Here is a 94,877-nt window from a genome sequence, read left to right as displayed (position 1 = left end):
GCCGTTGTAGAAGGGATACAGCTGCGGCCCAGCTTACTCACGAGCTACGGGTTATCCACACAGAGCGCGGCGATCGAGCGCTCTATCTCGCGCCTTGAGCCACCCCGGCGCACCAGCCGCAGCGCCAGCGCAACCGTAGTGCGCGTCGCCCGGTGGTGTGCAGCCGTCACCAGGTTGGCCATGCGATCGGCGTACCCACGCACCCGCAGCGCAGCCTGTACGGCGGTGGGCGCGTCCTTGCCGAGCACTTGGTGGATAAGCACCAGCGCACCACGCGCAGCGGCCAGCTGGCTCTCCTTGGCGTCCAGGTGCGATCGCAGGTCGATCACCTGGGCGCGCAGAACCTGGGCGCAGTTGTGGGGCCTACGGTCTTTGACCATCTGGATGTGCTGGCAGATGGAACAATGCGATACGGCAGGGTTACTCATGGGTCAGCCTGATAAGTTACTGTCAGCTAATGACATCACAACTTTAAAGTCAGGTCGAGGCCGTCGCGTATGGTCTTTTACTGGCAGTGATATGTGACAGCGCTGCCATTCCCGCAAAAGCCCGGACACATGGCGATCTCCGCGACACCGCTCGCGCACTGAGGATCTGGAACAAACGGCTGGGTGGTGTTCGGGCAGCCGCACTGAAACGTTGTTGCACCCGACGGCAGGGAACCATTGGGTTGCGTAGGCTGTAAGGGTGGTCGGTTTAGGTAAGCTCGGATAGTTGGCGTAACTCGATCTTGGAACTCATAGGCCTCCTTCTCCAACGCATTACCGCGATCCTGGCAGCCGCCGCACCCGGCCATGTCCCTGCTGTATTCGCATTTGAAACCCTCACTGCCTATTTTGCGGTACTGCCCGAGATGGATCGCCTCATGAGCGAGGTTTGCCGCGGTCAGCAACCGGTTGCCCGTCAGCGACACGTCGAGGTAGATACGGCCCTTATCGGGGGTAATCCCAAGCGTGCCGTTACGCAGATTGCACCATCGAATCTCGACGCCGTTGAACGTTGACGGATCTAGCGCATGCGCACGCGAAAGGTCGATAACGGCCTGTTGGATAAGCTCGTGGTTTTCGAGTCCTTTCTCGTTTGAGCATTCAGCGATCACCGCTGCGACCACTTGAACGAATGGCACTGCGCAGGTTTGAAACAATATTTGCCGTGGGTCTTGGTCCGGAAACGGAGCCTGAATAATGCAGCCGCTTGCTTGAGCAGCAGCTTTCAAGCTCAGACAACTGCCGTAACAGCTCGGCTCTGGTATTCCAAATACGCTTGGGCAGGCGTCGTCGCAGTAAGTGTCACAGCCTACTTCGCCTGCAATCGAATAGGAGGGGGCGCCTACAAGGAAAACGGCAAGGAATGCAGCAGCAAGTCCTTTCATACCGATTTCTCCGCGCGCATCTCAATGCGCTGTCATGTGAAGTGCACAACGGAGTTGAGTCTAGAAGATCCTCAGCGCCACGCGCGGCTTGCCCCTGCTACGCCAGGTCGAGCCCGGCAAGGCTTGTCGTGATACGCGCGGCCGCCTGACCCACCGTCGCGGCCTCAGTGATCGGGATCGTGTCGCACTGCACGTAGGTGACGTCCTCCAGGAACGCCATGCACACGGTGTCGAACAAGTCGGGTGACGGGATGCCCTCGCGCTGCATTTCGTCTTTGCCTGCGATCTGCCACTTGCCGTTGTCGTCCATCTTGTAGGGAATACGGCTGCCTTGGTCGAGCAGATCGGGCAAATGCGCGTCGGTGAAGCTAACCCGACCGTCCTCGATCGCCTCCTTGGCGTGGATCGAGCATTGGGCGCGCTTGTTGTAAAAGCGCTCCCGGTACCGCTTCGAAAAGTTCTTGCCGCCCCACATAGAACGGATGACGTTGGACACGCCCATTTCTTCCAGGCGCTTGGCGAATTGGACGCCCATGCCGTGGGCATCGACCACCACGGTGCAGTTCGACAGCCGGGCGGTGTAGTCCGCGATCACGCGCGCCGCTGGCGTCCAGTCCATGCCGTTGCTGAAAATCGGGATGGCCACGCCCTCGATCCGTCGCGGCTCGGCCTCCATCCGGTCGCCGTTGCCAATGACTTTGAAATGGTAGGCCACGGTTTTGTCGCGGTGCGCCGCCGCAGCCACGTCCACCACCAGCAGGTTGCCGTAAAACTCGCCCGGCTTGATGACGGGCACCCTCGGATTGACGCAAGCCTCGATACTGTTGCGACCCAGCAGGTATTTGTCGCTGTTCGTGGGGAATATCCCCAGCACCTTGACCTGATATTCGGCCGAATTGCGGCCGCCGTACTCCAGGCGCTTGTCCAGGATGAACTGGACGCCCACGATCGGCGACTTTTCGCTGTTGAACAGCAGGGCATTCCAGCGCCCGCCAGCGCGCAAACTGAATTTGTGGTGCGTGTCGTAGAAAAAACCGCTCGGCCGGGTGGGCTGGCTGGCAATAGCGAATCGGTTACGGTTGTCGGACAGTGCGCCGGAAACGACCTGGAAGTTAGCCGTCGGGATACCCGACGCCTCGTCGGCCAGCCACAGCAAATACTTGTTGTGGGTACCCGCCAGGGCTTCAGGCCGTCCCAGAGGCGCTGTCCGGCAGGACACGAACCACTGGGCCTTGTTGCCACGGATATACACGCGCTCGCTTTCGATGACGATATAGTCGGCAATCCAGGCGTGCGGCCCTTGCATGATCGCTTCGCGGGCGTTGGTGATCTCCTGCCACACGCCTTCCTGCAGCGTTTTGAGCTTGGGCGCTGTCAGGTAAGTGTTCGACTTCGCATAGCAGGCCAGGTGCCACAGGCAGATGATCCCGAAAGTGCGGGTCTTACCGGTGCCGTGTCCGGACGATACCGAGGTACGCGAGCCGAACGGCGACACGCTATTGAGCAGGTCGCGCTGCTGCCAGGTCGGCGGCTCAGGGAAGGCAGTGACCTCACAGGCGAAGCGGTAGGCGTCAAAGGCGTAGCGATCGGCGAAAGCTCGCCACCGAGGATCATCGACCAGCGAGAGGGTGGCGGCCATTATTGGCGCCCCACCGGTTGAACAAACAAGGACATGAACGAACCACAGGGAGACTATGGCTTGCCACGATAGGCGGGTGGGCGTCACTGCCCGGCAGGAGGTTTCCGATGCCCGGCGTCGTGTGGGACGGGCTGCAACTCGATTGCGAGTAGGGTATGCAGAGGCAATACCCTATGCAGGGTATATACGGTATTACTTCAGAAACGAAAAAGGCGACCCTGGGCCGCCTTCCACATTCGTCGCGCTAAAAGCGCGCCGCCAACTTCGTGTGCTTCGACCCGGCGAGCGCGCCTTCTTGCTCCCCGCCCGAACCTTCTACAATCCGCGCCAGTAGTCGTCGATCGGTCGCCGTGATCACGCGCGCTTTACGCAAGCTACGCACGTATACGGACGCGACGGTATCTTGCCCTTTGTGCTTTCCGGCTTTGCCTTTCTGGGTGGCTTTCAATCTGCCCATGGTTAAAGGTCCGTAGTTTCCAGCGGAGCGCCCAACTGCATCAGCCGACGGTTGCGGATCACCTTAATGTCGTCGCGTAGGTTCTGCGCCGTCGCCGAATCAGCGAACCCGACGTCAGCCATCGCGTCGATGTAGCCGATCGCATAGGCCGTTTGGGTTCGCACCCGGACTGGATCGGTGGCGGTGCGGATGCCTTCGGACACGATCGCTATGTTTTTGGTCATCGAAGGGAGGGCCATGAAATAACTTATTCCTTTGTCATACGGTATATACGATATGCAGGAGGCATAAAGGGCATACGTTCCATAGCGTATGCCCTCCCCTGCCCTGCCCTGCTTAGGCGTTCCTGGCGTCGCCCGATTCCAGGTTGCCGTCACCATCGTGATAAGCGGCCTCCTGCCACACGATACGCTGCGGGCCTGCGGGCAGCGGCCCGGTTTGCACGTCGGCTCCTTGCGAGCCCATGGTGATGACCACCTGTTCAAGCTGCTCGGCTGACAGGGTAAGCAGCGCGGCCATATAGAAATGCATGTGCATGCTGATTTCGCGGTTTGCCGAAGGGCTGGCGTACTTACTCCATTGCGAGCCTTTCCCCAGCCCGGCCAGATCGGCCATTTGCGGCCGGGTATAGCCAAGCTGTTCTTTCAGGCGCGCGAGGTCGTCGGACGTGGGCGCCCGGTAAGATGCGATTCGTTTCATAGGGATATACCGAAGCCCCCGACGATGCGGGGGCGCTAGCGTTAAGGCTGGAGGAAGTAGTGCAGGACGGTGACGCCGATGGCCAGGTAAACCGTGAATGGGACCACGCCCAGGGCTTTGACCTTCGCTTTGAACGTGTTCCGCTTACGATCGTCCGCTTGCTGCTCGGCGAGCCATCGATCGGTTTCTTCCAGGAACTGCTCAGTTTGCTTGCTGATAGCCATGTTCTATCCTCGGTCGGGCAAGCCTATTGCCGCCCTGTTATGCAACTGTATGCCCGTTTTAGGCCTGATTCAAACTTTCCCGCTAGAAGGCCCCGGATCACCGGGGCTTTCTGCTCTAAGGCTTGTGAAACCATGCAGCGTAAGCGGTGACTGCTGCTGCTGAAACGAATATAGGGTAAAGCCATGATTCTCGTTTTAACTTGCTGGCTTCTGCTTTGAGCTTGATCGTTTCGGCCTTTAGCTTTTCGATCTCTGCCAGCTTTTTGCGGTTCTCGATAAGGATTCCTTCAAGCTCCGCGTTTGGTCTGTCCTCTATGTGCATCTCTGCTCCTCGGTGTCGGGCGATGCCTTGTGCCTCCCCCTTGATGCGCATTATGGACCCCTAAGGGGTCGCCGTCAACCGTTTCGTATATACTTTATGCAGAGTATTCAACATGCATAGCGTATGCGTCTTAAATACTTTATGTCGGTTTGCTTGCGCCCTGCCCGGCTGCGAGCGCTTGCCGTACTGCTGCAACCCGATTGCGAGCTACCGACAATCGTAGTGCAGATCCGCGCAGCTTGATCATATAGCCGCCTTTGCTCGCATACCCAGTCTCGATGCAGCTGCGGCGCACCAGCGTACTGCGGTGCACCCGCACGAACTCATCCCCCAGCGTTTGCTCGAAGTGCTCCAGCGAGCCCAGCCGGTTATCAAGCATCACGTCAGCGGCCGAGTTACACGCATACAGGTATTTATGCTGTGAGCGAAAGTGCGTCACATCAGCCATGAGCACCTTGCGAATGACGCGGCCGCCATGGGTCTCCTCGAAGATTTCAGGCAGTGTTTTGCTTGGTGAACTGGTAAGCATAAGTTTATCTCCGGGCTCGGGGCTGCTATCCTTCGGCGCATACCGTATATACGTTATATCGGGCATATCGGTTATATACCGCGCATACAGCGCATACCTTATGAACATTGGGGGTTGGTGAAATGGAACTGTCGTCTGTAATGGCCGCGATCCAGAAGGCTTTGGCCGGGGATCAATTCATCATCGTGCTGGGCGGCGAAAAGGGCGGTCCTGGAAAAAGTTGCTTGGCGCAGAACCTGGCCGTATGCCTGAAGCTTGCCGGTGCTGACATACTCCTGATCGACGCCGACCCACAGGCGACCTCGTATGACTGGGCGCATGAGCGTGACGCTCTGGGCAAGCTGGTATCGATCCCGCACGAGAAGGCCCACGGCGACATCAGCGCCACGATCAAAGACAAGGCGAAGCGGTACCAGCACATAATCATCGACTGCGGCGGTGCGGACTCCCAGGCGCTGCGCTCGGCCATGACCATGGCCACGCACTTGCTGTTGCCGTTCCGTCCGAAGCGTCGCGACTTGCGTACGCTGGAAAAGGTCGAGGCCCTCGTGCGACTGGCAGCGTCGTCCAATCCCGACCTGATCATTCGCACCATCATTACCCAGTGCCCGACACTACCGAGCCAGGTGCAGCGAATCGTCGATGCTAAGGACGCGAGCGCGTCGTTTGAGCTGCAGCCGCTGCAAGCCGTCACGTTCACCCGCAACGTGTACGACGATGCTGAGGAGGACGGTTCGTCGGTAATGGAACACGGCACCGATCCGAAGGCAGTGGAAGAAATCCAGGCGATCGCCATTGAACTCCTGGAGGCGAAGTAATGGCCGGTCTCAAAGGCATGGGGCGCAAAGAGCCCATCAGCGAGGAGGATCGCGAGCGCCAACGTCTGGAATTCATCGGCGGGGCTGCACTGCAGGCCGCCCCCGTCGATACGCCGAAGCCAGCACCCAAAGCTCGCAAGGCAAAGAAGGCGCCAGCCGTGCGGACCATCTTCTCGCTGACCGAGGACGTAAATAAGCAGATCGACAAGCTGTCGCTGCAGCCGCGCACATTCAAGGCCAGCCGGTCGGACGTGGTGAAGGCGGGCGTTCTCGCGCTGCAGGCCATGAGTAAAGCCGAGGTCGTGGCGCTCCTGGCAAAAGCTACAGGCGCCGATCCGGCCGAGGATTTGCAGAACGACGAATAACGTATATACGTTATTGCTGCTGCATACCTTATATCGCGTCACAAACCTGCACCCCTTGTATCCGCTCAATACCTAACATAACCGGCATAACGTATATAACGTATGCTGGTTATGCTGCATGCATACGTTATTACCGCTTCTATGCGTTCCGCAGATTGCGCGCCGCGCGCCGCTGGCGCTTTGAGTGGGCCGCGCTCATGCCGTCGTCGCTGCGCCCGCGATCAACCGTCTGCCGGGCTGATCTGTTCGTCACGCTATAACCAAATATCGGAGCGATACCCGCCAGCAAGCCACCCGCTTCAAGCCGCATCTTGATGTTTCTCATTGGCTGCCTGCGCTTTCTTGTCTGCCTTGGCCTGCTGATCGGCCCGCACAGCGTCAAGTTCCTCCTGGACGGCTAACAGCTCGTTGAGCAGGCGCACGTCGAGCGTCACCGTCTGGTAGACGTCACTGCCTTGGCGGAACGCCTGGATGGCTTCACGAGCGGAGGAGGGGAGGGCGTCGCGCAGCTTTACTGCCACGGCGCTCAGGTTGTCGGCCAGGTTGCGAGGGATAGGACGGCCCTGCAGCGTGTTCTTTGTGATTGCCTTTTTACCTGCAGCCTTGGCCTTCTCGACCTCTTGTGCCAGCGCCTGGGGAGCGTCATCGCCGTGCTTGATCAGCATCTGCGCGGCAACGTTGGCGGTCACTTCACCATTGAGCACCGCTTCGCGGATCTCGGGCGGCGCGTCAGCCACCTTTAGAAGTCGTTCCACGTACTGGCGCGAGCATCCGGCCAGCTCGGCGATCTGCGTCGTCGTGAGAGGCTTCCCCTCAATGAAAAACTGAGGGTCATCGCGCAGATCCTGCAGCGTCAAAGCTCGATCATAGGGCGAGGTCTGCAGCTGGTTATTCGAAGAGATGGTGAATGCTTTCGCCTGAGCTGCGGTGCCAATGAATGGAGCGATCGGAATCCACTCGGCCGGGTGCCCCTCCAAGGCCGACAGATCGTAGCCGCCCAAACGGCAATGTCCGTCGCGCATCAGTACGCCACCGTCTTCGCGCACCGACACGAACAGCGCAGGTATGCGCGTGTCCTTGTCGCCGTTCTTAACCTCCTTTGTGATCGCGTTGGCCAGGCGACGGATGTGATCAGTCAGCTCCTGGCTCGGGCTGCGGCGGTTGAAGCCCGGCTCGACGTGAATATTCTTGCGACGGATGAACATGCCCGCATCCGTGCGCTTGATGGTCGGCTCGATACCGGCATCTTTGTTGCCGTCGCGGGTGAGGTCGCGGAATGTTTTGGCCATGGTGGTCAGTCCTGGAAAAAAGGGGAGGGGTTAGGCTGCAGCGGCGTCTTCAGAACGCTGGCGGGCCAGTTCGGCCACGTACCAGGTGTGAGCGCCCTGCCAAGTCCGGCGAACGGCTTCGCGGCGCTGCTCCTCACGCTGGGCAAGCTCGCCTTTGACGCGGTCGGCGAATGTGTTCCAGCCGCTGCGCACAACGATGTTCAAGGTCTTTATCAGCTCTGCAGTGCTGGCCTGGGTGATGGTCTTTTCCATCCACTGATCGGTCACTGCGTCGTTAAGAATTACTGGAATCATGGCTGTGCTCTCCGGCTGGGTTCACGGCCGAAGCCCCCAATTAAGGGGGAGCGTCGAAAAGTGGAGATAGGTGGAAGCGGTCAGTCTTCGATGCGGACATCTGCGCTACGCATTTGCGCGAGACCCCAGCACTCGCCATACCAGAGCGCGCTAGTGGCAGCGTCTTGTGCATCTTTGTGCAGGCCTTCAATCTGGCGGCATACGAAAGATTCGCGGATGTTGGTGTTCAGGTTATAGGCGGTGAACATGACTTGAACGATCATCGTGGTGCCCTCCAGGGCGTCGCGTATTCGATTAGCAGAGAGTAAGGATCAAGCAACCTAATTGCAAGCATCAAGTTGTCACAACATTACTATTTGCTAAGCGTCACGCCACGGCGCTCATCCCGAGGGTAGAGGAGGGCACGCTGACCAGGTCACCACGCGCGTTCGCCACGACGGCACGGCACACGGCCTGCAGTTTGGTGGCACCGAATGCGGGCTTGCCATTGACGCCGACTGCCAGGTACAGGGCGCCCGATTCGTTCCACAGCTCGCCCGGGTTAGCAGGGTCTCGCAGCCAGCGGATGTAGTGCTCGACCAGCTCGCCGCCATGCGCCCAGCGCTTTGACGGGCAGAACGGTGAATCAGGTTCGAGCCAATGGGGAGGGTTGCAGAGCCCGAACCATGCCGGGCTGCTACAGAAAAGGGGATGTTCAAGGGTGGGCTGAAAGCCCAGGACTTCGGCAACGGCCCAATCGAGCGCCATGCCGCTCAGGTCTACGAGACGAACTTCAACGGTTCGGGGTGGTTGTGCCATGGGGTAACGCCTGCACCTGGGCCAGCGGTTCCGTCAATCCTAGCCGATCCTGGGGCCGGTGAGGACGCCGCAGGCTCGTCTCCTGCTCGTTGCAGAGCCTTTGCAGCCTTGGCGTGGCCTACGCATACCTTGGTGGGGTTGCCGTCATCATCGACTTCCGCATGACAGAGAAAACCACGGGGATCGCACAGCTGGTATTCGGCGTCACTGGTGGCGTCGGGCGACTGGTTGGCCACCGACCCTATGCGGTACGCGCAGCCATAGCACGCCCCCGCAGGATCATCACAGTGACCGGCCAGCATCACGCCTTGGCACGCACCAATGATGGTGGGCAAGTTGATGCTCTCTACCCGATCGGGGTGCGCGTCGTATTCGCTTACGAGCACCGTGTCGGTCATCTCCTTACAGTTTTCAGTGACCGAGCAGGCCATACCCATGAACTGGGCGAACAATTCGACCAGCTTGGCTTGGCCGTAGGTGGCGGCATAGTGGGTCATCATCATCACCCGATCGGGGAGCTGCATCTGCGCCCAGCCGGATAAATCGGACGCCTGCTGCGGCGTCATGTCGTAATCGGTTTTAGCGGTCATGGTTGGGTGTCAGTAGGGGAGGGGAGACCAGCGCCGCAGCGCTAGCCAGGGGCAGAAATTACACGGGCAGGGGCTCGGGTACCGCGACAGGCGCTGGAATCGCTGGCTGGTGCTGCAAGGCTTCGGCAGCCGTGGCAGGTAGTTCGACGCCATTGGCTGCCGCGGCAGCCTGGGCGTTCCGCATCATCTGGCGGCCCTGGGCGTCACGTTCGATATAGGTCCCCATCAGGTAGTTCGCCGACTCACGAATGCAGTGCTCGCAGATGGCGGCACCGTTTTCCTTGTTGCTGATCATCAGGCCGCAGTCAGTCTCAGCGCGTCCGCAGAAATCACAGCTCAGGATGGTGGTTTTGCTCACAGGTAAATCTCCGATCGGTGGGGTGGCCAGGTGGCCAAGAAAATCATGGGCAGTTGTTGGTGCCGCAGTTTGTGCAGTCGCGTAAGTACCGGCCGGTACCAGACACGTAACGCCCGCAACCTTCGCAGTTGAAAACGTCCGGCTTGCGCCTGCAATGGCGGGGCTGGGCCAGGCTGATACCGGCGCGAGCGATAGCCTGGCGGCGCACAGCGGTGATCGCGCAAACCCGACGCACCTTGCTGTTGAGGTATTCGAGAGGCCAGATCACCCGGCGAGTCCCTTCCCCATCGCTTAGCACGTCCTCGGCCTGGGCCAGGGGCGCTTTCCAGCACCGGTTGAAATCGTAGGTGCGCTCGGCGCCCCAGCCGCTGAATAGGATGTCGTTACCGTTCCAGTGCCCAGTTACCTGGATCGTGCACTTAGCGCCCGGCAGGAGCAGCGACGAGGCGTCCTGCTGGCTGATGTCTTGGTGGTCCACAGATACCTCGTGCCGCGCCTCGATGTAGCTGACGGGCCAGGGGATGTCGGTTTCGCGGGACTGGTTCTTACGCACCGCCTGGCCGCTGGTGAAGCGCTGGGCTCGGCCGAGGTCCGTGGTGTATCCGGCGCCGCCCTTTGCCCAAAACATCATGCGGTCGCCCACACAGCTGCGGCTGTCCTGCAAGTAATACATATCCATCATGGCGCCCCGATCGCGATTAGATCGGCGCTACCGTGGGCAATGCCTGCGCTCAACTGTGCGTCACGTCCGGCCAGAATGCCCGCCAGCAGATCGTCCAGGTTTGGCTCGACCTTGCGACCTTGCCTGGATGACTTTAGGCCTTCGCCCTTGGTCAGCTCGTTGAGATAGGCACCTATCAGCTCGTTGTGCTTCAGCTGGACCGCAACCAGATTGCAGCCAGTGCTCAGCTCCATATCCAGATCGTCGTCCTCGCCCTTGGGCACCAGCTCGTGCAGTTTTTCACCCACCGCGGCGACCCACATTTCAGCGAAGTGATTCCCGCGTGTGCTCGGGGTGTGTCTGCCGCGTGGGGCTTCGCCGCGCTTGATGCTCGCGACGTAATCCCTGCGGGCCTGGGTGACTTTCACGTAGAGGGCGTCGTAGGCGTATTTGGCGATCTGCTGGGCGGGTGTGACGCCGACGAAAATGGCGCGACAGGCCTTGTCGGTTTTGCTGCGGCCGCTCTGCATCCAGGTCGAGTGGGTGAAGGTTTCGCAGCCGAAGACGGCGGCGACGATGCTGGATAGATCCGTGTCCCAGGAAGGGCGCCGGTAACGGGCTTGCTCTGCAGAGGCTTTGCCAACGTCGGCCAGCTCCACGTCCATGTCGGTCAATTGGTATTTGCGCATGAGCTTCTGCGCCTGGCGCAGCGCTGCAGCGGCTTCGTGTTCATTGCTGCTCTTCGAGAGGGCAAGGCAGTGTTTGATTTTGCGCAGTACGCGTTCGCGCTCGGCTGCAGGGACGTCGCTCATGGGGGGAATCCACAGTTGTCGTTGGCTTGGGAGGTGCTAACGATACCGAGAGGGTTCCCCAAATACAAGCAAACCGTAATGTTTTAGTTATTTCTCGCTAATCCTCTGCTCAAAGCGTTGGCGCATCTCGTCGCGTTGCTCTTGGGTGTACCGCTCGAACTGTCCAGCAGGGACAACGAAAAACACCATGACGCCCGTGGCGCGAGCCATGTACCCGCGCAGCCTGGCGGGGTTGCCCACGGCGTGCTCAGTTATCACAAGGTGATCGAATACGGCTGGTCGCTGCGCTGGGGGCTCTGCGAATAAATCAAATTGCATCGGGCAGCGCCTCGTCTTTCGGACGTATTCCCAGCACCTGCTCCATCTGGAACATGGCCGTATTGATGCGTCTGCGCAGTGATGCCGCGTCGGCTTTCCGTTTCGCCTCCGCTGCTTGGGGATCATAGGCAGGGCTTGGTGCCAGGTCGAGGGGCACGCGAGGGCCGCTGGCCCGTTCGCGCAAATCGCGGTCCATAGTCCGCGCCTGGGCGCTGTCGGCGTAGCGTTCGTAATCAAACTCGGTCATGGGGGGGTCGCCCTGTATCTGTCGAAGGCCGACAGCGTGGCATGGGCATAAGGGTCGTGCAAGCAAGTAGTTGTTTAATGATTACTATCTGCTATCGATTGGTGTTCAGGCATAGCCAAAGTGGCGAGGGGCTGTGTGCGTCGCCCCACCCCTTGCCTGTTTTAAATTTGTTTTAAGGAAGTTTTAATATCTGTTTTGCTGGTGTGCATGGAATGGGTCAAGCCCATACAGGCCGCGGGCTTGAGCCTGTGTGTAACTCGCCTTCCGGTGGGTAATAAACGCTGGGAGGTGTGTAATAAACGGAAAGGGGTGTGTAATAAACGGAAATCGGTGTGTAAAAAACGGTTTTGGCGTTAATTCGGGTGTGTAATAAACGCCTAAACCATTGATAGGTGTGTAAAAAACGGTTTTCCTCCCGATTATTTCAACAACGTACCTCCCGAAGGCCTTCAAACCCTCGGAAATGCTGGCCTGCGGGGCTTTTGTGACAGTGCACATACGATAAATACCGTTTTTTACACACCACCCGCTAGGCATTTGACTCTTCCTGAGAGCTGTCGGCCTCTACTTCCGGGCCGTCGCTGGTTTCGCCGTCAACCTCCCAGTCGGACTTTTCCGCTTCCACCTTCCAGCGATCGGCGTAGGAACGGTGCACCATCGCCAGCTTGGGGCCGTCTGCGCCCAGGCTTTCGCTCAGCATGTACTCGGGCAGGTTGTTCTCCCGGATGTAGCCGCGCACCGTGCGGCAGAACTCCTTGAAACTCCCGGTGCTACCGCTGCGCTCGTAGATCGTGCGGAAATTCCACTCGGCGCTGGTGCGGCCAGCCTTCTGACGTGCCAGGCGATAGATGAACTTTGCGGTACCGGGCTCGATCAGGAAGTAGTCCGGATGCACCGTGAGCACGTCCGGCGTGGGGTTGGTGACGATCTCGGTGTAGATCCAGTCCGGAATGCGGAACTCCACATATTCGACCTTCTTGGTGGTCAGGCTACTGATCGCCTTGTACGGGCCGATCAGTGACTCGCCCCCGCTGGTGAGCAGCTTTTTCTTGCCCTTGATGGTGACGATGCGTTCCATCTTGACCGTGGTGGTGCTCAGGCGGTCGAGGGCGTCAATCAGCTTTGATTTCTGATCACCGCCGTTCTCACGGCGACAGAATTTGAGGATCTCGCTGACGTGCGGGCGGAATAGCTGCGGCGGAATCTCGCCCTTGCCGTGGCGATAGCGGTTCATGGCTTCGGTCAGGTATGAGATGCCCATCAGCACGATGTCGTAATCCCATACGGACGCCATGCCGTAGGCGCCCGAGCTGACGATCACCCAGCCGTCGCGCAGGTCGTAACGCACCATGTCATTAGCGCGCTTGTCCTTTTTCGAGAGCTTGTAAACCGCGACATCCATGATACCCATGGTGTCCTTGGTCGAGATGTCGTAGAGCACCGGGGCGAAGAATAAATCGGCCTGGCCGTTCTCCTCGTGCTCAGGGCCTTTGCGCAGCATGGCGGCGCCGCCGTCCTTGCGAGGGCGCCCACGTTGGCGAGGCTTGGCAGCGACCTCCAGAACGCCCTCCTGCACAGTGATGGTCGCCTCTTCGGGATTCACGACGGGCTCGGGCTTCTTTGCCGTCGCTTTCTTCGGCGCTGGCGCTTTCTCGCCTCTGATGGTGGGCGCTTTCTTCGCGCTAACCGTGTCCAGAAGTTTGGCCATTCGCCGGTTCGGTTTTTCCAGGTCCATGGGTGGTCTCGCAGTCATGTGGGATCGGCCAGGAGGCCATGGCGCCAATCGTACCTGCGATACGGCGGGCGCGCCTCCCCGATTGACGGGCGTTACGCTTGAGGTGGTAGGGCGTAGTCATCGTGGCCGGATAGGTCCGGCTCCAGATCCGCCAGCCACTCGCGTAGCTTCTGCGCGTAGCGGTTGAGAGGCTCACAGTGGCCATAGAGGCCGTTGGTGCGCATGTAGTCGTAATCGAACGAAACCACAGACGGGTAGGTCGCTGGGTGGCCTTGGATCGGCCCAGGAAAAGTCGTATTCGTTGAGAGCTAACCAGTCTTTGATCGCCTGCCGGTATCCAGCCCGCGTTCGCACCAGATATAGCCCGCCCTTGAGGGCGCGCCAGTTGGGTAGGGCTGACATGCGTGTCACTCCTAAGCAAGCCCCGGCGAACCGGGGCGGTTGCCTGTCAATCCCGGCGGTCGAGGTGTAGTCGGTCATGCCGGTAGCGCTGGGTGGCGCTGGGGGCACGCGCGGCGGTCACAGGGGCGAGGGCGAGGGTCTGACAGGCAGGCCGCCCAGGAGCACCCGTGCGGGCTCATGCTCGAAGGTCACGAACGCGTCGATGTAAGGCGCGTTGACCAGTTCCACCGGCACGGTGTAGTTCAACATCACAACGCCAAAGCCGTGGGGGGCGTAGGGGTTGCCGTCGATGCTGCGAAAGTACAGGTGAGGGCTGCCGTGAAGGTGCCGCACGCAGAGGTACTCGCTACCCACCGGCAGCTCGATGACGAACCGGGGGGATGACGGTGGGATTGCGACGGCGCGGAGTGACTTCTGCATTGCGATAGGGCCTATGCGGTTTTCGATACCGGGAAAGCCCGCGCATGGCGGGCTGGGAGGGTCGATCAGGGGGCTGTCACGACCAGACGGCGCGCTTCCATCCCTCGCCGTATTGGTCGGTGCTGACGCTGCCCAGCTCCAGCACGGTGGCCTGCTGGTGCGCCCGGATGGCCTCCTCAATAGGAAGCTTCTGGCGATCCGTCGGCGCATAAAACACATGACAGCCGCTTGCGGTGAGGTTGACCCGCTTGCGAGCAATGTCGATCCGGACCTTGCAATCGCGCAGGGCGAAACCGCCCGAAGCGTTGCTCATGACCGCAAAGACGGTGCGGGCGCACTGCTCTGCATTGTCGAAATCGAATGTCGGCGGCAGGGGCAGCAGGTCGCTGGGTTTCACATGGATGACGGTAGCGCCGTAGTTCAGGTGAGCCACTTCAAGGGACGCTTCCAGGGGGGCGTGGTACGCCTCGCGCAGCGTCCATACCTCGTCTACCAAACCGCCCAAGGTCAGGCACTGCACCTGATCGCAATAGGTGGTCAGCTCCTTAGCTGTTTCACAGGTGAGGGTGCCAGCTTCCTGGATACGAGAAACCAGACCGCCCAGGGTCAGGCAGCGGTCTGCGCAGTAGGCAACGATGCGGGTGGCGAGGCTGCGGGCTTTGGTATCGGTTTGGTTTTGCATGGTGCTGCCCTCCAGGGCTGTGCGTCGTTTCGATGGAGCAACGATATGGGGCGCGCAGCAGGAATGCAAGCAAATAGTTGTGTGAAGATTAGCAAAGAGTAAGTGAAAAGCCGAAACAGGGGGAGGCATGGCGCAACGAGGTTGCGTGCATAGGGTATGTACGGTGCATATCGTATGAATGAACAAGCGCGAGGCTGCCTAAATCGCGTGCTACGTTACTTTCATCGAGCGCGGCGCCAGAGTGGCAAATTCGCGATGCAGGAATGAGGAGGGGATCGGAAGGGATTTCAGGCGGGCATCAATGAGCAGGTTGGTCCGCGCACTTGGTTCATACAGCGCATAACGTATATACGGAGCATAAGAAAAAGGCGGTAATCATGAGGGAGAGAAACCTCTCCCCTGCGTTTCTATATCAGTAGCTCAAAGGTCGAAAGCTGCTTTACAGTTTCAGGCAGCTGCGCCTGCAATAAAGTGTCGAGTAGCTCCCGCGCAGTCTGGGGCGGATGCTTCAGAGAGGCGCGCTGATTTTGCACCGCTAAGAGCATCGCCGCTTGATCCAGATCCCATATATCGGACAAAAAAATGTCCGGGTGTAGGGCCTCAATGTCGAAGCCATCCAGGATCGCTGCCGGGAAGTCCTTGAGGTTGTACGTCACAATGACCGAGGCATTGCATTTGATGGCAGCGGCGAGGACATGCCTATCATCGGCGTCAGGCAGATCGAGGCCAGCCACAAGAGGCTCATGACCCGTGACCAGGCAATCTGGGATCGCATTGTTCATGCAGGTGACGGTGCGGGTCAGCTGCTCAGGCGTCAGATCAGGACGGTTTAAGAGGAGGTTTCGCGTCCATTCGTCATGTATTTGCGCCGACCAGCGCGCACGGTACGCGCCAGTCAGGGCAAGGTGCATCAGCAGATCCCGCAGCGGCGCAGGGTAAAGAACGCATGCGTCATAGACCACGGTGAAGGGTGAATGCCTCATTAATACCCCATGTTCAGCGCTTGGGCTTGTGCAGCCAGCTCATCCATAGCTGTCCGGCTCTCTTTCTCACGCTCAGCCTTATAGGCCATGAGGTCGGTAAACCTGATACGGCGGTGGCTACCGGTTTTGGTATGCGGAATAAGTCCATCATCCAGCAGCTTGACCAGGTGCGGTCGCGAGACGTTAAGCATGTCGGCACCTTCCTGGGTTGTCAGCTCGGCATGAATAGGAACGACCTTTACCGTATTGCCCAGGGCTAACTCGCTCAAAATGTCGCCCAGCAGTCTCAGCGCGAACGTGGGCAGCTCCACGACTTGACGCTGCTGTGCGTCGTCAACCAGTTCAATACGTTGGGTATCCAGTTTCGTCGAAACGAAAGCAGCGATCTGACGGCTTGATTCAGTAGCCGCAGCTATCGCTTTGTCATCTGGAAGGATGGTGCGAGCTAGATCGGCGGAAGTCATCGTGTATCTCCAATGGGGCGGTAACCGGCTGCGGCAGCAGCGGTAGAGCATTTATATTCGAAATAAACGACAAACGCAATAAACGAAATGATCAAATTTGATCAATGGCCTCATGTTTGCTAGGCGGGTTGGAGTGCGTTACGGCATACCCTGCCAGGCCGCAGCAGCAGCGCGTAATACCACCATACGGGTCGCGCCTTCCTTGTCGCCCTTGTGATATTCCGAGCACAGCTGGAAGCCCGATGCTTGGGCGCAGCTCTCCAGGGTTGAGACCTCAACCCACATACTCATGCGTACTTCCAGGCGGCGGGAGTCGCCATCGTCCAGGTGCGGACGCCAGGCACGCGAGGGAATGCCGTCGGTGACCAGCTTGGCCTCGCCAGCTTGAAAATCGAGGGTGTATCCAGCGGCCTTTGCGGCCTTTTCAAGCAGAATGCGGATATCAGGGCTTGCCTTGCTCATGGGTCACGGCCTCGGGAATCGCAGCGGGTTTTTCGATAATAGCCGAAGCGGGAAAGACTGGGGGCAGGCCAGCGGCCCGGATACCGTGGCTTCCAGGTGACAGAAACTAAAAATTAGTTCATCTTGCGTGGCTTTTAGCCATTAGGGATCGCGCCGTGACCGTTTTAGGGATGATTAAACCGATGATGCTCGGCTTCGGCATCGCTACGTTGTTGACCGGTTGCGCTTCCACCCCACCGCCAACGCTGCCCAATGCTTACTACGATAATTTCATTCAGGGGCTCGTGGCGGCCGATCGCTGCGGGCTCTCGGGACAGGTAACGCCAGATGCTTCGCTTTGGGAGAAACGAAGGCTCACACATAACCTGAATACCTGGACCTATGACCGCGCCTATTTCGAAAGCCGGTTTCAAGCTGCAGTGTTGACGCTGCCTGCGCCGCCAGTAGCAGTATGCAATCAAGTCGCCATGGAAGCGGCGGAATACAAACAAACCGTGCAGGAGAACAACGCGGCGGTAGAGGCTAATGCGCGTGCGTGGAACCAGGTGCAATACACGCAGCCTGTACACACCTATTGCAACAAGATAGGAGCGCAGACGCTCTGTAATTCGTACTGATCGAGCGCTATGCCTCCGGTGCTGCTTCGCTGACGGAGTAGCGGCCCGGGGGATCGGCGAGCACCCTGAACGGCATACGGGCGTCCATCACGCCCCGCACCTCGAACATGGTCAGCACCTTGCGCTGCTGCGCTTCAGCCGCGGCGTGACCGAACCCGGATGGCATCGGCGCTGTGAAGTGGGCGATCTCGTCGGGTCTCATTTCAAATGTGCGCGTTATACCTGGCACTGCAGCTGGGGCCGGGACTGGCGCAGGGAAGCGGGCGTCGAAGTCTGCAAGTGCATGATCAGCCCAGGAGGCTGGCGCCTTCTTGTCCGTGATGGTGACCGCTGCGGCCACGCCGGTAGCCATGCCGATCCACAGCGAGCGGCGCATCTGTTCGTGTTGAGTCATAGTCGGGCCTTATACGGGGAGGATGGGCGCCCGCAGGCGCCCGGGTTGTCAGGCGTAGGCGTAGCGCAGCTGGCGGCGCGCGATGCGGTCGTGCTTCCTGATAAGCAGACAGGTGACCAGCACACCGCCCAGGAGGGACACGATCACCAGGAACAGCACCAGCTTGGCGATCGCGCCGCCCGCATCGTCACCGTCGAACAGATCGGAGACGTCAAGGATGGCATCGAGCACGCCGCCGTTCGCTGCGTTGAACAGATTGCTGCCGGCGGCGTAGGTGTTCCAGGCCGCCGCGCCGACGTTCTGCCAGCTGCGCTCGCGCCAGGCCACGATCCAGGAGTGGATGGTTACCACCAGGCCGGTACCGATCGCAGGAATGATCACCGCCAGGTACCACAGCGACATGGCAGCGTGCATCGCCTTGGGCGGCATGTGGCCCAGGGCACTGGCGCCGAACACGCCGATGATGATCAGCAGCATCGAGAAACCGACGGCGCTTTGCGTGGCCGCACACCACATGAGCAGGCGCGGAAACCCGCCCATGATCTTGGTCTCGGTCCAGTGCCTGCCGCATACCACGGCGTTATACCAACTGACTCCAAGGTTGATCGCCAGAATGGCGAGGCCTATCAGCATTTCCACAGGGGTGTTCCTTATCCAGGTGCCTGAAACCGTCAGGCGTTCGGTGTTGCGTGGGCGCCGCCAGGGCAGCGCTTCGGGAGTCAGGTAAGCCGGTCCGGCTGATCGTCGGGACCGCTGGCCGGGTCAACATGAACGATCGGCAGCGGCCCGGCCGCGGGCTTAGTTACCAGCTCGCACAGGTACTCAAGGGCATCTGCAGCAGCGTCGAGGTCGGTCATGGTGGCGTTGGTACCGCCAGCCGTGTCCGCGCGCAGCGCCTGGATGACTTTTCCCAGGCCTTCCGCATCGAACTTGCCGAGCACGCCAGCTTTCAACGTGTTGATCTGACGCTGCAGCGCAGCCACTGCCAGGCGGTCGGCCTCGTTTTGCTTGGCCGAGTCTTCGCGAGTCACCCAGGAGCCATTGCCGTCCGGATCTTCGACCATCTGCAGATTTCCGCCCATGACGCGCTGGTTTGTGCTCGGGTAGTAAGTTTTCATGCCCGCGCCTCGATCTTGATGAAGTCGTCGATGACCGACTGCACGCCCAGGGCGTAATCCTCGGGCTTGGCGACGGTTCCGAGGGAAAGGGTGGCAACCACCTTGCCGCGGCCCTCTCTGGTTATGGTCATGCCGACCATGCCGCTCAGGGATTCCAGCGCCCACTGACGGCCTTGGAGTTTCAATACGTTGCACATAGGGGTGACTCCTTACTTGTCTGCGCGCTTGAGCTGCTCAACCAGGGCGGTCGGCACGTTGCGAATGGTCAGGGTTCCATTGGTCTGATCGAACTCGATGCGGTTGCCCAGGTGGTGGGCTTCGAAGCTGATCGACAGACCTTCAGAGCGGCCGGTGAAACGGCGGAACTGGTTGATCACTCGCTTATCGGCGGGGATGGTGTCCGACAGGCCGTAATCCTTATCGCGGATGAAGTTGGCGAACGACTTGGGGCTATCCCCGTCGATCATCTCCGACAGCTCGTCCAAGGTGATCGCCTCGCCTTTGCGGGCGGTGTCGCTGGTGTATGCAACCAGGTTGCCGGTGGCTTCGCGCGCCTGCTCCTCGCCCATGTCTTCAGCCTCAACGAAATCGGTGAAGGCTTTCAGCAGGGTGCGGGTCTCACTTGGGGCGTCGATCGCTTCCTGGCAACCAATGAAGTCGCGGAAGTAGTCGCCGTTCTTGCGACCGTTCTTGCTCTTCAGGAACGAAATGTATTGGCGCGATTTCGCGTTCTGGCGCCACTCCGAAAGGTTGATGCGGCAAGCCAGGTGCAGCTTGCCGACGTCCAGGTAACGGGTTGCCTCGATCTGCAGTTCGGCGTTTAGCGTGACGCCTTCGGACTGCAGCAGCACCGCGATCGCCAGGTATTCGGTCATGCCTTGCTGGTAGTGGGCGAACAGGACATGGCCGCCCGTGCTCAGGTTGCTTTCCTCCAGCAGCTGGGTCAGGTGCTCAGTGGCTCGGCGGGTGAAGGCAACGAAGTCAATCTGCAGATCCATCCATGCGCGCAGCCAGCCGCTGAAGGGGAACGCGCCGGATTCGGCGTGGAACAGGCCCCAGCCTTTGTTGGCCTTGGCGTTATAGGCGTCGTTGAGGTCGAACGACAGGTTGTCGAGGGCGTCGGATTCGGGGATAGCCGCGTTGTTGAGATGCACGATCGCAGGGAGGCCGTCGGGCTTTTTGTCGATCAGGTGAACGATTGCGTTTTTTACAGGCATAGCAGTCTCCAGACACGCTCGCGCAGGGCGGCGTGGTAGTCGGTGTTTCAGGGAAGGGGAGGGGCGTTATCCGGCGCAGCGCGTCCGGTACAGAACGATGTCGCGGACAGTGGCGATGCCGCATTGATACTGGGCAGCCAGGCTCGCATAGGACTTGCCGCCAGCCTCATAGGCGTCACGGATGCTATCCACCTGGGAGGTGGTGAGCTTGGCGCGCGGATGAGACGCGCCGCATAGATGATTGGTGTCGCTACGTGTGGTCATTGGGCTTACCCACGAGGTGGTCGGTTCGTGTGGATGACTCTACCCTCGGGCTTGGCTCAATGCAAGCAAACAGTTGTGTAAACATAACTATATGCTTGTGATTTAGCTGTCATGATGTGCCCTAGCACCGAAAACATTGAGCTGCAGCAGGTTTTGCTGGTCAGGCGAGCAGGGTAGATGGGGCTATATTCCACGCACGCCATCTCGCCCGAGGTGGCGCAACCGCAAAGGTGAGGAAGATGAAAATTAAAATAAGAAGTCTTTGTGCTATCTCGGTGGCGCTGGTCAGCATCGACGTGTTTGCCTGCCAGCCACACTATTACAAAGATGACGTGGGCATATGCTGGCCGGATGGTGGTTATGTGGTCGAGGCCGTAAATCCTGTTCCAGACCTGCTGAATATCGGCGGGGCAATCGTGAAGGGTGATGTCAACGCTCTGACCCAGGCCATAGGGGGAGCTATCGTTAAAACTACCTGCCCCGCCTGCGCGATCATGCTTACTGGGAACGATAAGGTGTTTGTGGAAAAGGTCGTCGGGCGCGGATGGCTGGTTTACATGACCACAGGCAGCCCCATGATCGTGCTTGCGGATGCGACCAGCAATATCGCGAAAGGAATCGATCTCGGCACTCCTGAGCCCGCGGTATTCAGTGCCCCGCCCTCACAGGTGCGAGCAGGCATCGCATATTCAGCAAGCGAAGCCACTTGCATGGTCCGAAACATTGCGAACGGCAGCATAACGGCGGGGTGGGTCGATCCACCTGTATTAAGGGCAGCGAACGGGGTGGAAAAGGTGTATCCCAATGTGAGCGTATTGCCGGTTGATACATTGAAGATCACGAGCAAAAACGACTGCGCAGACGTCCCTGAAGGCCAGGAAAAACTGACCGAAATCGTGATCAAGATAGGTGATTCACGGTCGATACCGGTAGAAGAGCCCGTGATGAAATACTTCTTCACGGGCAAGGCTGCTTAGAGCACCTCAGATGTCCGGCAAGTCGTCTGCGATCGTCATGCCTGCCTGTTCGACGGCCTGGCGAAAGGCGGCCTGCAGCTCGCGCACGACATGATCTTGATAGCCGGTGAAGGCGGGCAGCGCGACGGCCGGGCGCTTGTGTGTTTCGTATCCCTCTCCCGTGAGCAATATGCTGCCCTCCTCTGGATACTCCGCATCACAGACGTACAGTCCTGGCCCGCTGTGATAGCTAGCGTCGCCCAGCTCTATCAGCGCCTCCTGGGCCATCTGCTCCTCGGTGTTATCAGGCGCAATGAATTCCAGGGCTTCGCGCAGCTGGGCGCCCGTGATCACCACGCCGCTCATGCTGCAGCCTCCACGGGCTGAGCTGGCGCCTTAATCAGCCCCAAGCGAACGCCTTCGGCGCGCACGGCCAGGATGTCATCGCCATACCCCCACGGGTTTTCGAAACCGTTATCCATCTTTGGCTGGAAGTAGCCGAACCGCATGGTCGAGCCGTCCAGGACGTGCCTGGCGATGCTGCCCACCAGGCTTTTCAGCGTGCCGCCGTGGCTGAAGCCATCCCACCGACCTTCCTTTGCGGTGTTGATCTGCTTGCCGGTGTAGTCGTCATGCAGCCACACGATCGAGGCGCGGGCGTTCAGGCTCAGGTATGCGCCGTGCCCGGCGCCAGTGTCGGCAAAGAAGTGGCGGCCGCAGCTGGCGATCGAACGGATGAACTCGTTAGCGCTGGCCAGGCGTTGCAGCCGCTGCTCGGGGATGGTGATGCGTCTGGTGGTGTTCATTGTCCGTTCCAGTTGGGATTTTTGTGGCTGCAGCGCTGGCACTAGCGGTGCATCAGGGTTTTGGTGGTACCGCTGAGGACGCCATAGGTCTTATGGACCGTGACGAACTTGTGGCCCACCAGGTGGCAAAGCAGGCTCATGGCAAGGTCAGCCCGTGATAGGCGGCAATGGTGACGATCGCTCGGCGCGTGGCCGCTGTCGGCTTGTTGTCCCTGGCCATCTCGTCGCTGTAGTACGCCTGGAACTCGGACAATCCCGAGGCGGTGGTGAACATGCCGAGCTGGACCGCCAGCCGCAGCGCGTCGCTGTCATCAGTGAGCGGGCGCCAGTCGTCACTGAGAAACCCCATTTCAACCACGCGGCGGAATACCTGCCGGAACGGGTCGTATTGGACGCATCCATTAGCCTTGGCGGCCAGCGCCAGCAGCTCGGCGTCACTCGCGCTGATCAGTATCACAGGGCACCCCACCGGCCACGGGGGCCTGTCGCGGGCGGCTGGCGTGGGCGATCGAACTGGCCGGTGCGTTCGGCCTTGGCGCGCATATGCCGCGTGTGCAGTTCGGTTTTACCCGTCTGGCGACCCTGGGCGAAGGCCTGCAGCGGACAGGCCACCTCTACCCGGTCCATATTGAAGCCGCGGAGGGCGACCCATTCGGCAAGACGCTGGGGCAGGACGATCACCTGCATGCCGACCGAATCCATATGGCCTTCAAAATGAGCGCACCACTGCGTATCTGCGGCCAGCTGCGCCTCGGTGAGGAGGGCCATGGCTTCGGCGTAGCCCTTCAGTGGGGTGAGCGTGATGTTGCCCTCGGTCATGGCAGTGCCTTGATGGCGCGCTGGGCACGCTCTTCTGGCGATAGCTTCCAGGTGCCCGCGTATTGCTTGAACGACCCACCGCGGCCGAACCACATACGCGTTTCCAGCTCGCGCCGTGAATTAGCGATCGCCATCACCAGGGGGAATCCATGACGCACCATGACGTAGGCCTTGCCGCGGCGGCCTATCTCGATCACAGCCCGGGTATGGTGCAGATTGATGCCGGTACGCCAGTCGTTGGCCGAGTCGGTACGCTTGAGGCGGCGAATGTACAGCTTGCCGAGACGGTACTGGCTCATGCGGGCATATCGCTTTGCTGGGGCATGGCCAGCGCCTTCTGCGCCTGTTGGAGCTGGCCAGCGGAAAACAGTACCGGATTGGCGTGGAGGATGATCGATTGCAGCGCCTTGAACAGGGCGTCGCGCTGGTGCTTTACGACGTAAGCGTTGTGGTTCGCCTTGGCCAGGAGGCCGAGACCGCCCAGGCCGACAAGGCCCGATGTATCGATCCCCTCGCAGGCATTCATGGCCGCAGCGATGCGTTTGGCGTTCGCTTCGGACGGCAGGCCGGTTTCGGGGTCGATGATGTCGGAGGCGATCGCCACATTGGCGCCGACCTGGCGCACAAAGTATTCAGTCACCACCACCTGGCCACGGGCATCGCCATGACTGGCGTGGTTGTATTCCCAGGGTGTAGGGGTGCTCGGAGTTCTGCTCATGATGCGGATCTCACATTGGGCACGCACTCGATCAGCTCCACCAGGACGGCGATCGCGGCGTTGTACCAGGTTTGGTTAAGGTTCTCGGCGACGTCGTCGCGCAGGGCTTGGGCCACGCCGGTGCGGGTCAGGCCATCCCAATCGGCGATCTTGGCCAGCTGCTCGATACCGGCGAGACGCTCCAGTAGCGCCAGGCGGTCATGGGCTTCCCTGAGCTGCTGCCGCAGATGCGCGCGGCTGCGCTTTACCTGGGCCAGCTCGTCTATGGCTGCGTCGAGGGCCGCCTGCGTCACGGCGTCGGCCCCTTGGCCAGCTCGGCAATCGGTCATTACAGGGTTACCTTCCAGCAGTCGATGGCCACGCCATTGGAGCCGGTGGCCACCGCGCATTGGCGGCCTGGCACGGGGTAGGTCACAGATACGGCAACCATTTGGTTATGCACCCAGTTGTAGGCGGTGAAGCCCGCCACCAGGACGACGAGCATCCCGACGGCGGCGGCCACGCAAATGGCCAGGTCTCTCACACGGTCACCTTTTGGCCGAAGCCAGCGTCGTACAGCGCCAGGCAATCGTCGGCGCGGGTGTCGCTGGCGCCGCTCTGCTCGATCACGCGCAGCATGTCGCGAACCACGATGTCACGAGCCGCGATCATGTCGCGCTGACGGCCGGTTAGGATCGGGCGGAAGCAATCGGCAATGGCCTGGGCGACCACCTTGTTGCCTTCGACAGGCACATACACGGCAACCTGCTTTGCGGCCAGGAAGTGCACCAGGATAGTGACGCGCTGCCAGTGCGGATCTAGCTCGCGCTTCACCTCGCATTCGATACCCACGGGCGGTAGACCTTTGCCGTTCCACTGGACCGGCTCCGGCTCGCCACCATCCGCGCGCTGCTGAGCAGTGCGCAGGGGCTTGAAGTGTTTCGCCCACTGGAGTTCCTCGTGATCGCAGAACACCACGATGGCCATGCCATCACGAACAGCGACCACCTCGCATTTGCGGTAGGTCTGCGTGCGGGTGGCCAGGGCCTCGCACACGGTGCCCACAGGCGGAATGCCCTCGCCATCCCATTCCTGGGCAGGGCGAGAAACCAGACGGTCCCGCATTACGCATACCAGGGGAGGCGGGCATAGATTCACTTCGCCGGTCTCCAGCACCTGCCAGGCCGCGACGGGCACCTGCAGGTGTGGCTCGTATCGCCAGAAGGTGTCGAGATACATGCCGCTATCGTCGGCCTTGGCCAGGAAATGGGTGGCCAGCGGAACCAGCGCCCAGTTGATCGGCTGGCTCATGCTTGCCGACCCGTGTGGCCGGGACCGTTTGTGCCGCGGGTGTTTTCGTCCAAGCAGGCGTGCAGGTCGAAGCATGCGGCGCCCGCGGTCATGTACTGCGGAACCTTAGCGCCCGGTGCCAGGCGCTTGAATGTCAGTTGAGTGTGCATCGGGGCGATCCGGATCAGTGAGCGGTCGAGGAGGGTGCGGCAGCTGCTGCAGCAGCATGAGCAGGGTTGAAGCCGGGAATACGTTGCAGGCCCATCATTGCCAGGCGATCCTCGGTGAGGCTTTCGAGCTGGATGTAATTCGGTACCACCATGAACGTGGCAGTCACCTCCTGCCCGCTCTCGGCCAGGCCCTGAGTGACCATCTTCATCAGGTCACGGGCCTGATGACGGCAGACGCGCTCAGGATCGACACGTACCAGCACGGCGCCGGTGGTGGGCACCTGGGTGAAGTCAACGGCACCGACCAGGTCAGCGGTAGGAACTTCAGGCGTAGGCTCGGCCTCGGCGCGAAGGGCGGAAAGTGCGGTGAGGGCGGCGATCAGCTTTTCTATATTGGTCATCTGTTAGGTCTCGAAATGCGCTCCGCGGGGTGCGGGCGCTGGCACGGGCTCGGCCCCAATGAAGGGGCGGGCCAGTGGCAATCGAGTTGCTTGAGGGGAGGCCCGTGGCGGGCCTCGGGGTATGGCGAGAGTTAGGTACGGTCGAGGAAGCGGATGCTCTCGGCGTAGACGTTCCCTACCGTGCCGTCTGGGAACTCGACAATTGCGGTGGAGTAGGGGCCGTAGCTTTCGCCATTGTCATCGCTGGCCATGCCCCAGGCATGGAAGATGGCCTCGCCCTTTTCATAGCGCTCCGTGCCAATGCCGGGTCCTTTAGCACGTATCGCAGTCACCATGACGGGACGCAGGCCGTCGATAGGTGAGGCCATGTTCAAAGGTGCGATCACTATTTCAAGATCCTTTGGCAAAGCCTCCCAAGCCACCGCCGCGCACGCCTTCGAGCAGCAGAAGCGCTGCCGCAAAAAAGACTTGGCTGGAATGACGACATCATGCGTACAGACTGGATTAGCGCACTTGCTCACGATACGGCCTCCGCCTTCAGCGCCATGCACTGATTCAAATCCACGCAGCCGCTCTTGCCTTCCAGCCAGCTCACAGCGCTGTGACCGCCCATTACTTCGCTGTAAGATTTGCCACGATGGGTTTCGCCGTGGCCGCGGGTTGATTCGAAGGCAATCACCGCGCCCACCGGGTGCTGGGCATTCCAGTTGTGGCATTTGGTTCGCAGCTGAGCTGCTGTCGGGATGTTGCGGGACATGGTAGGCCCTCCAGGGCGTTGCGCTTTAATGGGGTGAACTCTACCCACGCCGCAACCAGATTGCAAGCATAAAGTAACCGTAAGATTACATATTGCTAAGTAATGAAATCGAACTGGCACGTCACCATGCAGAAGTAACGCCACAGGGCTCCATTCATGCGGGTGCGGCCGCTCTCGTAGTTGGTCCAGGCGCGTCCGCTCACGCACACCATGTCGCCAGCCGCAGCGGCGGTCAGTCGGGCATTGGCGCGTGCGAGCGAGACGTCGGCAGGGGAGGGAGTGGAAGGCCTGGGCGGGGGTAGGCGTTTGCGGGGCTTTCTCATTGCTGGTTTGTTCCTACTTTCCCTCAGCCAGTACGAACAAACGACCGGTTTCAGGTATGCCAGGAGCCCGCCAGGCAAGGGGCCAGGGGGCTGAAAAGGCGAGGCCGCAGGATTGCGCAGGGAGCACGATCGGCATTACGGCCATGCCGTGAGGTGGATTAGGGCTCCAGATCACCCAGGAGGGCCTCGCGCTCGGCCAGCGTCTCCTTGTCGGCCATTGCTTTGGCCTCGGCCGCTTCGTAGAGCGCATCCAGCTCCTCGGCGGTCATCTGCTGACCCATGTTCAGATCCAGCTTGTCGTTATAGAACCCTTCGTGGCGCGCCAGCATGTCCAGCGCCTTAGTGCGCTCGTAGACCACCATCTCGGGGCCGAACTTACCGGGCTTGGTGCCGCCGTAGGCCATGCGGGCCTGGGGCGACATATTGCGGCTGTCTTTCATGACGATCTTAGGCACGCCATCCCCGAAGCATTCCATGCATTCAGGGTTCGGGCCTTCCTTGGGGTTGAACCCGGTACCGCCCTTTTCGTCGAACTGGGGCATTTCTTCACCGTTGTCCGCAGCTGCTGCGCACTCGGTGTTGTACTCCTCCTCTCGGGCTTCCATCTCGCTACGGGTGAACTGGTAGCGGTTGTCCCTGCCCCAGCAGTAGCGGCAGGCGTCGATGCGGTTCTCGATCAGCTCATTGGTATCGACGGTCGCGATGCCATGCACGTACTTGTAGACGGTGTCGGCTTCAATACCCAGGCGTTCACGGCGCTCATGCTGGCGTCGGGAAATCTCGGCTTGAACCATAACATTTGATAGCAGACGGCTTGCCTGTACCTGGGCAGTCCTCACGCTGTAGTGCGCACGTATAGCCGCTTGCGTGCCATTCAGATCGATCATGTACTCGTCGATGAATCTGGCCAGGCGTGCGTGCTTGGGATTATCGGGATCGATCGTCAGCGCATTGGCCAGCTCTACCGCTTCGTCCTCATCGGTAGGACCGAGAACCTTGGGGGCTGGCTTTTTGGCGGGGACTTTCTTGGCTGGCGCCTTCTTGGTGGCTGCCTTGGATGACGAGCGCTTGGGAGCTACCCCCTTCGCTATATCAGCAGCGTTTCTCGGGGTACCGCTCATGTATGGCCTCGTGACTGGAATGAATGCCGCCTTTGAGCCATGGCGCGGCGTACCACTTCTGATCCGTCAGAAAGGTGGGATGGCAAACCCACTGACCTACTCGTTTTGTATGGTCTATGCGCCCAGGAACCGATGATGGTGAACACCAGCCCTTAGTTTTGGGACATGACCCCCGGCTAACTATCGAACCTGCGAACGAGCACGCTTAGCGTCTGCATCTATGGTGCATCACGCTACGGGGTTGATTGTGGTGTACAGGGGAGAGGGGGGAATGCGAGGGTTTCCGATCCACCTATGCGCCCATTGCGTGACGTGGTGGATCGGGATGGAGCTGGAACGTGTTAGGCGGAACACACCTGTACGCACCCATAGAGCACAGCGAGCATTCCAGCCGCAGCGGTGCCGAGAATCACGCGAGAGATACCGAGGGTGATGGCGAGCTGTCGCGGGCTCATGCTGGTGCCCCGCCGTGGAAGTTGTCGTCGTGCCACTTCGAGCAGCTGCAGGCGCGATACGTGATCGCCAGGCGGAGCATGTCACGAACAGCGAGCGGGATCGCCACCACCAGGATGGCCAGGAACACCCAGCCGACAACATCACCACGGCTGCCCATGTATGCGCACACCCATACGGCGAGGATCATCAGCACCAGGTACACGAGCGCGATCGGAGCCTGTGGCCAATTCAAGCGACGCTTACCCTTACAGCCACACGGCATAGGCCCTCGCTCATGGGGCTGGCTCATGGCGTAACGCGCCAGGCCATTGGCTGCAGTCACCTGCGGACGGATCACAGCAGCCAGGCAGCGAGCGAGCAGGGCGGCACTAATACGCGAGACCAGGCGCAGCATTACAGCTCCACCGCTGCAGTCGTGGCATTCATTAGCGCCAGCACATGGGCGAGCTTGCCGTTGACCGAGGCCAGCTGACCGGCGAGCGGGGCGCGGCTGTCATCGGGTGCGCTGGCTTCACCATCCACCCCTGGCGTACTGGCCATCACCGGCGCCAGCTTGGTGACCAGGGCAGACAACGCATCGAGCAGAGCATCTGCAGACGTGTCGAGGTTGGTCACCTCCTGGGGAATCGACGGCCTGATGGGCGCCGGGGTCTCGGCCGCGGTCACGGTGCTGGCCAGCGTCGTGCTGCCCGTGATACCGGCGAGCGTTGGCTGCAACATTACAGATTCCTTTGAATCAGGACCTGCCTTTACAGCCTGGGCGGTCAGGATGGCGGCGGTATGGTTATCGATCACCAGGACATCGGCGACAGGCGCGGCCTCGGCCTGGGTGTCGTCTACCGGCAGCCGCTCGACTTCAGCAACGGGCTCAGGCTCGGGCGCGACCTCCTGGGCCGGGATCTCGACAGTGGCTTCGACCGGATCTTCAACCGCCAGGGCGATGGTGTCAGACACATCCTGGGCATCACTGGTTGGGTATTCGGTTACGGCCGGTACTTCGACTACGACTTCGGACATGGATGATTGCCTCATACGTGAACTGATAAAACGGTGAAGCCAGGCGTCAAACCGGGCCTTGACCCACGGCCACACGATGGCGATCGCATTGAACCCCACCACCAGAATGACTCTTTTCGACATCAGCGCTTCCCCCGCGGGGGCAATGATGCAGGCCGACGCGCGGGGTCATGCGGGGGCCTTTCCGAGCGGCACGCGTAAAAGTATCGAGCACCAGCCGGACACACGACGCCGACCGCTCGGGGCAACACTGTCCATCAGCTGGAATCCGCGGGAGTCGAAAACCTCGGGGCCGTCCTCGCCTTGCTGGCGCATGAACCACGGGCGAACGCGCTCGCCCCGTATTCCTGGAACGAGGTCGCTAAGGACTATCGGGCCGGGCACTCCCCCCAGCTGGCGCAGTTGTTCCGCCATACCCCAGGTTCGACGCCAAGGGGTAGGACACACCGCCTGCGCGGCGCTGTTTGCTCTGCATATGGCCGGTGTCATTCCGGCTTTCTGGGCGGGCTCGTTGGGTCACGTACCTCCCGCCTCTCATCGCGTAGCCGACCAGTGACCTCCTGGGTATAGCCGACGCCTCTACCGACTTAGCCAGTCAACCCTGGCGATTCATCTGCATTGGAAAAAGGGGAGTCCTCAGACGCCGCCGTTTTTCCAATGCAGCCTGGCGAACCAGGTACACGGTGCAGTGATTCTGTATCCGATGGAGGTCGGATCGGCATGCAAGGCCATTACGCCGGTCACCCACCTATCGGGCTCTGTCACCCCTTCATTACGCGTTCGGGGTTTTACGCGGCGATCCAAACTTACTTTTAGATTGGGTTCAAGAGTCGCATCTCGCCAATTTCGGGCGGCTTTCGCCATGTTCTGTGCTCGTCTCTCCGAGCCGTCACGCCTACGGTCCAGCTGCCTACTGATTGGTCGGGCGTTCCACAACCTTCTACCCCGGGGCACTTAGGGGCGGGCCTATCCAGCATTCGGCCTCGCAAAAAACACCGACAGGAGGCGGCGGCTGGTTTTCAGCTTGCTGCAGATAGCAGCCCTCACGGAACTGCTGCCCTGATCATTGTCCGGCCGGGAGGCGAGGGAGTGATCAGCACGTTGCATCTGCATTGGTCGCATCACTCACCCCCGTGAACCCACGACCGAGGGAGTAGGTGAATGATGCGACCGATGCAGCCTGAGCGACTGCCCGCGCTCAGGTGTTATCGGGCCGGTTACGTGTTCCGGCGCCAGCAAGCTGGCCGTATTGATGCAGTGCCCGGTGTTACCCGGCTAACGACGACTTAAGCACATGGTCAACCTCGTCGATCGGTGTCCCTTCGAGCGTCTAACGCAAACGAACCACACTCGCCATATTTACCGCCGCCACGAGGACGGATCACGATCTGCATCGGTAGAGGGCTTTAGTCGTCAGGTCGGACTGGGGGTTATCCGCAACCAAAGCGCTCTCCGATGCAGCCTCGACAAATATCACCCTGGAGGAAGTAACGTATTTGTCGAGGTATATCGGGCCGGTCTGATCCCGACAGTCAAAAGGCCCGTAGCTTGCCCAGTAACGCCCCACGTCGATTGCTGAATCCATCGCGGCAACCAAGTTGCAGTTGCTACGCTTCAAACAGCGCTGTCGGTGCTCTTTTGGCTTTCGCCTAGTTGGTTGCGGGAGCTGGATTTGAACCAGCGACCTTTGGGTTATGAGCCCAACGAGCTGCCAGACTGCTCTATCCCGCAATATTTCTATGCATCTGCATTGGTGAAGCTACCCGGGCGCCCCGACAGTGGGAGAGCTGGACCAGCGCCTAAGCGCCTGGGTACCTTCCCAATACAGACGCGAGGCCTGTATTGACTGGTTTTCGACATGACGGACCAGATCCGCTGCACACACCCATGACGGCGACCCGCAGGATTTCGAATTACGCGACAGCGTCTTTCAAAGCCTTGCCTGGCTTGAACTTAACGACGCGTCGTGCATCGATGGAGAGCGGTGCCCCCGTCTGCGGATTGCGGCCAGTACGAGCTTCGCGCTGCGAAGTTTCGAAGCTGCCGAAGCCGACCAGTACAACGTTGCCGCCTTGAGCCAGTTCGTCCTGGATAACTTCCAGAACCGAATCGACTGCCTGCTTAGCTGCGGCTACAGTGGGAAAACTCCCCTGTTCTTTTACAGCGTCAATCAATTGTTGCTTATTCATAGTTCGCTCTCGTTTGTTACTAATCAGTGGTGTTACAGCAATATGGTGCCGGGAACAGGATTCGAACCTGCGACCTTCTCATTACGAATGAGCTGCTCTACCAAACTGAGCTATACCGGCGTGCAACTAAGTTGCGAATTCTATTCGGCTAACAGCGGTATTAAGAATTGCTGATGCGCGTTCGTCTTATCCTTGAACGAAAGTTCTCGATCAATGAAACCTAACCGCTTCTCTTCACTCTCAATACGCTCTCGCGCTCTTTTGCCTAACTTGACCATGCCTTGAATGGAACTTACCAGGCTGGCCCCGCCCCTACATTCAGTCTCAAAGTCGGGGTTCAATTCCAACAAGCGATGGAATCGTGTTTCAGCTTCGGCGGCCATCTCGGCCATTGCCTTCGCTTCTTTTCGGTCGTGATCCCTGCTATCTAAGGTCACCGCAACCGAGTTGCCGAGTGCCGAGGCGAACTTCATAAACTGGCTTTCGATCGTCTCGGTCACAGCCTTGACGCCTAACGCCATTCGGTTCTCGACGGGGTCCGCTATGGGGTCGTCGATCGTTCCGAAAATGAAATCGGTCGGTACCATGTAAAGCTGGCAAACACTGATCAGCTCAGTCAGCGGGGGCAACCTGTCGCCACTCTCCCAAAGGGAAATTTGCGTTGCATTTTCGTGCTTTAGGTGATCCGCCACATCTTTCTGAGACAGCTTGCATGCCAGCCTGGCCATGCGCAGACGCTTGCCTACTTCTTGACAATTGATCTCGTAGAGGTCGTTGTCCTTGCGCATTGCCATGTTGACTTGCCCGTCGGTGTTTGCCCTCACTCGATAAGCAAAGAGTAATAATTCCGTTAGCAACATGCAAGCGCGATTTTCGCTGATTTTTGAACTTTACCCGATTCTTACATTCGTAAACTATTAAACATCGATTTATGTGGTCTTAATAAAGAAAATTGTACGGCGATTGTTTCAATCTTGTTTCAATTTATGCAAAACGTAATACATTTTCTACGTGGTCGCGCAGTTCCTGCTCGCTCAAGTTCGCCCTATACACGTTTTTCAATGCTGCCGTGATGACATCTTGATAAATTTGTTCTGCCTTCTCCTGGCTGCAGTTGGCGTAACTAAGCGATGACGCCTGCAGCCGCACCTTGCCACGAATGTCAAACGTCGGCTTGTAGTGGCCTGCCAGGATGGTCAAGTCTTTGCGGAACCGGTCCTTGTTCGGCACCACCGGTTGCCCGAGGTACGTCTGCGTCGATAGGTTATGCTCGCAAAAGAAGTTGTAGGCCTCCCGGAAGAGAACCATGGTCTTCTTGAGGAACGCCCAGTTGCGCACCTCCTTGACCTCACAGCGCACGGCCGTTCCGACCTTGAACCGGCGCATGGCCTCGACATCCTCTTCAGTGGCCGGGCGAAACGATCCATCACCGTACTTGATCAGGTAAATCTCACTCACTGCCTTGAATCTCCAAGCGTGCCCGTACCAGGGCGTCGAGCTGCGGGTACAGGTGGGGGTTACGTTGCTTCTCCACGATCATCAGCCGACGGCGTTCGTCACGCGTAGGCAGGCTGAAGGCCCACTCTGTTATGTACTCATTGCGCACCCCGGCGCCCTGGACGCAATACAGGTTTTTCGGCGCGTAACAATTCGGGCAGCCCATGACGTGGTTCTGGTACGCCTCATGTGCTTCCTGCCAGCTCATGGCAGGAACTCAGTCAATTTGAATTCACCACCTGCCTGGCGCTCGGCCTTGACCATGCGGAAGATCGGCAGCGCCTCGGCGGCCAGCTTGATCTTGGCCTGCCCCTTTTCGGAGGTGTACGTGCCCTTCACCTCGAACATTGTCACCAAGCCGTCGCCCATCAGTGCGAGGAAGTCCAGCCGGTAATGCGTGTTCTTTGCCAGCTTGATGCTGAAGGGGTGGGCCTTCCACCACTGCACTTTGCCCTCTCGCTTCCACTGATCGAGCAGCTGGGCGAATGCCTGCTCGGTCTTGTTGAGCTGGCCTTCGGGCAAGCGCCCCAGCGCTTGCCACGCCTTCACACCGGTCGGCGCCGGTGTCGGTGCGCCAGCTGCGGCTGGGGTCGGTTTTGGCTTGGGCGGGTTTTTTGCCCGGGCGGCGCGGTTCTTTGCCTGCAGCTGCTCGAACGCCTCCGGCGTCATGCGGATGCTCATGGCTTGACGCTACCGCGCGATGCCCGGCTGGGCAGGAACAGGGGCTTTTGACCCTGATCGAGCGGCCAGGGGATATCGGTACCGCAGGCCGAGCAGACTTTCAGGTACTGCGATCGCAGCAGCACCAGGTGGCGATCGCCGCACACGGGGCAGCGCGGGCCTGCCTCGGCGATCTGGGTGTATAGCAGGCGGCGCAGTGCCGCAACGATTCGGCGAATCATTCGCACAGACCATATGCCGAGCTGCAGGACACACCGTCGGCGACGGCGCGGATCAGATCGAACTGGCGGCCGCCGCGCGAAGTCATCGACCACTCAATCATGCGATCGATACCGTGCGACAGGTGCGTGATGCGGTCGTTTGACCGAACCGTCGGGTCGGTGATGCTAGTAAAAAACGTCGAGCTGCCGCGCTTGCTGGCGGTCGAAACCATCGATTCCCAGCGACGGATGCGCGCGACCTCTTCAGGGAAGCGCACGGCGATCTCGGCCAGCTCCTCTTTGCGGTTACTCACACACGGCATGCAGCCGACGCGGGACATGCCCTGCAGGTACAACGGGTTCGGCTTGATCCCGTGCTTGCGGTGCATGGCAAAGACGTCCTCAACTGTCCAGGCCAGTATCGGGCGGTAGTTGAACAGGCCGTTCCCCACCTCGTCGATCTCGGGCAGCTTGGAGCGCGCCAACGACTCGTCAGCGCGCACGCCCTGCCACGAATACACGTCCTGGGTGCGGTGATCGGCCAGCAGTGGGGCGAATATCTGCTCCTGGATCGGCAAAATCTTCAGTTCCTGGGTGCAGAATCTGCGTTTGGTGCTGGGGAACAGGCCTTTCCACAGGCACATATCCAGGAATGGGATGCCGGTGGGCTGCAGCATTTCGCAAGCGGCGTCCATCAGCTCCTGCGCGCGCTCTGCAACGAGAGGCGCTATCTCGCGCTGCGCCGGGAACCATGACCAGACGCCGACGGTGGCGGGCTCGAACATATTGGCCGGAACATTGAGCGGCTCGCGCTGCGCCGTGGGGAAGTCGGCCTCGCTGTCGCAGCCCTGCAGGTCGTTGCGGTACCAGTGCCCGGGCGCCAGCGGACGGCCTGCCATCAGCTGGGCGCCCCAATGCTTCTGCAGGTAGGTGCGCTTGTTGGCCATCTTCGTGGCGAACTCGGCCTTGATCCAACGAATCTCGACGCCGGTGGCGTCTGCCAGGTAACGCACGTAATCGTAGGTCTGCGGGTGCTCGTTGCCGGTATCGCAGAACACAGCCTGCACGTTCGGCACCTGGCGCTCGATGCCGAGCAGCAGCATGGCCGTCGAATCCTTGCCGCCGGATATGCTGAAAACGTTGGTGTCGGTCGAATCCATACCGTAAAGCGTGTTCATGCGTTTACCCCAATTAGGTCGAGCACTTCGTCGGGGATCTCGCATCCCAGGTCTTGCAGGTCGTTTGCGGCGTCACGCATCAGGTCCATCTGGTGGCCGTACAGCTTCTGAAATCGGGCTTTGTACGGATGCACCGCGATCAGCCCAGGAGCGCCCTGACCGTCGATGTGGTGGCCAGCGCACAGCGCCAGCACCATCCAGTGCGCGTCGGGCTTGGTGCGCCCCTCGATGTGGTGAATGCTGACGTGCGTGTTGCGGTGGCCATGGTCGTGAAAGCACGCCTGACAGCCGATGTGGGTGGCCAGCAAGTCGTGGTAACGCTTCTGGCGCGCACTTGGGTTCGTCCCTTTCATGCGGTGATCGCTCCACGCGCCTGCAGCTCGGCCAGGGCTTCGGCCATCTCCTTTTTCTTTTGCTCCAGCTGGTCGTCACGTAAGAACTTGCGGGCGGTCTTTGGCTTTATGCCGTTCATGACGCCCCGGGTGATCGAGCGGATGCGCCCCATCTGTTCCTGGCCGCGGACAATCTGCGCCTGGCGCTCTTCCTCGGTCAGCTGCGGCGCAGGCAGCGCCAGCATCGGCGGCGGTACCGCGCCTTTAGGGCTGGCCAACGCCTGATCGAGCGCCGAGCGCCAACGAATTTGCAAATCCTTGAACTCGTAATCGAACAAGTCCTTGCCCAGCTCCAGGGCAGCCCAATAGATCGCCGGGTGCGTCCACTCGTCCTGCTGGACGGTTTCGCCCGGGCGCAGCGCGGTACCCATCAGGAACTTGCGCCGGTTCATCTGCTTGACCGCTTCGGCGAAGGCCACCTCGGCGTTCAACGCTGGGCGGCAGGCCTTGAGGAACTCAGTCAGCGATGGCGGCCAGTCGAACAACTTGCGGCACTGCGCCACGCCGCGCTTGATCTCGGCGAGGGTGATGCGCTCCTCTTCCAGGCCCTCTGCCCAGGATTCGCGCCAGTTGGCCACGGCCTGCTCACTGGGGAACTCCCGGCGCCATTTGGTCATGTACGCCCCGTCGAGGCGGTTGAAAAGCCAGTCCATCGGGCTCATGCCCAGGGAGGCGTGCGGCTTATTCAATACGGACAGCTTGGCCGTCGATGTAGTCGTCAGATCCTGGGATGACATGGGCAGTACCTTTTTGGTTTACGAATGCGAGGGGGTCGAACTTGCCGAGCTTGATGTCCGCTTTCGGGGCATGAGCGGCCAGGCGCTTCACAGCGAGGGTGTCCCACTGTTTGCGCAGCTTCGAAGGGGCGAGGATGTTGGTGCGCCAGAACTCGTCGCGGTTGGCCCAGTCGAACAGCTCGCAGATTTCCCGGTGGGTGCGGCCGTCCTGCTCACGGGTCAGGCGGATGTCATTGGCCCAGGCGTCCCAGTTGGGTTCCTTGGGATCACCGCCGAGCTTGAGTACCTTGCCGAAGATCCAGCGAGCCGCTTTATGGTCTTCGTCGCTGCCATGCTTTTTCGGTTTGGTAGCGCGAGGGGCAGACGTCGAATTCTTCTCCCCGATCGGCGCACCAGCGACGCGAGGAGAAATACCCTCAGTTGTATTACTCAGAGTGTTATCCCTCTCTGCAGCGTTTTCCGAATAGGGGTATCCCGAATTCCCGACTAGGTCTCTTCGGTTTTCCGAATAGGGGGTTGTCGGGTTTTCCGGAGGGGTAGTCGGATTTTCGAATACCTTTTCGGTCGCATGCTTGGGCGTCAGATAGATGCGCCGCTCCACGATTTGCTTGCCATCGCGGATGATTTTGATGTCCAGCAAGCCCTTGGCTGCCAGACCATTGATGATCTCGGAGACCCTGGATTTCGAGAGGCCAAAGAACTCGGCGAATGCCGCGTTGCTCTTGTAGCAACCACGCGCGGACGCACTAAGGCTGTCGATTTCGATCAGGAAAATCTTTTCGTTAATATTAAGGTTACGGTCCAGCCACAACTCGGCGGGTATCCATATCCCTTTAAACTTGCGTGCGTCATCCATTAGGCAAACCCCCGGGTTATCCGGGTGTTAGCCATGTTGGATGCCGCCACGAACTGTTCACCAGGTTCAGGCGTCTTGCCTTTCAGACGCGCGCGGAAGCCCTGCGCGAATACTCTGATTTCGCCCACTGAAATAACGCCTTATTACACGCCTTGAGGAACATAGCTGGCACGTCCTGGCGTGACAGACTTCGGCAGGTTCATGACTTCCTGGCCTAGCCAGCTACAGTTGCCACGTCAGGCCGTGGCCACCCATTGCTCGTTACGCCAGCAAGGTCGCTGGCTGCGCAACTTGGTTGCGTTTGTTGATGCGGTACCGCTGCCAGGCTTTGCCTGCAGCGCGTGCCCCGGTAATCGTGCCGCTGCCTACCCGCTCCATCTCCTGACGCAGATCACGAATGCGCGCCGAAATGGCTGCCTCTGAGTCAATGCGCTGGAACACCTGGAAAATGCGGTCTTTGATCTCGAACAGCGCCAGAGCGGTGTCGGCGGCTTCAAGGATCGATTTCACGCGGGTCAGTTGAGTCATAGTGCAGACCTCAGTGCAGGACGGCTGCCGCTTCATACGGCGCGAGAAACGTTTCGGCGATGCTCGCCAGCAAGCCGAGCTTGTCCGGTGGCAAGCAATCGAGCCGGGCCGGGTCAAGCGGGCTCATAGGACGATCAGAATCGGTACGGGTTGGCTCGCGATCTAACCAAAACGTTGGCAATCCCAGCTTGGTCTCCCAACGGCGCGCCACGCGCTCGCCGAAAGCCCGGCACGGCCGTTTGCCGCAGATTTGGTAGAACAGGCTGCGATCGGACTTCGAAAAATCGAATTTCTTGAGCATCTTGGCGCGCTCACCTGCAAATTCGTGCTCGATAAACTCGCTCAAGCGCAGGACTCGTACAGCGCTGCGCGAATTAAGGTCCGGGGGCGACGGGGCCGTAGGGGATGTCATGGGGAACCTCTGGTGTTCTGGTGGGGCACAAGCTAACTCCTTGCTAATCCAATTGCAACTTTTCGCTTGTTCGTTTGCTTATGGTATAGTTACCACGCACACACAAACCCGCTAGTTTCCAATAAGGGACTGCTTACGCTCATGAACGACATTCGAACGAAACGCTTACGCCAGTGGCTGGGCGAATTCGACGGCTCCATTGCCGAATTCGTCCGCGCCTACGGGCTGGATAAATCGAAGGCAAGCTACATCTCGCAGATCCTGGGCGGCCATCGCCCCCTGGGCGAGCGAGCTGCCCGCAAATTGGAAGTAGATTGCGGTCGCCCGCATGGATGGCTAGACGTCGAGGACGATGATGCCGTCGATTTGCGATACGATAAGCAGCGATTCAACCAGCTGAATACCGACGACCGCGGCTTGATCGAGGAGTTTATTGACTTCGTGCTCAAGCGATCGGAGCGCAGCGAAGGGTCAACGACCCCAGCTGGCAGCGGGAAGCGGGTAACGTTTCAAAAAACGCTGGAAGCACCGCAGGGGGCGCAGGACACGCCCGGGAAAGGAACGAAACGAAAGACGTCAGGCGACGATAGCCTGAATTTACCGACTGGGCCTGTTGCGAAATCGCGCATCGCGTAGCAGGCCTCTATGTATTCTGGGGTTACGAGTGACAGTCCAAGGAAGTAATGTTTTCCCTATCGGCATTAAGAAACGTCCACATCCTGCGCAGGTTGCCGTCCAGCAGCCTTGCGAGGATCTGTCCAGCCCAGCCGGATGGACCGGACGGCCGATTGGTCAGCTGCTTTTCGAGTTTTATCCAGGTGGCTCGGCAGGTATCGATTGTGACTTACCAGAGGAATGTGTGACGCAGGCGATCCGGGCGCTGGAAAGCGCCCTTGATCAGCTGCGGGCTAATCAAGACAGCGCCAGTTACAAGCTTGTGAGTACGTAAAAAGGGGTGTTTGCACAACCGTTTGCTAAGAGAAAGGGCCTGTAGGCCCTTTTTTATTAGCAAAAATATTACTTATTGCTTGTTTGAATGCTTACGCTTTGCTAATTTGTGATGCAACGGGGGGCTAGGGGATACCTTGCCACTCGCTAATTAATCGCACTGGAGCATGAGCACATGGCCCGCGCATCTGCCGCAACCCGCAAGCAAACCGAAGCCCAGGACGCCCTGGACCTTACCCCTACTGATACCGCAGCTGTTGCCCAGGCGGACGTGGACGCAGCTAATGCTGCCGACGCCAGCGCTCCGGCCGGTACCGAACTGCAGATTGGCGAAGCGGCCACTGAGATCGCGGAATATAACCCGTTGGTCCAGGAGCTGGCGCGCATCACCGAGCAGTACAAAAACGTCGTTTGGGATGTGACCACCGACGAGGGTTTCAAGGCCGCAAAGGAAGCACGCACCGACGTACAGAAAGTGCGCTACGCCATCCAAAACAGCGAAAAGGCCGTCCTCAAGCCTTATCAGGACGCTGTGAAAGCCGCCCAGGCCAGTGTCAACGCGGTGAAGGAATTCGGCAGCGATCTGCGCGACAAAGTGCTCGTGATCGAGGCCCCAATCGACCAGCTGGTACGAGCTGAAGAAGAGCGCCAGAAGGCTGAGAAAGATCGCCTGGCCTCGATCGCTCGGGAACGTGCAGAGCGCATCGACAGCACCATTCAAGGGTACCGCCTGGTCGGTGCCACCTACTCGACGGCTACCGCGGCCGCGATCGCCGAACAGCTGGACACTCTGAAAAGCACCATTATCTTGCCCGACGAGTATGGCGATCGCGAAGGCGAGGCCATGGTGGCGCGTGACAACGCGATCGACACACTGACCGCGCTGCACAGCATGACCGTGAGCCGCGAAGCCGACGCCCAGCGCCTCGCAGACCAGCAAGCCGAGCTGGAACAACTGCGGGTTCAGCAGCGCAAGGCTGCTGAGGAGGCCGAACAGCGCCGCCAGGAACAAGCCCGTCGCGATGCCGAGGAGCTGCAGCGCCAGCGCGACCAGCTCGCCGAACAGCAGCGCATCCTGGCTGAAGGTATGGCCGAGCTTCAGCGCCTGCGCGATGGTGCGGCCGCGGCCCCGGCACCACCTGCAGCGCATACCCACACCGCCAACGAGCCAGCGCGAGTTGAAACCACTGCCCCAGCTGCAGCGGAACCGATCGCGATTGTCGTAGTTGAGCCTGTGAAACAGCCCGATCCAAACGCCCCGAATGCCGAGGATCTGGTCGAGACGATCGGCCTGGCCTTCGATGTGCCCCCAGCGACTGCCCGTCACTGGCTGCGCACCACCGCGTTCTGATTTACCCCCTCCCTTCCGTAATGCAGCTGGCCCCTCGGGGCTGGCAATGAGGTAACTATGACTGCTCATGCACACGCACCGGCAATCGCCGATCAGGACATTGCCCACTACAACGGCCCGCGTAACAGCACCACCGCCCTGGTGCTCGATCCGAACAGCATGAAAGCCATGCTCGACATGGCGGGCGTCATGTCCAAAGGCGTGGCCACGGTGCCCAAGCACCTGCAGAAAAATGAGGCCGACTGCCTGGCCGTTGTGATGCAGGCCATGCAGTGGCGCATGAACCCTTTCGCCGTTGCGCAGAAAACCCACCTGGTCAATGGCGTCCTCGGCTACGAGGCGCAGCTGGTCAATGCGGTGATCACCTCGCTGGCACCTACGACCGGACGCCTCCATTTCGAGTGGTACGGCCCCTGGGAAAAGGTCATCGGCAAATTCCACATCAAGAACAGTGACAAAGGGCAGTACCGCGTGCCGGGCTGGAAGCTCGAAGACGAGGAAGGCTGCGGCGTGAAGGTGTTCGCCACCCTGGTGGGGGAGGATCAACCGCGTGTGCTGGAGCTGCTACTGGCTCAGGCCCGCACCCGTAACTCCACCTTGTGGGCTGACGATCCCAAGCAGCAGCTGGCGTACCTGGCGATCAAGCGCTGGTCACGCCTTTACTGCCCTGACGTGATCCTGGGCGTCTATACCCGTGACGAGCTGGAAGACGGTTTCGAGCGCAGTCGCGAGATCAACCCGAACGCCCCGAGCGAGCCGGTTTCGGCGCCGTCGGCGGTCAGCGGCCGCCAGGATGAAGAGACGTTGAAGCTTTACGAGCAGCTCGAAGCGAGCGCCCGCGACGGCGGCCTGGCTGGGTTCGAGGCGGCGTGGAAGGCACTCACACCGAAACAGCGCATCGCTATCGGTACCGAGAGAAAGGACCGGCTGAAAGAGATGGCGACCACCTCCGATGCCGACTTCGTTGAAGTGCCGGATGAACCTGGGGTTGCAGCGTGAGCGATCTGCAGCGCACGGATCAATGGCATCAGGATCGAGCTGGCCGCATCACGGCCAGCCGATTCATCGACGCCCTGGCGTTCGGCAAGGCCGACGCCAGCGGCAAGCGCAAGCCCTTGGAATCACGCACCACCTACATGCGCGAGCTGTGTTTTGAGCGCCTGGCCAGCCGGGCGAAGCACAGCGTGAGCGCAAAGGCTCTTAGCTGGGGTACACAGGAGGAGCAAGGTTGCCACGACTATTACGAGCTGATCAGCGGGAACATGGTGACCAAATCCGGGTTCATGGTTCACCCCAAATACGACTGGCTCGGCTGTTCGCCTGACGGCCTGATCGGCGCCGACGGCGGCATTGAGTCGAAGTGTCCCTACAACGAGGCGGTGCACATACGCACCTGGATCGAGGGGATGCCCGAGGAACACACCTGGCAGGTGCAGGGCTGCATGTTCGTGACGGGGCGGAAATGGTGGGATTTCCTCTCCTATGACCCGCGCCAGAATGACGAATACAGGTTGTACGTAGAGCGCATCGAGCGCGACCAAACATTCATTGATCAACTGCATGCCGGGCTTGTGCAGTTCAACCTCGAATTGAACCGCATGGTTGACGAGGTCGAATACAAAGCCCAATTGCAGGCGCAGCGCCTGTCGCTGACGATTTAGGAGAAAAGCAGTGTCCGCAGTGAATTACATGGCCGAGAACGTCAAAACCCGCTCCCCGATCATCCGTGAGCAAGCCCGCGGCGAGCTGGCGAACGCGGTGGCTGGGTTCAAAGGTGAAGTCGAGGTCATTAAGCCCAAGCACAACGGCGTGGCGCCCCTTCCGGCGCCCATAAAGCCGCGGGTTAAGGCGATCCCGGCGCAGGCGCGCAACCCGAACACCCTGCTAATGGCTGACGTGCTGCGCGTCGTTCAATCGCGCGACAACCTGAGCATATCCCTTGGCATGGCCATCGACTGGCAAACCGCGGTACCGCCCAAGCATACCGGCGAAGTGCGCGACCTCATGCGGTTCTGGCCACTGCTGCAGAAGATCAAAGGTAACTTTCAGAACGGCCGCACTGTCCTGCACTTTGCCGAGAAATACGGCTATTCACCGGCCTATATCCAGGGCCTGTCCGACCGCTTTAACGTCCAGAAAGATGCAGAGGTGGCCCATGTTCTTCCGTAATCTGCTGGTCTACCGTATCACCCAAGCGATGGAGATCGATGCCGCCGCGATCGAGCAGGCGCTGGCCAGCAAGCGAGCCCGGCCTTGCGGACGCCAAGAGCTGGAGACCTATGGTTTCGTCGCCCCGGTGGGCGGGGGTGAGGACGCCCCGCTGCTGCATGTCGTGGGCGGCTTCCTGTACCTGGTGGCCAAAAAAAGCGCGCGCAACCTGCCCGGCGCCGTCGTGCGCGACGCCGTGACCGAAAAGGTCAAAGATATCGAGGAGCGCCAGGCCCGCAAGGTCTACAAAAAGGAGCGCGACCAACTCAAAGACGAGGTCATACAGCAGCTGCTGCCCCATGCATTCGTGCGCCACAGCACCACACGAGCGTTGATCATGCCGGAACAGGGCCTGATCGTGGTCGATAGCGCCTCGCCCAAGGTGGCCGAGGATCTACTGAGCACCCTGCGCGAGTGCATCGGCTCTCTGCCCGTGCGGCCCTTGACAGTGAAGATCGCCCCGACGGCCATGGTCACCGAGTGGGTCAAACAGCAGCGGGCAGGCGAAGGCTTTTTCGTGCTCGACGAGTGCGAGATGCGTGATACGACTGAAGACGGCGGCATTGTGCGCTGCAAACGTCAAGATTTGACTAGCGACGAGATTCAGCTGCACCTTTCAGCTGGCAAGCTGGTTACCCAGCTCGCGTTGGCTTGGCAGGACAAGTTGTCGTTTATGCTCGACGACAAGCTGGTGATCAAGCGCCTGAAGTTCGAGCAGATCCTGCACGACAAAGCCGACGACGACGGCGGGAATGATGATGCGGGCCAAAAGGACGCCACATTGTTGATCATGGGTGCTACGTTCGCCGAATTCATACCCGAGCTGGCCGAGAAACTCGGCGGCGAAGAAATGCCCAGCAGTATCTAACCGCAATTAAAGCCAATCAGTTATATCGCGGGCACCGCCGTGCCCGCCTTTTACCCAGTAAGGATTTACCATGCCCCGTTACAGCGTATTGCTCGAAGCAACCGGCTCCGAACTTCCGATGCTAGATAAGCGCCAAGCCGAGAACTATGTAATTTTCCTGCAGCAGACTAACCCCGCAGGCCATCACGGCGAAGTAATCGAATCGCAACTGCCTGAGCTAGAATTCGCAAACCGCCTGGTGCAGACGATTTCGGCGATGCTGGGCAAAGAACACCACGACCACGAGAAACACCTGGTGGATCTGCGACGGGCAAACTTGCTGTTGGACCGTGCAACCGAGTTGCTTGGCGTCATCACCTCGAAAGGCAAAGCGACTCTAAAGTGGCGTGAGCGAGTGCGTGAGTTTTTGACCATTCGTAACGCTTACCGTAAAACCGCCGACGCGCCGTCGTTACCCGTGGCACCAGCACCAGAAGACGCGCCACAATGATTGCGGCCATAATTGCGGTAGTCCTATTTGCAGCCCTGCTCGGCTGCGCGTTTCACCAATCGCTGCGCGTTGGGGAACTTAACCGGCAAGTTTCTATACTTTGTGCGGCACTGTCTATTGTTCCATTGGTAGTCGGCGCCCTGCTCTACCCGTCCTGCAATGTCTGGCAGGCTGAGCGCGCCGCACAGGCACAGATCGAACTTTCGCAGGGCGAGGCCGAGTCTGTTGCACTAGTGTCCGGCAAGTTTGCTGACATGACCCAGTACCTGGAATACGTGAAGGCGCGGAATAAATAGCATGTCCACTATCGAGAACACTGAAGCGAAACTTGATAAGATTCTGCTCGCTGTTACCAACACCGTGCCATTCTGCGAGCGCTGGGTGGATTGCGATGGGATCGGCTTGATACTTGGGTTCTCAAAGTCCTATGTCCAGGCGAAGCTGGTCACCCTGCCGGACTTCCCCAAACCGTTGCGGATCGGGGGCAATGGGCACCCGCGCTGGTCTGCCCAGGAGGTCGCAACCTGGGCGCGCCAGCGCCGGGATGACGCGCCGGGCTAACCCAGGCGCGAGGCAATATTTGTAGCAGATTCACGGTAGTAGATCATCAGGGACTTCGTGTCCCGGTGACCTACCATCTTTGCCAAGTCCAAAATATCCAGTTTGCGTGCTAGGCGCGTTAGAGCGGTAGCGCGCAGATCATGGAACGTCAAATTGAACAGCTGCAGTTTCGCTTTGGCGCGTCTAAAGTAGGTGTCGGCTGTTTCCTGGCTTACGGTGAATATACTATCACCGGGCCTGTCCATCATTATCTGTAATAATGCCGCCGCCTTACTCGTTAGAGGTACGTCACGGGCGTCAGTATTCTTAGACGTTTCAAGCTTGATGTAGTTAGCGCTAATATACACCCGATCTTTTGTAAGCGAGAATAGTTCGTTAGCGCGCATCGCCGTTTCCACAGCGATCAACATCGCGACGGCTACTTCCTGTTTTAGAGTTTCAGGAGTTCCGCCAAAGTAACCCAGGTGATGCGCGATGAGTTCGATTTCTTCATCGTTGTATATCTTGGTTCGCGGTTGGCCGCCTGGGGGCTTGGTCACGTCATCGATAGGGTTCTGCTTGATCCAGCGCCATTCTTTGCGGGAGATTTCAAACACCGCCCGCAGTAGCGTCATATCTCGCCGCACGCTCGCGCCTTTTACTTGCTTTAAACGAACATCGCGCCACTTGCCCACTTCATCAGGTTGAATATGTGCGAGTAACTTATCAATGAACGGTAGTTCACGCTTAAATCGATTCAAACGTATCAGTTCCCGATGGCCGCCCTTGCGTCCCGCAGCTATTTCGATTTCGAAACGCTCAATGGCATCTCGCAGGGTTTTACCGTCCGCGCTTGATACTTCCCCGCCTGTTTCTATTTCAGCCTCGCGCATATGCGCCCAATATACAGCCTCCGCTTTGGTCGCAAAGGTCTCACTGACACGTACTCCCCGCTTTGCCACTTGTGCACGCCACTTACCGCCGCGCTTTATTATGGATGCCATTGCGTTTAAACCGTCCTTGGGTGACGTGTGGCCCTTGCTGGGGCATACACGATTGTTGTCATGGGTCGATTCCTAGATTTGCGGTTTCAAGCGTATCCTTCGCTGTGGATTGGTACGTTTCGTCAATTTAAGCATATTTATTGGCCGTCGTGTCTGGTGCCTAATGTAGGCACCAGACATCCAGTAAAGCCGCGGCCTGCAGCAGTGCCCGGTGTAAATATGGTGTAACGCTTTCTTGGTCGGCGTGATAATAGCCTGACCCCGTTCGAAAACCAGTGTCTGTCCTGCATTTCTTCATCTTTATGATGCCAAATCAATGGCTTAGATCATTCGATAGATCTCATCTATGTGCGTACCCGCAGACTGGCCGGGCACAAAAATCGGCGCATGGCCGGTTTTCCTATGCAAATCAGCTGATTAGGCGCTGGCAGTTTCGTCAGTTACTGCAACCGTGGCGGCTTCAGCTACAGCGTCCGTTGCGTCACCGGCAGCGACTTCCACCACTGCGTCAACCGCTGCGGCGCTGTCATCTGCGACGGCCGTGGCGTTCGTTACGGAATCCGTCTCTACGCTCAAAGTAGCGGCGTCAGCAGGGGTATCACCCTCAGAATTCACGACAGACGCTGCCTCGGACGAAACTGCCGTTCCAGTCGTATTGGATACGACAGCGGCGGTTTGGGTCACAGCGTCTGTTGCGCTGGCCACCACCGTGTCGGTGGTGGTCTCAACCGCCGATACGATTTCGAGCAGGGTGCCAACGTTAGCGACGACTGCGCCGATTTTGGTCTTCAGCGCTGCAGCTGCGTCAGCCAGAGACGTTTCGTCAGTCACGCCCAGGACTGCACGCAACTGAGTCACGCCGGTGCTGATCACTTCCAGCAGGGTGTTGAATTCTTGAACGTCTTCGATGGCTTTGGCCAGGTTCAGGGACATACGATCGCTTCCTTTATATAGAGGTTGGCCAGGCCGTATCGAGCGCGAGCTTTTGCGCCGTGGCCGAGGGTTTGCTTACGTGCGAAACAAGGGCATATGCTCGCACCGCGCCGAACAGCACATGGCAATCTGTTTCCGAACCGTCGCCCTGGGAATAAGTGGCCAGCAAGCCGGCCAGGAAGCACTCGTCGCACTCCTCGCGTGTCATGGTTACCGTGCCCAGGTGCGTCTCGTAGCTCAGCGACTCGCACAACGCGTCGTGTGTCGCGGCCGCCTGGCCGTACCAGCTCCAGGGTTCATAAACGTTGCGGAACACTTTGGGGATGCTCGCACCGTCGGTAAGGAACCCGTTTTTTATGTCTTTCCAGGCCGACTGGTCAGCCTTCAGATAGGCCCTGTAGCCGCCATCGACCACACGCCACAGGCCGTAACCCATGACCTTGGTGGCCGAGCCGTCGTACTGGATGCGCAGCGGTGCGGTGAACGAAACCTGCCAATCACTCATGCCCAAAACTCCCGTTCACGGGTGATCGGGGAGGGCGTTTGCAGGGGGCAGCTGGCAATGCAGATGATTGCCATGATCGAGATAGCGAGCTTGATCAAAACTTGGCCCCCAGGTTGACGGTGAAGTCGTTCTGAGTGACGTCGCCCGCGGTGCTGCGCAGCGCGTAATGCGTGTACTTGATCGACGCATTTATGCTCTGCGTGAGCGCGTAGGTCAGCGACGTGCTGCCATCGAACTCATAGCGCGTGTAAGCCTGGATCGGCACGCCCATCTCCATCGACGTGGCAAATGTCAGCTTTTCGGCCAGCTTGCGCTGGTAGTCCACGGTACCGCTGGGCGTGTAAAACTGCTCTTCCTTGGTTGTGTACGTGTAGTCATTGGCGTTCACCAGCACGCCCAGGGCGAACAGCCCGGTGTCGTCGTTATAGAAGCGCCAGCCGCCCCCGGACCCGATCACGCGTTTCTGGTATAGATCCTCGACAGTGTCGATCTTGTAGAGCGCACGGCTATCGATATACAGGTGATCGCCATAGAAGCGGCGCAAGTTGTATTCGGCCTGGTAGTTGTTGGCCTTCACATCACCGTCGCTAGACGCGTGCTGCCCGGTGAGTGTCACGGTGTTTGTCCAGGTGTCGCCGGTGGCCACCAGCTTGACGTCCAGGTTCTGCTTTGCGTTGTTCTTGCTACCGCTCATAACGTCCACAGATCCCGACGCGCTGCCGGAATAGGTGGTATCCGCCTGGGCCGAGATACAGCACAGCGACAGCAGCATAAAGACTAGGTACTTCATTGATCCGCCTTTGGTTTTTCGGTTGTTGTGGTGCTGGTGCCCGGCTTGCGCTCGATCGCCTTGCCGCCCAGGTAGCCGCCCGTCACTGCCGAAACCGCGGTGAGCACCATGGTCTGGATCAGGTCGGAGAGGACGCGGGCCATGTCGAGCAGCCGATCCGGCTGGACGCCGATAGAGATGGTCACCAGTGCGCCGACCAGTGCGGCAGTGACCCCGCCGACCAGCACAGAGACCGTGAGAAAGAAGCTCAGGCGCTTGACCGAAGGCAGGCCGCTGCCGCCATCGGACAGGGCTCGGCCGAGCCAGGCGAGGAGGCTGGTGATCATGCGAGTACCCCCAGCGCTGCGGTGTAGAACGCGCGCCGCTCTGCCAGGCCATTGGTGCCGCCGTTGATCAAGCGGCTGATCTTGTCGATGTTCCCGGCGTCGGCGTAGGGCGAGAGCTTGCGTGACCCCCAATAGATGCAGAACGACTCAACGGCCGGGCCGGGCTCTTCGAGCTGCTCGGGGTGGTTGATCAGATCCAGGCCCATGGCTTTGCCCATGGCGGTGTAGTTGGCCAGGCCGGTGATCATGCCCAGGCCACGCCCCTTGTAGAGTTGGCCATCGCCGTCAGCTTCGGGCGTGTTGCCCAGCTGGGTGGCGAGCGAGCCGGTGTCGTACTTGGCCAGGTAAGCCTGGCTGCCCAGCTCATGCAGGAACTGGAATTGCGTGGTCTCGTGCAGCGCCTGGGCCAGCAAGGCCGCCAGGCGCAAGCGCGTATTCAGCCCATACGTGGCGGCGTGCTCGTTGATCGGATCAACGAACTGGACGCATGCCTTTCGGGCGTAGGGCACGGTGCACAGCGACTGCAACTGCGCCGCCGTGAGAGTGACCGCGCCGCTCATTTGGGCAGGATCTGCAGCGTCATGGATGGAAACGTAATGAACTCATCCCGGCCAATCACGTTCGCCTGGTAGGTGGCCGCGTTTACGTAGGTGTATTTGCCTGGCGGCAGATCCGGAACCACGAAACCGTAATAAAGGGTATTGCAGCCCTTGGCCTTTTCGACCGTCATGCCATTGAGCGGGAACAGCACGCCTTCCGCGTTGCGCAGCGCCGGGCTGAAGCGAATCCCAATCTCGCGCTTGAGGCACACTTCGCGGCGCACCACAGCAACCTCCCCGACATGGAACGAATCGGCCTTTGAACCCTGCAGGTCTTGCATGGCGATGCTGCGAAATTCGAACACGGGCTCAGTGCGCACGCTCCAATACCAGACGAGCCAAGCCGAAGCCCACAGCGCGACGACAGTGAGGATTGCGATCGCGATATCACGGCGCACGTAAATGGGTTTGCGAGTCGGTTGGCTCATTTGATATGCCCTCCAATAAGGGCGGTGCAGAAGGCCGAGAGGATCAGTCCGACGGCGCCGTAAACCACAATGCGGATCGGCCACAGGTCTGCCTTGGTGGCGTACTGCGTGGCGTCCTGCTTGAGCTTTTCGACGTCTTGCTGCAGCAGCGCGAAAGCCTTATCGAGGTCGCGAAATTCTTTTTCGTTTACAGGCATATACGTGACATCTCGCGCGAAAGGCTGCCGACTGGCGGGCAGGGGGCTGGGTTGTTTTGGGGTGCTTTCGAGAGTGATTTTGGGGGCGCCGAAACAGGGTTCGGCGCGGGTGTTTCCGATGGTCAGAACCGACGTCGGCCGGTGACCTTGATCAGCACCGCCAGGTGCTCGATGATCGCGTGCTGCAGCTTGAATTCGTTCTCGCGACCCTTCTTGAAATCCTCGTAGGCCTTCGAGCCGAAGTGCGCCAGGGCGTCACTCGGGGTCACTTGGCCCGCCACGTTCCATTGTTGGTTGTCGTGTTTGATCAGGTCCGTCTTCAGGTTCTGGTGCGACGCCAAGAATTCGGAGCGTGGTATCAGTGATGATGGAACCACTGAGAAAGCGCGCGGCAGACTGCCCCGGCACCTCCGGGGCCGGATCGAACGCAATGCCGTTGTCATGGAAGCTCAGACGTAGCAGGTGGTCCTGCTGCTTGACCCCCTGCCAGAACATCATGAACAGCGGGCCGAAGGCGCTATCACCGATCCGCGCAAACTGTTGCGCCCGGCGCAGGACGTACTCCTCGTACTTGGCCTCGGGCCAGGTCGTGGTGTCTTCATCCTTGTCGCGCACGAGCATGCAAGCCATAGCTCCCAGGAACCACCCCATGCGCCCTTGGTGCAGCTGGCCACCGTCGATTAGGCGCTCGATACATTCGGAGCCGCGGCCGAGCAGGGGCTGCAGAAACCAGTGATCCCCCTCGTAAACGCCCAGGTCCAGCACGGTATGGTGATCCACGCCTTCGAGCAGGTAGTCGGTGAAGCTGTTCTCGGTACCGACGCGGAAATTCGGGTTGCCCGGCTCGGCCGTGTGCATCAGGTAGTGCGCGATCACCATGGCGCGCTCCTGGACCGTCCACAGCTGGGGATCGGTAACCTGGCCATCCTTGAGGTCGTCGAGTGGCTCGACGATGCGCCGCAGCGCCTCGGTGCAACAATGCTCCTCCAAGTGCGCCGGTAGGCTGCACATATAGATAGCGTCGTCGATGGTCAATTCGCGGAGCTGCACCGTTAGCCGGTGCGTGTTAAGGCGAGAGAAAGCGATCATGCAGGCATGCCCTATTGTTTCAGTGCAGCCATGCTAGGGATGCCCCGGCCCGGTAAATCCGGGGGTTTCCCAAGGTCAAACGATGTTGGTGCATGGGTCAAACTGGCGGAATGAAAGCTCGATTTCCTGCAGGCCGTCCTGATCACGGGCATTGGTGTACTCGGCACTGATCAGCTGGACGATCGCGTTATCAATGTGTGCGCCCCCTGAGTTTTCTGCGTCGGTACCGATAAAGCCATGGGTCAGCGTCAGGCGTAGCAGGTAGCTCAGGGGCAGCCCGTAGGTGCCGTCACCGGGTGCCATCTTCAGCTTGAGGTTGGCCGCCCAGCCCTTGATCGATCCGCCCAGGTCGTCGAACGTGGTTACGTGGTACTCCTTGGGCGCCATATTCCCGGGCTTGGCAAACGATGTCGCACCGACCTCGACCGACTCGGCGCCAAAGCTCAATGCCGTGGTCTGCACCCCCTTGGCGAACAGATTCACCGTAGGGGCGATCCCGGTTTTGACGTTGGTGATGTTCAGGTGCCACAGGTTGGACTTTGCGAAGCTCAGGCCGTATTGCGACTGCCAAAGCTGCTTGGCCTTCGCCAGCGACACGCCGCCCATTAGGGCCTTGTCACCTGCCGTTACCTGCGAAGCGAACACCGTGCTGAAGGCGTCGCCGACGATCGCGGTCACCATAGAGGTGCCCGAAATCGACGATACCGAACTCTTTGCGGCCTGGACTAAGGTGCTGTCTAGCAGGCTCATATCGTGTAGACCTCCTCAAACCACGCCTTGCCCTCGACATTTTCTTCCGCCAGGGTGATATCGGACTGGATCTCGCTGGGCTCGCGTCCCCAGGCCTCGTGCCCGTTCGCGCGCGATACCTGGATAGCCTGGGCGTTCTCCCATTCGCAATACAGCCGAAACAACGGCTCGATGATCGAGTGCTCGCTGGGGGTTAAATCGAAGTCCTGGTCGTCCGTGACCGTGTTGTCAGCGCTGATCGTCGTGTGCACGTCCTTGCCCGCGACCGCATTGGCGCGAAGCCAGTAAGCAGCCGCGGTATCGCCCAGGCGATACTCGCCCCGGGGTGCCGTGAGCGGGTCAACCGGGAGCGCTGCCAAGGCGACGTCGGCCGCCGACGGGGAGTTGGCCAGGGTGGCGAAACCGCAGTAGTACCGAACGGCCTTCTTGAGGTTTCGTGTGACCTGCTCCTCGTCGAGGACGATCCCGAGCGGCAGCGCACCGAAATACGCTGTGACCACTGCTGACAGGAGCATTAGGCCGCCGTCTTGTAGCCAAAGAAGTGATAGAACAGGTCGCCGCTGAAGGTGAGGATCTGCGAGCGGTTTTCCCAGTCACGATCCGGGTTTTCCAGCACAAGGAAGCAGCCGTACAGAGGCGCTGCTCGGGTGTAGCTGTCTTTGGTGCCTTGGTACACGGTGGCGTCGAACGTGCCGCCATTGGCCAGGATTTCCACCAGCATGTCGCCCGCGGTGTTGTTGACGGTCTCGAAAATCGATACCGGCGACTGCGCCCAGGTCTTGCCCTGTTGCGGCTGCAGCATCATGGTGCCCAGCAACCCCGGGATCTCGATCTCGCCTGCAGGCGTGATCAGAGGCCAGGGGAATTGTTTGATCAGCAGGCTCTGATCTTCATAGCCTTTGATCACGAACTGGGCGTCGGAGCTGACGGCCTTATCACCCAGCGCTCGCGTGGTGTTGAAGGTCGTCTGTAGAACTTTTGCAGAAGAGACAGTCATCTCAGGCCTCAAATGAACATTTTGGGTACGTCGTTGCGGTCAAGGGCCGTGAGCGTGGACAGGGTCAACTGCACCGCGCGATAGATCCACTTGCCAGATGAATCGATAGGCCCATCCAGAGGGTGGGAAATCGACTCGATCACCAAGGGGTAGTAGTTGTTGATGCCATACTTCAGGCCCACCATCAGGGGGGCGGTACTGGGGAACATGGCTTTAACCATGTTGGCGGCGCTCGATCCCGAGGAGGCAATCACCTCGGTCAAAATGCCGTCTTTAGCCAGGTTCTGCGGTAGGAGCCAACTTAACAGGCGGCGATACGGCACCATGATCTCGGTTTCCGGATCGAGCATTGCGCGGAAATGGAGCGTGATCGGGATCTTGATCGGAGGCATGCCCGAGAACACTTGACGGCTGTTGAGCTTGGTAATGCCCGTCCGGCCTTCCAGATCCTTGGCCACGTTTTTCGCGGTCTCGGCAGCGCTGGCGCTCGTGCTGTTGCTGGCCAGCGAAGGGAAGGCAGCCTGCAGGGCGTTCACCACAGTCGCGGCCTGGCCGGACTGCAGCAACGCCATAAGAGCGGGTGCCTTCGATTCAGGGCCAGCGTTTTCAAACGGCGATTGCCAGTTGAGCGACGCTTCGAACGTGGCGTCAGTGATCGGCCCCATGACAAAGTTCGGCTCAGAATCAAGCTGCTTGCCATCGGCATCACAGGCGTAGAGCTGGGCGATCAGGTAGGTGGACATCTTCCCCCAGGAGGATGCCGCCGAACTGGCCGCCAGCACGCCGCCCAGCAAACCCACAGCAGTACCGGCCAACGTCCCGGAGTCTGCTACAGACCCCAGCGCGGTGCTGATAATGCTGGTTGAGCCGCTCGACTGAATCTCGGCCGCAACGATGTCGCTGCCACCAGTGATGGACGACGAGACTGAGTCGAACAGGCTCATGGCTTAGGCGATCCGACGCGCGATTTTCATCGACTTGAGACGGCGCTTTGTGGCGCCAGCCGAGTGCGACCGCAGCATGGCTTTTTTCAACGACACTTTCTGCGCAGCGGACAGGCGAACCTTGCCTGAGATGCGCTTATTAATGTGCGTGATCTTGCCGCCACGAACAGCCTTGATGCGCTTATAGGTCGCGTCCAGCGCTTCCACGCTGCCGTCACCGAAAGCGAAGTCGTCGATGCTCTGCGCTGCAGCTTCGTCGCCGTCCGGCAGGCCGCCCGCGACCAGCTCCATGACGCGATCGGCCGCCTCGCCGTCTTCGCTCTCAAACATTGCCGACAGGTCGTCATCCGAGGCGCCCAGACTGGACAAGTAGTCCCAGGCCTGGTCGCACAGAATGGCCACGGTCTCGGCTTCGTCATCGGTGATTTCGCCGTCCATGTTCTCGTCGGCCACGCCGCAGAACATGCCCAGCAGACGGTTGAGATTGGTCTCGCCTACTTCCAGGTCGTCGGTTTCGGCCCATTGCTGGACGATCGCGGCGGCGCGCAGGGCAAGGTCAGTGACCGCGAAGTCAGCCGCAGGGCCGCCCTCGTCGTCATTGACGCCGTCCAGCACGTCTTTTACTGGGGCGTTTAGTTTAGGGTCGGCCGATGCCTGGGAAGGCGGCTTGACCTTCGGAGCCGCCGCCGAAGCGGCGGCCCCCGAACCCACAAGGTTACGAATAAAGTCGCTCATTTAGGGTTTTCCTTACGTCGTGCGGACGATGCTCTGCGTGGAGAAAACCGCTCGCGTCGTGCCGTCGTATGCAACCGAATAGGTATTCGTGAAGGCGTCGATGCGGTTGGTATTCCGGGTGCAGGTGAAGATGTACGAGCGGCCGCCCAGCTCTTGGGTGGCGTTGGTCCAGCCCGCGGTTTCCGCTGCGGTGAGCAGCGTGTCGGCGTAATCGACCATCTTCTCGATCGCCTTGGCGATCGGCATCTGGATGACTTCGTTACCGAACGCGGCAAGCTGGTCATCGATCCAGGTGGCCATGTCTACGACGGCTTCGAGCTTGGTGAGCCCAGTCGTCTTTTTCATGGTCAGCGAGTCGGTGAACACGTAGCTGGAACCGGCCGAATACTTCTTGAGCACCACCGGGTTGATCTTCGCGTCGGCCAGCTTCGAAAGTTCCGAATCGGTCGGCGTGTACTTCTGCACGACGCCAGTACGCGAAATCGGGTAGTTCACGCCTGCGATCGGGTAGTTTTTGGCTGCCAGACCGTTGGCGTCCTGGTTCGCGTTCCGCGCACAGGCATAGCCGACCTTGATACCGGACGTGCCCAAGTACGCTTTGCCACCGTTGACTGGGTCGGTCGCGATCAGCGGCGCCCACTGCAACATGCCGTAAATCGTGTCCTGGTTCAGCGAGCTGGCCCAGGTGATGGCCTCGGTCGGCGTGTAGCGGCCGGGAACGTCCACGCGGAACTGGCGGTTGGTGGCCAGGCACATGGTCGCCATCTTCGCGATTAGCGTCAGGTTTTCGGAACCGCCCGAGAGCAGGTATTCCCAGTCATATGCGGAGTAGCGCAGCTGGTTGATCGCCGATGTGTAGTCCGACGATAGATACGTGGTGCCGCCTTCGGTGAAATACGACAGATCGGCGGCAACCAACTGCGCCGCACCGTCATCGTCCTCGCCATAGCAATCTGATGTGATCGGGATCGTCAGGGTGCTGCCGACTTCGATCTCGACAGCGTCCGTCAGGCCCGTGACGACATCTGGCAGGTAGTAGCTGTTGCCATAGTCATCGACGGCGGTTTCATCCAGGGAACCGGTGAACGTGTACAGCTCCTCGCCGGTGGATACGTCGAGCAGGCGCACGCGAATGATCTGGGTTGCAACCGAGTTGCCATCGTCGTCCGTGACTTCCGGCGCCCAAATTTCGGCCGTGACGCCGTCGTTGAAGCATTCCAGGTGAGTGATCGCTAGCAGGTAACCGCTTGGCAGCGTGTCCGGTACCGACCACGTCACCGCGCCGGTGGTGCTGTCGAGTACGGCAACCATCTGCAGGTTCACAGCCGACGCCACTGGCACCATACGCGCGACAGTGCCCGAGGCAGCACCATACGAAAACGCTTCGTAGGCCTGCACATAGGCTTCATTCAAGCGGCTGATCGAGGTCGAGGCCGTTGCGCCCAGCTTGGTCGCCAGGTTGTCGCTGGTGACTTGGAACGCCTTGTCGATGCGTCCACGCGTGAAGCGACCGGCCAGCGCGAATACCTGGTCGTTGTTGCTCTCAACGAACCCGCCCGAGTTGTCCTGGATCTGGTTCATCTGGTAGCCGGGCTGCGAACCCAGGCTACGCGTAAAAGTCGTCGTCATTCAGCAGCTCCTGCGGCCGTGTCGGTCGAATCCGTCGCTTCCGTTGCCACCTCGGCCGCGGCTGCGGTGGTCGAGGCGATGGCCGTTTCTTCGCCATACGTGACCGTCGCCAGCAGCTCGTCGCCGCCGACGCTCGCGAAGTGCGTCAGGTCTTGCAGGGCGTTGTAGAGGTCGTCACGGCGACGGAACTGCAGCTCGGCCGACTCGCCCCCATACAGGTGCGCGTGGGTACGAACGGCATTTACCAGCACCGGACGTTTCTTGCGTTTGTTCGTGAACTTCACGCGAAGGGGAAACACGGCATCGGAACCGATCAGCTCCTGGACCTTGGCGGCCAGGTTGTCCGCGTCGGCCTTGCCAATGGTGATCGTCGTCATTGCACTACCTCGACCGTGATCACCTGCCCTGTCATGGCCTGCTTTTCGCTGGCCAGGTGGAGCAGGCTTTTATATTTCGCTTCGGTCATTGCCTCGACCGTCACCGACTCCCCAGGTGCGAGCACCTTGCCGGTCTGCGGCAGGGGCTGTTTTGCGGGGGTGGCGTTGGTGACTTTCACCGTTACGGGAAAGGTTACGGCCGCCTCGTTGGCGTCCTCGTCGGTGGTTTCCGACGCGGTATCCGCGACCGTTTCAGCTGCCGTTTCCGGGGTCTCGGTCACTGCTGCAGCTGCAGCGGTTGCCGTCGCCTTGGAGGTGCGTTTTTTCGTGGCAGTGGTAATCGCCTCGGCCGCAGCTGCATCAGCTGCCGTGGTGTCGGCAGCTTCCGTAGCGGTGTCGGCCGTGGCCGTCATGGTGATTTCGGTGGCGGCAGCCGTGTCCGTCGCGGCCGTGTCGGCTGCGGTGGTGTCGGTCGTCGGGGTTTCGGTGGTTTCTGCAGCGGTGGACGTAGCCGTTTCGGTCGTCACAGCTTCCGAGGCAGTTGCCTCGGTCGCAGTGCTCGCCGTGGTGGCCTCGGTGGTGGCCGTGGCCACCTCCGATACGTCCGCTGCCACGTCAGTGGCTTCGGCCATAGGTCACCCCTTACTCGCTGGCGAACATATTGGTGACCGTGATCAGCGCCGCGCCCAGGGCAGACGGCGTGTGCGGGTTCACCTGCGTGAAGTTGCGGGCGTACAGCGCGTTCTGTTCCTTCAGGTCGCTGTTAAACGCCAGGCGCAGCACCGTGACCGGCACGGCGTCGCCGAATACGATCGGGTTACGAGCAACCTGCGAGGACTTGCCGACCATCAGGATGGTGGCGCTGGTGGACGTCTCCGAAACGACCTTAGGCGAGTAGTAAACCTCGTACAGGTTGAACAGACGGCCCAGGCGATAGATGCTCGGGCGAGGCGCCAGGCCGGACGGCACGAACAGCTCGGTCGGTAGGGATGGCAGCTGTGCAGCGATCGATTTCGGCACGTACAGGTGCGTACCGCCGTGATCCATCGTGTCGTTGGCCATCGTCTGCGAGCAGATACCCAGGATCGTGGCGAAGTCCTGCCAGATTTGGGCACGCGTTTTCTGCGCGATCTGCGTCGAGTAGTCGAAGTCGAACGTTTCCTGGTTGTTCACCGCGACCGACATCGCCTTGCGCAACGCCAGGTAGTGACGTTCGTTCGCCGCCTGGTTCCGCATAGCAATGAGCGACTCGGCGCCCAAGTCCATGCCGATTTCGTTGTTGTACTGCGTCTTGGTGTCGTAGGTCGTTGCGACCAGACCACGCCAGGCGCTTGCATACAGCTTGTACGTCTGCACTTCGGTGATCAGGTTCGGCGTCAGCGACGTGTTGGCTTCCAAGTCGATGAAGCCTTCGGCCTCGACGACGGTGCCGACCGGCAGAGCCGAGCTGAAGGCCAGCGACAGGGCGCCAGTCGAACGGGTGATCGTGCCGGTGATGGTGTATTCCACACCGCTCATCGTGATCGAGCCGGTGATCGGGCTGTTCGTGACGGTCGAGGAGACGTCGATGCTTTCCTTACCGGCGAACAGACCGTTGATGAACACCTGGGTGCGGCCGCGCAGCAGCGGGGCAGCAGTGGTGCCATCGGTGGTGAACGTAGCGGTGGCCGTGGTGCGATCGGCGCCCAGCGTCGTCGTCATGCGGCGCTCAGACGACAGGTACGATTCGCCGGAGTTGGTGCCGTCCAGCAGGTCGCCGCTGGAATAGCCGCCGTAGGTCGAGCCAGCCTGGTGGCTGACGATGCCGAGCAGCGATTCGTTGGAACCGATGTCGGCAGGCAGGTAAACGGCCCACGGACAGGCTTCAGCGATGGCCTGGGTGACGGCCACAACGATGCGGTTAGGCTGCGAAGCGCCTTCGTCGGAGTGCGCGCTGTTGCCCACGCCGTCGAGGATCTCGCGAGGATTCATCGCGGCGGCGATGCCCTGGTGAATAGCGGAATCCATCACGTCGGCGGTCGGCAGGTGGCCGTGCGCAACTTCGAATTCCTTCATACCGGCCATAACGGAGTCGAGCACGGTGGCGTGCAGCTCTTCCGGAACGGAGCCGAACAGTTTTTCGAGGCGGGCTGGCAGTTTGACGGATTCGTCGCTGCCGCTGGCGTTGGCGCTATCCAGGATGTCGCGGTTATGCGCCTGGCTCTTTACAGAGTCGAGGACGCCCGTGACGCCGCGGTTTGCTTCGTAGTGGCCGTGATAGAAGTCTTCGACCTTATTCAGCCCGCTACCGGGGGTGTAAATTGCTTTCGACATCGATAGTCTCTTTCTGAGGAAAGCCCACAGCGGGCTTGTATCGATGCCCATCCTAAGTTCCAGAAAACCCTCGAAAATCCAGGCTTTCCCAAGCCCAGCGCGCACAAAAAAGCCGACACGGAGTCGGCTTCAAAATGAGGAGTAACTGGCAAGGTCAGGCGGGTGTTTCGGCCTCGGCCAGCAAGGCTTTCACTGCGATATCCAGGGCCGGATCTTCACTGCCCACCCACGAGCTTTCCTGCACCAGCCCAATGATGTCCTGAGTGAGGGCCTCCCGATCGGCGTCGTTGAGTGGCGACTGCAGACGCTTCACCAGCTTTTCTAGGGCGGCGCAAGGATCGGCAACGCCATCGAGCACCTCGACCTGGGGCTCGATCTCGGCGACGGGGCCGAAAATCTGATCGAGCAGCTCTTTGTTCGCCGATGCCTTCTCGAACACTTGGCCATCGCGCAGCGCGCCGAAAAGCTCTTCGAATGCGGCATTAATACGCTCGCGCTCCTCGCCCTCGGGAAAGGGTTTCTCGCCGTCGTAGTGTTGGTTATTGGCATGCGCCGACAGGTAATCGTTCTGGCGGCCGTGGCTGGCCATCTTGTCCTCGATATAGGACTGAAATGCCCGAGCCGCCAGCTCGACGTCCTGCGACCAGTACTTGCCGTCGCCGCCACCGTCCAGATCGATCGCGTCGCTGAAAAACTTCGAGGTGGCTTTTCCCGTCGGCACGTTCAGATACTGCTCGCCCACGGGTGTATAGAAGGCCGCGGCGATCTGGCGCCAGTCCTTGCGGTTTTTCAGGCTTCGCTTATCCGTGCGCCCGGCGAAAATCCGGTCCACGGCCATGATGGCGTCAACTGCATTACCCGCCGACTGGATGGCGCGACCTGGGCCACCCGCATACATGGCGTTGACGTTGCTGGCTGCGCGTTGGCGGTCGCGATCGGTGATCGTGAACACTTCCGTAGAACGAACGTCGCCATCGAGCAGTGCGCGGCGCAGCTTCATGAACGCATCTTGAATCGGCCCGGCCGGGATCATGCCGGGCATGCTGGTGCCGAATGTTTCTTTTGAGCCTGCAGTGCCATTTAGGATCGAAGGCAGGATGTTGTCGAAGGCATGGAACAGCTCGTGCCCAAGCGCACCGCCACCGCCCATTTTGGTCAGGTTCACCACACGGTGCACCGGCTCGTAATGCGCCCGCGCCGCGTTCTTTCCGCCCGTGCCACGCGCACCGAACGCCATGCCCAGGCGACCGCCCAAGCCCAAGTGCACCATATCGATCCCGAGCATATCGGATAGGTCGCTGAAAGCCGCGGCAGTCTGCTCGACGTGGAACCGGGCGCTATTCGGGTCTTTGAGAACCCAGTTGCCAGACTGCACTTCGCGCAGTCCAAACATGCTCTTTAGCGCTGCGGTAGATTCGGCGCTGACGTCCTTGCCACCGACGCGATCGTACTTATCCGCCACTTTCAGCTGAAAGGTGACCTCTTTTTTCGTGGCCGTGCGCACGCTGGTGGCGCGGTCTTTGTTCGACCACGCCCAATCGCTGATCTTGCCGTTCTCGGCATTGGTGACGTGACCGCGGAATGCCGCCGAGCCCGACTGATAGCGGTATTTCACTACGCCCTTAAACTTGTCGCCCAGGGAGAACCAGCCGCGCACCAGCGGAGAGTCCTGATTGCGGGCCTCGGCTGCCTTCTTGATCGCCGTCATCTGCGTGTAGATGCCGGACATATGCTCGTCCAGCTCGTCCACTCGGGCGTTGATACGGGTACGCTCCTCGACCCATTGCTCGCTGATCTTCGCCCGGTTTTCCTTGGCAGCGACGAGGGCGGCGGTGTCTTCCTCGCTCACAGCCCAGCCGCGGCGCTCACGGTTTCGCACCTTGCGCTCGACATCCATGATATTGACGTCGGCCATCTGCATGGCGCGGTACAAGTCGTCGGTTGCGCCGTTGAGGGTCTCTTTCTCCTGCTTGTACCCCTGCAGTTGCTCGCGCAGCGCCAGATATTGTCCGGTCTCGCCTTCGCTCAGATTGGAACCGGTCATTTCGTCCAGGATCTCCTTGAGCGCGGCACGCACTTCGGTGACCGTCTGCAGACCTTCCATGCGGCTGCGCACAGTGCCGAGCGCCAGCGCATAATCCTGGCGCGTCTGCGGGTCGTCGGCTGGCACGGGCGCGATCGAGGCGTACACGCGATCGATCAGAAAGCCAGCTGCAGGCGTCATACCGCCAGCGGCCAGGGCCTCCCAATCCACCTGCCCGAACAGGTTCGATTTGATGATCAGCTCAGCGGCCTGGCGCGGGTTGCGCTCGATGGCTTTCCAGTCGATCGAGGTGCTCTGCACCAGTTGCCCCGACTCCTTGGCCAGGCGAATGGCATCGGCGGCTTTCTCTTTGCGGCTGTCGGCGATATAGCCAGTGTCCGCATAGCGATAGTTGGGGGCGTTGGGATCGTCGCTCAGGCCGTCGTCTTCTGGCTCTTCGGGCTTCACGTCGGCGGCGACGCCCAGGCGCGAAAGCAGGCTCAGCACCGTGCTGGTCGTGCGCAAGCGCTCAGGAATAGACAGATCCTGCGAGAGCAGGCCAACGGTTTGGATCAGCTCGCGACTGAGCTTGCCCCGCTCAATGGGGGATAGGGTACTGGGCATCGTGCACACCGATAGGTTGATGCCCAATGGTGCCTTGCCCGCAGCGCCAGCCGCGGGCGGCATTCCGATCCGCCTTAGCGAATCGACTCCCAGGCGACTCGTGCCAGGTGCTGCTTGTATGCCTGGGCGGCCTGGTCAAACAGCAGCTCGACCTGGACGTTGCCCTGGTAATCCTGGTGCACCTGCGCCAACTGCCTGGCCACGCTGACGCTGTCGCCTGGCAGATCGTGATCAATGACGCGCTGCAGGAATTTGAGGGTGCTGGCCAGCTCAGCGCCACCCGACAACGGCGGTGCTGGTCGCTGCAGGAGCTGCGCGCCGATCTCCTGGGGGTCTGGAAGCACGCTAATGCCGAACTCGACCGACTGGCAGAACCCCAGCAGGTCGTCAGGCTCAATGCTCGCCGCGCTCAGTCGCTGACCATTGCGGCCCGTGACCATGCGCACCTGCAGGAAGCGCTGGAAGTGCTCTACCGCGGCCGGACTGCCCACCAGCTCCACCGGGACCAGCTCATCATCGTCCCACAGCGCTTCGAATGCGCCCTCGGGAGTCACCACCAAATAACGCGTAGCGATCACTGCTTGCCCTCCTGAATCGACTGAGCCGATCGGATGATGGACTTACGGGCGTCGAAGCCCTTGCCCTGGTAAAAGAAGGTGTACCATGCCGACGACACGCCGATGCCGTTGGTGTCTGCGTAGGTGATCAGCGCCCGGGCCAGGTCGAGGCCTGCGTGCACCGATGCGCACTCGGGCAACGGCAGGTTGAGCCGCGACGCGATAACGAGCCCCTTGGCGTTGCGCTTGGTCAGCTGGTTGCGGCATACGCCCTGAAGCACGCGGTAACCCTCGTAACCGCCCACATAGGTCGGCTCGCTGCCCTTGGCGAATTCGTAGGTGCGGATCAGCCCGGCGATGTCGGGGTGCTCTTCCTGGAACACCTGCCACCAGTCATCTGCCTGCAAAGGTGCCCGGGCTGCCAATTCCGCCACGGCCGTGGCATAGGCCTCCTCCATTTCCTGGCGCTTGGCCTGAATCGCGTCCGTCGCACCCTTGTGCATGTCCAGCTTCGCGCGCATGGCGGGCGTCACGGGGCTGGCCAGGTAGCCGCTGATCAGCGCCAGCATTTCCGGATCTTTGGCCGCGAACATGGCCGCATCGCGGGGGTTGGCCAGGTACTGGACCCCCATCGAAAAAACCTCGGTCCAGCCGTCGCGGTAGACCTTGCCGATATAGGCATCCATGAAACTGTCTTTGTACGCGACCTCTTCCGGGCCGTAGTTGTTGCCGCTCAGCTCGGCTAGGGGGTGGACGTCAGCGCTTTCGCGGCGCTTGATCAGGAACCCATTGGCCGCAGCGCAGGCGATCGGGTCGTTCTCCAGGTGGTGCGCCAGCTCGTGGAACAGCACCGTCTTGTTGAAGTTATTGCCCAGGTTGATGACTTTCTCGCCGGTGCGGGTCTCGATACCCGTGGCGTTGGCCCGGGCGCCACCGGCCGCGATCCGGATCGCCGACGACTTGCCACCGGTTAGACGGTAGAACTCGGCCAGGTCGCGCAGTACGTCGGCTTTCTTGTAGCCCATTCGAGTCAGACGCTGCTGCGCTTTATCGTCGATCACCTGGCGCGATGCCCAGCTCGATGCCTCCTCAACGCTTACCGTCGAGCTGGCCATCAAAGCATCGATCACGATCTGGCCCTGGGTGTCGAACGCCTGGTCGGCCTGCTCGATCGCCTCGTTGCGCACTGCTTTGAACCGGCGCCAGGCGGCCATAGCCTTGGCATAGACCTCCTCGTGAGCGGCGACGTAGTCTGCATAGACCTTGTCGTACCGTGCTTGCGCCACCACATGCTGGCCGGGATTGGCGTCGGACCACGCCTGGATCTCGCGCTGGGCTGCAGTGACTTCATTGGTCAGCTCATTGATACGCACCTGGTGCTCGGCGTATTCGGCATCGTCCTCAACCCGCTGGCGTAGCAGATTCTCGACCGCGGTGGCATGCCCCAGCACGGCGGCGCGATCTACCGGTACCGACACGGCGCGGCTCGAAACGTCGGCGGTCACCGACATATACAGATCGAGCACCGATTGCTCGCCCGGGGTACGCAAGGCCTGCGCCTTAGTCACCAGATCGCGATCGCCCAGGGTGGCTGCCAGGTCGATGACCGACGCGGCCTCAAATATACGCACGTTCTGCGGGAGCTGGTTAATCGGCCCGTCAAGGTAGTCGCGCAGCGCCTGGGCGGATTTTTCGGGATCGTCAAGGGAGAATGACAATGTTTCCTGCGACGCGGCCAGGTCGATGCCCAGGCGCGCCAGCAGAGCGAGCACCTGGCGGCTCGACCGGATACGATCCATCGGCGCCATGGCGGCCGATAGATCATTCACGCCCTGGGCGAGCTGGCCGGTGAGCTGGATACGCTCCAGCGTCGAAACTGAGTCGAGAGCGGCGACCAGCATCAGCCCAGCGCCTTACGGGCCAGTGCCACGGCGTGGTTGCTGTACGCCATCGCGGCAGGCTCCAGGAGGGCAGCTACTTCCGCGTCCTGCCCGTAGTCGTTGTAAATGGTCTCCAGGCGATCGGCCAGGCCATCGTCCCCCAGGTCAGCCTGGCCATCGATCACCGACTGCAGGTAGGCCTTTGCCTCGGCCAGGCCCGCGCCCTGGGCAGGCTCGGTTTCGGGTGGGCGCACCGCGGCCAGCACCTTGTCGGCGGCGGCTTGCGCTTCTAGGGCTTGGCCCCAGGACTGCTGCATATAGAACGCCTGGCCCTCGACTACGCCTGCAGCGTCGCCATAACCGATGTCCATGGTGTCGGCCACGATCTGGATCACGGCTGATTCCCACTCGCTGTACGTCGCCTTTACGGGCTCGTCTGGCTTGACGAGGTACAAATTGACACGCGAATCGCCTTCTTGGACGCCACGGATCGCACGAGTGGCGTTATCCCAATACGCCAGCTGGCCGTCGTTGAGGCGGTACAGGTTGCGCAGCCCTTCCAGGCTGCCCACGCCCTCGTTGCCGTCCGTGTCGAGCTGATCGGCCGGGATGTTGGCCGCCATCCATGCGTTACGCTCGCCGATCACGGTGCTGTCGCTGACGACTTCGCTGAATTGCTTGATCAAGGGGTCACCGGCAGGCTCTGCGGCGGGTTCAGGCGTCTGCTCGGGCTCAGCGGGCAGATCCGCGACTGCCTGGGCGACCATGGCCATGATTGCCACGCGGCTACTGGCCTCGCCGACAGCATCCGTACCGCCCGAACCACGCAGCAACTTGACCATGCCCTGCTCGTCGATCATGGCGCGGCCAACAATACGACCATCTTTCGCGATCTGGCCGGTGATGCCGTAGGTGGTCGAGTCGAACAGCGAACCGCTTACCGAGGCGCTGAAATCGCCCCAGGAGACGACCGCACCGACGCTTTCGGCGCCGTCTGCTACTGCCTTGGCGGCATAGGCGAATGCCAGTGTCTTGCCTTCGAATTGGTGCCCTTCGCGAGTGATCATGTCGTCTTCCGCATCTTCGAAGCCGTAGTCATCCAGGTCCATTGCCTGGGCGACCTGCTCGGGGGTTTTGCTCTTATCGTCGTAGCCGGTGACGTCGCCCTGGAATTCGACCACGCCCGGGTAATTCGAGTCCTCGCCCACGAACACGTCAGCACCGCGGGGGCTCTTCAGGGCGGTGCCGTATTCGGCCTGGTAACCGGCATCGACCTTTTTCCAGCCCAGGGCCACCAGCGCGTCGGCGATTGCATTGGCACGAGCACGGGCCGGGCTGATTTCGGTGTCAGGCTCAACCGTTCGTACCGCGGCCGGGATCATGGCGTTAATGGCGTTGGCCAGCCCTTCGGGCGTCATGTCCAGCATGTCCTTGATCTTGCCCAGCGGGCCGCGATCTTCGCCGTTGACGTCCTGGAATGGCGCGTAGGACACGCCGACGATGTTTTGGCCAGCACCGACGCGGCTCGCAAACATGCCCGCCTGATAGCTCGTCTCGCCGACCATCTTGTACATGGGTTTGCCCATGCCGTCGGATTCCCAGCCGTGTTCGCGCAGCGCGTTGCGCACGGCGACAATACGGCCCTGAAATAGGCTGTCGAGGGTGTCCTGGTAGGCCAGCTGCAGCTCGTCACTATCAACAACGGTTTTGTAGCCTTCCGCCGTGCCTGGATTGAATCGGGTCGATTCCGCATCGTCCCAGCCAGCGGCATAGGCCTCCTCGGCTGCTTTCTTCTGCTCTTCGGTCAAGCCGGTGGCCAGGCGGCCGAATACCTCGGAACTGCCCCACGGATAGCGCGGCTTGTGCTCCTCGTTGGCTTGCTGGCCAATCTCAAAAAACCGTGCCTTGGACTTATCGCCGATCATCTCGCCCGATTCGTCCGGCTTGATGATCCGATCGGCCGTCTGTTCGGCCGTAGCGCCAGTGCTCCACGCGTTGCGCATAAGGAAGCTGTACGAGCCCAGGATTTTGATGGCGTCGGGCTGCTCCACGTGGAGGTGGGTGGCGACGAGCTGCGCGATGCGAGCAAACCAGTCGTCATAGGTCCGCGGTGCCGGATCTGCCTCGGGCTGAGGTTTCGGCTCGGGCGTTGGCGTCACGGTCGGAGCTGTCTTGCGGTTGGCCAGCTGCGTCTGCAGCTGCGTCACCTCGCCATCCAGTTCGGCCAGGGTTTTCTCCTTGGTGGCTACGTCGGCCTTGAGCGCTTCCAGGCTTGCGACCTTGTCGGCGCGGTCGGCGTTGGCCTTCTGAAACTTCGCGCTGTTCTTTTCGGCCAGACGCATGATGCGGCGTGCGACTTCACGGGGCAGCAGATCCTGTCCACGCTCAGGCGCCACCAGCAGGGTGATGTCCTTTTTGTTGAGCATCCAGCGCCACGAAACCAGCTCATCATGGGGCAGGATCTTATTCGGGGTGCTGTCGGGATTGTGGAACCAAACGCTGACGGTCTGACCGTCGCCCAGCTCAAAAATGGCGGTCACGTTGGTGGTGCCCCGCTGCTTGAACGGCGGCGTTACTTGCATGGCGATAACCTGCAGGTCGCCCACGCCGTTCATGACCTTCTGCAGTTGCTCCATCTTGCGCGGCGCCTTGGCGTACTCCACCACCAACGCGTCGAGCAATTCCAGGCCTTCGGAGTCATCCAGGACATCCTGCTGGTTCACCGCATCGAGCAGCAGACCATCGCCGTCGCCGCAGCGTAGCGAATACAGCACGTTGGCCAGGCCGGTGCCGATCGGCAGGGCTTCGTCGTTCCAGGCGAGGTTTTCCATTGTGTTCTTTCCGTCGGTAAGTAGCTGGCTGGCGTCGAGAGGGCCATTCTTGTCGGCCTTCAACCATTGCTTGAATTGGGGCATCGAGCACGATACAAGGCTGCCCAGGCCATCCCAGCCGGGCATGAATGCCGCCAGGTAGGCGCTGCGCGCGTCGTTTTCAGAGAGGAAACCGAGCAGGCATTTGTGCTCGTCGAAACTGCGATCCGGCCGCACCTGGTTGATCACGAATACGGCTTGGCTTTCAGGATGAGGCCCCAGGTAGACGTCCAGCTCGTCGCCGTCCGCTCCCATGACGCCCTCGAAATAGCCATAGTCGTTTGGCTGAAAGCTACTCCACGCCTTGCCGTCCTGGCTCACGCCGGTGCGGTACGAACCTCGGGGGTTCTCGATCGCGATGCGCAGGCCCTGAATGGTGGCCCGGCCTTTTTTATAGTTGCCAGCTGCGGCCTGGGCAGGTGTAGGCCCACCCGTGGCGTATGCAGTGGATAGGGAGGCAAATTGCTGTCGGATAAAGTCGCTCATGCGCCCACATTACTGGGACGCAAGAGCCTGATTTAGGCGCGATTTCCGACGCGGCGTTTAAACATAATCGCCGTTACTTGCCGTCGTGATCGAAGCCTTCGCCGTATTTATTCGCGCCGAACCCAGCGCCGCTGGAGCAGCACTGTTCCAGTAAGCCTGCAGCGCAGCGGGCCGATCGCTGATTTCAGCTTGCAGGCTATCTGCCACGAGCTGAGTTATATGCTACTACCTCTGGTTTTGGCATACCTAACTTTTGATATTTCAGAGGGTTTTTATATATCAATATTTACTAAGGCCGCTGCTTATACGAAGATTTAGCTATTTTTTTGCACTATAATGGTGTAAGAGAAGTTTGTAGGTGCATTATTATTGATATTCTAGAAGATACAAAATTCACAATTACTGTAGTTGGGAGGATATATGTCGGAAATTTCTGCTTCAGACCATATGAATAGCCTTTTAGCCACAAAATCACTTGTAATTTACACCGGAACTATAACTACAGATGTTATCGTGTATCAGGATGTACCATTGCTTGGCAAAATTCCTGTTGTGACAAAGGTTACAACCCGACACGATTCCTCAGGTTTTTCTAAGGTTGTGAATTCAAAAGTTATAGAAGTTCTCGATTTGAAATTTGATCAGGCTAATATCACAAGCCTTCCACAAACAGGTCTTTTAACAAGAAAAACAGTTCAGAACTGCGCAGATGCGAGTGTTACTTCAAGCATCGGACTCAGCGTGACCGGCACCCAAACTTGGGGTGTTACAAAAACAAACGGTGTTACCACTACTATTGGTGCCAGCGTGAATGCGTCAGTCGGGGTTCAAGGAGTTGGCAGTGCCGGCATGACCCTTACATTTTCACAGGCAATCAGCACGACAACCGCTATGTCAGAGGGTGGTTCTCAGCAAGTAAGTCGAACCTCAAACGAAAATATAACGATAGGGCCAAGACGATCTGTGCTCATCGAACTTTTTGCATATCAATCAACTGCGGAGATACCATTTTCGGGAAAGATAGTGATCGATGGTAATCTAGAAAATAATCTAAGTGGAGTTACTCAAGCTAGCGATCTTTTGAGTTTATCGGAACGTACGCTCCCATTTTCGGGTATATTGCGGCTTTCGGATGTATCACAAGCTAATTTGCGGACATCTGACCTTGGTGGAGTACAAGGATGCGCCGTCCCAAACTCGATTTCGATTGCTGAAGAAAGGTTTCCACCTTTTCCCGCCGACAAGCTTGGTTCTTATTTGCTCGATCGTTTCAAAGCTCCGGTTGACTTTGCTCGTTCTGAAAGTGGAGAGATACATGACCATATAGGTAAGTTTTCAAATTTCACTTGGCTCGGGGAAAACGAAGGGCCAACAATTGGCCCATCTGATGGTACGTCGTATGAAATACTGTACACCACTGAAATTTATGAGCCATCCGCAGCATGTGGTTTCAACGACTTGGGGGTAATGAATACGGGAATATTCAGTTTGGAGGCTCGTCAATACCGAAATTATTCTAATGGACAACTTGTAAGTCAATGGCAAGACACCGTAAAGAATTTCCTTAGATGCCACGAGGTATGATATTTCTTAGAGTTATGTTCTATTGGATATTGAATGCCGCACATATTCTTAATGCTATAAGCTTGGATAAGCCAATCAGCATTTTGATCCCAGCCGCCAGAGCCCGCCGGCGCGCCATCGCATCCGCGTTGGCCTGTGGCAGCGCGTACTGAGTTGCCTAGTGCCCGTCCGATCGGTTGAAACAGCGACCCTTCGGTCGTCCTGGAGCCCGGTTTCCAAAAGAAACACATTCAGGTACAGCCACGCCTTGGACGAAGCCCGCCGGCACCTGCGCCGGGTGCTTCGCTTGAGCAAGCCAAACTAGCTGCCAAGAAACCGCCAGTTTCGCCGGCGCGCGCCTGTTCGACACCCACCGGCACCCCTCGGCTCTGCGTTACTCGGTGTTGTGGAATGGCCAGAACTGCAGCGGCAGCCCCGCAATGCTCCGTCGTATCGACATGGAAGTTGAGCAGCTGCCCTTACCGAAAACCACGCCTACTAAATCAACTACGCGATTGGTATTTTTCAAAATACTGTCCAGCCAATTTTTGTGCTTCCGTTAGCTCGGACTGGGATAGCTTTTTGGCCATCATGTCTCGATATTCTCTCGCTTTGGGATCTCCATTGGCAGCAGCGACCGATAACCAAATATAAGATTGCTTGTTGTCTTGGGGGATACCTTTGCCTAGGCCGTAAGCGACTCCAAGATCAAGTTGGCCATCAGCAGAGCCTTGCTCGGCGGCCTTGCGGAACCAGAAGACCGCTTGTTTGGAATCTTGCGGAACGCCATTACCGCGGTTATAGCAGAGCCCGAGGTTGTTCTGAGCAGTAGCATGGCCTTGCTCGGCGGCCTTGCGGTACCAGAACGCCGCTTGCGTGGAATCTTGCGGAACGCCATCACCGGTGTCATAGCTGATCCCGAGGTTGAACTGAGCTTTAGCTTCGCCTTGCTCGCCGGCCTTGCGGAACCAGAACACCGCTTGCTTCGCGTCCTGAGCAACACCTTCGCCTTCCACATACATGCTGCCGAGACTGAGCTGGGCAACAGCAAGGCCTTGTTCGGCGGCCTTGCGGATCCAGAAGACCGCTTGCTTGGAATCTTCAACAGTGCCCTTGCCGTCGGCGTAACTTAATCCTAGGAGGAGTTGGGCTTCAGCTTCGCCTTGCTCGGCGGCCTTGCGGTACCAGAACACCGCTTGCTTGGAATCTTGCGCAACGCCATTACCGGTGTCATAGCTGAGTCCGAGGTTAAGCTGATTTGTGGCTTCGCCCTGTTTAGCCATTCTCCGAATTTCTGTTAGATCCTGATCGGCATGCGCATAGCTGGCTGACTGAAGCAACCCGAACACAAGAAATAACGAGCAAACGTATGCCCTACATTGTTTTCTTTCGATGAATCCGATCACTTCCCTGCGCTCACTTCGTTCAAAGGAGTTGAGTTTAACGGATAAGGCGAAATTGCGCTGAGCTTATGGCCAAGCGACATTCACTGGCTTTTCAGATCCTTACGATTGATCTATTAAGGCGTGACGGTGAGGATTGGACATAATCGCGGTTACCCATAACGCGTCAGGCCTGCTTCGATCCGGTCCAGTCCCCGTCGAAAAAGCCGCCTCCCGCTACCGCTTCTTTCCTGGGCTTGGCTCGGCCCAAGTGGTATTCGGCGTATTGACTGTTGCCGTCCTGCATCACGCAGACCGCCAGTATGCGCCAGCCTTCATCCAGCAATCCTTGCGCCTGGGTTTGCCCGTTAACCTGTTTCAGTTCGTTGATGTCTTCAATGCCCATCGATACCGCTCCTTGGGTTGCAGGTTGGCCGTTCCAGCATGGCCCGGCCGGGGTGCCATTCTACAGGCTGTGCGCAGCGGTGCGCGCTTCGGCGATCAGCCCGGCCAGCTCGGCACCGTCCTCGGCGCTCAGCGTCACCTGCCACCACTGGTCTTTGCTCGCCTCGCCGGTCACCTTGCATACCGGGTTGCCAGCAAAGGTAGCGGACTCGATGCGCACCTGGGCAAACGGCGCACGCAGGCTGATGGCCGGGTTGCGCACGTCGAACTGCACAAAGTTGATGGCCACCGAGACGGTGACCGGCAGCGCGCCGGGCGGTTGAGCCACGGGGTGGTATTCACGGGTTATCATCATTTTTGGGGTTCCTTTCTATTCCTGAAATTCATCGAGCGAGACGATACCCTTGCCATGTTCATCAGGCAATTGCTACAAGCAACCGGCAATGGCAAAATGCCGCTTTTTGACAGGTAAGCAAAGATGGCGCTCATCGCCTGTGACGAATGCTCCAAGCAAATCAGTGATACCGCCCAATCGTGTCCCGGCTGTGGCGCGCCCGTGAAGTCGAACAGCAGACCAGCGAACCCAAGTCCATACCAGCCAACAAATCGCATGGTCAGCCTTCCGCTATTCCTTGGAATCGTCGTGTTGGCCCCAATCTGCGTGTGGTTCCTGCTTCGCAAGGGATACTCGACTGGATCTAGGGTCATTGGCTTTGCGTGGCTTGTAATCTCATTCTTTTTCGTACCGATACCGGACGCATTGGTTCCTGCCAGCTCCACACCGACCCATCAAGCAGCAGCATCAACCATTGCATCCTCCCCAGCTTCCCGCCCTGCGAATCAGCAACCCGAGAGCACTGCGACATACGCGCAGGTGAACGCAGATGTCGGGTGCAAGAGCACCTACAGCGATCAGAAGAAAGACGACATATTCAAGGCCAAGTACAAAGATCGCTGGATGACATGGAGCGGCGAAGTAACGCTGCTGGAATCCGATGAAGCTTCATTGAACGTGGACCATGTAGGGACGCAAGACCTACGGGTGGATTTTGCAGACAAGGCCGCTGGGTACAATCTTGCTAAAGGCAGTGAACTGAAAGTGAGGTTCCTGATGAAGAGTGCGGGCGGGTGCTTCCTGCCTTTTGGCGGTGAGAAGGCCACTGTCGTTTATTAAGCCCTTCGGGACAGTGCTTCTATTTCAACGGTTGCCCTGTCCACTTCAAAACCCCATCAGGCACTTCCGGAGTTTGGTCAGGCTTGAAACTATTCCTGCCTGCTCGCTCCGGGTCCGCACGGTTCGTTACCGCCACTTCCACGAGTGCTGAAAACTTCTCGTAAATCGCTGTTAACAAGAACCAGAATCCAGCGGTGAAACACCCGAGGGCAAAACCCGCAATTGCCCCAAGAACCCCGTGCCCGGACGCGCAACCCAAGCCGAAGCCCACAAACGTAGAGATGATCAACATCAGCCGCCGCGGCTAAAGTTTGTAATAGTCTGGCCGATGGCCATTTATCTAGCCTCGGACTGCCAGCAATGCACGAAATCAAGATCATACGTACTGACAGGGTGCTCGGGTTCGACGATGACATCGTTGAAGTCCATGTGAACGACACGAAGCGTAAAATTCGCAATGGCGAATCGCTGGTTGTTCTCGAAGAAATTCCGGCAGACGTCCAGATTTTCGCCAGGGGTAAACAAACCTGGGAAGGTACAGTCTTAGCTAAAAAAGATGGTTCTGCGACGGTTTACGCTAGCATCACCGAAGCCATTGCCGCTCGCGAGGGCTGGACCGATACGAAAAAGACGCCGGTACAGCTGGTAAAGCCTGACCAGCCGGTGGGGCCGGTACTGAGTGCTCGTGCGGTCAGAATCAAAGCCGTCATGGATAGCAACGCAAGCTGGATGAAAGAAAACAAACAGATTGCTTATACCTGCTACGGCTTCAGTGTCATTCCTGCGATTCTAGCCGTCTGCGCGCTTGCGCAAAGGAGTCCAGGGTGGGCGTTTATTTGCGGGATCGTCTTTGTCGCAGCGATCCTACTCGGGGTGTGTGCATACTTTCGACAGCCTGGAAAATGCCCTAAATGCGAGGCCCCCACTCTCACTAGAACCGACTACAACGAGAGTTTTATGGGCACCCGCTCGGTGCAGCGCGTCATCCGTAATCAGGTAACAAATCAGGACGAGCAGCGCACCGTGACAGTGAGCGACATCCAAGTGATTGAGGACTGGCTTTGCGTAACGTGCGATCACGCTTGGAAGTATAAGCACTCCTACGTTTCCGAGTGAGTCTGCTGCTGCTCAGGAGGTCCGGCGATCGTGGTCGCGAATGCTGCGCGTCACCACTCCCCAAACGCTGAAATCCTCGCCCTCCATAACGTACCTGGGCGGGTAGGCAGGGTTTTCGGAGCGCAGCACGGGCATATCCCCGGCAAAATCCAGGCGCTTGCACATGGGCTCGCCGTTGATGACTGCGATAATTATCCTGCCCCGCACGGGCTCGATCGCCTTGCTGACCACCAGCAGATCGCCGGAAAAGATACCGGCCCCCTGCATGCTGTCGCCCTCAACCCGCACCAGATAAGTGGCGGCGGCGCGGATCTCCAAGAGGTCATCCAGCGATACCGGTTCGGTGTCAGCCAGCTCGCCGAAGGGATTGAAGTCGTCCATGCAGGCACTACTCACCCGATTCCAGGCGGCCCAGAATCGACTCGGCTGCATCGGCATAACGGGCGTCGGCCAGGTGATTCAATTCGACAAGCTCGCTCCGATCGATCACGCCGAAGCGGTATAGCACCTCGGCGTGCTTGCGCAGCGCGCCATGCTGGGATTCGGGCGTATGGCGCGCGGCGCTATCGTCCTCCAACAAGGCGTGCCACAAACCCAGTTCCCGGACCTTTATGTCGTCTTGTTCGCTCATGGGGGCGTTCCTCTCTACTGGTTGTCGCTGGCATCTATCGCCGTATGCGTAACGGTGAGAACGCCATCCCTCTGCAGCCGTTCAATCAATTGTTCCCAGGTTTCTCCAGGACGCGCTTTTCTGGCCAGCTTGGCCCGCTGCGCCTGATCAAGATCGCGCAGCTCGGGCACGCTGTTCTCATATGCCAGCTGGTGCCCTAATCCTCGAAACTCATAGTGGTCAGTGGGCGCAGCGCGCATGAACCCAGGGCCGGACGCCTTTTTATCCATGCTCTACTTTCCTGGATGGTTGGCTTGGTAGGCCGCATACACGACCTGGATGTCCTCGGACTCGGCGACAGCCACCCAGTGCTGCTGCTCCTGATCACTGAGCCCTGTCCACCACCCATACATTTCCATCGCTTGCTGGGCGATGCTTTTACGGGTTCCGATCCTGTTCTGGGTAGTCCTGAATGTGTAGGAGCCGCGGCCGTCCGGCAGGGTGCCGTTCCCGCTCGATGCGCCATCGTGAATCATGTCCGTGACGTCCTTGTACATTTGCGCGATGTCATCCTCGGCGGCGGCCTCGAAATCCATCGTTACGTTGACTTTAAAGGGCTCAGTCATTGCTGGCAGTCCTGCATATGTGTTGTTGAGAGAGCAAGTCCCCGCCATTTTGTCAGCAGCCCAGCAGTCCCGTCCACCTGGCGGCTTTCGGCCCTAATGCGCTGCTTTGTCGCCCTCGTTGGGCACTTCGGCTCTTTCCAGCATTTCTGCCTCAACTGTTCGGCACACCGCGCAAACCAGTGCGCCGTCCCGCTCGGCCTCCTCGCCGCATATAACGCACAAGCCAAATGTACTCCGCTCGCTTATGGGCACGACTTTCAGCCAGTTGATATACATCGGTTCATCGTTCACGATTCATAGCTCCTTATTGTTCGCTGCCGATCGTCGCTAATGAGCGGCGATCACCGTCTGCACGTTCCCTTTCCGAGTTGCTTTGGCGCAGAATACTGGTTATCCATACACATGACAAACCGCCATGACACGCACATTACCGCGATTTAATCCCACGTCCCTGTCCGAGCTGCGGCGGATCTGGCGCGAATATCCTACACAAGACATCCGGAATTTAGCGCTTGAGGTAGAGCATTACCGGCGATTAGTGGCTGACCTCGATAAGCTCTATCTCACAATCCATCAGGCATGGCGCGAGGAGGTCGGCGGCAACCTAATTGCACTGCACCGCATGCAGTGCGCGCTCACCCAGGAGCGCGAGCGGCTGAAGTTATAGCATCAGAATCCGATGTCGCTAGCGGTCGTGCCGGTCTTCCAGCTGGCGGCGCGGTCGCGTAGCTTTTTGAACGCAGTTTTCGGCAGGCGGGCCAGATATCGCTTGTGATCGTCATACCATCTGTCCAATTGCTCCTTGGGCGTCAGATCAGCCGCCAGGCGCGCCTTTGTCACTTGGTAGGCCTTGGAAGACGTTACCAGTTCATAGAACGCGTCGGAACCGGTGACGGCCACTCGGATGGCGCCTTGAGCCCGCATTTCCGTTGCCTGGCGCTCGTTGCGTGCGAGTAACGCCCCAGCGCTTTCGCTGGTGAACAGAGCGTGACAGGCCTCACGCAGCTGATCGTTCGCCCCATGCTGGGCGTAGGCAAAATCCGGCACCTCAGCCTGGGCCTCGTTGGCGATCAAGCTCCAGCGTTTGGTTTCAATCCACATATCCTTGGTAACGAACTGAATCCGCCAGTTCTCGACTGTGTTGCGATCGCGCTCCAGCTGGATGTAAGCGGGTTTCATGTTGTAGCCGTACTTCAAACCGGTATCGCAGACGAACAGGCCGTTGACATAGAGCTTCCCTGGGCGGCTGGGCAGGATCTGGCCGCGACTGGTCTCGATAGCATCCCGAATCGGCGGCTGCATTTGCAGGCAGCTGTCCTTGATCGCTTCCACGTCCGCCATAGACAGGCCGTCGATCTCGAACGACAGCCGCCGCTCTGCACCTGGGTTGGCAGTCTCCTGGACTTGCAGCGTGTTCTCCCCGAACGTCTCGCTGTGCGTGAAGCCAGGGCGCCAGATCACTTCGCCGTTGTGGCAGGTGACGCCGTAACCCATTCGAACAAGCACCAGCATGGCCAGTTTGAAGCCCTCGCCGAACTGGCCAATGCTTTGGCGACAGTCGCGCTTGGTGCTGGCGCCCAGCAGCAGGTGGCGCGGTGAAAGAGTCACGCCCGGGCTGCTGATCACCAGCGACTCCTCTGCGAACTGATATTCGAAAGGCGCCTCGCTGTCGATCGCATTCTGGATCAGCTCGTTGACCGCCTTGGTGAGACCCCACGAACTCACGTAACCCTCGGCTAGGCCCAGTTCATACACTTTGCTAATCATTGCTTGCCCTTCACGGTAGGTTGCAACCGGGTTGCATGCGCCGGACGGCGCGGTATTTGCCCCGTGCCGCCTGGAAACAGGCGCTGGCGGGGTTGATTGGTGGGGTTCATACTGCGCCCCATAACAACTACTTGCTAACATAGTAGTTACGTTCTGCTAAGCAATGCAACCACTGAGAGGCAAGCGATGGATTTTTTTGTGTCAGTAAGCGGATATGAGGGGCAGCCCACCACGATCGTCGGGGGCCTGGATGAAGAGACGAACATTCTGGTAATCGCCGGACGAATGAAGACATTCCAGACCGCCCGCATTAAGGGACGCGAGGATATTTCGGTGGTGTCGAACCTGGGCTTGCCGGACGTGGACTTTCAGTTTCGAGACGAGCATATGCGCGAGGCGATCATCGCGTACCAGAACCGAACCCTTTTGAACACGATCACCCTGGACCCCGCGCTAAAGCAGCTCGACCCTCGGAGCGTGTTCGAAAAGGACGACATAAAGGAGGGCAAACAGACCTACCGGATACTACCCACTATCAGTAATGGCCAGCTCGCCGTCCTGATCGCCTGCGGGTTCTGCGAGCTGCAGGCCCGCATCATGTCCGCGCAGGTCTCCCTGGACGAGATGAACGATCTGTACGACGCCGGTGGCGAAAGCGACCTTTACGACGCGTACACGATATGATCAGGGGATAGGGTTATTCAGGGTGGCATCGTCGCCCTTGGCGCCCTGCTCCACCGACGTGGCCTGAAAGCTGCCCTCGGAATTCACCGTTACCTGCAGTGGCTCGTCAGAATCGGGCCGCTTGGGCAGGCCAATCACCGCTTTCTCGCGCCCCTGCCCTTCCGCGCCATCGAGCACCTCGCCGCCCTCCAGCTCCTGAGCAATCTCCTCGCCGGTGACCACCGGCTCGCCGCCTGTTTCCAGCAGCTGCGGCTGGCCATCGTCGGTCGGCACCGCAACCGTAGTTTCCTGATCGCTTTCGGGCTCCTTGGGTAGGCTGATCACAGCCTTGACGCCGCTATCATTGACGATAGCCAGACTTTCGTCCGCAGCTGCGGCCGCGGCCAGGGCCTCGGGCGTGGGCGATGCACCGGTCACGACCGTCTCGACCGCATCGAGCACCGGCGAACTGAGCTTGTTCGTCAGCTCCTGGACGGTCTCCTGGCGCTCGGCGATTTCCTTATCCAGGTAGACCACCCGTTCTTTCAGCGCATCGACCATGCGCGGCGCGGTGGTTCTGATGCCTGCAGGCAGCTCGGCCTTGATCCGGGCTTGAGCCTTCTGGAACTTGCCCTGATTCGCTTCGGCGATCGAGGCGATTTCGCCGATCGCCTTGTTTGGATCTGTCTGCTGGTGGATCGGTACCAGCGAGCCGTTAAGCAGTACCTGGGCGATGTCGCCGGACTGACTGACGCGCAGGGTCACGGCTTGGCCGCTGGCCAACGTGAGCATGGCTTCGCGGTAGGTGACGCCGGACGTGCGGCGCAGTTTGTCGTTAAAGGCAGTTTGCACCACCGGCTGGCCGGCACGGCCCATGAGCGCGGCGATCCGCTTGAGCGACTTGGGCGCTTCCTGCGGAGAAAGGTCGAATGGCATTGCGATAAACCTCTGGTTCTATGCAGCGAGTGTGCGGCAACCGCCAGGGGTCACCGTGCAGACGTTTCCGGTCAGGCGGTCGGCGGGTCGGTCTCGCTGCCCTTGCCGTTCTCCAGGTGCGTATGGCCCTGGACGGAAATGCCGTCGGACGTAATGTCGCCGCCCGACTGCGTAACGGCGCCGGTCATGGCAAAGCCCGAGCTGGTGAGCTGGAACACCGAGCCGCCCACGGTGAACGTGATCGAATCCTTGGCCGTGATGGTGTAGGTCGCCGCCGTATGGTTCGACTCGGCGTCTGCCGCGGTCTCGATATTCGTATGCGCCCACCGGCGCCAGCCTTCTTGATTGCTGGTCTCGGGGGTACGGTAGCCGGTCACCACGGGGTATCGCGGATCGCCGCCCTGGAACTGCACCCAGCATTTATCGGCCGCAAGGATGCGCTGCTCGGTCAGCTCGGGGCGATCGCCCACTGGCACACTAAGCACCGCTTCGGCGTGGGTCATGCCGTCGGTGAGGCCCGGAACGTTGACCATCACCATGCGCGAGTCGCCGCCCAGGTACTCCTCGATAATCGCGGGATAGATTCCGTAGTAAAGCGTCATTCCGACAGCACCCCGCACCAGAAATACGAGTTGCTCGTGATCGAGGCCTCAATGCCGTGCGTCATTGCATGCGCGGCTGTCATCACCACATTGTTTTCGCCGTTGATCGTCAGGAGGTCGCCCGCGATGATTTCCTGGGCCATTTGCGACTGGATGACGTGTCGGCGCAGCAGCACTTTGCTCATGTTGCGCAGCACCCGCTCAGACTTGCGCGGCACGTAGATCGATCGGCGCGTTGAGTCATAGTTGCCCTTCACCACGGTGCCGTCGGGAGCCGTGCTATAGAACGACGGCACCTGATGACTGGTGAGAAAGTCGCTTTGCGTCAGCGCCGTGGTGTCCAGCTGACCGATATCGTCAATCGGAGCCTCTTTGAACAGATCGGCGAGCCGGTACACGTAGAGTTTTTTATCGGTGTAGACCAGCGTTGCGCACTCCTCCTGCAGCGCCAAGGCGATCGCCCGGCTCGGCGCTTGGCCCTGCAGGCAGGTGAAGCGTTCAACCGTCAGATCCTTGGCTACGGACACCTTGGCGCCACTCGCCTTGTACATGGCGCCGAACGTCTCATTGGTCGCGATGATCGGCGTGGTTCGAGGTCTGGCGACCCCCGCGCAGCTGGCCAGCGCGGCGATAATCGAATACGTCTGGACCGACTTGCCGCCCTGCAGCATGCCCGTGGGAGGGTCACGCCGAGACCAGATGATTTCGTATTCGAGGTTCTCCCGCCCGGTCCAGATCGACTTGCCCTCGGCCAGGTCGGTCTCGATGCCGTCGGCCAGGCGCACGGTCAGCTCCAGCGTGCGCGGTACCGGCGCCAGATCGCTCCGGTTGACCCAGCGCATGATCATGTCGCCAGGCAGCTGCTGGCTGTTTTCGGCGAGGTAAACGTTCACGCTTCACCATTCCAGATGGTGCTGGTTTTGGTGATAACCGCCTCGCTGCCGTCGGCCGCGATGTTAGTAATCTGCTGCAGCACTGGATAGCCTGGCGGATTGTTGCTCGTACCGTCGTTGTCCTCGTCATCACCAGGTGCGTCCAGGTACGGGATCGCCCCGCGCAGCACCAAGTCACACGCCAGGATCGTAAGGTTTTTGCTTTCGGTATCGACCTTGTTGAAGACGGTGTCGGGCGTCTCGATCGTGACCGGCATGTCGAAGGTGTACTGCCCCCAAGTGTGCGAGGCGTAGAAACGACGGTTGGGGATGGAGCCCAGGTACAGCCCCAGCTGGGCAGCGAGGCTATCGGCGCTCATGGGGTCGGCCGTGACAATAGCGATCTGTGCACGCTTGTCCATCATGGCCTGGCGGTAACCGTAGTACGAACCGCCCTCCTCGATCTGCACCAGCTGACGCTCGACCTGCTTGCCGCCCATGTCGCCTGGCGTAGGGGTGTAGTCCTTGGCGAGGGCGATGAACACCACAGGCAGCAGCGAGTTGGCGCCTTTGTCGCCGTTGCTGTTGCGCTGATAGCTTTTGAGCATCTCATCTACGGAATCGACCATGCGGCCGGACGCCCAGAGCACCGACCGGGCAAAGCCTCGGGCCACGAACTCCTTGACGCTCGCCGTGTCGCCGTACAGGCCCTGATACCAGGTGCCCAGGTAGGTGCCGAATGCTTCTTTGAGGGGGTTGAAATCGCCGCTGCTCATGGGGTGCCTATCAGTTGAACCTGGCCCCAAGTTATCGCGCGCGCGAGTGGCCATCCGTGGCCACTTTCCGGTGTGCTATCAGCTGCTCGCGCTATCCCAGGTGATGGCCTGGACGGCGGCTACGGTCGTCGCCGCTGCAACCTGCGCCACGAGAGTGGCCTTTCGGATCAGGTACGCATTGATCGTCTGCTCGCCCATCATGCCCACGGCCTGGATCTGCGCCGCGGTATGGGTGACGTAGGCCTCGGTACCGGCGCTGTCTGTGCACTTAAATGTCGTAGTCCAGGCCGAGTTGCTGGCGTTGAGCAGCGACGACAGCACGCGAGCCTGCAGGTTGAGCTGGTCGGTTTCAGCTGAAGGGTAGGTGTAGGTCGAGCCCAGCGCGTCAGAGGTAAAACCGCTTACAGCTGCAGCTGCGCAGGCCGCGGAGAGTGCTGCCGACTGCGCGACCTGCGCGGCGGCCAGCTTCGCGGCATCAGTGTCGTAGATATCCACGAACGTCGGCTTGCCGTCGCTGTCGGCGGCGAGCTTCTGGCCGCTGGGCGGCGTGGTTCGATAGGTGGCTAGCTCGTCGTCGGTCAATTCCACCGCATCGCTGGGCCAGCTGCCCGCGGTAACGTAATGTTCCTTAAGATCCTCGTCGTAGAAGGCCAGTTTTGTCGCAGAAAACACGTAGCTCATGATTAATATCCGAGTGCCATCCAGAAAACAGGGGTAGCCGTACCAGACGTACCGTCATTGGTGACGTAAGCCGCGGAGGTACTGGCAGGGTAGAAGTAGCAGGCGTTGGTGCCGCCGGAGATGTGTGCGCTATACACACTGTTTGCGAAACCACCCACGCAAGCGCTGGGGAACGCGGTTGTGAAATATACGGTCGTGGTGCCCTCGGTCGCGACGCTTGAAGCCAAGCCCCACTGGATCATAAAACCAGTATTTTGGCAGCGCCAGTAACCCGCAGTAGTCACGTAACCGGTAGGAAGTCGAGCGCTAATCCAGGTGCTGAGGTAGCCGCCCCAGGTGGTGCCGTAGGCGTTGCCGGAGGTGTCAAGGAAGGCTCCTGACGCGTATAGGTTACCCGCCGCGTGAATGTCGGCATTGCTGGTGATATTGCCGTTTGCGGTGAACGCGCCGACGTCGCTGAGCGAGGCGATGACCGCAGAATAGGCACTGTTAACGATATCGAGGTTGCCCGCGTCGGAGCGAAGGTACTTGTTCGGGGTGGTGGTACCGTTACCCGCAAGCATGATGTTCGCGCCGTTTGCTCCAGTATCGAGCACAGTCAGGCCGCTGACCGAGCCGCTGCTGGTTACGGTACAGCCACCATTCAGTGCAGTCAGGCCAGTCACCGCCAGCGTACTCGCCAGTGTGGCGGCACCGGTGACCGCAAGGGTGCTTTTGAGTGAAGCTGCGCCGGTGAGAGTTGTCGCCCCGGTGACTGCCAAGGTGCTGGACAGCGTAGCCGCGCCAGTGACCCCCAGAGTGCTCGACAGCGTCGCGGCACCCGTTACCCCCAAAGTACTCGACAGTGTGGCGGCACCGGTGACCGCAAGGGTGCTTTTGAGTGAAGCTGCGCCGGTGAGAGTTGTCGCCCCAGTGACTGCCAAGGTGCTGGACAGCGTAGCCGCGCCAGTGACCCCCAGAGTGCTCGACAGCGTCGTAGCACCGGTTACCGCCAAAGTGCTCGATAGCGTCGTAGCACCGGTTACCGCCAAGGTGCTTGATAGCGTCGCAGCGCCTACGACCCCCAGCGTGCCACTGGCCGATACGGCGCCGCCAAGCGTCACCCCACCCGTAGCCAGGTTGACGGTGAATGGCCGCGAGTCAGTCCAGGTGCCAGAGGTGTCGCCGCTGGCGGTCAGCATCAGATACAGATTTGCGCCGTCATTGCGCCAGAACGTGCCGTAGTTACCCGAGACGATACGCCAGGCATTGGCAGAGGTACTGACGCTCTCCCCGGCAACGCTTAGGGTACTGGCCAGCGTCGTAGCACCGGTGACGCCCAAGGTAGACGATATAGTCGCAGCGCCAGTGACGCCCAGTGTGCTTTTCAGCGTTGCCGCGCCCGTCAGCGTGGTAGCACCAGCAACGGCCAGCGTGCTGGAAAGCGTGGCCGCACCTGTAACGCCCAGGGTAGTGTCCATGGTTGCAGCGCCAGCGACTTCCAGGGCGCCGGAGAGCGTGGACGCACCCGTCACGCCGAGCGTGCTGGATAGCGTCGTTGCACCAGTAACGGCCAGCGTACTGGATAACGTCGCAGCCCCCGTCAGCGCCAGCGTGCCCTTCAGGACTGCCGCGCCGTTCAGGGTCGCAGTACCCGTGACGGCAAGCGTGCTGGACAGCGTAGCGGCACCCGTGACGGCAAGAGTGCTCGAAAGAGTCGTTGCGCCCGTAACCCCAAGGGTGCTTTTCGCCAGAACCGCGCCGGTGAGCGTTGCCGCCCCGGTAACCGCCAGCGTGCTGGACAGAGTCGCCGCGCCGGTGACTCCCAGAGTGCTGGATAGCGTTGCAGCACCGGTAACCGCCAGCGTGCTGGATAGTGTTGCAGCGCCCGTTACGGCCAGCGTGCTCTTGAGAGCGGTTGCACCCGTAACGGTGACCGTCTTCGTGAACAAAGGATCGACAAGGGGCGCGAAGGTCGCGTCGGCCTTGGTCTTGGTGTAGGTGTCGGCAACCTGAAACACGTTCCAAACCACAAACTGGACGATGTCGCCCGCAGTCGAGGCGGTGGCCAGCGTTACCGTGGCGCCATCATTGGCCGTGAAGCCCGTCGGCGGCAGGGTCTTGCCATTGACGATCACCTGCAGCAAGTCCGCGGTATAGCTCAGGTTGAACAGCACCTGCGCAGCGGTGGCGGTGTACGTGTAGGTCTCGAACGTTCGCCCGGCCGCCAGGCAACTGCGGATCTGGAACTGCGTGCCGTCGAAAACAATCTCGTAGAGCGCCCCAGCCACGATGTCGTCGGCAACCATCACAGTGGTGCCCGCCTTGGTGATCGCGACCACGCCCAGGCCTTCGACGTTGACCGTCATAGCGCCATCGTTGTTCGAGGCCGCGATAAAACTGAAAGCCTGGCCAGCTTCATAGCCGGTGAGCGTGGACGCATCCGGCAGCGACAGCAGCAGCGCATCGGCCGTGCCGCCCGCGGTACCGCACCAAACGAGCGAGCCAGCCACCTGGGCCAGGTTCTCGATCAGTTGGTATTGCTCGTGCGCGTTGGGGTCGTTCTCGTGCGTCACCAAAGCGGACAGCACCGCCGAGGACTCAGGATCGATGACCACGGTGATGCTGTCGGCTGGGACTTGATCAAACACCATGTCGCAGAACAGCACGAAATCAGTGCCAGGCGTCTTGCTGGCGATCGCCGTACCTGCTTTGGTACTCCACACGGCAAACAGCACGTCACCGGCCCAGATGCCGACTTCGGTGATGTCGGCGGTCAGCTCGGCATCTGCCCATACGGCCGTGATCCGGATCTGCGTACTGGAAATCGACGAGCCGCCCGCGATGGTTACGATGGCGTACTGGTCGTTCATGGCGGTTTCGCTGCCGGTTGGGGCGTAGGTACCCCCACCGAATGAAATCTTGGTGATCTCGACTGCGATCCCGGTCAGGCTGGCATTAAACGCTGCCTCGCGCCCGGCCGCGGTAAGCGTGGGCGTGATCGTAGTCGTCGTGGTGGCCACTGGAACCTCTCAAATCTTTGATAGCGTTCCATATTTTCGAGGTCTGGCGGGTACGCTTTCGGGTCAGCTTTCCGATGCCAGGCTGGCCAGGCTGTCGAACTGCGCGCCCTTGAAATAACGCGCCCGTCGCGCGCAGCCGTTGAGAAACCCCGAAGCGCCCGCGCTACTGCCGATCCACAGTGTTGTGGGCAGGGCAAAGTGAAAGCGCAGCCACAACGCGCTGGTCGAAACCACGCCATTGACCGCTAGGGCGACTTTCATTCCGTTGGCCGTGCGCTTCCAGCAAGCCGCCACATAAAGGTCAGCTGCGGCCGCAACCACTGCGCCGGTAATCGTCGCCTGGGTGGCGCCGTCGGCCAGGATCTCGAACAGCACCGCCCCGGTGGCGTCCTGGCGAATCCGAAACCCGTCGGTTCCGTCGTCAAGCGAGAGCAGGGTCGCGCCCCAGGTAGAGGGGAAGGCGCCCACCAGGGTGCCCTCGCTCGCCGAGTACCAGTCGAAATAATCCGACGCGCTTGCCGCCGCCGTCGTGGTCTTGATGAGCGGGGTGACTACGGGCGATGCCTCCAGCTGGACGCCCCACAGCCCCAGGGTCAGCGTGCTGGCGCTCGGATTGGAGATGGTCAGCGTGCCGGTACCGGCCGCATCTGCGGCGGCCCACAGCGACAGGCGAACCCAGCCCTTGAGGGTGGGCACTAGGTCAGCGGAATCGGTGGTGCCGGTTACCTCCCCGGCTGCCAAGTCAAACAAGGCCTGGGCCGTGACCGTGTAAGGCGTTCCGGACAGCGCCAGCGCGGGGGTGCCGCTTTCTGCCTGAGCGAACACCGACAGGCAGTAATCGGTGGCCACCAGCGCCGCCACGGGCAGCGAGATGCTGGCGCCAGCAGGCAGCGACACCGTGTCGGCCAGCCCGTTGGGGCCTGCCCGGGCTGCAGACGCCACGACAGCGCCGCCGCTGGTAGTCCAGCCGGTAAAATCGTTGCTCGGCGCCACCAGGTTGGTACGCGCGACCGTTTTGGACGTGAGCATGCCGATGGCGTCGGCCGCCCGGGTTACAGCCGCAGATCCGGTCGCAATGACGCTCGTGGCTACGTTCCCCGCCTCGGCTTGGGCGCCCCACACGTAAAGGCCCGAGGCACCGTCGCCGATGTAGCTGCCCACGGTCGCTGTCGAGTAGATATGGATGCGATACAAGATTTTTGCATAGGACGTCTGATCAACCGTCACTGTAATCGAGCAGCGGTAATACCCGTTAGGCGCCGGGGTGATGGTGGCCGTGAGGCCGCTGGCCACCGCCGAAACAACGCCGGTATTGAGGTTGAAAATCGCCGTGTAGCCTCCCGCGCCGCCCGAATCGTAATAGGCGGTCAGCCGCCCGAAACCGCGCCCGGCTGCCTTCAGGTACACGCTGTACGTGAACTGGGTGCCGAGAGTATTGGCGCCGGACACGACGCGATCGGTGTAATGCGAGGCCGCGGTCGTCGTCGAGGCCTCCACCAGTTTGTCAGCCGTCATCGTCCCATCCGGGGCGATAGCGGCGTTCGCCGTCGCGCTGGCGCTGGAAAGGGTCCAGACGCTCTGATCGAGCTGCGAGTTGTAGGGCAGCAGGTTGGTGGCGCCCTGCTCGACCAGCAGGCCTTTGACGGCCAGGGTCAGCGGATCGTGATCTATACGCAGCTCTCCAGCTGCAGCGGTGGCCAGCAAGCCGGAGGCATTGATATAGGTGGCAGTGGATGCCCGCGAAACGTCGATGATTTCCGCAGCGTTGCGTTGTACCAGGCCCATCAGGCGCCCCATTTGCGAGAGTGGTGGACGTAGAACGCCCCGCCCTGGAAATCCAGGTCGAGTGCGTTGGTGGCCGTGGATTCCGCCACCCGCTGCGGGCCGACGTGCTCGGAGCGCACCAGGACGCCGCCGACGACCAGGCCAGGACCGATCGTGATCAGCGACTTTTTGGCGATCTGGACGTTGAGCACGATGCGCGCGGCCACCGTGGACTTGAGCGCCGCCAGGATCTGCGTGGATACCATGTCGGTGCTCAGGCGCACGCGCACGCGCGACGTCAGCCAGTAGTCGTCGAGGCTGCCCCCTGCCTTGCTGATTTCGTCCTCGGTGGCCAGATTCAGCGGGTAGATGCCCGTCTTCAGCTGATAAAGCTGATTGATTTCGTAGTCGCCGAACAGCGCCTGCACATAGGTGCGCAGGAAGTGCATGCCGCGACGCGGGTTCCGGAATTTCCAGGCTTGATGCAGGTAGCGGATCGCGTCCTCGTCAGAGCTGGATAGCACCGCCAGGCCGTCGGCTGTCAGGTTGCGGCGTACCAGATCCAGCGAGCCGATATGCGGCGCGCCGTAGCAGTTGATTTCGTCAGCCGTGTCCTTGAGCACCGATTCGAACAGCGCCAAAAAGATATCCTGCAGCTCGGCCTCGACGGTGTTCTCGGCGTAGCTGTTCTCTTCAGGTACCAGAACGCCCGTTGTCATGCGTTGGTCACCGTCTCAACTGTGATATTCAGGCTGTCGGCGCTGACGTAGCGGAACTGCTCGGGCAGGGTCGTAACCGTTGGATACGTGATGGTGATCGAGATATCGCTATTGTCGTCCTGCAGGGCGGTGATGCCGTCCTCCAGGATAGTGGTGATCTTCTTTTTCTTGACCGTCACCTGGCCGCGCTTCGCCCACGCCGACGTGCGACCGTACTGCGCCAGGATCAGCTCCTGGGCAGCCGAAATGACCTCGGCGCTGTCGTAGACCGACGCGATCTCCAGCACCACGTCCACGGTGATGGTCAGCTCGGCCACCGTCACGAACTTCAGCTTGTAGCTGTCATCGGCGTCGGTCACGATCGTCGTGATGGCCGATTCCAGCGTGCTCTGGTCGGTATCGTCCTTGATCGCTGCAATAAACAGGCAGTTGACGTTGTCCTGGCTGGCGCTGCGCACGGTCTCTTCGGTCTGTTCATTCCAGACTGATAGGAACGTCAGCGGCGCAACGGTGCTCGACCGGCGAATGAGAAAGTCGAAATTGTTGTTGTATACGGCGTTGCTGTCATACAGCGACGGATACGAACAGATTTCGCGGATGGTGTCCGTGTCCAGCGGATCTGCGCCAGCCTGCAGCACTTCCGACAGGGTCACGGTGCAGCCGTTCTCATAGATCGAGGAGGTGTAATCGAATGTGAACAGCGCGCCCGAGCTGAGCGTGATGTCGCCCTCGGTCGAGGTCACGGTAATGGTGAACTCTTCGCCCGTGGCCGGTTGATACCCACCGTAGTCGGCGGCTCCGAACTTGACGTATAGATCCTGATTTTCATCTGTCTGCAAATGAAACATCTGCTCGTCAGTTTCAACGTTGACGAAATCGGGGATGTATTCGAAGGCGTCGCCGTCCGAATTGGATACCGCCACGCTCACGATCGAGCCGCTGTCGGGCTGGGTCACGGCGATGGTATAGAACGCCTTGCTGCTGCTCACGGTCGCCGTTGAAGAGCTGCTTTCCTGTTGCTTGGCGGTCACGACAGCGCTGCCGCTGGCCGGAATGGTGGCGCCGACAGTAACGACGTAGGCGCGCCCCTGGGCGTCAGTAAGCGTGCGGCCGGTGGTGACCGTCCAAGCGGTGGTGGTGGCGTTGGTCACCAGCAGCGCGACGACTGAAGACGTTCCGAAGGGCAGCACGCCCTTGACCGCGGCGTCGGCCAATACGGTGACGTCGCGGGACTTGGTGAAGGGCTCGGCCGCAGCGATGTCCTGCTCGACGCTGGCCACCGAAAGCATGTTGGCGATCGAATTGAGCCGGGCGAGAATGGTCGGGTCTTTCGCTTGATAAAGGATCGAGACTTGAGGATAGGACGACAGAATACTGGTGTATGCCGCCTGCATCTCACTTAGGGTTTTCACGAAATGTTCCTCAGCTCGTCCACGGATACCGTCACGTTGCCCACCTGGACGATCAGCTTTTTAGCGTCGAATCGGGTGCTGATGTCCTGGAAGTAGACGGAGATTTCGTCGTCGCCCAGAACACCCAAGATTGGTAGGTCTGTTTTCATCTTGGTGATGAAGGCGTCAGCCAGGCCTAGGCCCATCGGTTGCTGGATCAGCTCCTCAACTGGTGCGCCGTAGGTGGAGCCGAAATAGCCGTTCACCGGGGTGTTAAGCCAGTGCGAGACCATGTCCATGATCTGCGTGGCTGAGATGTTATAAGTCGTCATGGCTTAGGCCTGGCCCCCGTTTCCGATCCCACCGGTGACAAGCGCAGCAATCTGCCGCTCGCCCACGTCCTGACCCACAGGCTGATCGAGTCGCATCACGCCGGTCGTTTCCTTTTTGTCTGTACTGATTCGCTCGGGCGGTACCGTCGGCACGCCCGGCGCCTTGGCGGCGATGCTTGGCGCTGCGTTGCTGGCGGCCGGAATCGACGGTTTGGCCGCAGCCATGGGGCGCAGCGTAATGGGGATGTTGTCTGCAGCTGACGGAGCAGTGGCCACCGCAGGTACGCCAGCCGAAGCGCTGGCCGCCGCCGTGGCGCCGGTACCGGCCGAGCCACCGACCACCTTGTTATATCGGTCGTTGAGCGCCTGGGCGTTTTTGCCCAGGTACTCGGCCGCCGTCGTGGAGCCCTTGCCGTAGTTGAGGCCGACAGCCTTTTGGGTACCGGCCGACAGCTCGTTGATATTTTTGCCACTCTTCGCGCCCAGGATCATCTCCTCGGCGGCCGACGGCCCAAGCTGGTGCATCATGTAGAGGTTTTCAGGGGTGACCGGCAGGCCCCGCATCTGCAGGTACTGCTGATTCACCTGGGCGAGCTTCATGCCGCCCGCAATGTTCTGATCCTCGTCGAACCGGTTGGTGATGCCCACGCCAGAAGCCGTGCGACCGGTGAACTGAAACGTGCCGATGGCACCGGTCGAGGAAATGGCGTTAGGGTTGCCACCGCTTTCCATGGCCGCCATCGAAAGCATCATTTTCGGATCGAGACCGGACTGGCTGGCCGCGGCCTCGATCTTCTTCTGAGTGCTGGCCGACATGCCGCCAGGCAGGTTCGCCGACGTGTTGTAACCGCCTTGCTTCAGGTCACGGATACGCGAGGCTTCGTCGTTGGTGTAGCTGCCGTTATCCGCCAGGCTGCTGCCGCCCTTGATGCCGTCAAAGCTCTCCTTGTGGCGATATCCCTTGTCCAGGGCGCCCATGATGCGACCGCCCTGCACCACCGCAGCATCTTTGACGTTGCTGTACGCGGTGGATGCCTTGCTGGCCATATTGCTGGCCACGCCCTTCGCCGCGGTGTAGGCCGTTTTCGCGGTACCGGTAACAGCGGTTGCTGCCGAAGCCGCGACATCGACCGCCTTGCTGGCCAGCTCCTTCGCACCATCGACAGCGCCGCCCAGCTTGTCACCGAACCAATCCTTGACCGACTTGTAGACGTCCGAGACCATCGAACCCAGCGACGACGCTGCCTCGGATACAGTCTTGAATACCGAGCTGGCGGCGTCAGACGCCAATTTGCCCGCACCGCTGAAGACAGAAACCACGCCGTCCCAGGCGCCGCTGATTTGCTTGCCGATATCGCTCCAATCGAGAGTGCTAAGCCAGCCGCCGACCATCGAACCGACTTTGTCGCCGATCATACCGCCTACGATGGTGCCCAGCGGCCCGGCCAGCGAGCCGATCGCCGCGCCCACGACGCTGCCCACGGCACTGCCGCCGCCCTCAAATTTCTCCTGTTTGCTGGCGTCCGGGTCCATGACCTTGGCCACGCCCATGCCGGCATTGATCAGCGTACCCAGCAACGGCACACGCTTGAGCACAGCCCCGCCGACCTTGCCGACGGCTTTACCGGCTTTGCCCAGGGCACTGCCGATCTTGCCCATACGGCCAGTCTTGCGGGCGTTACCGGCACTGCCGCCACCCGAACCTGCGGACGCGCCCCCGGTGTTGACCTCAACGCCTGGGCTTTTCTTGCGACCGAAAATTTTGCGCCCGACCGCAGCGGCGCCGGATGCAGCAGCACCCACGGCACGAATGCCGCCCTTGGCCAGCGAGCCGACCAGGCCCGCGCCCGGAATGGCTTTGAAGATTCCGCCCAGGATCTTGCCCAGCCCGCCCATGAGCAGACCAGGCAGGGCAACGATTGCCGCCAGCAATGTGGCGAATAGCCCGCGGCCGCCGCCATCCTTTTTATTCGACTCGCGCAGCTCGCCCCAAATGCGGCGATACCACGGTACTGCGACCTTGCGCTCGGCCTTCTCCTCGGCGCTCGTGCCGCCACGACCAAACAAGCCAGCCAGGGGGCGGAACAGCGGGCCGATAGACTCCTTGACCTCCTTGGCGGCCGCAATGGTCGGGTCGATGTTCTCGGTGTTGTGCGCCAGCCCTGACAGGTTGCTCAGGCCATTCTTGAGACCGTTGATAGCATTGCTCAGGCGCCCGGAGCCCCCGCGGCTGCTGCCGCTGTCCGGATCATCTGGGGTGGTCGGGTTGTTGTGGCCAGGCCCAGCAGCGCCCCCGCCATTGCGCCCGTTATCTGCGGCGCCGTTACGCGGTTGAAACCGTCCGTTGGAGCCACGGGTGGGCAGCGCTTGCTCGCGCCGATGAGGGATCGCGTCCCGGCGTGCAGGCGTGCCGGTGCCACGCGTCGAGGTGCTGGACGTCGCGCTGGACGTGGATGGCTCGACACGGCGGCGAGGCGTGGCCACCGGCAAAGGTGGCGGTACCGGAGACGGCGTGCTGCCGCGACGCGATGCCGTCGAGCTGGTGCGTGGGCTGCGCGCGGATGCAGGTGACGACGGGGCACTGCTGCTCCCGCCCTTGCTGCCGCGGCCGCTATCAGCCAGGGTTCGATTGAGCTGGGCAATACCATGGTCGATCGAGCGCAGTAGATCGAGCTGGCGGGCGTAGCCAGCCAAATCGACGCTCGCCGGGCTGCCGACCAGGAACCCGTCGTTATCCGAGTTTAGGGCCATGATCAGCGACGACGCTCAAAGAATCGATCGGCTTCGGGAGTGTTCACGCGCGGCGCCTGGGGCTTGGCTTCAGGCTGCAGCTGCGCCAGATCCTCGTGCAGGAAGTCCCGCGCGCTGTCGAACAGATTGACGGTGCCCGGGGCGGGAATCCGGCCGATGTCCATGACGCCGTCCAGCACAACGGACGTCTTGCCTGTCTTTTTGGCCAGCATGCTGATCAGCACGGTGTTTTCGTTGGTGACGCTGTCGAGCACGGCGTGGGTGTTGTCCAGCTCGCGCTGCTTGGCGTCCATCATCTGATTAAGCGTGTCGAACAGCGCATCACGCTCGGCCACGGCGTCGAGCAGATCAGCCCCCTCCCCTTCCTCCACCCCGTCCAGGACATAGCCGCGGTTGCTGTTGTAGTTCGGTTCCTTGACCAGGTCGAATCCGAAAAAATCGGTCGCGATGTGCGTGGTACCCACCAGGCGCGCGCGAATGGCCGACGAAAAACCAAAGGCCTTGCTGCCGTATACGCGCTCGCCGATGCGGCCCGAGGAGGTATCGAGAAATTCGACCTCATGGTCTATATCGCCGTTGGGGTAAGCCTTCAGCGAGACGGTGCGCAGCGCAGGCTCCAAGGCGAAGTGCTTGCCGTTGACGATCCCGCCGTCAGCGGGGTCCAGGCCGAATTTTTCCCGAGGCCAGTGACCGAAGTAGCCGATCATGTCGCCCGCGGCGATACGCTCCTGGACGGCCTTGCCGTTGAGGACGCGCACGACACTGGGAATGTCGAAGTTCCGGTCGGCGCCGCGAAACTGGCGCTGTCGATCGGCAATGTTGAATCGAATAATCCCTGTCTTACGCATCTTCCATCTCTTCCTCTTCATCTACCTCGGGATTGCCGCTGGTGGTGCGGCCTGGCGGGGCATCGAAGCCCCCGCCGTCGCCTCCAAATCCGCCCGCATCTGGTGGCTTCGCGTTCCTGATTCCTTTGGCGATGATTCGGGCTTCGTCCTCGTCGTAGCCCATGTCCTTGGTTAGCAGCTGCATGCACACTTCCTCGGGCAAGCCCGAATTGCGCATGGCTTCCAGGACGGTCATGAGGGTTGAAGCACCGTTGATCTTGCGTTCTCGGGTCTCGGCGTTCTCCGACTCCAGAGCGCTGATCGAGCCGAAATAGTTGATTTCGTAGGGGCGATCGCCGTCCTCCCACACAAAGCCGTACTTGGCCCAGGTGTGCAGGTCGATCAGGTAGTGGAAAAAGGCCGTCAGTGCGGTGCGAATCATCCGGCTGCGCTCGGCCGACTGCGCCGATACGCGGAAAAACCCGCCGTCGCCCAGGCCGCCCGATAGTTGGTCCGCGAAGCCCAGCATCGAGAGGTCGGTTCCCAAGGCGCCAGCCAGGAGGCGCGCCTGCAGCATTACGTCATCGATCGTCATGCCGTTGGTAGCAGTGGCGCCCTGGAAGCTGGAAACGCTCGTAACGGCCTTCTGGCCGCTTACAGGCAGGACGTGGTACTGGCGGGTCGTGACCGGCTGGTTATCCCGGACGGCCTTTTCGGCGACCTCCTTGGACTTGGTCAGCATGCGGTTGATACTCGCCATGAAGCTTTTGCGCTGCTGCAGGCTCATGCCTTCGGTTTCGACGGTGATCAAGTTCTCGTCGATCGTGCCCAGGATGCGCTGGCCGACCAGGCCCAGCAGCGAGCTGCGCAGGCGCCCGTGGGGCTCCTCGGCCTCATACAGGAATCCGCCACCGATCATCGCGGGCATCGGCGTGAGCTTCTCCAGATCATCCTCGGCGAGGTTGTAGCGGTAAGCCTTGTCCACTGCGCGGATCTGCGGCACCCACAGCAGGCGCGGCATTTTCATCCTGGCCATCTGGGTGGGTGTCAGGCGCTGCTGCTGCTTTTCGCCGCTCGAAACAACGTAACCGACGGTGCGGTTGCCCTTTTCATAAGGCTGCACCAACGGCGGGTAAAGCATCTCGTTGTTGATCAGATCGAGCAGGCCTTCGCCTTTCTTCAGGTACGTGCGGGCGTAGGCGTCGCCGAAGCCTGCAGCGTTGAAGGCGATGCCGTGCGCTTCCCGATTGAACAGGGGGGCGCAGTTAAGGCGGATGTCATCGACGTACTTTTTGAGCGGCTCACAGCCCGCCTTCATCTCGATGAAGATGGTGTCACCGTTGGTCTCGTGCCCGCCCAGGGCTTGGGTGACGTGCAAGCGCAGCGCCGTGGCGATGATGGGGTCAGACATCATGTGGGCGAATTGCTCGTAAATCTGCGCGCGACTGCGGGCCGATCGACTACCGGAACCGAGCAGCATCGACACGCTAACCGTGTCGTATCCCTGCATGGTGTCCGCGACGTCCACTTCGGCAATGTTGCGGTCGCCGTCCGCGAGCGTCTGAGCGAGCTTTTTAGCCCGAGCCCAGATGCCTCCTTTAGTCGAGTCAGCCATAAAATCCCAAGCGCATTAATCGTTTGGAACCATGGTATTGAGGTACAGCCCCCCTTCCGGGCGGACCTTTCCGATCAGATCCCGACTAGCAGATCCTCGCGTGGATTCAGCAGCAGCAAGCGAGTGTATGGCGGGATGTCGCCCTTACTGGTCACGGCCACGACTTCATAGGGGATGATAATTCCAGCGCCAGGCTCGGCGATCACCAGGTCATGCTTATCGGCGACGAAATAGGCCGAATCGGTGGGATCGGCGCTGCACTCGACCTGGGCCTGGATCATGCCCTCGGCATAGGTGATGACCGTATCGTCGTCGCTCATGTTGCCGATGTCAGGCGTGAACGTGTCGGCGAACTTCATTCGACCGGCGCCCAACGCCGTGAAACTGAAGTCGGCCTCGTCTTCGCTGTCGAGCACCCCTGCCCCGCCGAGCGTTGGCAGCCCGCCCAGCTCAGTCTCGGCCGACCGGTTGACCGTCTTGCGCTGCACAGAGCAATCCATCGAATTGGGGTGGCGCAGCACGAGCTGGCGGCTTACCCGGTTAACCTGTTTGGGGATGTTGGTCAGCATGATTTACCTTCAGGGCGTTGCGGGCGCCGTGGCTCATCCTGCTCGATCAGTTCGCGCAGGCACCATAGACGTCGTGTGGGATTGGGGTAATGGCCCAGGCGCACCAGCTCGAAGCCGCAGGTACGCATAAACCGCTGGAAGGCAGGCTCTCTCATTTCTTGCCCAGCCTTTCCAGGTCAGCCTGGCGATCAGCGATCTCGCCAAGGAGCAGCGCGCGCACGGCAGCGCTGGTGCGGGGGTTGTCTGCCAGATCCTGCGCCTGCTTGATGGCCTTTTTCGTCTGGCTGATTGCCGTTCGAGCGTCCTTTGCCGCCTGCTTGCGCGCCTTATCCTCGGCGGCCTTTTTTGCGTCGGCTACGCCCGCTTTCATCGCCCTGTTCAGACGCCAGCGTTCGCGCTCGGCCTTCTTGTCGGCCGTGGTGGTCACGCGCCGCTGGCGGTGCGTTTCCTTCTGCATCTTCTCGACGTCGGCCTTCATCTGCTTGACGGTGCGGGTTTTCGCCACGCGCTCGACGGCCGTGCGCGCGCCTTCGATCAGCTTCACTGCCTGGGCCTTGAATGTCGGCGAGGCGATGATGGTGGTCATTACCCGCAAGACGTGTTTGCAGCCGCAGCCGGTCAGCAGCGGGTTGGTGATCTTTGGATAGCTGTGCTCGAACCATGGCCCGGCTGCCCAGCCACCCGTGGTCGCGATGTAGCGCAGCCGGTAGCGCCAGTCCTCGCAGTTGCAGTCGATCTTCAGCTTGCCCTTGATCAGCCTCCCCGCGGCCGCCTTGGCTTCGACCGGCGCAACCACCATGTCCTCGAAGTCCTGGAACTCGACGGAGACCATATGGCGGCGCACCTTCGAATTCGGCCCTGCGTTGGTCTGGAAGGTGACAAGGCCGCCCTTGTGGCGGATCACCAGCGCGGTGTGAATCTCCCGGTGGGCGCGATCGCGCGGGCCAGGCATCGACGTATCGAGCATGCGCTGCGCAGTGATGCCCCCGGCTGCTTTCTTGCCGTGGATCTTCGCCGACGCGCGAAAAACTGCCAGGTCGTCCTGGGTGATCGGGCGCAGGCCATTGTTTCCCAGCGACGTCAGAAGGTTGCGCTGGTGGTCGTAGGTCCCCCGGATCTCGTCGGGCGATACCAGAATGCTGGACTGCCCGCGCTCCTGGATGCCCTGCTTGTGGCGGGTGACGGCTTCTTTCAGCGCCTTGTTGACCGCGATCAGGTGCTCGCTGCTGGATTTCGCCATGTCAGCGCACCGACGTTACGGTGGTGACGATGCCGAGGGCGGATTTCATCGCCTGCAGCTTGGCCTTGGTGGGCAGCACCAGCTCGCGCTCGGTCATCTTCTGCGTGGTCATCCGGTCGATGCCCGCAGCGGCGGCAATCGCAATGTATTCGTCAGGGGTGCCGTAGACGCGACGTGATACCAGAGTCAGGTCGTAGTATTCGTCCGGTTTGGTGAAGTAAATCTGCCGATCGCCCGACCAGACTGGTTCGGTGAGAGCAAACTTGCGGACTGCCTTGTAGAGGTTCGAGTATTCGATCATGCCCGGATTGTCACCGGGCATGTCGAAGCTCAGGCCGAGCGGTTTCCGATAGCTCGGCGCCAGCGGCTTATTGGTCGGTGGTCATGTTCGCGCATTTGAAACCGCGATCGCCCCGGGGCGGAGTATCCCCAGTGGCAGTTGCGCAAAACAGCTTCTTGACGTCCATCTTTGTCGCGATGCGCACCCATACCATCGGCACCTGCGAGCCGTCGTGCATGGTAAAAATCACCCCGTCGATGACCTTTTCCATCGTTCCCATCTCGCGTGTGCCCTTCCAGTCATAGGAGACGTTGATGGTGCGTTCGGGCAGGTTGTAGCTATCGACCTGCAGGTTCGGGAATGGCACGACATTGTTTGTCATGTACCGCATGGTCTGAGTGTCGTAGGCCATCCGTATTAAGACGCCCTGCCCCGGCATCTGATAGACGCCGGTGAAGTTACCCGAAACCCAGTTGGCGCCGACGGGGTCGGCAGCAGCGTCGATCTGCGCAAATGAGGTGTTCGCGATCAGGGTCAAAGCGACAGCTGAAATGAATCTTTTCATGGTGTTCCTGCTTGGCCGTTGTAGAAGGGATACAGCTGCGGCCCAGCTTACTCACGAGCTACGGGTTATCCACACAGAGCGCGGCGATCGAGCGCTCTATCTCGCGCCTTGAGCCACCCCGGCGCACCAGCCGCAGCGCCAGCGCAACCGTAGTG

The 94,877-nt window shown here is 60.2% G+C and carries 126 protein-coding genes and 2 tRNA genes; 18 read left to right on the top strand and 110 right to left on the bottom strand.

The window, feature by feature from the left end; all coding sequences use genetic code 11:
• Positions 1 to 44: 44 nt before the first annotated feature.
• The 9 genes from VF672_RS22470 to VF672_RS22430 form a co-directional block, all read right to left on the bottom strand.
• Positions 45 to 428 carry a hypothetical protein gene (locus tag VF672_RS22470; RefSeq protein WP_331107028.1) on the bottom strand — a complete coding sequence of 128 codons (384 nt, stop codon included), beginning with the start codon at positions 426 to 428 and terminating at the stop codon, positions 45 to 47.
• 77 nt (positions 429 to 505) lie between these two features.
• A complete protein-coding gene (locus VF672_RS22465; protein ID WP_331107026.1) occupies positions 506 to 1,372 on the bottom strand; it encodes a hypothetical protein in 867 nt (288 codons plus the stop codon).
• Between the two features lie 97 nt (positions 1,373 to 1,469).
• On the bottom strand, positions 1,470 to 3,011 hold the full coding sequence (locus VF672_RS22460; protein ID WP_331107024.1) for a hypothetical protein: 1,542 nt from the start codon (positions 3,009 to 3,011) through the stop codon (positions 1,470 to 1,472).
• Positions 3,012 to 3,255: 244 nt separating this feature from the next.
• Positions 3,256 to 3,468, bottom strand: a complete 213-nt coding sequence (locus tag VF672_RS22455; protein WP_331107022.1) for a hypothetical protein — start codon at positions 3,466 to 3,468, stop codon at positions 3,256 to 3,258.
• Between the two features lie 2 nt (positions 3,469 to 3,470).
• A complete protein-coding gene (locus VF672_RS22450; protein WP_331107020.1) occupies positions 3,471 to 3,707 on the bottom strand; it encodes a hypothetical protein in 237 nt (78 codons plus the stop codon).
• A gap of 97 nt (positions 3,708 to 3,804) precedes the next feature.
• A complete protein-coding gene (locus tag VF672_RS22445; RefSeq protein WP_331107018.1) occupies positions 3,805 to 4,167 on the bottom strand; it encodes an XRE family transcriptional regulator in 363 nt (120 codons plus the stop codon).
• A gap of 41 nt (positions 4,168 to 4,208) precedes the next feature.
• Positions 4,209 to 4,391, bottom strand: coding sequence for a hypothetical protein (locus VF672_RS22440; protein WP_331107016.1), 183 nt, complete (start codon positions 4,389 to 4,391; stop codon positions 4,209 to 4,211).
• A 115-nt stretch (positions 4,392 to 4,506) separates the two neighbouring features.
• Entirely contained in the window at positions 4,507 to 4,764 is a 258-nt protein-coding gene (locus VF672_RS22435) for a hypothetical protein (protein WP_331107014.1), read from the bottom strand.
• A gap of 88 nt (positions 4,765 to 4,852) precedes the next feature.
• Positions 4,853 to 5,242 carry a LytTR family DNA-binding domain-containing protein gene (locus VF672_RS22430; protein ID WP_331107012.1) on the bottom strand — a complete coding sequence of 130 codons (390 nt, stop codon included), beginning with the start codon at positions 5,240 to 5,242 and terminating at the stop codon, positions 4,853 to 4,855.
• Between the two features lie 140 nt (positions 5,243 to 5,382).
• On the opposite strand from VF672_RS22430, the gene VF672_RS22425 reads away from it, so the two are divergent.
• Together VF672_RS22425 and VF672_RS22420 are read left to right on the top strand one after the other, a co-directional pair.
• Positions 5,383 to 6,060 (top strand): AAA family ATPase, encoded by a 678-nt coding sequence (locus VF672_RS22425; protein WP_331107010.1) that lies wholly within the window; start codon positions 5,383 to 5,385, stop codon positions 6,058 to 6,060.
• On the top strand, positions 6,060 to 6,425 hold the full coding sequence (locus VF672_RS22420) for a hypothetical protein (RefSeq protein ID WP_331107008.1): 366 nt from the start codon (positions 6,060 to 6,062) through the stop codon (positions 6,423 to 6,425). The genes VF672_RS22425 and VF672_RS22420 overlap by 1 nt, the downstream gene beginning before the upstream one ends.
• Positions 6,426 to 6,724: 299 nt before the next feature.
• On the opposite strand, the gene VF672_RS22415 is transcribed toward VF672_RS22420, so the two are convergent.
• The 8 genes from VF672_RS22415 to VF672_RS22380 all read right to left on the bottom strand — a co-directional run bounded on the left by VF672_RS22415 (position 6,725) and on the right by VF672_RS22380 (position 11,227).
• Positions 6,725 to 7,714, bottom strand: a complete 990-nt coding sequence (locus VF672_RS22415; protein ID WP_331107006.1) for a hypothetical protein — start codon at positions 7,712 to 7,714, stop codon at positions 6,725 to 6,727.
• Positions 7,715 to 7,744: 30 nt separating this feature from the next.
• Positions 7,745 to 8,008 carry a hypothetical protein gene (locus tag VF672_RS22410; RefSeq protein ID WP_331107004.1) on the bottom strand — a complete coding sequence of 88 codons (264 nt, stop codon included), beginning with the start codon at positions 8,006 to 8,008 and terminating at the stop codon, positions 7,745 to 7,747.
• Positions 8,009 to 8,088: 80 nt separating this feature from the next.
• Positions 8,089 to 8,271: a hypothetical protein gene (locus VF672_RS22405; RefSeq protein ID WP_331107001.1), complete on the bottom strand. Its 183-nt coding sequence runs from the start codon at positions 8,269 to 8,271 to the stop codon at positions 8,089 to 8,091.
• A gap of 103 nt (positions 8,272 to 8,374) precedes the next feature.
• A complete protein-coding gene (locus VF672_RS22400; RefSeq protein WP_331106999.1) occupies positions 8,375 to 8,806 on the bottom strand; it encodes a phage protein NinX family protein in 432 nt (143 codons plus the stop codon).
• On the bottom strand, positions 8,767 to 9,396 hold the full coding sequence (locus VF672_RS22395) for a hypothetical protein (RefSeq protein WP_331106997.1): 630 nt from the start codon (positions 9,394 to 9,396) through the stop codon (positions 8,767 to 8,769). Before VF672_RS22395 ends, VF672_RS22400 begins: the two co-directional genes overlap by 40 nt.
• Positions 9,397 to 9,454: 58 nt before the next feature.
• Complete coding sequence (locus VF672_RS22390) at positions 9,455 to 9,754, bottom strand: ClpX C4-type zinc finger protein (RefSeq protein ID WP_331106995.1); 300 nt, start codon at positions 9,752 to 9,754, stop codon at positions 9,455 to 9,457.
• A 43-nt stretch (positions 9,755 to 9,797) separates the two neighbouring features.
• Entirely contained in the window at positions 9,798 to 10,436 is a 639-nt protein-coding gene (locus VF672_RS22385; RefSeq protein WP_331106993.1) for a hypothetical protein, read from the bottom strand.
• On the bottom strand, positions 10,433 to 11,227 hold the full coding sequence (locus tag VF672_RS22380; RefSeq protein WP_331106991.1) for a DUF2786 domain-containing protein: 795 nt from the start codon (positions 11,225 to 11,227) through the stop codon (positions 10,433 to 10,435). The genes VF672_RS22385 and VF672_RS22380 overlap by 4 nt, the downstream gene beginning before the upstream one ends.
• Before the next feature lie 141 nt (positions 11,228 to 11,368).
• On the opposite strand from VF672_RS22380, the gene VF672_RS22375 reads away from it, so the two are divergent.
• On the top strand, positions 11,369 to 11,533 hold the full coding sequence (locus VF672_RS22375) for a hypothetical protein (protein ID WP_331106989.1): 165 nt from the start codon (positions 11,369 to 11,371) through the stop codon (positions 11,531 to 11,533).
• 1 nt (position 11,534) lies between these two features.
• Here the strand turns inward: VF672_RS22375 and VF672_RS22370 are convergent, their stop codons facing one another.
• From VF672_RS22370 to VF672_RS22335, 8 genes are all read right to left on the bottom strand, one after another.
• Entirely contained in the window at positions 11,535 to 11,792 is a 258-nt protein-coding gene (locus VF672_RS22370) for a hypothetical protein (protein ID WP_331106987.1), read from the bottom strand.
• 529 nt (positions 11,793 to 12,321) lie between these two features.
• Entirely contained in the window at positions 12,322 to 13,500 is a 1,179-nt protein-coding gene (locus VF672_RS22365) for a replication initiator protein A (RefSeq protein WP_331106985.1), read from the bottom strand.
• A 119-nt stretch (positions 13,501 to 13,619) separates the two neighbouring features.
• Positions 13,620 to 13,775: a hypothetical protein gene (locus VF672_RS22360; protein ID WP_331106983.1), complete on the bottom strand. Its 156-nt coding sequence runs from the start codon at positions 13,773 to 13,775 to the stop codon at positions 13,620 to 13,622.
• A gap of 271 nt (positions 13,776 to 14,046) precedes the next feature.
• Positions 14,047 to 14,349, bottom strand: coding sequence for a hypothetical protein (locus VF672_RS22355; protein ID WP_331106981.1), 303 nt, complete (start codon positions 14,347 to 14,349; stop codon positions 14,047 to 14,049).
• A 76-nt stretch (positions 14,350 to 14,425) separates the two neighbouring features.
• Positions 14,426 to 15,031 (bottom strand): hypothetical protein, encoded by a 606-nt coding sequence (locus VF672_RS22350; RefSeq protein WP_331106978.1) that lies wholly within the window; start codon positions 15,029 to 15,031, stop codon positions 14,426 to 14,428.
• A gap of 407 nt (positions 15,032 to 15,438) precedes the next feature.
• Positions 15,439 to 16,014, bottom strand: a complete 576-nt coding sequence (locus VF672_RS22345) for a PIN domain-containing protein (protein ID WP_331106976.1) — start codon at positions 16,012 to 16,014, stop codon at positions 15,439 to 15,441.
• Complete coding sequence (locus VF672_RS22340; protein WP_331106974.1) at positions 16,014 to 16,478, bottom strand: helix-turn-helix domain-containing protein; 465 nt, start codon at positions 16,476 to 16,478, stop codon at positions 16,014 to 16,016. Before VF672_RS22340 ends, VF672_RS22345 begins: the two co-directional genes overlap by 1 nt.
• 138 nt (positions 16,479 to 16,616) lie before the next feature.
• A complete protein-coding gene (locus VF672_RS22335; protein ID WP_331106972.1) occupies positions 16,617 to 16,940 on the bottom strand; it encodes a hypothetical protein in 324 nt (107 codons plus the stop codon).
• A 155-nt stretch (positions 16,941 to 17,095) separates the two neighbouring features.
• Between VF672_RS22335 and VF672_RS22330 the strand changes: the two genes are divergently transcribed.
• The gene (locus tag VF672_RS22330) at positions 17,096 to 17,557 is read left to right on the top strand and encodes a hypothetical protein (RefSeq protein ID WP_331106970.1); all 462 of its coding nucleotides are present in this window, start codon (positions 17,096 to 17,098) and stop codon (positions 17,555 to 17,557) included.
• A 7-nt stretch (positions 17,558 to 17,564) separates the two neighbouring features.
• Here VF672_RS22330 and VF672_RS22325 read toward each other — a convergent pair whose 3' ends face one another.
• The 6 genes from VF672_RS22325 to VF672_RS22300 form a co-directional block, all read right to left on the bottom strand.
• Positions 17,565 to 17,951 carry a hypothetical protein gene (locus tag VF672_RS22325; RefSeq protein ID WP_331106968.1) on the bottom strand — a complete coding sequence of 129 codons (387 nt, stop codon included), beginning with the start codon at positions 17,949 to 17,951 and terminating at the stop codon, positions 17,565 to 17,567.
• Between the two features lie 48 nt (positions 17,952 to 17,999).
• Complete coding sequence (locus VF672_RS22320) at positions 18,000 to 18,590, bottom strand: hypothetical protein (protein WP_331106966.1); 591 nt, start codon at positions 18,588 to 18,590, stop codon at positions 18,000 to 18,002.
• 80 nt (positions 18,591 to 18,670) lie between these two features.
• Positions 18,671 to 19,069 carry a hypothetical protein gene (locus VF672_RS22315; protein WP_331106964.1) on the bottom strand — a complete coding sequence of 133 codons (399 nt, stop codon included), beginning with the start codon at positions 19,067 to 19,069 and terminating at the stop codon, positions 18,671 to 18,673.
• Positions 19,066 to 19,266: a hypothetical protein gene (locus VF672_RS22310; protein WP_331106962.1), complete on the bottom strand. Its 201-nt coding sequence runs from the start codon at positions 19,264 to 19,266 to the stop codon at positions 19,066 to 19,068. The genes VF672_RS22315 and VF672_RS22310 overlap by 4 nt, the downstream gene beginning before the upstream one ends.
• A 12-nt stretch (positions 19,267 to 19,278) precedes the next feature.
• Positions 19,279 to 20,286, bottom strand: coding sequence for a nucleoid-associated protein YejK (gene yejK, locus VF672_RS22305; protein ID WP_331106961.1), 1,008 nt, complete (start codon positions 20,284 to 20,286; stop codon positions 19,279 to 19,281).
• 66 nt (positions 20,287 to 20,352) lie between these two features.
• Complete coding sequence (locus VF672_RS22300) at positions 20,353 to 20,550, bottom strand: hypothetical protein (protein WP_331106959.1); 198 nt, start codon at positions 20,548 to 20,550, stop codon at positions 20,353 to 20,355.
• A 239-nt stretch (positions 20,551 to 20,789) separates the two neighbouring features.
• Here VF672_RS22300 and VF672_RS22295 point away from each other — a divergent pair, with 239 nt between their 5' ends.
• Positions 20,790 to 21,527, top strand: coding sequence for a hypothetical protein (locus tag VF672_RS22295; RefSeq protein WP_331106957.1), 738 nt, complete (start codon positions 20,790 to 20,792; stop codon positions 21,525 to 21,527).
• A 6-nt stretch (positions 21,528 to 21,533) separates the two neighbouring features.
• Here VF672_RS22295 and VF672_RS22290 read toward each other — a convergent pair whose 3' ends face one another.
• The 30 genes from VF672_RS22290 to VF672_RS22145 all read right to left on the bottom strand — a co-directional run bounded on the left by VF672_RS22290 (position 21,534) and on the right by VF672_RS22145 (position 37,967).
• Positions 21,534 to 21,872, bottom strand: coding sequence for a hypothetical protein (locus VF672_RS22290; RefSeq protein ID WP_331106954.1), 339 nt, complete (start codon positions 21,870 to 21,872; stop codon positions 21,534 to 21,536).
• Complete coding sequence (locus VF672_RS22285; RefSeq protein ID WP_331106952.1) at positions 21,869 to 22,312, bottom strand: hypothetical protein; 444 nt, start codon at positions 22,310 to 22,312, stop codon at positions 21,869 to 21,871. The genes VF672_RS22290 and VF672_RS22285 overlap by 4 nt, the downstream gene beginning before the upstream one ends.
• A 136-nt stretch (positions 22,313 to 22,448) precedes the next feature.
• Positions 22,449 to 22,769 (bottom strand): hypothetical protein, encoded by a 321-nt coding sequence (locus VF672_RS22280; RefSeq protein ID WP_331106950.1) that lies wholly within the window; start codon positions 22,767 to 22,769, stop codon positions 22,449 to 22,451.
• Complete coding sequence (locus VF672_RS22275; RefSeq protein WP_331106948.1) at positions 22,766 to 23,131, bottom strand: hypothetical protein; 366 nt, start codon at positions 23,129 to 23,131, stop codon at positions 22,766 to 22,768. Before VF672_RS22275 ends, VF672_RS22280 begins: the two co-directional genes overlap by 4 nt.
• Complete coding sequence (locus VF672_RS22270) at positions 23,128 to 23,430, bottom strand: hypothetical protein (RefSeq protein WP_331106946.1); 303 nt, start codon at positions 23,428 to 23,430, stop codon at positions 23,128 to 23,130. The genes VF672_RS22275 and VF672_RS22270 overlap by 4 nt, the downstream gene beginning before the upstream one ends.
• Complete coding sequence (locus VF672_RS22265; protein WP_331106944.1) at positions 23,427 to 23,849, bottom strand: hypothetical protein; 423 nt, start codon at positions 23,847 to 23,849, stop codon at positions 23,427 to 23,429. The genes VF672_RS22270 and VF672_RS22265 overlap by 4 nt, the downstream gene beginning before the upstream one ends.
• Positions 23,846 to 24,178, bottom strand: a complete 333-nt coding sequence (locus VF672_RS22260; RefSeq protein WP_331106942.1) for a hypothetical protein — start codon at positions 24,176 to 24,178, stop codon at positions 23,846 to 23,848. The genes VF672_RS22265 and VF672_RS22260 overlap by 4 nt, the downstream gene beginning before the upstream one ends.
• Positions 24,178 to 24,372 carry a hypothetical protein gene (locus tag VF672_RS22255; protein ID WP_331106940.1) on the bottom strand — a complete coding sequence of 65 codons (195 nt, stop codon included), beginning with the start codon at positions 24,370 to 24,372 and terminating at the stop codon, positions 24,178 to 24,180. The genes VF672_RS22260 and VF672_RS22255 overlap by 1 nt, the downstream gene beginning before the upstream one ends.
• A complete protein-coding gene (locus VF672_RS22250) occupies positions 24,369 to 25,139 on the bottom strand; it encodes a hypothetical protein (protein WP_331106938.1) in 771 nt (256 codons plus the stop codon). Before VF672_RS22250 ends, VF672_RS22255 begins: the two co-directional genes overlap by 4 nt.
• 163 nt (positions 25,140 to 25,302) lie before the next feature.
• Positions 25,303 to 25,689, bottom strand: coding sequence for a hypothetical protein (locus VF672_RS22245; protein ID WP_331106936.1), 387 nt, complete (start codon positions 25,687 to 25,689; stop codon positions 25,303 to 25,305).
• Between the two features lie 131 nt (positions 25,690 to 25,820).
• Positions 25,821 to 26,210: a hypothetical protein gene (locus VF672_RS22240; RefSeq protein WP_331106934.1), complete on the bottom strand. Its 390-nt coding sequence runs from the start codon at positions 26,208 to 26,210 to the stop codon at positions 25,821 to 25,823.
• A complete protein-coding gene (locus VF672_RS22235) occupies positions 26,207 to 26,446 on the bottom strand; it encodes a hypothetical protein (protein WP_331106932.1) in 240 nt (79 codons plus the stop codon). The genes VF672_RS22240 and VF672_RS22235 overlap by 4 nt, the downstream gene beginning before the upstream one ends.
• A gap of 95 nt (positions 26,447 to 26,541) precedes the next feature.
• Complete coding sequence (locus tag VF672_RS22230; protein WP_331106930.1) at positions 26,542 to 26,769, bottom strand: helix-turn-helix domain-containing protein; 228 nt, start codon at positions 26,767 to 26,769, stop codon at positions 26,542 to 26,544.
• Positions 26,770 to 26,927: 158 nt separating this feature from the next.
• Positions 26,928 to 27,890, bottom strand: a complete 963-nt coding sequence (locus tag VF672_RS22225) for a terminase small subunit (RefSeq protein WP_331106928.1) — start codon at positions 27,888 to 27,890, stop codon at positions 26,928 to 26,930.
• Positions 27,891 to 28,341: 451 nt separating this feature from the next.
• Positions 28,342 to 28,740, bottom strand: a complete 399-nt coding sequence (locus VF672_RS22220) for a hypothetical protein (RefSeq protein ID WP_331106926.1) — start codon at positions 28,738 to 28,740, stop codon at positions 28,342 to 28,344.
• Positions 28,740 to 29,363 (bottom strand): hypothetical protein, encoded by a 624-nt coding sequence (locus tag VF672_RS22215; RefSeq protein ID WP_331106924.1) that lies wholly within the window; start codon positions 29,361 to 29,363, stop codon positions 28,740 to 28,742. Before VF672_RS22215 ends, VF672_RS22220 begins: the two co-directional genes overlap by 1 nt.
• 1,654 nt (positions 29,364 to 31,017) lie before the next feature.
• Positions 31,018 to 31,094: transfer RNA gene (locus VF672_RS22210), tRNA-Met, on the bottom strand.
• Positions 31,095 to 31,276: 182 nt separating this feature from the next.
• Complete coding sequence (locus VF672_RS22205; RefSeq protein ID WP_331106922.1) at positions 31,277 to 31,552, bottom strand: HU family DNA-binding protein; 276 nt, start codon at positions 31,550 to 31,552, stop codon at positions 31,277 to 31,279.
• Positions 31,553 to 31,595: 43 nt separating this feature from the next.
• Positions 31,596 to 31,672, bottom strand: a tRNA-Thr gene (locus VF672_RS22200).
• Between the two features lie 20 nt (positions 31,673 to 31,692).
• Positions 31,693 to 32,346: a helix-turn-helix transcriptional regulator gene (locus tag VF672_RS22195; protein ID WP_331106920.1), complete on the bottom strand. Its 654-nt coding sequence runs from the start codon at positions 32,344 to 32,346 to the stop codon at positions 31,693 to 31,695.
• Between the two features lie 190 nt (positions 32,347 to 32,536).
• Positions 32,537 to 33,010, bottom strand: a complete 474-nt coding sequence (locus VF672_RS22190) for a DUF1367 family protein (RefSeq protein WP_331106918.1) — start codon at positions 33,008 to 33,010, stop codon at positions 32,537 to 32,539.
• Complete coding sequence (locus tag VF672_RS22185) at positions 33,003 to 33,257, bottom strand: hypothetical protein (protein WP_331106916.1); 255 nt, start codon at positions 33,255 to 33,257, stop codon at positions 33,003 to 33,005. Before VF672_RS22185 ends, VF672_RS22190 begins: the two co-directional genes overlap by 8 nt.
• On the bottom strand, positions 33,254 to 33,730 hold the full coding sequence (locus VF672_RS22180) for a hypothetical protein (protein WP_331106914.1): 477 nt from the start codon (positions 33,728 to 33,730) through the stop codon (positions 33,254 to 33,256). Before VF672_RS22180 ends, VF672_RS22185 begins: the two co-directional genes overlap by 4 nt.
• On the bottom strand, positions 33,727 to 33,951 hold the full coding sequence (locus tag VF672_RS22175) for a hypothetical protein (RefSeq protein ID WP_331106912.1): 225 nt from the start codon (positions 33,949 to 33,951) through the stop codon (positions 33,727 to 33,729). Before VF672_RS22175 ends, VF672_RS22180 begins: the two co-directional genes overlap by 4 nt.
• Complete coding sequence (locus VF672_RS22170) at positions 33,948 to 35,108, bottom strand: phosphoadenosine phosphosulfate reductase family protein (protein WP_331106910.1); 1,161 nt, start codon at positions 35,106 to 35,108, stop codon at positions 33,948 to 33,950. Before VF672_RS22170 ends, VF672_RS22175 begins: the two co-directional genes overlap by 4 nt.
• Entirely contained in the window at positions 35,105 to 35,461 is a 357-nt protein-coding gene (locus tag VF672_RS22165) for a Ref family recombination enhancement nuclease (protein ID WP_331106908.1), read from the bottom strand. Before VF672_RS22165 ends, VF672_RS22170 begins: the two co-directional genes overlap by 4 nt.
• A complete protein-coding gene (locus VF672_RS22160) occupies positions 35,458 to 36,237 on the bottom strand; it encodes a replication protein P (protein WP_331106906.1) in 780 nt (259 codons plus the stop codon). The genes VF672_RS22165 and VF672_RS22160 overlap by 4 nt, the downstream gene beginning before the upstream one ends.
• Positions 36,182 to 37,093, bottom strand: a complete 912-nt coding sequence (locus VF672_RS22155; RefSeq protein ID WP_331106904.1) for a helix-turn-helix domain-containing protein — start codon at positions 37,091 to 37,093, stop codon at positions 36,182 to 36,184. The genes VF672_RS22160 and VF672_RS22155 overlap by 56 nt, the downstream gene beginning before the upstream one ends.
• 261 nt (positions 37,094 to 37,354) lie before the next feature.
• Positions 37,355 to 37,621: a hypothetical protein gene (locus tag VF672_RS22150; RefSeq protein WP_331106902.1), complete on the bottom strand. Its 267-nt coding sequence runs from the start codon at positions 37,619 to 37,621 to the stop codon at positions 37,355 to 37,357.
• A gap of 10 nt (positions 37,622 to 37,631) precedes the next feature.
• A complete protein-coding gene (locus VF672_RS22145; protein ID WP_331106900.1) occupies positions 37,632 to 37,967 on the bottom strand; it encodes a hypothetical protein in 336 nt (111 codons plus the stop codon).
• Between the two features lie 207 nt (positions 37,968 to 38,174).
• Between VF672_RS22145 and VF672_RS22140 the strand changes: the two genes are divergently transcribed.
• The 9 genes from VF672_RS22140 to VF672_RS22100 all read left to right on the top strand — a co-directional run bounded on the left by VF672_RS22140 (position 38,175) and on the right by VF672_RS22100 (position 44,459).
• Positions 38,175 to 38,669 carry a hypothetical protein gene (locus tag VF672_RS22140; RefSeq protein WP_331106897.1) on the top strand — a complete coding sequence of 165 codons (495 nt, stop codon included), beginning with the start codon at positions 38,175 to 38,177 and terminating at the stop codon, positions 38,667 to 38,669.
• Between the two features lie 487 nt (positions 38,670 to 39,156).
• Complete coding sequence (locus VF672_RS22135) at positions 39,157 to 40,332, top strand: hypothetical protein (RefSeq protein WP_331106895.1); 1,176 nt, start codon at positions 39,157 to 39,159, stop codon at positions 40,330 to 40,332.
• Between the two features lie 57 nt (positions 40,333 to 40,389).
• On the top strand, positions 40,390 to 41,331 hold the full coding sequence (locus VF672_RS22130) for a RecT family recombinase (RefSeq protein ID WP_331106893.1): 942 nt from the start codon (positions 40,390 to 40,392) through the stop codon (positions 41,329 to 41,331).
• Positions 41,328 to 41,993: a lambda exonuclease family protein gene (locus tag VF672_RS22125; protein ID WP_331106891.1), complete on the top strand. Its 666-nt coding sequence runs from the start codon at positions 41,328 to 41,330 to the stop codon at positions 41,991 to 41,993. The genes VF672_RS22130 and VF672_RS22125 overlap by 4 nt, the downstream gene beginning before the upstream one ends.
• 10 nt (positions 41,994 to 42,003) lie before the next feature.
• Positions 42,004 to 42,501, top strand: coding sequence for a hypothetical protein (locus tag VF672_RS22120; protein ID WP_331106889.1), 498 nt, complete (start codon positions 42,004 to 42,006; stop codon positions 42,499 to 42,501).
• The gene (gene rdgC, locus VF672_RS22115; RefSeq protein ID WP_331106887.1) at positions 42,488 to 43,408 is read left to right on the top strand and encodes a recombination-associated protein RdgC; all 921 of its coding nucleotides are present in this window, start codon (positions 42,488 to 42,490) and stop codon (positions 43,406 to 43,408) included. Before VF672_RS22120 ends, rdgC begins: the two co-directional genes overlap by 14 nt.
• Before the next feature lie 70 nt (positions 43,409 to 43,478).
• Complete coding sequence (locus VF672_RS22110; RefSeq protein ID WP_331106885.1) at positions 43,479 to 43,898, top strand: hypothetical protein; 420 nt, start codon at positions 43,479 to 43,481, stop codon at positions 43,896 to 43,898.
• Positions 43,895 to 44,194 (top strand): hypothetical protein, encoded by a 300-nt coding sequence (locus tag VF672_RS22105; RefSeq protein WP_331106883.1) that lies wholly within the window; start codon positions 43,895 to 43,897, stop codon positions 44,192 to 44,194. The genes VF672_RS22110 and VF672_RS22105 overlap by 4 nt, the downstream gene beginning before the upstream one ends.
• 1 nt (position 44,195) lies before the next feature.
• Positions 44,196 to 44,459 (top strand): hypothetical protein, encoded by a 264-nt coding sequence (locus tag VF672_RS22100; RefSeq protein ID WP_331106881.1) that lies wholly within the window; start codon positions 44,196 to 44,198, stop codon positions 44,457 to 44,459.
• On the opposite strand, the gene VF672_RS22095 is transcribed toward VF672_RS22100, so the two are convergent.
• From VF672_RS22095 to VF672_RS21985, 23 genes are all read right to left on the bottom strand, one after another.
• Positions 44,456 to 45,442, bottom strand: coding sequence for a site-specific integrase (locus tag VF672_RS22095; protein WP_331106879.1), 987 nt, complete (start codon positions 45,440 to 45,442; stop codon positions 44,456 to 44,458). The two genes, VF672_RS22100 and VF672_RS22095, sit on opposite strands and share 4 nt — an antisense overlap.
• Positions 45,443 to 45,859: 417 nt before the next feature.
• The gene (locus VF672_RS22090) at positions 45,860 to 46,375 is read right to left on the bottom strand and encodes a hypothetical protein (protein ID WP_331106877.1); all 516 of its coding nucleotides are present in this window, start codon (positions 46,373 to 46,375) and stop codon (positions 45,860 to 45,862) included.
• Positions 46,376 to 46,388: 13 nt separating this feature from the next.
• Positions 46,389 to 46,880 (bottom strand): DUF1353 domain-containing protein, encoded by a 492-nt coding sequence (locus VF672_RS22085; RefSeq protein ID WP_331106875.1) that lies wholly within the window; start codon positions 46,878 to 46,880, stop codon positions 46,389 to 46,391.
• Positions 46,881 to 46,974: 94 nt separating this feature from the next.
• On the bottom strand, positions 46,975 to 47,670 hold the full coding sequence (locus VF672_RS22080) for a DUF481 domain-containing protein (RefSeq protein WP_331106873.1): 696 nt from the start codon (positions 47,668 to 47,670) through the stop codon (positions 46,975 to 46,977).
• The gene (locus VF672_RS22075; protein ID WP_331106871.1) at positions 47,667 to 47,996 is read right to left on the bottom strand and encodes a hypothetical protein; all 330 of its coding nucleotides are present in this window, start codon (positions 47,994 to 47,996) and stop codon (positions 47,667 to 47,669) included. The genes VF672_RS22080 and VF672_RS22075 overlap by 4 nt, the downstream gene beginning before the upstream one ends.
• Entirely contained in the window at positions 47,993 to 48,556 is a 564-nt protein-coding gene (locus tag VF672_RS22070; protein WP_331106869.1) for a glycoside hydrolase family 19 protein, read from the bottom strand. Before VF672_RS22070 ends, VF672_RS22075 begins: the two co-directional genes overlap by 4 nt.
• A complete protein-coding gene (locus VF672_RS22065; RefSeq protein WP_331106867.1) occupies positions 48,553 to 49,023 on the bottom strand; it encodes a hypothetical protein in 471 nt (156 codons plus the stop codon). Before VF672_RS22065 ends, VF672_RS22070 begins: the two co-directional genes overlap by 4 nt.
• Positions 49,020 to 49,220, bottom strand: coding sequence for a hypothetical protein (locus tag VF672_RS22060; RefSeq protein ID WP_331106865.1), 201 nt, complete (start codon positions 49,218 to 49,220; stop codon positions 49,020 to 49,022). Before VF672_RS22060 ends, VF672_RS22065 begins: the two co-directional genes overlap by 4 nt.
• 122 nt (positions 49,221 to 49,342) lie before the next feature.
• The gene (locus VF672_RS22055) at positions 49,343 to 49,489 is read right to left on the bottom strand and encodes a hypothetical protein (protein ID WP_331106862.1); all 147 of its coding nucleotides are present in this window, start codon (positions 49,487 to 49,489) and stop codon (positions 49,343 to 49,345) included.
• Complete coding sequence (locus VF672_RS22050; protein ID WP_331106861.1) at positions 49,476 to 50,309, bottom strand: hypothetical protein; 834 nt, start codon at positions 50,307 to 50,309, stop codon at positions 49,476 to 49,478. Before VF672_RS22050 ends, VF672_RS22055 begins: the two co-directional genes overlap by 14 nt.
• A gap of 75 nt (positions 50,310 to 50,384) precedes the next feature.
• On the bottom strand, positions 50,385 to 51,059 hold the full coding sequence (locus VF672_RS22045) for a hypothetical protein (RefSeq protein WP_331106859.1): 675 nt from the start codon (positions 51,057 to 51,059) through the stop codon (positions 50,385 to 50,387).
• Positions 51,056 to 51,574, bottom strand: coding sequence for a hypothetical protein (locus VF672_RS22040; RefSeq protein WP_331106857.1), 519 nt, complete (start codon positions 51,572 to 51,574; stop codon positions 51,056 to 51,058). The genes VF672_RS22045 and VF672_RS22040 overlap by 4 nt, the downstream gene beginning before the upstream one ends.
• A complete protein-coding gene (locus VF672_RS22035) occupies positions 51,574 to 52,056 on the bottom strand; it encodes a hypothetical protein (protein ID WP_331106855.1) in 483 nt (160 codons plus the stop codon). Before VF672_RS22035 ends, VF672_RS22040 begins: the two co-directional genes overlap by 1 nt.
• A gap of 8 nt (positions 52,057 to 52,064) precedes the next feature.
• Entirely contained in the window at positions 52,065 to 53,000 is a 936-nt protein-coding gene (locus VF672_RS22030; protein ID WP_331106853.1) for a hypothetical protein, read from the bottom strand.
• A gap of 3 nt (positions 53,001 to 53,003) precedes the next feature.
• The gene (locus VF672_RS22025; RefSeq protein ID WP_331106851.1) at positions 53,004 to 53,735 is read right to left on the bottom strand and encodes a hypothetical protein; all 732 of its coding nucleotides are present in this window, start codon (positions 53,733 to 53,735) and stop codon (positions 53,004 to 53,006) included.
• A 12-nt stretch (positions 53,736 to 53,747) separates the two neighbouring features.
• Positions 53,748 to 55,364, bottom strand: coding sequence for a hypothetical protein (locus VF672_RS22020; RefSeq protein WP_331106849.1), 1,617 nt, complete (start codon positions 55,362 to 55,364; stop codon positions 53,748 to 53,750).
• Positions 55,361 to 55,741 (bottom strand): hypothetical protein, encoded by a 381-nt coding sequence (locus VF672_RS22015; protein ID WP_331106847.1) that lies wholly within the window; start codon positions 55,739 to 55,741, stop codon positions 55,361 to 55,363. The genes VF672_RS22020 and VF672_RS22015 overlap by 4 nt, the downstream gene beginning before the upstream one ends.
• Positions 55,738 to 56,373 carry a hypothetical protein gene (locus VF672_RS22010; RefSeq protein ID WP_331106845.1) on the bottom strand — a complete coding sequence of 212 codons (636 nt, stop codon included), beginning with the start codon at positions 56,371 to 56,373 and terminating at the stop codon, positions 55,738 to 55,740. Before VF672_RS22010 ends, VF672_RS22015 begins: the two co-directional genes overlap by 4 nt.
• A 10-nt stretch (positions 56,374 to 56,383) precedes the next feature.
• Positions 56,384 to 58,054, bottom strand: coding sequence for a hypothetical protein (locus tag VF672_RS22005; protein ID WP_331106843.1), 1,671 nt, complete (start codon positions 58,052 to 58,054; stop codon positions 56,384 to 56,386).
• 154 nt (positions 58,055 to 58,208) lie between these two features.
• Positions 58,209 to 60,701, bottom strand: a complete 2,493-nt coding sequence (locus VF672_RS22000; RefSeq protein ID WP_331106841.1) for an LPD1 domain-containing protein — start codon at positions 60,699 to 60,701, stop codon at positions 58,209 to 58,211.
• 74 nt (positions 60,702 to 60,775) lie between these two features.
• Positions 60,776 to 61,279, bottom strand: a complete 504-nt coding sequence (locus VF672_RS21995) for a hypothetical protein (protein ID WP_331106840.1) — start codon at positions 61,277 to 61,279, stop codon at positions 60,776 to 60,778.
• Positions 61,276 to 63,159 (bottom strand): hypothetical protein, encoded by a 1,884-nt coding sequence (locus VF672_RS21990; RefSeq protein ID WP_331106838.1) that lies wholly within the window; start codon positions 63,157 to 63,159, stop codon positions 61,276 to 61,278. Before VF672_RS21990 ends, VF672_RS21995 begins: the two co-directional genes overlap by 4 nt.
• Positions 63,159 to 66,494: a hypothetical protein gene (locus VF672_RS21985; RefSeq protein ID WP_331106836.1), complete on the bottom strand. Its 3,336-nt coding sequence runs from the start codon at positions 66,492 to 66,494 to the stop codon at positions 63,159 to 63,161. Before VF672_RS21985 ends, VF672_RS21990 begins: the two co-directional genes overlap by 1 nt.
• Before the next feature lie 420 nt (positions 66,495 to 66,914).
• Between VF672_RS21985 and VF672_RS21980 the strand changes: the two genes are divergently transcribed.
• Positions 66,915 to 68,078 (top strand): hypothetical protein, encoded by a 1,164-nt coding sequence (locus VF672_RS21980; RefSeq protein WP_331106834.1) that lies wholly within the window; start codon positions 66,915 to 66,917, stop codon positions 68,076 to 68,078.
• A 482-nt stretch (positions 68,079 to 68,560) separates the two neighbouring features.
• Here VF672_RS21980 and VF672_RS21975 read toward each other — a convergent pair whose 3' ends face one another.
• From VF672_RS21975 to VF672_RS21965, 3 genes are all read right to left on the bottom strand, one after another.
• Positions 68,561 to 69,463, bottom strand: coding sequence for a tetratricopeptide repeat protein (locus tag VF672_RS21975; RefSeq protein WP_331106832.1), 903 nt, complete (start codon positions 69,461 to 69,463; stop codon positions 68,561 to 68,563).
• Positions 69,464 to 69,626: 163 nt separating this feature from the next.
• Positions 69,627 to 69,845 carry a hypothetical protein gene (locus VF672_RS21970; protein ID WP_331106831.1) on the bottom strand — a complete coding sequence of 73 codons (219 nt, stop codon included), beginning with the start codon at positions 69,843 to 69,845 and terminating at the stop codon, positions 69,627 to 69,629.
• Positions 69,846 to 69,905: 60 nt separating this feature from the next.
• Positions 69,906 to 70,199: a hypothetical protein gene (locus VF672_RS21965; RefSeq protein ID WP_331106829.1), complete on the bottom strand. Its 294-nt coding sequence runs from the start codon at positions 70,197 to 70,199 to the stop codon at positions 69,906 to 69,908.
• A gap of 123 nt (positions 70,200 to 70,322) precedes the next feature.
• Between VF672_RS21965 and VF672_RS21960 the strand changes: the two genes are divergently transcribed.
• Positions 70,323 to 71,018 (top strand): zinc ribbon domain-containing protein, encoded by a 696-nt coding sequence (locus tag VF672_RS21960; RefSeq protein WP_331106827.1) that lies wholly within the window; start codon positions 70,323 to 70,325, stop codon positions 71,016 to 71,018.
• Between the two features lie 360 nt (positions 71,019 to 71,378).
• The gene (locus VF672_RS21955) at positions 71,379 to 72,134 is read left to right on the top strand and encodes a hypothetical protein (protein WP_331106825.1); all 756 of its coding nucleotides are present in this window, start codon (positions 71,379 to 71,381) and stop codon (positions 72,132 to 72,134) included.
• Positions 72,135 to 72,146: 12 nt separating this feature from the next.
• Here VF672_RS21955 and VF672_RS21950 read toward each other — a convergent pair whose 3' ends face one another.
• From VF672_RS21950 to VF672_RS21925, 6 genes are all read right to left on the bottom strand, one after another.
• Positions 72,147 to 72,515 carry a S24 family peptidase gene (locus VF672_RS21950; RefSeq protein ID WP_331106823.1) on the bottom strand — a complete coding sequence of 123 codons (369 nt, stop codon included), beginning with the start codon at positions 72,513 to 72,515 and terminating at the stop codon, positions 72,147 to 72,149.
• 7 nt (positions 72,516 to 72,522) lie between these two features.
• Positions 72,523 to 72,765 (bottom strand): hypothetical protein, encoded by a 243-nt coding sequence (locus VF672_RS21945; RefSeq protein WP_331106821.1) that lies wholly within the window; start codon positions 72,763 to 72,765, stop codon positions 72,523 to 72,525.
• A 14-nt stretch (positions 72,766 to 72,779) separates the two neighbouring features.
• Positions 72,780 to 73,034: a hypothetical protein gene (locus VF672_RS21940; RefSeq protein ID WP_331106819.1), complete on the bottom strand. Its 255-nt coding sequence runs from the start codon at positions 73,032 to 73,034 to the stop codon at positions 72,780 to 72,782.
• A 3-nt stretch (positions 73,035 to 73,037) separates the two neighbouring features.
• Positions 73,038 to 73,370 (bottom strand): hypothetical protein, encoded by a 333-nt coding sequence (locus VF672_RS21935; protein WP_331106817.1) that lies wholly within the window; start codon positions 73,368 to 73,370, stop codon positions 73,038 to 73,040.
• A gap of 93 nt (positions 73,371 to 73,463) precedes the next feature.
• Positions 73,464 to 73,661 carry a hypothetical protein gene (locus VF672_RS21930; RefSeq protein ID WP_331106815.1) on the bottom strand — a complete coding sequence of 66 codons (198 nt, stop codon included), beginning with the start codon at positions 73,659 to 73,661 and terminating at the stop codon, positions 73,464 to 73,466.
• A gap of 378 nt (positions 73,662 to 74,039) precedes the next feature.
• On the bottom strand, positions 74,040 to 75,278 hold the full coding sequence (locus VF672_RS21925; protein WP_331106813.1) for a hypothetical protein: 1,239 nt from the start codon (positions 75,276 to 75,278) through the stop codon (positions 74,040 to 74,042).
• Between the two features lie 45 nt (positions 75,279 to 75,323).
• Here VF672_RS21925 and VF672_RS21920 point away from each other — a divergent pair, with 45 nt between their 5' ends.
• Complete coding sequence (locus VF672_RS21920) at positions 75,324 to 75,821, top strand: hypothetical protein (protein ID WP_331106811.1); 498 nt, start codon at positions 75,324 to 75,326, stop codon at positions 75,819 to 75,821.
• Here VF672_RS21920 and VF672_RS21915 read toward each other — a convergent pair whose 3' ends face one another.
• The 17 genes from VF672_RS21915 to VF672_RS21835 form a co-directional block, all read right to left on the bottom strand.
• Positions 75,822 to 76,736 carry a hypothetical protein gene (locus tag VF672_RS21915; protein WP_331106809.1) on the bottom strand — a complete coding sequence of 305 codons (915 nt, stop codon included), beginning with the start codon at positions 76,734 to 76,736 and terminating at the stop codon, positions 75,822 to 75,824.
• A gap of 71 nt (positions 76,737 to 76,807) precedes the next feature.
• Positions 76,808 to 77,338: a hypothetical protein gene (locus VF672_RS21910; RefSeq protein WP_331106807.1), complete on the bottom strand. Its 531-nt coding sequence runs from the start codon at positions 77,336 to 77,338 to the stop codon at positions 76,808 to 76,810.
• Positions 77,335 to 78,180 carry a hypothetical protein gene (locus tag VF672_RS21905; protein WP_331106805.1) on the bottom strand — a complete coding sequence of 282 codons (846 nt, stop codon included), beginning with the start codon at positions 78,178 to 78,180 and terminating at the stop codon, positions 77,335 to 77,337. Before VF672_RS21905 ends, VF672_RS21910 begins: the two co-directional genes overlap by 4 nt.
• Before the next feature lie 47 nt (positions 78,181 to 78,227).
• Positions 78,228 to 78,986 (bottom strand): hypothetical protein, encoded by a 759-nt coding sequence (locus VF672_RS21900; RefSeq protein WP_331106803.1) that lies wholly within the window; start codon positions 78,984 to 78,986, stop codon positions 78,228 to 78,230.
• A 78-nt stretch (positions 78,987 to 79,064) separates the two neighbouring features.
• The gene (locus VF672_RS21895) at positions 79,065 to 79,667 is read right to left on the bottom strand and encodes a tail fiber assembly protein (RefSeq protein ID WP_331106801.1); all 603 of its coding nucleotides are present in this window, start codon (positions 79,665 to 79,667) and stop codon (positions 79,065 to 79,067) included.
• A gap of 2 nt (positions 79,668 to 79,669) precedes the next feature.
• The gene (locus VF672_RS21890; RefSeq protein ID WP_331106798.1) at positions 79,670 to 82,669 is read right to left on the bottom strand and encodes a beta strand repeat-containing protein; all 3,000 of its coding nucleotides are present in this window, start codon (positions 82,667 to 82,669) and stop codon (positions 79,670 to 79,672) included.
• A 63-nt stretch (positions 82,670 to 82,732) separates the two neighbouring features.
• A complete protein-coding gene (locus tag VF672_RS21885; protein ID WP_331106796.1) occupies positions 82,733 to 84,454 on the bottom strand; it encodes a phage head spike fiber domain-containing protein in 1,722 nt (573 codons plus the stop codon).
• Positions 84,454 to 85,152, bottom strand: a complete 699-nt coding sequence (locus VF672_RS21880; protein ID WP_331106794.1) for a hypothetical protein — start codon at positions 85,150 to 85,152, stop codon at positions 84,454 to 84,456. The genes VF672_RS21885 and VF672_RS21880 overlap by 1 nt, the downstream gene beginning before the upstream one ends.
• Positions 85,149 to 86,564 carry a hypothetical protein gene (locus tag VF672_RS21875; protein WP_331106792.1) on the bottom strand — a complete coding sequence of 472 codons (1,416 nt, stop codon included), beginning with the start codon at positions 86,562 to 86,564 and terminating at the stop codon, positions 85,149 to 85,151. The genes VF672_RS21880 and VF672_RS21875 overlap by 4 nt, the downstream gene beginning before the upstream one ends.
• Positions 86,561 to 86,875: a hypothetical protein gene (locus VF672_RS21870; protein WP_331106790.1), complete on the bottom strand. Its 315-nt coding sequence runs from the start codon at positions 86,873 to 86,875 to the stop codon at positions 86,561 to 86,563. The genes VF672_RS21875 and VF672_RS21870 overlap by 4 nt, the downstream gene beginning before the upstream one ends.
• A 3-nt stretch (positions 86,876 to 86,878) precedes the next feature.
• Complete coding sequence (locus VF672_RS21865) at positions 86,879 to 89,626, bottom strand: transglycosylase SLT domain-containing protein (protein ID WP_331106788.1); 2,748 nt, start codon at positions 89,624 to 89,626, stop codon at positions 86,879 to 86,881.
• 2 nt (positions 89,627 to 89,628) lie between these two features.
• Complete coding sequence (locus VF672_RS21860; RefSeq protein ID WP_331106786.1) at positions 89,629 to 90,474, bottom strand: hypothetical protein; 846 nt, start codon at positions 90,472 to 90,474, stop codon at positions 89,629 to 89,631.
• Positions 90,467 to 92,068 carry a hypothetical protein gene (locus VF672_RS21855; protein ID WP_331106784.1) on the bottom strand — a complete coding sequence of 534 codons (1,602 nt, stop codon included), beginning with the start codon at positions 92,066 to 92,068 and terminating at the stop codon, positions 90,467 to 90,469. The genes VF672_RS21860 and VF672_RS21855 overlap by 8 nt, the downstream gene beginning before the upstream one ends.
• 74 nt (positions 92,069 to 92,142) lie before the next feature.
• Positions 92,143 to 92,637, bottom strand: a complete 495-nt coding sequence (locus VF672_RS21850; protein ID WP_331106782.1) for a hypothetical protein — start codon at positions 92,635 to 92,637, stop codon at positions 92,143 to 92,145.
• A 151-nt stretch (positions 92,638 to 92,788) separates the two neighbouring features.
• Complete coding sequence (locus tag VF672_RS21845) at positions 92,789 to 93,877, bottom strand: hypothetical protein (RefSeq protein ID WP_331106780.1); 1,089 nt, start codon at positions 93,875 to 93,877, stop codon at positions 92,789 to 92,791.
• A 1-nt stretch (position 93,878) separates the two neighbouring features.
• Positions 93,879 to 94,199, bottom strand: coding sequence for a hypothetical protein (locus VF672_RS21840; protein ID WP_331106778.1), 321 nt, complete (start codon positions 94,197 to 94,199; stop codon positions 93,879 to 93,881).
• A 46-nt stretch (positions 94,200 to 94,245) separates the two neighbouring features.
• Positions 94,246 to 94,722 carry a hypothetical protein gene (locus tag VF672_RS21835; protein WP_331106776.1) on the bottom strand — a complete coding sequence of 159 codons (477 nt, stop codon included), beginning with the start codon at positions 94,720 to 94,722 and terminating at the stop codon, positions 94,246 to 94,248.
• Between the last annotated feature and the right edge of the window lie 155 nt (positions 94,723 to 94,877).

Source organism: Pseudomonas sp. (assembly GCF_036387035.1).
In the GTDB taxonomy this organism is placed as follows: domain Bacteria; phylum Pseudomonadota; class Gammaproteobacteria; order Pseudomonadales; family Pseudomonadaceae; genus Aquipseudomonas.
This window is presented reverse-complemented; position numbering and strand designations above follow the sequence as displayed.

Bases quoted from the DNA above. Each gene is read 5' to 3' on its own strand.
- VF672_RS22470 (WP_331107028.1), bottom strand. From the start codon at position 428: ATGAGTAACCCTGCCGTATCGCATTGTTCCATCTGCCAGCACATCCAG.
- VF672_RS22465 (WP_331107026.1), bottom strand. From the start codon at position 1,372: ATGAAAGGACTTGCTGCTGCATTCCTTGCCGTTTTCCTTGTAGGCGCC.
- VF672_RS22460 (WP_331107024.1), bottom strand. From the start codon at position 3,011: ATGGCCGCCACCCTCTCGCTGGTCGATGATCCTCGGTGGCGAGCTTTC.
- VF672_RS22455 (WP_331107022.1), bottom strand. From the start codon at position 3,468: ATGGGCAGATTGAAAGCCACCCAGAAAGGCAAAGCCGGAAAGCACAAA.
- VF672_RS22450 (WP_331107020.1), bottom strand. From the start codon at position 3,707: ATGGCCCTCCCTTCGATGACCAAAAACATAGCGATCGTGTCCGAAGGC.
- VF672_RS22445 (WP_331107018.1), bottom strand. From the start codon at position 4,167: ATGAAACGAATCGCATCTTACCGGGCGCCCACGTCCGACGACCTCGCG.
- VF672_RS22440 (WP_331107016.1), bottom strand. From the start codon at position 4,391: ATGGCTATCAGCAAGCAAACTGAGCAGTTCCTGGAAGAAACCGATCGA.
- VF672_RS22435 (WP_331107014.1), bottom strand. From the start codon at position 4,764: ATGCGCATCAAGGGGGAGGCACAAGGCATCGCCCGACACCGAGGAGCA.
- VF672_RS22430 (WP_331107012.1), bottom strand. From the start codon at position 5,242: ATGCTTACCAGTTCACCAAGCAAAACACTGCCTGAAATCTTCGAGGAG.
- VF672_RS22425 (WP_331107010.1), top strand. From the start codon at position 5,383: ATGGCCGCGATCCAGAAGGCTTTGGCCGGGGATCAATTCATCATCGTG.
- VF672_RS22420 (WP_331107008.1), top strand. From the start codon at position 6,060: ATGGCCGGTCTCAAAGGCATGGGGCGCAAAGAGCCCATCAGCGAGGAG.
- VF672_RS22415 (WP_331107006.1), bottom strand. From the start codon at position 7,714: ATGGCCAAAACATTCCGCGACCTCACCCGCGACGGCAACAAAGATGCC.
- VF672_RS22410 (WP_331107004.1), bottom strand. From the start codon at position 8,008: ATGATTCCAGTAATTCTTAACGACGCAGTGACCGATCAGTGGATGGAA.
- VF672_RS22405 (WP_331107001.1), bottom strand. From the start codon at position 8,271: ATGATCGTTCAAGTCATGTTCACCGCCTATAACCTGAACACCAACATC.
- VF672_RS22400 (WP_331106999.1), bottom strand. From the start codon at position 8,806: ATGGCACAACCACCCCGAACCGTTGAAGTTCGTCTCGTAGACCTGAGC.
- VF672_RS22395 (WP_331106997.1), bottom strand. From the start codon at position 9,396: ATGACCGCTAAAACCGATTACGACATGACGCCGCAGCAGGCGTCCGAT.
- VF672_RS22385 (WP_331106993.1), bottom strand. From the start codon at position 10,436: ATGATGGATATGTATTACTTGCAGGACAGCCGCAGCTGTGTGGGCGAC.
- VF672_RS22380 (WP_331106991.1), bottom strand. From the start codon at position 11,227: ATGAGCGACGTCCCTGCAGCCGAGCGCGAACGCGTACTGCGCAAAATC.
- VF672_RS22370 (WP_331106987.1), bottom strand. From the start codon at position 11,792: ATGACCGAGTTTGATTACGAACGCTACGCCGACAGCGCCCAGGCGCGG.
- VF672_RS22365 (WP_331106985.1), bottom strand. From the start codon at position 13,500: ATGGCCAAACTTCTGGACACGGTTAGCGCGAAGAAAGCGCCCACCATC.
- VF672_RS22355 (WP_331106981.1), bottom strand. From the start codon at position 14,349: ATGCAGAAGTCACTCCGCGCCGTCGCAATCCCACCGTCATCCCCCCGG.
- VF672_RS22350 (WP_331106978.1), bottom strand. From the start codon at position 15,031: ATGCAAAACCAAACCGATACCAAAGCCCGCAGCCTCGCCACCCGCATC.
- VF672_RS22345 (WP_331106976.1), bottom strand. From the start codon at position 16,014: ATGAGGCATTCACCCTTCACCGTGGTCTATGACGCATGCGTTCTTTAC.
- VF672_RS22340 (WP_331106974.1), bottom strand. From the start codon at position 16,478: ATGACTTCCGCCGATCTAGCTCGCACCATCCTTCCAGATGACAAAGCG.
- VF672_RS22335 (WP_331106972.1), bottom strand. From the start codon at position 16,940: ATGAGCAAGGCAAGCCCTGATATCCGCATTCTGCTTGAAAAGGCCGCA.
- VF672_RS22325 (WP_331106968.1), bottom strand. From the start codon at position 17,951: ATGACTCAACACGAACAGATGCGCCGCTCGCTGTGGATCGGCATGGCT.
- VF672_RS22315 (WP_331106964.1), bottom strand. From the start codon at position 19,069: ATGAAAACTTACTACCCGAGCACAAACCAGCGCGTCATGGGCGGAAAT.
- VF672_RS22310 (WP_331106962.1), bottom strand. From the start codon at position 19,266: ATGTGCAACGTATTGAAACTCCAAGGCCGTCAGTGGGCGCTGGAATCC.
- yejK (WP_331106961.1), bottom strand. From the start codon at position 20,286: ATGCCTGTAAAAAACGCAATCGTTCACCTGATCGACAAAAAGCCCGAC.
- VF672_RS22300 (WP_331106959.1), bottom strand. From the start codon at position 20,550: ATGACCACACGTAGCGACACCAATCATCTATGCGGCGCGTCTCATCCG.
- VF672_RS22295 (WP_331106957.1), top strand. From the start codon at position 20,790: ATGAAAATTAAAATAAGAAGTCTTTGTGCTATCTCGGTGGCGCTGGTC.
- VF672_RS22290 (WP_331106954.1), bottom strand. From the start codon at position 21,872: ATGAGCGGCGTGGTGATCACGGGCGCCCAGCTGCGCGAAGCCCTGGAA.
- VF672_RS22285 (WP_331106952.1), bottom strand. From the start codon at position 22,312: ATGAACACCACCAGACGCATCACCATCCCCGAGCAGCGGCTGCAACGC.
- VF672_RS22275 (WP_331106948.1), bottom strand. From the start codon at position 23,131: ATGACCGAGGGCAACATCACGCTCACCCCACTGAAGGGCTACGCCGAA.
- VF672_RS22270 (WP_331106946.1), bottom strand. From the start codon at position 23,430: ATGAGCCAGTACCGTCTCGGCAAGCTGTACATTCGCCGCCTCAAGCGT.
- VF672_RS22265 (WP_331106944.1), bottom strand. From the start codon at position 23,849: ATGAGCAGAACTCCGAGCACCCCTACACCCTGGGAATACAACCACGCC.
- VF672_RS22260 (WP_331106942.1), bottom strand. From the start codon at position 24,178: ATGACCGATTGCCGAGCTGGCCAAGGGGCCGACGCCGTGACGCAGGCG.
- VF672_RS22250 (WP_331106938.1), bottom strand. From the start codon at position 25,139: ATGAGCCAGCCGATCAACTGGGCGCTGGTTCCGCTGGCCACCCATTTC.
- VF672_RS22245 (WP_331106936.1), bottom strand. From the start codon at position 25,689: ATGACCAATATAGAAAAGCTGATCGCCGCCCTCACCGCACTTTCCGCC.
- VF672_RS22235 (WP_331106932.1), bottom strand. From the start codon at position 26,446: ATGTCCCGCAACATCCCGACAGCAGCTCAGCTGCGAACCAAATGCCAC.
- VF672_RS22230 (WP_331106930.1), bottom strand. From the start codon at position 26,769: ATGAGAAAGCCCCGCAAACGCCTACCCCCGCCCAGGCCTTCCACTCCC.
- VF672_RS22225 (WP_331106928.1), bottom strand. From the start codon at position 27,890: ATGAGCGGTACCCCGAGAAACGCTGCTGATATAGCGAAGGGGGTAGCT.
- VF672_RS22220 (WP_331106926.1), bottom strand. From the start codon at position 28,740: ATGCTGCGCCTGGTCTCGCGTATTAGTGCCGCCCTGCTCGCTCGCTGC.
- VF672_RS22215 (WP_331106924.1), bottom strand. From the start codon at position 29,363: ATGTCCGAAGTCGTAGTCGAAGTACCGGCCGTAACCGAATACCCAACC.
- VF672_RS22205 (WP_331106922.1), bottom strand. From the start codon at position 31,552: ATGAATAAGCAACAATTGATTGACGCTGTAAAAGAACAGGGGAGTTTT.
- VF672_RS22195 (WP_331106920.1), bottom strand. From the start codon at position 32,346: ATGGCAATGCGCAAGGACAACGACCTCTACGAGATCAATTGTCAAGAA.
- VF672_RS22185 (WP_331106916.1), bottom strand. From the start codon at position 33,257: ATGAGCTGGCAGGAAGCACATGAGGCGTACCAGAACCACGTCATGGGC.
- VF672_RS22180 (WP_331106914.1), bottom strand. From the start codon at position 33,730: ATGAGCATCCGCATGACGCCGGAGGCGTTCGAGCAGCTGCAGGCAAAG.
- VF672_RS22175 (WP_331106912.1), bottom strand. From the start codon at position 33,951: ATGATTCGCCGAATCGTTGCGGCACTGCGCCGCCTGCTATACACCCAG.
- VF672_RS22170 (WP_331106910.1), bottom strand. From the start codon at position 35,108: ATGAACACGCTTTACGGTATGGATTCGACCGACACCAACGTTTTCAGC.
- VF672_RS22165 (WP_331106908.1), bottom strand. From the start codon at position 35,461: ATGAAAGGGACGAACCCAAGTGCGCGCCAGAAGCGTTACCACGACTTG.
- VF672_RS22160 (WP_331106906.1), bottom strand. From the start codon at position 36,237: ATGTCATCCCAGGATCTGACGACTACATCGACGGCCAAGCTGTCCGTA.
- VF672_RS22155 (WP_331106904.1), bottom strand. From the start codon at position 37,093: ATGGATGACGCACGCAAGTTTAAAGGGATATGGATACCCGCCGAGTTG.
- VF672_RS22150 (WP_331106902.1), bottom strand. From the start codon at position 37,621: ATGACTCAACTGACCCGCGTGAAATCGATCCTTGAAGCCGCCGACACC.
- VF672_RS22140 (WP_331106897.1), top strand. From the start codon at position 38,175: ATGAACGACATTCGAACGAAACGCTTACGCCAGTGGCTGGGCGAATTC.
- VF672_RS22135 (WP_331106895.1), top strand. From the start codon at position 39,157: ATGGCCCGCGCATCTGCCGCAACCCGCAAGCAAACCGAAGCCCAGGAC.
- VF672_RS22130 (WP_331106893.1), top strand. From the start codon at position 40,390: ATGACTGCTCATGCACACGCACCGGCAATCGCCGATCAGGACATTGCC.
- rdgC (WP_331106887.1), top strand. From the start codon at position 42,488: ATGTTCTTCCGTAATCTGCTGGTCTACCGTATCACCCAAGCGATGGAG.
- VF672_RS22110 (WP_331106885.1), top strand. From the start codon at position 43,479: ATGCCCCGTTACAGCGTATTGCTCGAAGCAACCGGCTCCGAACTTCCG.
- VF672_RS22105 (WP_331106883.1), top strand. From the start codon at position 43,895: ATGATTGCGGCCATAATTGCGGTAGTCCTATTTGCAGCCCTGCTCGGC.
- VF672_RS22100 (WP_331106881.1), top strand. From the start codon at position 44,196: ATGTCCACTATCGAGAACACTGAAGCGAAACTTGATAAGATTCTGCTC.
- VF672_RS22095 (WP_331106879.1), bottom strand. From the start codon at position 45,442: ATGGCATCCATAATAAAGCGCGGCGGTAAGTGGCGTGCACAAGTGGCA.
- VF672_RS22090 (WP_331106877.1), bottom strand. From the start codon at position 46,375: ATGTCCCTGAACCTGGCCAAAGCCATCGAAGACGTTCAAGAATTCAAC.
- VF672_RS22085 (WP_331106875.1), bottom strand. From the start codon at position 46,880: ATGAGTGATTGGCAGGTTTCGTTCACCGCACCGCTGCGCATCCAGTAC.
- VF672_RS22080 (WP_331106873.1), bottom strand. From the start codon at position 47,670: ATGAAGTACCTAGTCTTTATGCTGCTGTCGCTGTGCTGTATCTCGGCC.
- VF672_RS22075 (WP_331106871.1), bottom strand. From the start codon at position 47,996: ATGATCACCAGCCTCCTCGCCTGGCTCGGCCGAGCCCTGTCCGATGGC.
- VF672_RS22070 (WP_331106869.1), bottom strand. From the start codon at position 48,556: ATGAGCGGCGCGGTCACTCTCACGGCGGCGCAGTTGCAGTCGCTGTGC.
- VF672_RS22065 (WP_331106867.1), bottom strand. From the start codon at position 49,023: ATGAGCCAACCGACTCGCAAACCCATTTACGTGCGCCGTGATATCGCG.
- VF672_RS22060 (WP_331106865.1), bottom strand. From the start codon at position 49,220: ATGCCTGTAAACGAAAAAGAATTTCGCGACCTCGATAAGGCTTTCGCG.
- VF672_RS22050 (WP_331106861.1), bottom strand. From the start codon at position 50,309: ATGATCGCTTTCTCTCGCCTTAACACGCACCGGCTAACGGTGCAGCTC.
- VF672_RS22045 (WP_331106859.1), bottom strand. From the start codon at position 51,059: ATGAGCCTGCTAGACAGCACCTTAGTCCAGGCCGCAAAGAGTTCGGTA.
- VF672_RS22040 (WP_331106857.1), bottom strand. From the start codon at position 51,574: ATGCTCCTGTCAGCAGTGGTCACAGCGTATTTCGGTGCGCTGCCGCTC.
- VF672_RS22035 (WP_331106855.1), bottom strand. From the start codon at position 52,056: ATGACTGTCTCTTCTGCAAAAGTTCTACAGACGACCTTCAACACCACG.
- VF672_RS22030 (WP_331106853.1), bottom strand. From the start codon at position 53,000: ATGAGCCTGTTCGACTCAGTCTCGTCGTCCATCACTGGTGGCAGCGAC.
- VF672_RS22025 (WP_331106851.1), bottom strand. From the start codon at position 53,735: ATGAGCGACTTTATTCGTAACCTTGTGGGTTCGGGGGCCGCCGCTTCG.
- VF672_RS22020 (WP_331106849.1), bottom strand. From the start codon at position 55,364: ATGACGACGACTTTTACGCGTAGCCTGGGTTCGCAGCCCGGCTACCAG.
- VF672_RS22015 (WP_331106847.1), bottom strand. From the start codon at position 55,741: ATGACGACGATCACCATTGGCAAGGCCGACGCGGACAACCTGGCCGCC.
- VF672_RS22010 (WP_331106845.1), bottom strand. From the start codon at position 56,373: ATGGCCGAAGCCACTGACGTGGCAGCGGACGTATCGGAGGTGGCCACG.
- VF672_RS22005 (WP_331106843.1), bottom strand. From the start codon at position 58,054: ATGTCGAAAGCAATTTACACCCCCGGTAGCGGGCTGAATAAGGTCGAA.
- VF672_RS22000 (WP_331106841.1), bottom strand. From the start codon at position 60,701: ATGCCCAGTACCCTATCCCCCATTGAGCGGGGCAAGCTCAGTCGCGAG.
- VF672_RS21990 (WP_331106838.1), bottom strand. From the start codon at position 63,159: ATGCTGGTCGCCGCTCTCGACTCAGTTTCGACGCTGGAGCGTATCCAG.
- VF672_RS21985 (WP_331106836.1), bottom strand. From the start codon at position 66,494: ATGAGCGACTTTATCCGACAGCAATTTGCCTCCCTATCCACTGCATAC.
- VF672_RS21980 (WP_331106834.1), top strand. From the start codon at position 66,915: ATGTCGGAAATTTCTGCTTCAGACCATATGAATAGCCTTTTAGCCACA.
- VF672_RS21970 (WP_331106831.1), bottom strand. From the start codon at position 69,845: ATGGGCATTGAAGACATCAACGAACTGAAACAGGTTAACGGGCAAACC.
- VF672_RS21965 (WP_331106829.1), bottom strand. From the start codon at position 70,199: ATGATGATAACCCGTGAATACCACCCCGTGGCTCAACCGCCCGGCGCG.
- VF672_RS21960 (WP_331106827.1), top strand. From the start codon at position 70,323: ATGGCGCTCATCGCCTGTGACGAATGCTCCAAGCAAATCAGTGATACC.
- VF672_RS21955 (WP_331106825.1), top strand. From the start codon at position 71,379: ATGCACGAAATCAAGATCATACGTACTGACAGGGTGCTCGGGTTCGAC.
- VF672_RS21950 (WP_331106823.1), bottom strand. From the start codon at position 72,515: ATGGACGACTTCAATCCCTTCGGCGAGCTGGCTGACACCGAACCGGTA.
- VF672_RS21945 (WP_331106821.1), bottom strand. From the start codon at position 72,765: ATGAGCGAACAAGACGACATAAAGGTCCGGGAACTGGGTTTGTGGCAC.
- VF672_RS21940 (WP_331106819.1), bottom strand. From the start codon at position 73,034: ATGGATAAAAAGGCGTCCGGCCCTGGGTTCATGCGCGCTGCGCCCACT.
- VF672_RS21935 (WP_331106817.1), bottom strand. From the start codon at position 73,370: ATGACTGAGCCCTTTAAAGTCAACGTAACGATGGATTTCGAGGCCGCC.
- VF672_RS21925 (WP_331106813.1), bottom strand. From the start codon at position 75,278: ATGTTAGCAAGTAGTTGTTATGGGGCGCAGTATGAACCCCACCAATCA.
- VF672_RS21920 (WP_331106811.1), top strand. From the start codon at position 75,324: ATGGATTTTTTTGTGTCAGTAAGCGGATATGAGGGGCAGCCCACCACG.
- VF672_RS21915 (WP_331106809.1), bottom strand. From the start codon at position 76,736: ATGCCATTCGACCTTTCTCCGCAGGAAGCGCCCAAGTCGCTCAAGCGG.
- VF672_RS21910 (WP_331106807.1), bottom strand. From the start codon at position 77,338: ATGACGCTTTACTACGGAATCTATCCCGCGATTATCGAGGAGTACCTG.
- VF672_RS21905 (WP_331106805.1), bottom strand. From the start codon at position 78,180: ATGCGCTGGGTCAACCGGAGCGATCTGGCGCCGGTACCGCGCACGCTG.
- VF672_RS21900 (WP_331106803.1), bottom strand. From the start codon at position 78,986: ATGAGCAGCGGCGATTTCAACCCCCTCAAAGAAGCATTCGGCACCTAC.
- VF672_RS21895 (WP_331106801.1), bottom strand. From the start codon at position 79,667: ATGAGCTACGTGTTTTCTGCGACAAAACTGGCCTTCTACGACGAGGAT.
- VF672_RS21885 (WP_331106796.1), bottom strand. From the start codon at position 84,454: ATGGGCCTGGTACAACGCAACGCTGCGGAAATCATCGACGTTTCGCGG.
- VF672_RS21880 (WP_331106794.1), bottom strand. From the start codon at position 85,152: ATGACAACGGGCGTTCTGGTACCTGAAGAGAACAGCTACGCCGAGAAC.
- VF672_RS21870 (WP_331106790.1), bottom strand. From the start codon at position 86,875: ATGACGACTTATAACATCTCAGCCACGCAGATCATGGACATGGTCTCG.
- VF672_RS21865 (WP_331106788.1), bottom strand. From the start codon at position 89,626: ATGGCCCTAAACTCGGATAACGACGGGTTCCTGGTCGGCAGCCCGGCG.
- VF672_RS21860 (WP_331106786.1), bottom strand. From the start codon at position 90,474: ATGCGTAAGACAGGGATTATTCGATTCAACATTGCCGATCGACAGCGC.
- VF672_RS21855 (WP_331106784.1), bottom strand. From the start codon at position 92,068: ATGGCTGACTCGACTAAAGGAGGCATCTGGGCTCGGGCTAAAAAGCTC.
- VF672_RS21850 (WP_331106782.1), bottom strand. From the start codon at position 92,637: ATGCTGACCAACATCCCCAAACAGGTTAACCGGGTAAGCCGCCAGCTC.
- VF672_RS21845 (WP_331106780.1), bottom strand. From the start codon at position 93,877: ATGGCGAAATCCAGCAGCGAGCACCTGATCGCGGTCAACAAGGCGCTG.
- VF672_RS21840 (WP_331106778.1), bottom strand. From the start codon at position 94,199: ATGCCCGGTGACAATCCGGGCATGATCGAATACTCGAACCTCTACAAG.
- VF672_RS21835 (WP_331106776.1), bottom strand. From the start codon at position 94,722: ATGAAAAGATTCATTTCAGCTGTCGCTTTGACCCTGATCGCGAACACC.